Here is a 112271-nt window from a genome sequence, read left to right as displayed (position 1 = left end):
CGAACTCGGTCGCGGTCACCGGGGCTCCCCGGATCGGTCCGAGCGGCCGGAACGGGCCAGACGGTCGGGGCGGTCGGGGCGGCCCGACCGGTCGGGGTGCTCCGGGAGGCCGGGCCGGCGGGCGGTCCACAGGACGGCCTCCGGCTCTCGCAGCCACACGGAACGGCTCCCCTGTCCGTCGTCCACCGTCAGCCCGAACTCCGCGAGGCCCGGCTCCCCCTGCCCGCGCCACCGGGTGAGCGCCTCCTCGAACTCGTCCACCAGCCGCCGGGACCCGCCTCCCTGTTCGACGCGCCCGTCCGGGTGCAGGCGCGCCCACGACCCGCAGCGGGTGGAGCGCACCCACATGTGCGGTTCGTCCGCGCCGCGCTCCATCCGCATGCCGAACGTCCAGTCGGGCACGAGCAGTGCCAGGAGGAGACCGCTCTCGCCGTCGAGGAGGTAGCGGGGGTCCCCCTCCGCCCGGGTGGTGCGGTCGGGGACCGCGTCCGCGTCCGGAACGCGCCCTCCGGACGTGCGCTGGCCGCGTGCCCACATGAACGCGAGACCTCCCTCGAAGCGGCCTTCGGCCAGGGTGTCGCCGCGCTTCTCCAGGACCGCGAGCACGCCGGACGGCGCACCCGGGGTGGGCGCCCACGGGGTGACGAGCAGCCCGCGCGGGTGGAGCTGGGCGAGCCATCCCGGCGGGATGTCCGCCACCTGGCACGTGGCGATGACCCGGTGGAACGCCGGAGCGCCGGACAGGCGGGCGTGCTCCGCGTCGGCGTTCACGGTCTCCGGCGCGTACCCGGCGGCGTGCAGCGCCGACCGGGCCGTGTCGGAGACGGCCGGGTCGATCTCCATCGTGGCCACGCGCTCGTCACCGACCAGTTCGCACAGAAGTGCCGCGTTGAACCCGGTCCCCGTGCCGATCTCCAGCACCGAGTGCGCGGGTTCGATCCGGGCGGCGGCGAGCATGCGGGCCATGATCGTCGGCGCGGAACTGGAGGAGGTGGGCAGGCCCATGCCGCCCTCGCGGCCGTCGTCGCGCTGGGTGGTCAGCGCCTGGTCGCTGTAGGCGGCGCGGAGCCAGGCGTCGGGGTCCTCGGCCCGGTCGTAGCGGGTGCGGCCATCGCCCCACACCACGTCGGGCAGGAACTCGTGCCGGGGCACCCTGTGGAACAAGGAGGCGATGTGCTCGGGGATGCCGTCCGCGCGGAGCCGGTCGGCCAGTGCGCGGGCGAGAGGGAGGTGGTCCCTATCGGGAGTGTTCCTCATCAGCGCACCTTTCCCGTGCCGTTGCAGCCTGTGCAGGGCACCCAGTCACCGAGCGCCTTGCCCGGGGTCTGTCCGTCGGTCGTGACGAACTTTCCGCCGACCCCGCTGCACATCGAGCAGTCCTGCTCGGCGGCCGGGCCCCTCCGGTCGGTAGCGGAAGGTGCGGTGGCTACAGCCGGGGATGGGGGTGGGGTTGTGGCTGGGGTTGGGACTGTTGCTGTGGCTGTGGTCATGCTGACCTGCTCTCTGGTCGGTCACCCTCGGGTGACGGTGACGGTGTCGCCGCAGTGGCGGCACCGCATGGTCCGGATGTCGGGGTACTTCGAATCGGCCGGATCCGGGATGTAGTCGTGCTGGCCGCTGGTGGTCTTCTCGCACCTGGTCCTGCCGTCCACGCCGTGCTCCTCGGGGGAGGTACGGAAGGGCGCGCCCCGGCCCCCGCTCAGGGCGCGCCCGGTCTCAGAGGACGGAGACGGCGCGCACGGCCGCCATCCACACGGCGCGCAGGCCCCCGGCCGGGACACAGGGGTCGCCGGAGAGGTCCGAGCTGCCGGGCGGAGCAGGGCTGCCGGACCGGGCTGCGGGGACGCGGACGGTGGCCCCGGCTGTCGTCGGCGGTGCGTCGGCGGGAAGGGTCTCCAGCGGCGAGTGCCAGGTCAGCGGATGCGGGTGCGGGTCCGGACCGGGGACTGTGACGACGCGGGTCACGGGCCCCCGGCGGGCCGCGTAGACCGCGTGGCCCTGGAGGTCGGGGCCCAGGTAGGTGACGGCCGCCCCGTGGGCGGTGGCCCACGCGGTGAGCGCCGCCATGGTGGACAGTTCGCGGAGATCGCACACCCGAGTCATGCCACGGCCTCCAGTCGGCGGAGGCCGTCGAGCACCGCGCCGAGGACGTCCAGCGCCGGAACGGCGGCAGTGACGCGGAAGGCGGACGGCTCAGGGACGTAGTGCCTGACGCGGGCCGCACGCCGGGGACGGCGGGTCCGTATGGCCTCGGACGCGAGGTGGCGGACGGCGACGAGCGCCGAGGGGTTCAGGTAGCGCGCCATGGCGCCTCCTTCACAGGGTGCCGGGTGGGAAGCCCGGCGGGGAATGAGTGCTCTCAAGAAACCATGAAATCCTCAGAGTTTCAAGATTTTCATGGTTTCCTTACTAGCAGACTGTGAGGATTTCATGTCGTCTGTATCTGGATGCCCGAATCACCGACCAGCCGTAACATTCCGAGTGACGCCTCACCCCAGGAGAGAGACCATGTCCGACACACAGCGACGCCTCAGCGTGCGACGCCGCCGACTCTCCGAGGAACTACGCGCCCTCCGTGTCGCCGCAGGGATGACGCTGGAGGATGCCGCCGCAGCCACGGAGTGGAGCGTCGGGAAAGTCTCGAACATCGAGACCGGCGTCCGCCTACGCCCGAGCGTGGTCGAAGTACGTGCGCTCCTGGATGTCTACGGCGTCACCGACGAGCGCCGCCGCGAGAGCCTGTTCGCCATCACCAGGCAGGCCGGGAAGAAAGGGTGGTGGACGAAGTACGGTGACGTCTTCCCAGACGAATTTCCCGTGCTGGAGTCGGACGCGACCTCAATCAGCACCTACCAGCCGATGATCATTCCAGGGCTTCTACAGACCCCGTCGTACGTGGAATTGCTGACGCGGTCGGGAAACTTGACGCGCGACCCGATTGACATCGCTCGCGTGGTTGATGCGCGCCGTCGTAGACAGGAACTGCTCACCGGGCCGGACCGGCCGACGCTGTGGGCAGTGATCGACGCGGGCGCCATCGAGCGTCTCCGGGCCACCCCGGATGTGTGCCATGAACAGGCCGGTCATCTCGCCGACATGGCTGACCGCGAGTCCGGCGTCACGATTCAGATCGTGCCGTTCAGCGCGGGCATCCACGCCGGAGCGAAGGGTGCGTTCGTACTCATGGACTTCGCCGCCGCCGACCCGGTCGTCTATCTGGAGATGGACCAGGACGGCCTTTTTCTGGAGGAAGCAGACGAGACAACGCGTTACCGAAACCTGTTCAACCACCTCGTGAGTCGCTCTCTCGATGTAGACGAGAGCGTTGCCTATCTGCGTGAGATAGCCAAGGCACCCTGAAAGAAGTTCCGATGCTCATTCCCGAGACCCTCGAATTCCGCACATCGAGCTACAGCGACCGCAGCGACTGCGTTGCCATCGCGGATGTCCCCGGGGGCGCGGTGGTTCGCGACTCCCAGAACCCGGACCGTGAGCAGCTGGCGTTCGCGGCACCGGAGTGGGTTGCGCTCCTGAGCACCGCCCGCCCGTAGGCACGAAAGCGGGGAGCCCCTGCGTTGGCAGGGGCTCCCCGTTACTCATTCCCGCGCCGAGTCTACTGGGCAGGCCCGATGCCAGGTAGCACTCGAACAAGGTGACTGCCTCCGGCGGTCCGCACCACAGCGCTTAGCAGAGGAACGCCGCAGGTGAGACGACCTGGCCTCGTGAGCCCACTCCCCCGCGACGGGCCCCAGCTCGTCGGCCCCTGACCGCATCCGGCCACCGACACCACCACGTCAGCGGGTACATCCCGGAGATGAGCGAACTCGCGCCCTTCCGGTCCGGTCACAACGAAGCCACCCCGCAGAACCACATGGACCTCGACTTTCGCAAGTCCAGCTACAGCGACCGCAACAACTGTGTGGAGGTCGCCTTCCGCAAGAGCAGCTACAGCAATCAGGCACAGAACTGCGTCGAGGTGGCCGACGTCCCGGGCGCGAGCCTGATTCGCGACACCCAGAACCGCCACCTCGGCCACGTCGAATACCCGGCCGACGCATGGGCCGCGTTCCTCGCGGTCGCGACCTTCCGCAAGTCGTCCTACAGCGCGACCGCGAACGAGTGTGTGGAGGTCGCCGACCTTCCCGGTAAGCACCTGGTCCGCGACACCCAGAACAGGCAACTCGGCCATCTCGCCTTCCCGTCCGCCGAGTGGCGGGCGCTGATCAGCACCACCCGGCGCGAGAAGTAGCCCACGGCGCGGAGCCCCCACCTGCACAGGTGAGGGCTTCCGTATGTTCATCCCTCGACGTCGCGCCAGAGGTCGCGCCGACCTCGTTCGGCCTCCAGGGCGATCCGGCCGAAGGGCTCGGTGCGCCAGTCGCCGTCCTCGAGGTGGTTGGTGTAGAGCACGTCGCCGTCCCGGGAGAGCACGTACAGGGAGTCCACGAGCCGGTGGGTCTCCAGGAACTCCACCGTGTTGGGCACTCCCAGGTAGAAGCGGTCGTGGTGCACTTCCGACATGACGCGTCCGAAACCCTGGTGGGCGCGGGCCCGCGCAAGACGGTCGGCGAGCGCAAAGCGGCTGTTGGAGGAGTGCGTGGCCACGAACGCCACCTCGACCCGGTACCCGGCGTCGCGGAACCCCTCCACCCAGGAGGCCGCCCAGTCGGCGCGTCCGAGGGGGTGGCTGCACACGACATCGGCCCGTCCGGATCGCACGTGCTCCAGGGCGAGCCCGTGCAGACCGGCGACCTGGCGTGCGAGGGAGCCCGAGGCCGCCGCGTCGTCGGCGGCCATCGCCCACTCGTAGTCGGGCGCGAGCCTCAGCAGGTCGTCGCCGTCGTAGCTCACGGTGCCCTCCGGCAGAGCGGGCAGGAGCAGGCGTTGCAGGGTGGACTTGCCCGCCCCCGGCTGGCCGCCGAGGAGCAGCAGCCTGGGGTGCTCCCGCGCCCCACCCGTGAGGCGGTCGCGCAGGGCCAGGTCGAACAGCGCACCCAGGTCCGCGTCGTCCAGGACACGTCCGGGGTCCCGGGGCGTGGCCCCGTCGGGAACCGGCACGGGCTCGGCGCGCAGTGCGGCGACCACGGCGGGCAGTTCCGCGTTGACGGCGTCGACCCCGTCCGGGGAGAGGAACGGCAGGCGCGCCTCCTCCGCCAGGAGCACGGCCGCCCGCTCCCTGAGTTCGGGCCGGGTGTCCGCGCGGCTCAGACAGGCCCCGACGGCCGCGCTGTACAGGTTGTACGCCTGTTCGCGGGCCTCCCTGTGGGCGTCGGACTGCGGGGGGATCCCGCCGCCGGCGGCGATCTCCGCGAGGAGGAGTCCGGCTGTCGCTCCGGCGGTCCCCGCCGGGGCCGTTCCTCGGGTCCGCGTCTCCATGCCGTCCGTCCTTCCCGGGCCCCGGGGCCCGCGCCGTCCGCCGCTGACTGGATGCTAGTGCGTCGCGTCACCCCCGGGACGCGGGTTCGGCGGTTCCTCCCCCACACCCAGCCCCCTTCCCCACACCACGGCCCCTCCCCGCCCCGCAGTCCCCTCTTCGCCCTACAGTGGGCCCATGACCTCGACTCCGCCGGCGCAGTCCGGCACCCCCGCCGTGATCGACGCCCTGGCCTGGGTGCACGTGAGAGACGGACGGCTGCTGTGCGTCCGCACCGAGGGCGTCGACCGGTTCTACCTCCCGGGCGGCAAGCGCGAGCCCGGCGAGAGCGACGAGGCGGCCGTGGCGCGCGAGGCCGAGGAGGAGGTCGGCGTGGTGCTCCGCCCCGGAACCTTCCGGCAGGTGGCGGTCATCGACGAACTGGCCTACGACAAGGCGCCGGGGACGCGGGTGCGGCTGTCCTGCTACTCCGCCGAGCACGACGGCGAGCCGACCGCCGACAACGAGATCGCGGAGCTGGCGTGGATCGGCTTCGCCGAGCGCGAGCGGTGCGCCCCGGCAGTGCTCCGCCTGGTCGAGCTGCTGCACGGGCAGGGCACCGTCAGGTGACCCCGCCGGGCGCGTGCGCCCGGCGATGACACCCGGCCCGACCAGGCACGATACCCCTGGCCCGTCCTGGAAAAATGAGTGGACCCGCCCCGGTTCTCTGGTTACAGTCCGAGAACTGTGCGCGTACTTCCTCAGCCTCCGGGCATTCCCGACCACCGTTCGGCCAACCGCTTCCTGCTGTGGCTCGCCCGATCGGAGTGGCGCCCGCTCGCGTGGGCGGGGGGCGTGGACAGCGCCTACAGGCTCTGCGGCGTCCTCATGTCCGCGGCGGTCGGCGCCACCCTGGACTCCGGCGTGGTCGAGGGCGACCCGCGGTCGCTGCTCCTCTGGTTCGGCGTCCTCACCGGCCTGACCCTGCTGAGCACGGCACTGGTGCCGGTCGGCGTCCGGGCGATGGCGTTCAACTGGTACTCGTCCGCGTACCGCACCGTGCAGGTCGTCATCGCGCGGTCGGTCGCCCTGGGCCCCACCCTCACCCGGCGGCTCCCGTCCGGCGAGGTGGTCGCGGTCGGCACGGACGACATCGACCGGGTGGGCGACTTCTACGAGGACTCCGCGCTCGTCCCCGCGTCGGTGGTGACGATCGGTGCGGTGAGCGCCCTCATGCTGTCGTCGCACGTCACGTTCGGCCTGATCGTGCTCGTCGCGGTGCCGGTGATGGTGGTCGGCATGGTGCCGCTGCTGCGCCCGTTCTCCCGGCGCCAGGAGCACCACCGCACCAGGCAGGCCGAGCTGACCACGCGGGCCACCGACCTGGTCTCCGGGCTGCGGGTGCTACGGGGCGTGGGCGGGGAGCGCACCGTCGGCGACCGCTACCGCGAGGAGTCCCAGCGCGTGCGCGCCGCCGGCGTGCGGGTGGGGTGGATGGACGCCGCCCTCCAGGCCGTCCGCGAGCTGTATCCGGGACTGCTGCTGGTGGGCATCGTCTGGTACGGCGCCCGGCTGGCCCTGGCCGGGGACATCACCGTGGGCCAGCTCGTCGCGTTCTACGGGTACACGGGCAACCTGGCCGTGGCGATCCGGTACCTGATGCACGCCTCCTCCCTGTTCATCTCCGCCCGGGTGGCGGCGGACCACGTGGTCCGCGTGCTCTCCCTGGAGCACGACCACCCCGACCCCGAGCACCCCGCCGATCCCCCGGCCGCCCCGTGCGACCTGCGCGACCCCGTCAGCGGGGTCGTGGTGGCCGCCGGGCGCACCACCGGCGTGGTGTGCTCCGACGCGGCCGGGGCGACCGCCCTGGCCGAGCGCCTGGGCCGGTACCGCGAGGACGAGGGGGACGGTGCGGACGCCCTGCTCGTCGAGACGGCGACCGGCCGCGAGGTGCGCCTGCGCGACCTGCCGCTGCGCGACGTGCGCCGCCGCGTGCTGGTCGCGTCCAACAGCGCCCACCTGTTCTCCGGGAAGCTCCGCGAGGAGCTGTCCCCGGACGAAGGGCTCTCCGACGACCGCCTCGCGGCGGTGGTCCGGGCCGCGTACGCCGACGACGTCGTGCGGCAGTCCCCGGCCGGGTTCGACGCGCTCCTCACCGAGCGCGGGCGCGAGTACTCCGGCGGCCAGCAGCAGCGGCTCCGGCTGGCGAGGGCGTTCGGCCTGGACCCCGAGATCCTGGTCCTGGTCGAACCCGCCTCCGCCGTGGACGCCCACTCCGAGGCGGCCATCGGCGCACGGCTGGCCGCCGAGCGGAAGGGGCGCACCACCGCCCTGATCACCACCAGCCCCCTCCTGCTCGACCACACCGACCACGTGCTGTTCGTGGACGGCGGGCGCGTCGTCGCCGAGGGCTCCCACCGGGACCTGCTCGCGAGCGCCCCCGGCTACGCCGACACCGTCCTGCGCACCGTCTCCACGAGTGGGAAGCCATGACCCGGACCACCGAACACGCCCTCCCCCGCACCGACGACCCCGAGCTCCCGATGCCGGCGGAGACCGCCGCCCTGCCCGTGGCGCCCGTGTCCATGGTCTGGACACGCCTGCGCCGGGCCGGCCGCGACCACGGCGGGCGGCTGCTCGCCGTGGTGGTGCTGTACGGGATGGCGGCGCTGGCCGCGCTCGTCGCCCCGTGGGTGCTCGGCATGGTCATCGACGCGGTCCGCGGCGGGGCCGACCCCGGCCGGATCGACCTGCTGGCCGTGGTGATCGTCGTCGGCCTGCTGTTCCACGCCGGGTTCACGCTCGTGTCGGTGGCGCAGTCGATCCGCTTCGGGGAGGGGGTGCTGGCCGAGCTGCGCGAGGAGTTCGTGCGCGCGGTCCTGCGCCTGCCGCTCGGAACGGTGGAGAGGGCCGGGACCGGCGACCTGGTGGCCAGGTCGGGCCGCGACATCGGGCACCTGAGCCACACCGTGCGCCACTCGGTGCCGGTGATGGCGGTGAGCACGGTGACGGTGGCCGTCATCGTCACCGCGATCGGCCTGCTGCACCCCGCGCTGCTCCTGGCCTGGGCGCCGACCCTGCTGATCATCTGGGTGTCCACCCGCTGGTACGCCCGCCGCGCCCCGGACGGCTACATCCGGGAGCTGGCGACCTACTCCGACCTGACCCAGAGCGTCACGGACACCGTCGAGGGGGCACACACCCTGGAGGCGCTGGGACGCCAGCTCCGCCAGACCGCGCGGGCCGACGCCAAGATCCGCCGCGCCTACCGGGCCGAGCGGTACACGCTGTGGCTGCGGTGCGTGTGGTACCCGCCGCTGGAGTTCGCGTACCTGTTCGCGACCGCGTGCACGTTCCTGGTCGCGGGGTACCTGCACGCCGACGGCATGCTGACCGTCGGCCAGATCGCCACGGCCGTGTTCCTGTCCGTGCAGATGACCCGGCCCGTGGAGCAGCTGGTGGACCAGGTGGACAGCCTGATGATGGGCTTCACGAGCCTGCGCCGCCTGCTGGGGGTGCGGCTCGCCGAGGAGCGGCCGGGGGTCTCCGAGGCGGACGCGGACCACGTGCCCGGAACGGTGGAGGTGCGCGGCGCGCGGTTCGGCTACACCGACACGGAGGTCCTGCACGGGGTGGACCTGGTCCTGTGCCCCGGCGAGCGCCTGGCGGTGGTCGGGCCGAGCGGCGCGGGCAAGTCGACCCTCGGCAAGCTGATCGCGGGCGTGCACGGGCCGACCTCCGGGAGCGTGCGCGTCGGCGGGGTGGACATGGCGGGGCTGTCACCGGAGCTGCGGCGCGAGCGGGCGATCCTGCTGAGCCAGGAGAGCCACGTGTTCCGCGGCACCGTGGCCGAGAACCTGGCGCTGGCCCTGGACGCCGCCGAGGTGGACCGGGACCGGCTGTGGGAGGCCCTGGCCGCCGTGGACGCCGACGCCTGGGTCCGGTCGCTGCCGGACGGGCTGGACACGCGGGTGGGGTCGGGCAACCTCACGTTGGACCCGGCCCACGTGCAGCAGCTCGCGCTGGCCCGGGTGGTGCTGGCCGACCCGGAGGTGCTGGTGCTGGACGAGGCGACGTCGCTGATGGACCCGGGTTCGGCCCGCCACCTGGAGAGGTCCCTGGCCGGTGTGCTGTCGGGGCGGACGGTGGTGGCGATCGCGCACCGGCTCCACACGGCGCACGACGCCGACCGGATCGCCGTGGTGGAGGACGGCCGCGTCAGCGAGCTGGGCAGCCACGACGAGCTGCTGGCCCGCGGGGGCTCGTACGCCGACCTGTGGCACGCCTGGCACGGGGCCGTCTGAGCGCTTCAGGCGTCGCCCTCAGGACGGCCACTGGTCGGGACGGGGGAACCTGGAGGTGTCGATCTCCAGGCCGAAGGGCTCCGGCAGGCCGATCTTCTCGCCGAACTCCACGGTCGTGGCGTGGTTGTACCGGCCGTTGCCGGGCTGCTCGTAGAGGGTGACCGACGGTCCCATGTCGTCCCAGGCGTCGATCAGCAGGTAGAGCGGGACCGGGGCGTGGGCGTAGCCCCACAGCTTCTTCCTGCGGTCGACGTCCATGCTGCTCCTGGACACGATCTCGACCACCAGTTCGGCCTCGTCCGCCGGGCAGGGGCTCACGGACGGATCGAGGACGACGGACTCGGGCATGACCACCAGGTCCGGCACGTACAACCGCTCGACGACCGGGAGCTGGATGCCGAGGGTCTGGTAGACGCCCCGGTCGTCGGGGACCGTGCTGAGCAGAGCACGGTTCACCCGGGCCGCGATGTAGGTGTGAGGTTCGGGAGGGGGCGCCACGAGCACGACTCCGTCGTCATCGACGATCTCGGCCCGTCGGCCGTCGTGCACATCCAGCTCTCGCCAGGTGCGCAGCACGTGGTCCCATCGCGACGACTCCGCCGCCGGGGCGGCTTCCGTCATGGCCGGACTCATCTCGCTCGCACCTCCGGACAGGAAGCGTAACGCTCCGCACCCCCGTCCGCCCGACACTTCGCAGAATAGCCACGGCCCCCTCCGAAGGACAGTCCCCGTGCCCGGCGGTCCCCGCGCCGGTAGCCCCGGAGGCACCGGCCCCGGACACAGCGAAACCGGGCGGCCCCGAAGGGCCGCCCGGTCGTCGCGGGCGAGGTCGCGTACCGGACCCCAGAACTCCAGGAGGTCCTAGAAGTCCATGCCGCCCATGCCACCGGTCGGGTCGCCGGCGGGAGCCGACGCCTTCTCCGGCTTCTCGGCGATGACGGCCTCGGTGGTCAGGAACAGACCGGCGATGGAGGCCGCGTTCTGCAGAGCGGAGCGGGTGACCTTGGTCGGGTCGATGACGCCGTCCTTGAACAGGTCGGTGTACTCACCGGTGGCGGCGTTGAGGCCGAAACCGGGCTCCAGGTTGCGGACCTTCTCCGCCACGACGCCGCCCTCGAGGCCGGCGTTGATGGCGATCTGCTTGAGCGGCTCAGCGATGGCGCGACGCACGATGTCGGCGCCGATGGCCTCGTCGCCCTCGAGGTCGAGCTTGGCGAACGCGGGGACGCTGGCCTGCAGCAGCGCGACGCCACCGCCGGGCAGGATGCCCTCCTCGACCGCGGCCTTGGCGTTGCGGACGGCGTCCTCGATGCGGTGCTTGCGCTCCTTGAGCTCCACCTCGGTCGCGGCGCCGGCCTTGATGACGGCCACGCCGCCGGCCAGGCGGGCGAGACGCTCCTGGAGCTTCTCGCGGTCGTAGTCGGAGTCGGTGCGCTCGATCTCGTTGCGGATCTCGTTCACGCGACCGGCGATCGCGGTGGCGTCACCGGCGCCGTCCACGATGGTGGTCTCGTCCTTGGTGACGACGACCTTGCGGGCACGGCCGAGCATGTCGAGCTCGGTGTTCTCCAGCTTGAGGCCGACCTCCTCGGTGATGACCTGGCCGCCGGTCAGCACGGCGATGTCGCCGAGCTGGGCCTTGCGGCGGTCACCGAAGCCCGGGGCCTTGACGGCGACGGACTTGAAGGTGCCGCGGATCTTGTTGACGATCAGCGTCTGGAGGGCGCCGCCCTCCAGGTCCTCGGCGATGACGACGAGCGGACGACCGGCCTGGAGGACCTTCTCGACGACCGGCAGGAACTCGTTGTTGTTCGAGATCTTGGAGTTGACGATGAGGATGTAGGGGTCCTCGAGGACCGTCTCCATGCGCTCGAGGTCGGTGGCGAAGTAGGGCGAGATGTAGCCCTTGTCGAAGCGCATGCCCTCGGCGAGCTCCAGCTCGAGCCCGAAGGTCTGCCCCTCCTCGACGGTGATGACGCCTTCCTTGCCGACCTTGTCCATCGCCTCGGCGATGGTCTCGCCGATCTGGGTGTCGCCGGCGGAGATCGAGGCGGTGGAGGCGATCTGCTCCTTGGTCTCGATGTCCTTGGAGAGGTTGCCGAGCTCCTCGTTGATGCGGGAGACGGCGGCCTCGATGCCGCGCTTGAGGCTGATCGGGTTGGCGCCGGCGGCGACGTTGCGCAGCCCCTCGCGGACGAGGGCCTGGGCGAGCACGGTGGCGGTGGTGGTGCCGTCACCCGCGACGTCGTCGGTCTTCTTGGCGACCTCCTTGACCAGCTCGGCCCCGATCTTCTCCCAGGGGTCCTCGAGCTCGATCTCCTTGGCGATGGAGACACCGTCGTTGGTGATCGTGGGGGCGCCCCACTTCTTCTCCAGAACGACGTTGCGGCCCTTCGGGCCGAGCGTGACCTTGACGGCGTCCGCGAGCTGGTTCATGCCGCGCTCGAGGCCGCGACGGGCCTCCTCGTCGAACGCGATCAGTTTGGCTGCCATTGGATTCTTGTCCTCCCGTGACCGGGCTGATACGCGATGGGACGAGGCATGCGCCCGCGACGGACGACCGGAGCGCTCCGACAACCCTGCTGTCGGGAGCCACGGTCTCGCAGCCTCGATCCGGTTAGCACTCAAGGAAGGCGAGTGCTAACCAGGTCCCTTTTTAGCACTCGACCATGGAGAGTGCAAACGATGTGGTCACGATTTCCCCTCCCCTCCTACCAGCATCTACCTGCACATACACCCCGTGATGAGCGGTTTTCCGCGCTCAGCGGACAGGCTCCGGCACCCTCCGTGCCTGCGCGAACGGCCCGCTCCGGCCCGGGGCCCGGTGCAGGCCCCGGGCCGGAGCGGAGGCCCGGAACGGGCACGGGCCGAAGCGAGGCGGAGGCCCGGAACAAGCACAGCCCGGGTGCCCGCGGGGTTCTGGAGGTGCCGTAGGCGGGTTCGCGAGGAACGAGCCAACCTGCCGTAGGCGCCGAAGGTTCCCGCGCTGACAGGCACCCGGGCACGGGCCGAAGCGAAGCGGAGGCCCAGAACAAGCACAGTCCTCAGGAGCTGAGCCTGCGCATCGCCCGGGAGCCGAACGCGAGCGCCGCGACCGCCAGCGCGACCGCGACGGCCCAGCCGATCCCGACCGACAGGCCCCAGTCGCCCGCGAACAGGGCCCGTTCGGCGTCCACGACGTAGGCCACCGGGTTGAGCCGGGACAGGCCGTAGAGCCACGACGGGGCCAGCTCCATCGGGAGCAGCACGCCGGACAGCAGCATCAGCGGCATGATCACCGTCTGGAGCACCGGAGCGAACACGTAGGTCTGCTTCACCGCCATGGCCGTCAGGTACGACAGGGTGGACAGGCCGATCCCCAGGACGGCGAGCAGGAGCAGGCCGACCACCGCGCCCGCCACGGAGATCCGCAGCCCGAAGGGGATCACCAGCACGATGATGAGCACCATCTGCGCCATCATCTGCGCCACGTCCCGCAGCACCCGGCCGAGCAGCAGCGACACCCGGCTCGCCGGGGTGGCCAGCATCCGCTCGTGCGCGCCGGAGGCCATCTCCGGAAGCAGCCCGAACCCGGCGAACCCCGTGGTGAACAGGGCGACCATGACCAGCAGGCCGGGCACGAACCACTGCCAGGGATTCTCGCCCTCGGCCCCCGCCAGCCCGGTGAGCAGGGGCGCGAACAGCACCAGGTACAGGATCGGCTGGAGCATCCCGAAGCCCAGGAGCAGGGGCCGGTGCAGCAGCGGGCGCATCTGGCGGACGAACACGGTCCAGGTGTCGCGCGCGACGCCCGACCCGCGCGCCGGGGCCGCCCCGGTCCTCGGCTGTTCACTCACGGTCATGCCTCCTCCTCGCGCAGGCTGCGCCCGGTCAGGGTCAGGAACACGTCGTCCAGGGTCGGCCGCTGCACCCGCACGGAGAGCAGCGCGACCCCGGCCGTGTCGAGGGTGCGCAGCAGTTCGGGCAGGACGCCGTCCCCGCGCTCCACGCGGAAGCGCACTTCCGGGTCCCGGCCCACGGCGGTGACGACCTCGGCGGGCCCGGCGGAGGGCACCCGCTCGGCGATCCCGGCGCCCGTGCGCGCGTCCTCCTCGCTTCCCACGGAGAAGGTGACCAGGTCCCCGGACACCTTGCCCTTGAGCTCGTCGGCGGTGCCGTCGGCGATGACGCGTCCGTGGTCGATGACCAGGACCCGTTCGGCCATGTCGTCGGCCTCGTCGAGGTAGTGCGTGGTGAGCACGACCGTGGTGCCGAGCCGTTCGCGCAGCCGGGCCACGTGCTCCCACAGGTTGGCGCGGCTGTGCGGGTCGAGGCCGGTGGAGGGCTCGTCCAGGAACAGCAGGCCGGGCTCGTGGACGAGCCCCATGGCGATGTCGAGCCTGCGGCGCTGGCCGCCGGAGAGCTTGCCCGCCTCCCGGTCGGAGGCGCCTCCCAGGTCCAGCAGGTCGAGCAGCTCGTCGGCGCGGCGGCGCGCGGTGCGGCGGTCGAGCCCGTACAGGAGTCCCTGCGTGCGCAGCTCCTCCCCGACCCGCTGGTCGCCGCCGGCCCCGTTCCCCTGGCCGACGAACCCGATCCGGCGTCGGACCTCGGCGGGCTCGGTGCGGATGTCGCGCCCGGCGACCGTGGCGGTCCCCGAGGTGGGCTCCAGCAGTGTGGTGAGCATGCGCAGCGTGGTGGACTTACCGGCCCCGTTGGGCCCGAGGAGCGCGACGAGTTCGCCCTCCTCGACGTCGATGTCGACGCCGCGCACGGCCTCGACGACGTCCTTGCCGACCCGGAACGTCCGGGCCAGCTGGTGCGTGTGGATCATTCCGCCTCCTTATTCAAACTTGAATGCGGCGACGAGTCTGCCCCATCCCCGGCAGATGTTCAAACTTGAATATTAAAATCGGCGACTGTCCCTGCTCAGACGCGCGGGGCGGTGACGGGGCCGGGGATGCGGGGCTCGGAGGCGGGTTCCGCCGGGCCGGACACGGAGAGCACGAGGAGGGGCGCCCGGGAAGGGCGAGGGGCGTCCGTGCCGCCGGAAGCGCGGTGTGCGGGGGAAGCGCGGGGGCGGAGTCGTGTCACGGGGCGGCCGTGCGCGAAGGGGCCGAGGTTCCGGGACCGGGCGACCCCGGGGGCGGGCCCGGCCGACCCGGGTCCCCGGTGGCGGGGCGCGAGAGCAGGTGCGGCCCGGGGGCGGACACGGCGGCGGCCGGCCACGGGAACGGCGTGCGAGCGGGTCGGCGGCCGGACGGCGCCGTGGGCCTGGCGGCCGGAGGTCAGGCGTCGTCGCGTACCGGCGGCAGCCCGAAGGCGCGGGGGCTGTCGTCGGCCATCGTGTACTTCCCGGCCTCCAGCGAGGCGATCAGCCGGCGGGTCCACTCGGCGCCGGCGTCCATGGTGAGCCGCCACAGCGTGAACAGCTCGCGCACGTGCGGGGGCTTGCCCCACTCGGCGTCCGTGGCCCGGACCGCGTCGCCCAGCCCCGGGGACGCCTCCTCCAGTGCGGCGAGCCGCTCCTTGAGCAGCCCGACCGCCTCCGCGCGCGGCAGCGAGGTCATCAGGGTGATCCCGGCGCACAGCAGGCCGTGGTCGTCGCCGGTGTGGCGCAGGGCCTCGCCCATCAGCCGGCGGAGTTCGGCCTCCCCCTCGTCGGTGAGCGCGTAGGAGGTGCGGCCCACCTCCTCGTCGCCGGGGGCGGTGAACTCCCGCAGCCTGCCCTCGGAGGTGAGCTTGTTCAGCGCGTGGTAGATGGACCCCCACTTGACGTTGGCCCACTCCTTGGCGCCCCAGGACATGAGTTCGCGGCCCACCCGGTACCCGTGGGTCCCCCCGTGGATCCGCACCGCGCCCAGCACCAGCAGCCTCGTCGCCGACATCGCCGTCCTCACTCGTCTCCGCCGTCCCCAGGATACGAGCAGTGACGGGACCGCCCCTCCCGCACGGACGACCGGGCCGACCGCCGCCCGGAGCGCGGGCGCGGGTCGCGGGGCGCGAACGGACGCCGGCCGACCGCGACCGGCGGGCGCGGGGAGGGCCCGGAGACGCCGCGAGGGGGCGGCCCCGCCCCCGCGTTTCGCGGCGGGCCGGGCCGCCCCCTCGCGGGCGGTGGCGTGCGGCGCCGGGACGGCGCGCGGCGAGCGGTCAGCAGCCCCCGGCGACGGCCGGGATGATGGAGACCTTGGCGCCGTCGGCGATCTCGGTCTGGAGGCCCTTCTCGAAGCGCACGTCCTCGTCTCCGACGTACACGTTGACGAAGCGGCGCACCTTGCCGTTGTCGTCGAGGATGCGGGCGCGGATGCCCGGGTAGTTGGCCTCCAGGTCGTCCAGGAGCTCGGCGAGGGTGCTGCCCTTCGCCTCGACCTCGGAGGCGTCGTCGGTGTAGGTGCGCAGGATGGTGGGGACGCGGACGCTGGCGCTCATGGCGGTGTTCTTCCTTCTGCTGTGGATCGGCGGGCCGTCGCACGGCCCCGCCGGGACGGACTGTGCTTGCGGAGCGGAGGTCAGACGAGGCCCGCGTCGGTGAACGCGCTCAGGGACGGCTTGATCGTGGCCGTCACGCCGGCGTCCACCGCGTTGAGGGTCTTGAGCCCGTCCCCGGTGTTGAGCACCACGGTCCGCGCCTTCGGGTCGAGCCTGCCCTCGCGCACCAGCTTGCGGAGCACGCCCGTGGTGACGCCGCCCGCCGTCTCGGCGAACACGCCCTCGGTGCGGGCGAGGAGCTTGATGGCGTCGACGATCTCGTCGTCGCCCACGTGCTCCACGGAGCCGCCGGTGCGCTGGGCGATGTCGAGCACGTACGGCCCGTCCGCCGGGTTGCCGATCGCCAGCGACTTGGCGATGGTGTCGGGCTTGACCGGCTGGATGACGTCGATGCCCTTCTCCCAGGCCTGCGCGACCGGGGAGCAGCCCGTGGCCTGGGCGCCGAAGATCCGGTACGGGCGGTCCTCGACCAGGCCGAGCTCGACCAGCTCCCGAAAGCCCTTGTCGATCTTGGTGAGCTGGGAGCCGGAGGCGATCGGGACGACGATCTGCTCCGGCAGCTGCCAGCCGAGCTGCTCGGCGATCTCGTAGGCCAGCGTCTTGGAGCCCTCGCCGTAGTAGGGGCGCAGGTTGACGTTGACGAACCCCCAGCCCTCGCCGGCCGGGTCGCCGATCAGCTCGGAGCAGAAGCGGTTGACGTCGTCGTAGTTGCCGTCGATGGCGACGACCTTGCCCCCGTAGACGGCGGCCATGACGACCTTGGCCTCCTCCAGCCCCGCGGGGATGAACACGCAGGAGTCGAACCCGGCGCGCGCGGCGGCGGCGCCGACCGCGCCGGCCAGGTTGCCCGTGGAGGAGCAGGACAGGGTGGTGAAGCCGAAGGTGCGTGCCGCCTCGACCGCGATGGCGACCACGCGGTCCTTGAAGGAGTGCGTCGGGTTGCCGGAGTCGTCCTTGACGTACAGGGAGTCGATGCCCAGCTCGGCGGCGAGGCGGTCGGCCTTCACCAGCGGGGTCAGGCCGGGGGCCATGTTGGGCAGCTCGGCCACGTTGTCCGGGACCGGGAGGAGGGAGCGGTAGCGCCAGATGCTGTTGGGGCCGCTCTCGATGTCGGCGCGGGTGACGTCACCGAACTCGTAGGCCACCTCGAGGGGGCCGAAGCAGAACTCGCAGGCGAACTTGGGGGTGAGTTCGTAGCGCCGGCCGCATTCGCGACAGGAGAGCGCGGTTCCGGGGCCGAAGGCGCGGACGGAGGTGGGTTCGGCGGCAGTGATCGCCATGGCGAGGCGTCTCCCCTCATCTTCCCTGGCGGACACCTTGTCCCCAGGCCGGAGTTGGCACCTGCCCCAGCCGCCTCACGGGTTCGTGAGTAGTGCGTGCTGGGATGGTTGCCGGGGCTTCGCAGGGCCGGTCCCTCCACCCCTCTGGATGAGCAATATGAAGTTGTGGGCGGTCCTGTCGGATCCGCACGGTCACTGTAACGGACTCGTCGGCCGGTTTTCCACGGCTGGTGATCCGGGTAACACTAACCCGCTCACATGCTGAGACGTCGCCGGTCGGCGCGCCGGGGGCGCGCGTGGCCTGTTTCGGGAGCGTGACGCCCGGCACCGTCGGCCCCCGAGGGGTTTGGGGCGGCTGTCGACCGGCGAGACATAAGGTGCGATCCGCTTCCGCGCAGGCCGCGCCCGACCGCCCCGGCGGCGGCGACGGCCCATCCGCACCTTCGAGAGGACGACCACGTGGACAAGGCCCAGATCCTCATCGCCTCCAACCGGGGACCGGTGTCCTTCTCCACCGCCGACGACGGTTCTCTGGAACAGCGTCGGGGCGGGGGCGGACTCGTGTCCGGCATGATCTCCGTCGCCACGGAGATCGACAGCCTCTGGGTGTGCGCCGCCCTGTCCGACGCCGACAGGCGGGCGGCGGAGGAGGCGCCCGGGGCCAGGCTGGACCGCGCGCACGACCTCGGCGGCATGCGGGTCCACATGCTGGACATCCCCGAGCGGACCTTCCAGGGCGCCTACACCGGGGTCGCCAACTCGACCCTGTGGTTCGTGCAGCACATGCTGTACGACATCCCGAACAAGCCGTCGTTCGGCTCGGAGTTCCGACGGCAGTGGGACGACTACACCGCCTACAACAACGCGTTCGCCGAGGCCCTGGTCACCGGCGCCGCGGACGGCGCCCGCGTGGCCGTGCAGGACTACCACCTGGCGCTGGTGCCGCGCATCCTGCGCGCCCGCCGCCCCGACCTGCGCATCGCGCACTTCTCGCACACGCCGTGGGCGCCGCCGGAGTACTTCCGGATGCTGCCCGGGCACGTCGCCCGCGAGCTGCTGGAGGGCATGCTCGGCGCGGACCGGCTCGGTTTCCTGAGCCCCCGCTGGGCGGACGCGTTCCTGCGCTGCTGCGCGGAGATCCTGCGCGCGGAGGTGGACTTCGCCCGGCGCACCGTGGAGTACGGCGGCCGGCTGGTCGGCGTGGGCGTGCACGCGCTCGGCGCGGACGAGGAGGGGCTGCGCGCGAGCGCCGCCGAGCCGGCCGTGGCCGCGCGCCGCGAGACCCTGCGGGAGGCCGTCGGCGACACCCGGCTCATCGTGCGGGTGGACCGCACCGAGCTGTCCAAGAACATCGTGCGCGGGCTGGAGGCGTACCGGGAGCTGCTGACCTCCCACCCGGAGTGGCGGGGCCGGGTGACGCACCTGGCGTTCGCCTACCCGAGCCGCGGGGACGTGCCCGAGTACCGCGAGTACACCGACGCGGTGCTGCGGACCGCCAAGGAGATCAACGAGGAGTTCGCGACCCCCGAGTGGACGCCGCTGGTGCTGGAGGTCAACGACGACTACCCGCGGTCGCTGGCGTCGTTCCAGATGGCCGACGTCCTGCTGGTCAACCCGACCCGGGACGGCATGAACCTGGTGGCCAAGGAGGGGCCGGTGCTGTCGGAGCGCGACGCGGTGCTGGTGCTCTCGCGCGAGGCCGGCGCCGCCGACGAGCTGGGGCGGCACGCCCTGCTGGTCAACCCCTACGACACGCTGGAGACCGCGGAGGCGCTGCACCGCGCCCTGTCGATGCCCGAGGACGAGCGCCGCAAGCGCCGGGAGGGGCTGGCGGAGGCCGCCGTGGCCCTGCCGCCGCGCCGGTGGTTCCAGGACCAGCTGCGGTCCCTGGACTGACGCGGCCAGGCCGTGCCACGGCCACCACCCGAAGTCCCGTCGACAACGGCCCCGCTCAAGCTGCTCGACGTCCGTAGGGGCATCCGGGGGCGGTGGACGCGTCCAGCGGCCCCGAGCCGGACCGCGCGGGGCCCCGGGCGCGCGTTCCGGGGCGGACGACGCGGGTCCTGGGGCGCGGGCCCCCGGGGCCCCGACGCCCGACGGGGCCCGCAGAGCGCCTCCGTCCCGGCCGGGGCCCGTCGTCGGGGCCCGGGGCGGCCTGCCGAGGCCCGGCGGCCTGCCGGAGGGGGTCGGCGGGGCGCTCCGCACGGGTTCGCGCCCCGCGCCGCGCGGATCAGTCGTCCGGGGACGCCGTCCGCCGCGCCCGCGCCTCGTCGAGGAGCTGCTCCACGACGGCGGTCTTGGCGTCGGCGTAGTCCTGGATGCGGTCCCAGGTGCGCTCGGCCAGCTCGCGTTTGACCGCGGTGTAGCGTTCGCGCGCCCCGGCGTCGGCGATGAGGTGGTCCCGGAAGAGACGCATCCGCTCCACCTCCTCGCAGCCCTCCCCGAACACGTGCAGGTTGAGGTTGATGTCCGGCCCCTTGAGGACCCGGTGCTCGTACCAGTCGGGCTCCCTGATCACCACGGAGTACCCGGCGGCCAGCAGGTCGGGCAGGTAGGAGGGCTCGTCGGCGGGGTCGGCGACGACCAGCAGCAGGTCGACGCACGGCTTCGCGGCCATGCCGGGGACCGCGGTCGATCCCACGTGCTCGAAGAGGAGCACGCGGTCGCCGAGGGCTGCGCGGACCTTCTCCGACTCGCGTTTGAACAGGTAGGGCCACTTGGCGTCGTACTGGGAGATGTGGACACGGCCGTTGACGAGGTTGCGGGAGTCGGGGGAGGCGACCGGCGGAGCACCTCGTGAGGGCAACGGCGATGCTTCGAGGGGAGACATTCTCCAAAGCCTTGTCCCCCTGGGAGCCCGCGTCAAGAGCGTCCGAGCGTGCTTACATATGCACGCGCAGACGTCACATCACGGGCTGTGGGCCGGGTGTGACGAGCCGCGACGCTTCTCGCCCCGGAGGGCCGGAAGTGCCTTCCGGAAGGGCTCCGCGGGGCCCGCGCGCCCTCGGGCCCCGGCTCCGGCGCGGCCCTCCGCGCGCCGCCCGGCGGGGGACGGCGGCGGGCGGGGAACCGCGTCCACCGGGCCGGGCGGTCCCCTCCGACGCGGGGCGGTCCGCCGCCCGGCACAGGGGCACGCCGCAAGACCCAGGGGCGCGTCACGCGCGAACGGGCCCGCACACACCGGCGCCCGCCCCCGGGCGGGGGCGGGCGCGGCGGGCGTCGGCCCGGATCAGTCGCCGCGCGTCTTGCGGCGGCGGCCGCCCCTCGGCTTGCGGCGGCTCGCGGGACCGGCCTCGGCGGCCCGCTCGGCGGCGATCTGCTCGTCCTCCTCGCGGCGCTCGGCCTCCACCCCGTAGGGGTCGGCCGTGCTGCGGCGGATCCAGACGACCAGCAGGACGACCCCGAGGACCACGACGGCGCCGACGGTGACGAACCACGCCCAGACGGGCACTCCCCCCGACTCCTCCCCCTCGTTCACGAGCTCCTCGTCGATGAGGGGGATGTCCTGCGCGATCCCGGCCGCCTGCGTCTGCGCGCTGGGCAGGTGCAGGGCGGGCAGTCCTCCGGGACCCTGCTGGGCGCCCTCGACCAGGGCCTCGCGGACCTGTTCGGGGCGCAGCTGCGGGAAGTCCGCGCGCAGGAGCGCGGCGGCGCCGGCCGCCATGGCGGCGGCGTACGGGGTGCCGGTCACCTGGACCTGCCCCATGTCGGGTCCGGCGGTCTCCAGGTCGGCCCCGGGGGCCGTCAGCCCGACGCCCGCGACCTCCGGCGAGCCCGGGATGAGCTCGCCGCTCTCGGCGGTGCCGGCGACCGTGAGGACGTTCGCGTCGTCACGGCCCCCGGCCGGGCCCACGACCAGGGCGCCGTTGCGGACCGCGTCCTGGGTGGCGCCGGTCAGGTCCACCGACTCGTCGGTCTCCGGGAGCAGGATGACCTGGGCGCCCTCCTCCGCGGCGAAGCGGATGGCGGCGGGCAGCTCGTTCCCGGTGGGCAGCACCAGGAGCTCGGAGGCGGGCGCCACCCCCAGCACGCCGCCGTCGGCGTCCATGCCGTGGCCGTGCCCCGCGACCAGGGCGGCGGCGCCGCTGCCCTCGTCCCGGTCGCCGTCCTCACCGAACTGCGTGTCGACCGTGACGTTGTCCACCAGGTCGGGGTGGTCCTCGTAGACGGCGATCCCGGGCAGCGCCACGGTGATGCCCTGGCCCTGGGTCTCCTCCCAGAGCTCCCGGGCCCCGATCGCCTGGAGGCCCCACTGCTCCGGGCTCAGGTCCGGTTGGCCATCGGCCGCGGCGGGGACCGCCGTCAGGCCGAGGACGGCGACGGCCGCGCAGGCCGCGGCGGTCCCACCAAGAACATGGCGTGTGTGTGTCCTGTCACGACTGTTGCCCCCGAGCACGTCTGGCTCCCTCGAACGATGCGGTCGACGTTCCACGCGGCCCTCCCCGGACCTCCCCAATCCTGTCATGAGCACAGGATTCAGGCGTGGACAAGTGACCCCAGGGGTAGAGAACGTAACTGTATCCCTGCTGCCAGTCCTGTGTTTTCGGGTCCGCATACGGCATGTCGAGTCGCTAGCATGAGTCGCGCCGATCCGGACAAACCAATTTCCCGTCCAGGGGGTGTCCCATGCCGAATATCGGTCCGACCGGAGACGGTCAGTCGGCCCTCGCCGAACGCGAACAGCGCATCCTCGCCTTCGAACGCCAGTGGTGGAAGTTCGAGGGCTCCAAGGAGCAGGCGATCCGTGACGAGTTCGGGTTCTCCGCGACCCGTTACTACCAACTGCTGAACGGGCTGGTGGAACGCCCCGAAGCCCTGGCGTTCGACCCGATGACGGTCAAGCGCCTGCGCCGGCTGCGCGCCGACCGCCGCCGCCAGCGCAACGCACGTCAGCTGGGCATCCAGCTCTGAGCCCCTTCCGCCTTCTCTTTTCGGTCACGTGAACGCGGTACCCGCCCGGGGCGACGACCTCACCCCGCGGGCAGCGTTCTCCACCGGATCCCCCGGGCGTGTCGCACCGGCCGATCCCGGCGCACCGCCCCTCCCCGGCCGGGGACGCCGACCGCCGCCGGGGATCCCGCCGCAGACCGGGACTCCCGCCACCGCGACCCCGGTCCGGACCGGGCGCACGGGCTCTCCGGCGCTCCGGCTCTCCGGCGCTCCACCCGCCCTGATCCGCCCGCCCCGCCCCCGTGCGCGGCCCCACCGGAAAGGCCCTCCATGACCCTGCCCCGACCGAGCACGGACGCCGGACGCGCCGCGCTCGACGCCCTCGTCACCGACCCCGGACGCGCCCTGGCCGCCTTCGACTTCGACGGCACGCTCTCACCGATCGTGGACGACCCGCGCGAGTCCGCGCCCTACCCGGGGATCGTGGACACGCTCGCCGACCTGGCCGGGCTGATCGGCTCGGTCGCGATCATCACCGGGCGGCCCGCCGCCGCGGCGGTCGCCATGGGCGGGCTGGAGCGGGTCCCCGGCATCACCGTGCTCGGCCACTACGGCGCCGAGCGCTGGGAGGGCGGAGAGGTCCTGGCCGCCGACCCGCCGCCCGGCGTGGCCCTCGTCCGGGAGGAGCTTCCCGGCCTGCTCGCACGGGTGGGCGCGCCGGAGGGCACCTGGATCGAGGACAAGGGCCGGTCGTTGAGCGTGCACACGCGGCGCACCGCCGATCCCGACGGCGCGCTCGCCCTGGTCGCCCCCGCCCTGGCGGAGCTGGCCGAGCGGGCGGACCTCCGGCTGGAGCCGGGCCGGATGGTGGTCGAGCTCCGTCCACAGGGTGTGGACAAGGGCGCGACGCTCACCGCGCTGGTCGAGGAGACCGGTGCGGGCACGGTGCTCTACGCCGGGGACGACCTCGGCGACCTGCCCGCCTTCGGGGCCGTGGCCGCCCTGCGCGGGAAGGGCCTGCCCGGTCTGACCGTGTGCTCCTCCTCCGACGAGGTGACCGCGGTGGCCGAGGCCGCCGACCTGGTCGTGCCCGGCCCCGCCGGGCTGGCGGAACTGCTCGGGGAGCTCACGGCGGCGATCCGTGGGCCTGGGGCGTGAGCGCCGAGCGCGCCGCCGAGCGCAGGTCCCCCAGCCCGACCCGGTCGCGCCCGTAGTGCACGGCGTTGGTGAGCACGCCCACGTACCGGCCGCTCTCCGGGTGCAGGAACAGGCTCGTCCCCGTGAACCCGTTGTGGTGGACCACCCCCTCGGGGGTGATCAGCCAGCCGAGCCCTCGCCACAGGCGCTGACCGGCGTCGACGTGCGGCTGCCAGCTCTCCCGCACGAACGGCGAGGGCACGGGGCCCGACCCGCCCCCGTGGAGCCGCAGCACCTCCCGGGCGTACGCGCCCAGGTCGATGGCGGTCGAGAACACGCCCGCGTGCCCCGCCACACCGCCCATCAGCGCCGCCGCCTCGTCGTGCACCACGCCCCAGGCGGGCGCGGCGCCCGGCAGGCGGCGCTCGGTGGGCGCCACGGCCGGTGACCGCGCCAGCGGCCCGTAGGCGGTCGAGCGCATCCCCAGCTCGTCCCACAGGTCGCCGGCGAGCCGGTCCAGGCCGGTGTCGTAGAGGCGTTCCAGGAGCAGGCCGAGCAGGATGAACCCCCGGTCGACGTAGCGGTACCCGGGCTCCTCCAGCGGATCGGCGAGGATGGCCTCGGCCAGGTCCTGGTCGGCGCCCACGTAGCGCTCCAGCCACGTCACCGGGTTGAGCCTGGCCGTGTGGGTGAGGATCTGGCGCGTGGTCACCGAAGCGCCCGGCAGCCCCTCCGCGTCCAGGTATTCGGACATGGGGGCGTCCAGGTCCAGCACCCCCTCGGCGACCGCCCGGCCGACCAGGGGCCAGGTCGCCATCACCTTCGTCAGGCTCGCCACGTCGTAGGCGACGTCCGGAGCGGTGTCGCTCTCGCCGTCGGTCCGCCCCACCGCGACGAACTCCCACATGCCGCCGGTGCCGATGACGGCGGCGCCGCCGGGCAGCCATCCGGCGTCCACCATCACCTTCAGGACGCCGCGGATCCGCGCCCCGGTCTCCGTGAGCCAGTCACCATCACGCACAACACGTCTCCCCCCGGTCTGCTCCCCCTCGGCGGATACCCCGTTATCCGGTCGTTGTCACACGGTCGCCCAAGGGGCACAGGACGAAACCCGTGCAGGTCAAGACCGTAATGCGGCCCCGTGTCCGCGAGGGCGCGGACCGGGGCACGGGGCGCGTCCGGCCGCGGGGCCGCGGAGTAGTGTGGCGCCGGAGAAGCCCCGAGGAGGACCATGAGCAGCCAGACCCCCGTACCCGCCGGATTCCGCGGCGTGGCCGGAAACATCGGGATCAAGGACCCGAAGGACGACTTCTTCGCGGTCGTGTCGGAGGTCCCCGCGAACGTGTCGGCCGTGTTCACCAGGTCCCGGTTCGCCGGGCCGAGCGTGCTGCTCAGCCGCAGGACGGCCGCGGACGGCCGGGCGCGCGGCGTCACCGTGATCGCCCGCAACGCGAACGTGGCCACCGGCCGGGTCGGCGACGACCACGCCCGCGAGCTGCAGGAGGGCGTGGCCCGCGCCGCCGGGGTGGCCCCGGAGGAGGTCCTGGTCGCGTCGACCGGTGTGATCGGGCGCCCCTACCCGATGGAGAAGGTGCGCGCCCACCTGGAGGGGCTGCCCGCGGAGTTCCCCCCGGCGGACCTGGACCGCGCGGCGGGCGCGATGATGACCACCGACACCCACCCCAAGGCCGCCTCCGCCCGGGTGGGCGGCGCCACCGTCACGGGCATCGCCAAGGGCGTCGGCATGATCGAGCCGAACATGGCGACCATGCTGGCCTGGTTCTTCACGGACGCCGAGCTGGAGCAGCCGGTGCTCGACGAGGTGTTCCGCCGGGTGGTGGACCGGACGTTCAACGCGCTGAGCATCGACACCGACACCTCGACCAGCGACTCGGCGGCGGTGTTCGCGAACGGGCTGGCGGGTCCGGTGGACACCGCCGCCTTCGAGGCCGCCCTGTACGAGGTGGCCCTGAAGCTGGTGCGCATGATCGCCTCGGACGGCGAGGGCGCGGGCAAGCTCCTGGAGGTGCGCGTCACCGGTGCGCGCGACGACGCGCAGGCCAAGGTCGTCGCCAAGGCCGTCGTGAACTCGCCCCTGGTCAAGACCGCCGTGCACGGCGCCGACCCGAACTGGGGCCGGGTGGCGATGGCCGTCGGCAAGTGCGAGGAGGAGACCGACATCCTGCCGGAGAACGTGCGGATCGTCTTCGGCGACGTGGAGACCTACCCCGCCGAGCCCTCGGACGAGGTCCTGGAGCGCGCCTCGCAGCACATGAAGGGCGACGAGGTCCTGATCGGCGTCGACCTGGGGATCGGCGGCGGGGAGTTCACCGCCTACGGCTGCGACCTGACCGAGGGCTACATCCGGATCAACGCCGACTACACCACCTGAGCCGGCGGGGCCGGGCGGGGACCGCCGTCCCGGCCCGGCCCGCGCGGGGCGGGCGCTCGGCGGAGGTCCCGCCGGGCGCCCGCCGTCCCGCGCGCGGCGGGGCCGGAGCCCCGCCGGGCAAGCTCAGATGTGCACGGCCGGACCGTCGGTCATCCTCCCCGAGCGCATGAGGAGCGACAGCGCCGCCGCCGCCAGCATGACCGCGGCGGCGATGGTGAAGGCCAGGTGCAGGCCGTCCATGAAGGCGAGGTTGCTGGCCTGGGTGACGGCGGCCGCGACCTCCGGGGAGGCCCCCTCCGGCAGGACCGCGCCGCCCTGGGCCACGACGCTCTGCATGTCGACGAGGTCGTCCGCGGAGGGCTCGGCGAGCCCCGCGCCCGCGAAGTGGCCGGGCAGGGTGGAGACGATGGTCGCCGACATGACCGCGCCGAGCACCGCGGTGCCGAGGGAGCCGCCGAGCTGCATGGCGGCCTGCTGCACCGCCGAGGCGACCCCCGCCAGGCGCACGGGCGCGTTGCCGATGATCGCGGCGGTGGCGCCGGTCATGATCAGGCTCAGTCCCGTGCCGAGCAGGACGAAGGCGGCCGACATGAAGACCACGCCGGTGTCGGTCTCCAGCCGGGACAGCATGAACATGCCCGCCGAGGCCAGCAGCAGGCCGACCGTCGTGGGCGGACGGGCTCCGACGCGGTCCAGGACCCGTCCGGCGATGGGCGAGGTGACCGCCATGAGCGCGGTCATGGAGATGAGCTGGAGCCCGGTCCGGGCGGGGCTCATGCCCTGGATGCCCTGGAGGTAGAAGGTGATGAAGAACAGCGACCCCATCAGGCTCAGCGCCATGGCCACCGTGAGGAGCGTTCCGATGGAGACCGAGGGGTTGGCGAACAGCGCGAGGGGCAGGAGCGGCTGTTCCGGTCGGCGCTCCCAGAGCAGGAAGGCGCCGCCGAAGAGGACCGCGGCGGCGAGCGAGGCCAGCGTGACCGGGTGGCCCCAGCCCGCGGCGGGCGCCTCGACGAGGGCCCAGACCAGGGCGAAGATGGCGACGCTGATCAGCACGATGCCGGGGACGTCCATGCGGCTGCCGGGGTCGGTCGCGCGGTTGGCGGCGAGCAGCCACAGGCCGAGGGCCAGGGCGGCGGCGCCGACCGGGACGTTGATGTAGAAGACGGCCTCCCAGCCGAAGGCGTCCACGAGGATGCCGCCGAGGATCGGTCCGCCGGCCGTGGCCGCCCCGATGAGGCTGCCGAAGACGCCGAAGGCCCGGCCCAGCTTGCTGGGCGGGAACCCGGAGCGCAGCAGGCCCATCGCCGAGGGCAGGAGCAGGGCTCCGAAAACCCCTTGCAGGACGCGGAAGGCGATGAGCATGGCGACGCCCGAGGACAGCGCGATCGCCACCGAGCTGAGCACGAAGCCGACCACGCCCACCAGGTACGTGTTGCGGTGGCCGAACCGGTCCCCGATCTTGCCCGCGGTGATCAGGAAGACCGCCAGTCCGAGCAGGTAGCCGTGGGTCACCCACTGGAGCTCGGCGAGCGAGGCCCCCAGGCTCGCGCCGATGGCGGGGTTGGCGACGGCCACGATGGTGCCGTCCAGCGCCACCATCATCACCCCGAAGGCGATGGCGACCAGGGTCGCCCAGGGGCTCTCCCGGAGCCGTCCCCGCGGCGCGGGCGGACCCGCGCCCTCCGCTCCCGTGGTCACCGGTTCCGTCGCCGCCGTCATGTGGCCCCCCGCTCGTCGTCCGCTTGCGAGCGTGATTATGACAGTGGCTGACAGATTACAGCAACTGCTTTTTGTCAGTGACTGACGTAATCTGTTTCACTGTTGTATCCTCGTGGCGAAGCAACCGACACGTGGGAGGCCGCTCCATGGCCGCGACGAGCGCCGAGCCCTGCCAGACCCCGGCGGAGGCCGGGCTGCGCGAGCGCAAGAAGGCCCGGATGCGGGAGTCCCTGCTCGACGCGGGGCTGCGGCTGTTCCACGAGCACGGCTACCAGGGGACCACCACCGAGGAGATCGCGGCCTGCGCCGGGGTCTCCCAGCGCACGTTCTTCCGCTACTTCGCCTCCAAGGAGGACGTCGTCCTGGAGGCGGTCGAGGGCGTGGACGAGTACCTGTACGCCGCCCTGCGCTCCCGGCCCGCCGACGAGCCCCCGTTCACGGCCCTGCGCAACGCGATGCACGAGCACTGGGGCTACCTGGACCGCGAGTCCCTGCACATCCAGGGCAGCGCGATGGGCGTCATCACCGGCAACCCCGAGCTGATCGACCTCAACGCGCGCTACTGCCTGAGCAGGCAGCTGCGGCTGGCCGGGGTGATCGGCGAGCGCACCGGCACGGACCCGGACACCGACCCGCGCCCGGGCGTGCTCGCCGCCGTGTTCCTCTCCGTCATCACCAGCGCCCACCAGGCGTGGTGCGGCTCAGGGTCCAGGGACACCGACGACCTGGCCGAGGCGATCCGCGACCGGCTCGCCCTGGTGCCCGAGGTGGTCTGCGGGACCTGGGAGCCCCCCGCCACCGCGTCCTGACCCCCGGGGGCGGGCGGCGGGCCGGGTGCGGGACCCCGGCGGCGGCTTCCGGCCGGGGTCCCGGGCGCGGGGGCGCCCCGGCACGCGGGGCCGGGGCAGGCACGCGGGGCCCGGGGCCGTCCGGTCCGGCGGCACACGAGAGCGCCCACGTCCCGGCGGGACGTGGGCGCGTGGGGCTCCGGACCGGTGTCAGCGGATCAGTCCACGGTCTCCGGGTGGGCGGCCGAACGCACCGCCTCGCGCGCCCGGCCGGCGCTGGAGGCGGCCGTCGCCAGCTCGGCCAGGCGGCGGCACTCCCCCTGGCTGTGGCGGGCCAGGGCGTGGCGCACCGCGGGGAGCGCGGGGGCCGACATCGACAGGCTGGTCGCCCCCAGGCCCACCAGCACCAGGGCGAGGAGCGGGTCGGCGGCGGCCTCGCCGCACACGCCCACCGGGCGCCCCGACCGCTCGCCCGCCGCGCCCACGGCGCCGACCAGCGCCAGGAGGGCGGGCTGCCACGGGTCGAGCAGGTCGGGAAGGGTGCCCAGGGTGCGGTCGGCGGCCATCGTGTACTGGGCGAGGTCGTTGGTGCCGATCGACACGAAGTCCACGCGGCTCATCAGCCGGTCGGCGAGCAGCGCCGCCCCCGGGACCTCGATCATCACACCGGCCTCGCGGATCCCGGCCTCGCGCGCCAGCGCCACGAAGTCGGACGCCTCGTCGGGCGTCGACACCATCGGCGCCATCACCCGCACCCGCGCGCCCGTCTCCTCGGACGCGGCGGCGATCGCGGCGAGCTGGTCGGTCAGGAGGCCGGGGTGCACGCGGGAGGTCCGGAACCCCCGCACGCCCAGGGCCGGGTTGTCCTCGTGGCCCGTCTCCACGAACGCCAGCGGCTTGTCCGAGCCCGCGTCCAGGGTCCGCACCGTGACGGTCCGCCCCGAGAACTCCTCGAACAGCCGCGTGTAGGTGTCGGTCTGGGCGGCCACCGTCGGCGGGTCGGCGCGGTCCAGGAACAGGAACTCGGTGCGCAGCAGGCCCACGCCCTCGCTGTCGTGCGCGCCCGCCTCCTTGGGGTCGCCCTCCCCCGCGTTGAGCAGCAGGGCGACGGGGACCCCGTCCTCGGTCCGGCCGGGGCCCGTGGACTCCGCGAGCAGGGCGCGCCGGCGCTCGGTGCGCCGCAGCATCCGGTCGGCCAGCTCGGCGTCGGGCTCGGGCTCGACGGTCCCCGCGTCGCCGTCCAGCGCCACCGGGACCCCGTCGCGCAGGGTCTCGGCCCCCGGACAGCCCACCACGGCGGGGATGCCGAGCGCACGGGCCAGGATCACGGTGTGGCTGGTGGGTCCGCCGAGGCGCGTGACGATCCCGAGCACCTGCTCGGGGTCGAGCCGGACGGTGTCGGCGGGGGCGAGGTCGTCGGCGACCAGCACGTGCGCGACACCGGGGTCGGGCAGACCGGGCATCGGAAGGCCGAGGAGCAGGGCGGTGGCGCGGTCGCGGATATCGGCGAGGTCGGCGGCGCGCTCCGCCAGGTAGCCGCCGGCGGCGAGCATCAGCTCCTGGTAGGCGCCGCACGCGGAGTGCACCGCCCATGCGGCGGGCTCGCCGGCCTCGGCTCGCTCCTCGACCCGCCGCCCCAGCTCGGGGTCGCGGGCCATGAGCGCCAGCGCGCCCAGCACCGCGGCGGCCTCGCCGGTGAGCTGCGCGGCCTGGGCGTCGAGCAGGTCGGCGACCTTCTCCAGGGCCCCGCGGGCGGTGGACGCCTCGGTCCGGGGGTCGCCGGGCTCGGGCCGCTCCGCCGGGAGGGCGGGCGGGTCGGCCATCCGGGCGACCGGGCCGACGGCGACGCCGGGGCTGGCCGGGATGCCCGACAGCCGGGTGGCACCGGCGGTGGGCGAGGGGTGTTCGGTCTGCGCCATGGTCGCTCCGTACGTCGGTGGGCGGTGGGCGGCCCGGGGGGACGGGCCGAGGGATCTGTGCCCCGGATCGCGCCGCGGGACTCCTGGACGGGTCGGGACGGGTGCGGTCGGGGGTGGGGAGTGGGGGCGGGCTGGGCTGTGGTGCGGTGCTGGGCTGGGCTTGTGGTGCGGTGCTGGGCTGGGCTGTGGTGCGGGGGCCGGATCGGTGTGGGCCGGGTTGCCTGGCGGGCGGGGACCGGAGCCGGGTCGGTGCGGGTCGGGCTCCCGGGCCGGGCCGGTGCGGGGTCAGGGCACCGGAGGGGCCGGGGAGGAGGTCGCGGGTCGGGGGGACCGGGGCGCTCCGCCGGGTCGGCGGCGGCTGCCGGGCAGCACGGTGCCGGACGGGCCTTCGGCCCCCCTGTATCAAGCAAACCCCGGAACGGCCGCGCCCGGTAGGGGCTGTGGACAACCCCGCCGTGGACCGGACCGTAGGGGCCGCCCCCGGCGGGGTGGCCCCTACGGCCCGGCCCCGGGCGGAGGCCCGTCACCGCCTCCGTCCCGGGTCCGCGCCCGAGCGGGGCCTACGGCTGGATGGTGACCTTGATGGCGGTGCCGGAGGCGACCGTCTCGATGGCCTTGTGCACGTCCGACAGGGCCATGCGCTCGGTGATCAGGTCGGCCACGGGGACGGCGCCGGACGCGATCAGCTCCAGGGCGCGGCGGTTGTGCTCCGGGCTGGAGCCGTTGGCCCCGAAGATGGAGATCTCCCGGTAGTGCACCAGGTTGGAGTCCAGCTGGATGATCGGCGCGTCCTTGGGCAGGCCGCCGAAGAAGCTGATCCGGCCGCTGCGCGACACCATGCGCAGGGCGTCCTCCTGGGCGCGCCCGGAGGCGGCGGCGGTGATGACCACGTCGGCGCCCCGGCCACCGGTCAGCTCGAGGACCGTCTCGACCGCGTCGACCTCCTCGCCGCAGATGGTGGCGTCCGGCTGGACGATGTTCGCGGACATGTCGAGGCGGCCGCGGTTGATGTCCACGAGGAACACCTTCGCGGCGCCCTTGGCGCGCGCCAGCCGGACGTGCAGGCAGCCGATCGGGCCGGCGCCCATGACGACGACCGTGTCGCCCTCGCCGACCCCGGCGATCTCCTGGCCGTTGAGCACGCAGGCGAGCGGCTCGGCGACGGAGGCCTCCGCGAGGTCGATGTTCTCGGGCACCCGGTTGACCCCGTCCACGGCCAGGACCGACTCGGGGATGATCATGTACTCGGCGAAGCCGCCGTCGTAGTGGTAGCCCATCGACTCCTGGTTGGAGCACACCGTGAAGCGGCCGTCGGCGCACTCGACGCAGGTGCCGCAGGGGATGGCCGCGATGACCTGGACGCGGTCGCCCTCGGCCCAGCCGCTGACGCCCTCGCCCACCTCCACGATGCGCCCGGCGATCTCGTGGCCGATCACGCGGGGCGGACGGATGTGGTGGTGGCCGTGCCGGGAGATCTTCACGTCCGTGCCGCAGGTGGAGCAGTTGACGACGGCGATCTTGAGCTGTCCGGGTCCGGCGGTCGGCTCGGGGGCCTGCTCCAGTCGGATGTCACCGGGCGCGTAGAAGCGGGCGACGAGCATGTTCGGGCCTTTCTGGTGGTGCCCCGCCGGGCCGGGTCCCGGCCCGGCGGGTGAAGTGGTGGACTGACCGGCCGGTGGGCCGGCGCGGGGGGCCTCGTGGGTGGGGCCGCTCAACCGCTCCGGCCGGGGCCGAGCAGGTCGATGACCTCGTCCGGGGTCGCGGCGGAGCGCAGGCGCGCCGCCTTCTCCGGGTCGGTGAGCACCCCCGCCAGGGACGAGAGCACGCCCAGGTGCTCCTCCCCGGAGGCGGCGATGCCGATGGCCACGTACACGGTGGGCCCGTCCCAGTCGACCCCGTCGGGGAACTGGAGGACGGCCAGCGCGGTCTCCTTGACCAGGGCCCGCCCGGCGTCGGTACCGTGCGGAATGGCCACTCCCTCGCCCACGAAGGTGGGGACGGAAGCCTCGCGTTCGTGCATGGCGGCCACGTAGCCCGGCTCGACGGAGCCCAGTTCGACCAGGAGCGCACCGCACTGGTCGATGGCGTCGGCCTTGTCGGCGGCGACGCGGCCCAGGCGCACCGCGTCGGCGGTCAGGGCGAGGTCAGTCGGCAAGGGTCTCCCCGTTCCGGATGGCCTGCTCCAGACGCGCGAAGGCGGGGTCGCCCAGGAACATCTGGAAGCCGACCACGACGGTGTCGGGCACCCGGGTCTTCGCACGCGCGACCAGGCCCGCCTGGCACAGGACGACGTCGGCGGTGTCCGGGATGCGGTCCACCGCGGAGTGCTCGACGGTCACGCCGTGGGGCGAGAGGGTCTTCTTCAGCTGGGAGGTCAGCAGGACGCTGCTCCCCATGCCGGCGTCGCAGGCGACGACGACCTTCTTGATGTCCGACCCCTGGATGCTGCTCATGCTGTGGTCTCCTGGTTCTCTGCAGCGGCCTGCTTGGCCTTCTCCTCCTTCGCCGCCTTGCGCTCGGAGCGGCCGAAGCCGAGCAGGAGCGAGGCGAGGACGAACGAGACGATGGTGGCGGCGACGACACCGGCCAGGACGCCGAGGTGGCCTCCGGGCGGGGTGACGGCCATGAGGGCGATGATGCTGCCGGGCGACGCGGCCGAGACGAGCCCGGCGTCCATGACCATGAAGGTCGCGACACCGGACATGCCGCCGCCGATCACGGCGAGGATCAGCTTCGGCTGGGCGAGGATGTACGGGAAGTAGATCTCGTGGATGCCGCCGAAGAGGTGGATGACGATCGCGCCGGGCGCGGTGGCGCGGCTGACCTTCGGGCCGAAGAGCATGCAGGCCAGGAGGATGCCCAGACCGGGGCCGGGGTTGGCCTCGATGAGGAACTCGATGGCGCTGCCCTCGGCGAGCGCGCGGGCCGAGCCCAGCGGGGTGAAGACGCCGTGGTTGATGGCGTTGTTGAGGAAGAGGACCTTGGCGGGCTCGACGATGATCGACACGAGCGGCAGCAGGCTCATGTCGATGAGGAACTGCACGCCCGCGCCCAGGGCGTCGGCGATGGTCCGGACGACCGGGCCGATGACGTAGGCGCCGAGGATCGCCAGGAGCGCGGCGAGGATGCCCGCGCTGAAGTTGTTGACCAGCATCTCGAAGCCGGCCTTGATGCGCGGCTGGACGAGCCGGTCGAACTGCTTCATGAGGTAGGCGGCGAGCGGGCCCATGGCCATCGCGCCCAGGAACATGGGGATGTCGGCGGAGACGATGACGCCCATGGTGGCGGCCGCGCCGACGACGCCGCCCCGCTGCGCGTACACCAGGGTTCCACCGGTGTAGGCGATCAGCAGCGGGAGCAGGAACTTGATCATCGGGTCGACGAGCTGGCCCAGGTACTCGTTGGGGAGCCAGCCGTCGGGGATGAACAGGGCGGTGATGATGCCCCAGGCGATGAACGCGCCGATGTTGGGCATCACCATGCTGGCAAGGAACCCGCCGAAGCGCTGGACGCCGGAGCGCACCGCGGTGAGTCTGCCGCTGCTCTGCTGTGTGGACATGGGGGACCTCCTGGGAGGTTCGACGGGCGGTCTGCCGCGCCGGTGTGGGGAGAAGGTGACGGGGTGGGGCGCCCGGGAGGGACGGGGCGGCCGGTTCAGGACGGTGAACCGTCGTCCCCGGCGCCGTGCCGGGCGCCCGGTCTGGTCAGACCACCTGGACGCGGGGTCCGGAGGCCTCCAGTTCTTCGGCGAGCCCTGTGGCGAGCCCGGTGTCGGTGATGACCAGGTCGAGGTCCTCGACCGCGGCGAAGCGGGCGAAGTGGTCGTTGCCGACCTTGGTGTGGTCGGCGAGGAGCACCGAGCGCCGCGCGGACTTGATCATGGCGCGCTTGACCTCGGCCTCGGCGGGGTCGGGAGTGGTGAGCCCGCGTTCGACGGAGACGCCGTTGCTGGCGATGAAGGCCACGTCCACGTAGGACTCGGCGAGGGACCTCAGTGCCCAGGCGTCGACGGTCGCCTGCGTGCGTGTGCGCAGTCGGCCGCCGAGAAGCATGAGGTTGATGTTGGTGCGCGGAGTGAGCGTCAGCGCTATGGACAGGGAGTTGGTGACGACGGTGAGCTCCCGGTCGGCGGGAAGCTGTTCGGCGAGGCGTCCCGTGGTGGAGCCGGCGTCGAGCAGGATCGCGCCCTCGTCGGGGAGTTCGGCCAGGGCGGCCTTGGCGATGCGCTCCTTCTCCTCTGTCATCACGGAGTCGCGCACATTGAGCGTGGGCTCGAAGCCCAGCCGCTCGACGGGGATCGCGCCACCGTGGACCCTGCGCAGCACACCGTGGCGCTCCAGCGCCGTGAGGTCGCGACGGATGGTCTCGTAGGTCACGTCGAACTCCGCGGCGAGCCCCGTCACGTCGACCCGGCCGTCACGGCGGGCGCGCTCGAGGATCACCTTCTGGCGCTCTTCCGCGTACATGTTGGATCACCTGTGTTTCGGTGTGGTTTTCGGTGAGTTTAATCGTGTTGCCTGGGACACACAAGGGGTACCCCTACCCAATATCGCAGCAATCTCGCCGAAGCCCCACGCCCGGAGCGCGCCGATCGGGCAGTCTGACCAGGGAGAGCGGAGCGTGAACATCTGAGCACCCCTGGAGGCGTCCGGGCCGCGAACCACACATCGCACCCCACGCCCCGCCTCCGAACCGGAAACCCGGACACAATAGTGTTGACATACACAGACAAACACACATAATCAAAGGCAGTCCCACATCCGGGCCGGGCTGGGCGCGGACACCTCGAAGAGAGAACCGATGATCCTGACCCTCACCCCCAATCCGAGCGTGGACCACACCCTGGAGGTCGAGCGCCTCATACGGGGCGAAGTCCTGCGGGTGTCGGCCACCCGTGCGCAGGCGGGCGGCAAGGGCGTCAACGTCGCAAGGGCCCTGCGCGTGGCGGGCGTCCCCACGAGGGCCGTCCTCCCCGTGGGCGGAGGCGGCGGCGCCGAACTCGTCACCCTGCTCGGCGACCTTCCCTGCGTCACCGTCCCCATCGCCGGGGAGACCCGGGCCAACGTCGCCGTGACCGAGACCGACGGCACCACCACCAAGCTCAACGCCCCCGGCCCCACCCTGACCCCCGGGGAGACCGACGCGCTCCTGGCCGCCCTGGAGGACGAGCTGTCCGCGGGTCCGGAGTGGGTGGTGGCGAGCGGCAGCCTCCCGGCCGGCGCGCCCGACGACCTGTACGTGCGCGTGGCCGAACTCGCCGCCTCCTACGGGGTGGCGCTGGCCCTGGACACCTCGGGCAAGCCCCTGGAGGCGGCGGCCCGCGCCGGGTCGGTGTCGCTGCTCAAGCCCAACCACGAGGAGCTGGCCGGGCTCATCGGCCGGGAGCTGCCGACGGTCGGCGACGTCGTCGGCGCCGCACGCGAGGTCCTGGGGTGGGGCAACAGCTCCGCCCTGGTGACCCTGGGGGGCCACGGTGCGATACTCGTGGACCCCGAGAACACCTGGTGGGCACGCGGACCCGAGGTCCGCACGCGCAGCACGGTCGGCGCGGGCGACTGCTCCCTCGCCGGGTTCCTGGGCGCGGGCGACTCCCCCGTCGAACGGCTGCGGCACGCCGTGGCCTGGGGCACCGCCGCGGTGTCCCTGCCGGGAACGACCGTCCCCTCCCCCGGGGACGTGGCCTCCGACTCGATCACCGTGGTGGCCGACCCCGACCCCCTGTCGCCGGTCGACCAGCTCTGACGTTCCGAAACCGTGAACAGGCCGGGACCTCCCCCCGGCCGACGACTACTCCCCGAGGACTGACATGCCCCAGCGCACCGTGGCCATCGGCTCGCCCCAAGGCCTGCACGCACGCCCGGCCTCCCTGTTCGTCCAGGCCGTCAACGCGTCCGGCCTGCCCGTCACCGTCGCCCGCGAGGGCGGCGACCCGGTGGACGCGCGCAGCGTGCTCGCGGTGATGGCGATGGGCGCGAAGCACGGCGAGACCGTGACCCTCGCCGCCGAGGAGTCCGAGACCTCCGACAAGGTCCTGGACGAACTGGTGGAGATGCTGGCCACCGACCTGGACGCCTGACCCGGGTCGGGACCCCGGAGCCCGGTACCGTCGCGCGGCGGTACCGGGCTCCGGCCTGTCCGGGGTGTCGGGGATGCCCGGGATGCCCCGGGTGTCCGGCGGCGCCGCGCCGGGGAGGGCCGGTTCGCCCTGGCCCCGCCCGCCCGCCGGGGCTACGGTTGCGCCATGGACTCCTCGCGTGACGACACCGCCCTCCGACCCTCCGGGATCTGTCGGCGGGGGCACCACGACTGGAAGCACGACGCCCCCGGGGCGAAGCGGAAGATCTGCACCCGGTGCCGTTCCATGTCGATGACGAACTACTGCGACTGCGCCGAGTGCCAGGCCGCCGACCCGGACGGCACCGCCGGCCCCGTCTTCTGACCGGGTCCCCGCCCGCTCCCGCTCTCAGCCCCGCGTGTGCGAGGAGCACGGCCCTCATCTTCTGGAGGCAGCGGGCCGGTACCCACCCGGTGGACGTGCCCGTGTGGCTCAGGCCAGGCGCAGTTCCTCGACCAGGCGGGCCACCTGCTCCCGCTGGGCGGCGGCGAGGCCCAGGAGCGGACGCGGCAGGCAGTGCGGGGGGACCAGCTCCAGGTGTTCGGCGATCGCGGCCGTCACGCGCAGGCTGCCGTGGGCGGCGAACATCTCCCACAACGGCCGCAGGCGATCGGACTCGGCGACGGCGGCCTCGGAGTCACCGTTGAGAGCGGCTTTCACCAGGGGCAACACCGTGTTGGGCACAGTGCCGCCCAGCACGGAGAACCAGGTCCGGCAGCCGGCGTTCAGACCGGTGGCGGCCGCGCCGTCACCGGAGACGCCGATGCTCACGTGGTCGGGAACAGCCTCTCGGACCGCGGCGACGTGCTCGCGGGCGGCGGTCGGATCCAGCGGCACCGGGGGGATCTTGATCGCGGCCACCTTCGGCAGCGCGGCGATGCGCGCGTACAGCTCGTTCGAGAAGGTGAAGTGCGTCGTGCCCGGGTTGTCGTAGACCACCAGCGGCACCGACAGCTCCGCGGTGACCTCCTCGTAGAGCCCGAACACGTCGTCGTCGGTGAGCGCCTGGTAGCTCATCGGGGCCAGCAGCACACCGGCCGCACCGACTTCCTGGGCGTCCCGGGCCAGCGCCCGCACATGAGAGGTGCGCAGCGCTCCGATGCCGACGATCACCGGGGTGTCGCCCGCCGAGCGCACGGCGGTGCGGGCCACCCGGCGGCGCTCCTCACGGTCGAGGTAGGCATAGGAACCGGTCGAACCCAGCGCGCCGATCGAATCGACGCCCGCCTGAACCAGGCGGGCGATGAGCCCGGCGTAGGCGCGCTCGTCGAAGCGGTCGTCGTCCAGCGGGGTCAGGGGGAAGGCGCTCAGTCCTGTGAACACGGTGTCTCCTGGTCGATCGAGGCGAAGGCGGTTGCCAAGCGGGCGGTGAAGGCGTCGACGTGCCCGTGAGCGGAAGTCCGGCTCACCCGTGGTCGGCCGGGTTCTCGACCACGGCCGCCCCCGAGGCTCTCGCCAACGGGAACCACAGTTAACCCCCTCTGTCGCCTCGACCACGGCAGAGCACGAACGAGCCCGCCCCCGCGTGCGCGGGGAGCACCCGGTAGATCCTGCTGACGAAGGTCGCGTGGCGGGTCCATCCCCGCGTGCGCGGGGAACACTGGAGCGTCACCGAGCTGGCAGAGCACGGAGGAGGTCCATCCCCGCGTGCGCGGGGAACACACATTGCGACCAGGGAAGACCGGGAACTCACGGGGTCCATCCCCGCGTGCGCGGGGAGCACAGGTCAGGTGGTGCGTAGGGGACGCAGCAGGAGGGTCCATCCCCGCGTGCGCGGGGAGCACAGTGCTCTGCTCGACCCGGACGCCCCGAATCTGGGTCCATCCCCGCGTGCGCGGGGAGCACCCCTCCAGAAGGCGCTGGGCGTCACCGCGGACGGGGTCCATCCCCGCGTGCGCGGGGAGCACCCGCTCCAGGTCGCACTCCCCCTCGGCGTCCTGGGTCCATCCCCGCGTGCGCGGGGAGCACCAGGCCATGCAGGCGTTCAAGAACGGCAACACGGGTCCATCCCCGCGTGCGCGGGGAGCACAGTCGATGACCTGGTGCCCTACCAACGGCAAGCGGCCATTTTCCCCACTTGTCGAGAGTCGGACACCAGCACGGAAAGGCCTCGAACGATAAAGAACAGCGTGGTTTCGGCGGAAGCCTCAGGCCCGACCGACTCACAGAAACCGATCATCCCGCACCTCCGCGCCGGGCGCACCCGGGAAGACCCGGCGAGCCCCGAGGGTCAGACCGCGCCCCCGGTGTTGCCGATCATCCGCCGGAGCACCTTGAGCGCGGTGACGTAGTCGGCGTCGTCGATGCCCTCGTGGATCGCGTCGCGGATCGCCGGGGCGTTCCGCTTGAGGCCGACGCGGGCCTCCTCCCCCGCCTCGGTGAGCCACAGCCGCCCCTCGCCGTCGCGGGTCAGCCAGCCGCGCCCGAGCAGCGGCTCAGCCTCTGCCGCGAGATCGTCCTCGGGCCTGAGGTAGGAGGCCATGGCCTCGCGCAGCTCGGGAACGGTCCTCCCCTTCCCGTCGGGCGAGAGGTCGTTCTCCGACAGGTTGCGCAGCAGCCAGAACTGGGGCTGGGTGTAGCCGAGTTCGGCCTGGCGCGCGCGGGTGAACGCGATGAGGGATTCATAGGCGACCCCGGTCCAGTACGCGGCCGGCTGGGCGGCGAGTGCGGCGTCGGAGGGGTTCTGCGTCGTCATGGCGAGGGCCTTCCACGGAGGATCGGTCGAGACCCCCACCGTAGAACCTCAACATTAGTTGACATCAAGGCCCCGGTCCGGCGCCGCTACGGCCCGACCCCGGTCTGGGGCCGGGCCGCAGCGGTCGCCGGGTCAGCCCTTCACGCGGTGGACCTTGTGCTGGGCGGCCTGGGCGCGCGGGCGCACCACCATGAGGTCGATGTTCACGTGCGGGGGCCGGGTGATCGCCCACACGATGGTGTCCGCGACGTCCTCCGCGCTGAGCGGGTCGGGCACGCCCTCGTAGACCGCCGCGGCCCTGTCCGCGTCCCCCCGCAGCCGGTTGAGGGAGAACTCCTCGGTCATGACCATCCCGGGGGCGACCTCCAGCACCCGGACCGGCTCCCCGCACAGCTCCAGCCGCAGCGTGGCGGCGACGGAGTGGGCGCCGTGCTTGGCCGCCACGTACCCGCCGCCGCCCTCGTAGGCCACGTGCCCGGCCACCGAGGACACCACCAGGACGGTCCCGTCACCACCGGCGATGAGCTTGGGCAGCAGCGCCTGCGTCATGTTGAGGACGCCGATGACGTTGACCTCGTACATGGTCCGCCAGTCGGCGGGATCGGCGGTCGCGACGGTCTCGGTGCCGATGGCGCCGCCCGCGTTGTTCACCAGCACGTCGCAGGCGTCCAGGGACTCCGCGAAGGCGTCCACCGCCGGGCGGTCGGTGACGTCGAGGACGTGGGCGCGGGCGCTGTGGCCCTCCTTGACCAGTTCGTCGGCCAGCGCCTCGATGCGGTCCGCGCGGCGGGCCACGAGGACCACCTCGTAGCCCTCCGCCGCCAGTCCGCGCGCGGTGGCGGCCCCGATCCCGCTGCTGGCTCCGGTGACGACCGCGGTCGCTGTCATGGTGGTTCCCTCCCCGCGAAACTGCTTGTCGCGCCGAGCGTATCCGGTGGCCTCCCGGGTCGATCCCGGCAGGTCGGACCCGCCGGGCCGAGGCCCCGCCGCCGAGGGCCGCCCGCGGCCCCGGGCGGCCCTCGGCGGGTCCGGAACCCCGCCCCTCAGCGGGGGTTCGACGGGGCCCGGCCCGCCAGGGCGACCACCAGGGCTCCCAGGACCAGGGCCCCGGCCAGCCAGGTCACCGGTGCGGTCCCGGCCGCGTCGAGGACGCGCCCGCCCGCGAACGCGCCCAGCGCGATGCTGGCGTTGAAGACCCCGACGAAGACCCCGGAGGCGGTCTCGCGCTCCCCCTGCGCCGAGGCCATCAGCCAGGACTGGACGCTCACCGACACTCCCCCGTAGGCCAGCCCCCACACGGCCACCAGCGCCCCGGCCGCCATGGCGCCCCCGCCGAGGAGCGGCACGAGCAGCACCGATCCGGCCAGCAGGGCCGCGATCACCGCGACGGTGGCGCGCGGCGCCCGTGCGGCCCGGGGACCCGCCGCGAAGTTGCCGAGCACGCCGGCGACGCCGTAGACCAGCAGCATCGTGCCGATGAGCCCGGCCCCGAGGCCCGCCGCGTCGGCCAGGACCGGCCGGACGTAGGTGTAGGCGGCGAAGTGGCCGGTCACCAGCAACCCGGTGACCAGGAAGGCGGTGACCACACGGGGGTCGCGGAACAGGCCCGCCGCACCTCCGGGCCGCGCCGCCCCCTCCGGGGGGAGCGCGGGGAGGAGGAGCGCCAGGGCGACCGCCACCAGCAGGGCCAGCCCCGCGAACGCCGCGAAGGCCGCCCGCCACCCGGCCAGGGCGCCGACGAACGCGCCGACGGGCACCCCCAGGACGGACGCGACCGCGATACCGGCGAAGATCACGGTCGTGGCCGCGCCGACCGACCCGCCCGGCACCAGGCGCGGGGCGAGCGGCGCGGCCAGCGCCCAGACCCCGCCCATGCCGACGCCCATCAGGACCCTGGCGGCGACCATCACCGCGAAGTCCGGCGCGAGCGCGGACACCAGGTTCGCGGCGCAGAGCAGCAGCAGGAACCCCACGAGGGCCGTGCGGCGGTCCGCGCGGACGACCGCCGCCGGGACGAAGGGGGCGGAGGCCGCCGCCACCAGGCCGGTGATCGTCAGGGTGAGCCCCGCGGTGCCGCCGGTGACGCCCAGGGAGTCCCCCATCGGCGTCAGCAGTCCCACCGGCAGCATCTCGGAGGTGACCGCGGTGAAGGTCGCGGCGGCCACGGCGGCGACGGCCGCCCACCCCCGGGCCGGGGAAGACGGAGGCGGGGCCGCCGGGCGGCCCCGGTCGGACGGAACAGGTGGTCGGGGCTCGTGACGCTGCCCCTCGGGGTTCTCCCCCGTACGCGCGGTGGTCATGGGCACCAGCCAAGACCCGGGAGGCGGCCGGAACAACGGCGAACCGCTCATGCTTCCATGAGGGAGGTTCATCGATCCCGGTGCGCGGCCCCGGGACGTGACCGGCGCCACGACGGCGCGCACACGAGCGGGGGCGGGGCCGGGTGAAGGGCATCGAGATCCGGGAGCTGGAGTGCTTCCTGGTCCTGGCGGAGGAGCTGCACTTCGGCCACGCGGGCGAGCGGCTGTTCGTGTCGCAGAGCAGGGTCAGCCAGCTGCTGCGCTCGCTGGAGAACCGGGTCGGCGCGCCCCTCGTGGACCGGACGAGCCGCCGCGTGTCGCTCACGCCTTTCGGCGAGGAGTTCCTCGCCGCGCTGGGGCCCGCCTACCGCACCCTCGCGGCGGTGGTGGACGGGGCCCGCGAGCGCGCCCGGGACGGGCGGCGCCGGTTGCGCCTCGGCTTCCAGTGTTGGGTGAACGGCCCCGTGGCCACGGCCGTCCGGGTGTTCGAGGAGCGGGCCCCCGACTCCCGGGTGGACATCGTGGAGATCACGCTCTCGGACCCGTTCGGGCCGCTGCGCGAGGGCGAGGTCGACGCCGCCGTCGTGCTGCTCCCCGTGCGCGAGCGGGACCTGGTGGTGGGGCCGGAGTTCTCCCGGCAGCCGCAGCGGCTCGTGCTCTCCGCGGACCACCCGCTGGCCTCGCGGTCCCGGGTCGGTGTGGAGGACATGGCGCGGGTTCCGCTCGTCCCGGTCCGGAACGCGCCCGACTACTGGCTGCGCGTGCACTCCCCGACCGCCACCCCGCTCGGCCGGACGATCCGGCACGAGTCCGGGGTGGACACGCTCCAGGAGGGGTTGTCGCTGGTCGCCGCGGGCCGGGGCGCGATGCTGCTGTGCGGGTCCACCGCGCGGTACCAGGGCCGGGAGGACATCGTGTTCGTGCCGGTCAGCGGACTCCCCGAGTCGTCGTTGGGGCTGGTGTGGCCGCGCGGGAGCACGCACCCGGGGGTCCCGGTCCTGGCGGGGGCCCTCGCGGACACCCTGACCGGTTTCTCACAGGAAACGGCTGTGGATAAATCAGTCGGCTGACAGGGTGAACGCGTGTTAGTTTGGCCGGAATTCACGCACGGGAACGACACCCCCTGACAGGAAAGCCCCTGCCATGACCGTCGCGCCGTTACGGGAGATCTCCCTCCTCCGCCGTTTCTCCGTTTTCGTCCTGGCCGCGGCCGTGGCCGATTTCCTTTTCGGCGCGGTCTTCGTCACGGTCCTCCTGGAGCGCGGGGTGGACCCGTGGCTCCTGGGCTCGGTGCTCGCCGCGGCGCACCTGGTCGGCCTGGTCGTCGAGGCGCCGAGCGGAGCGCTCGGCGACCGCTACGGGCACCGCCGGCTCATGGTGGTGGGACTGGCCCTGTGGGGAGCGGGGTTCGCGGCTTTCGGACTCGCCGACGCGCTCGCCACGACGGCGCCGGCCCTGGTCCTGTGGGCGTTCGGCTACCACCTGTACTCGGGGACGCCCACCGCGCTCGTGGTCAACCGGATCGGCAGCCGGGACCGGGCGGCCCGGATCGCGCGGACGGTCCGGTACGGACAGGTGGCGGGGAGGAGCGGCGCGGTCCTGGGGGCGGCCTCGGTCATGGTGGCGGGCGCCTGGCTGCCCGCCGACCTGCTGGTCGCCGCGGGCGGCGGCCTCCTCCTGCTGCTGGCCGCGCTCGGCCCGGTGTGCTTCCCCCCGTCGCCGGGCCAGCCGGGGCGCCGGGTCCTCGCCATCGTCGCCGAGTCGGCCTCGCTGGTGGCGGGCGTCCGGTTCCTTCCCCTGGTGGCGCTGACGGCGTCGATGGCCGTGGGCACCGCCCTCCTGGTGGTGTCCTGGCAGCCGATGCTGGTGGCCGCGCACGGCGACGACGTGCGGCTCAACGGGCTGATGCTGCTGGTGATGACGGCGGCCCTGACGGTGGGGGCCCTGTGCGCGAAGTTCCTGGACCTGCGGGACCCCCGGCTGTGGGGTCCGGCGTGCGCGACCCTGGTGGGCGCGCCCGTGGCCCTGGCCGCGCACGGGTCCGTGCCCCTGTGGGCCGGCCTCGTCGCGGGCGAGTTCCTGATCGGGCTGGCGGGCGTGCTGACGGGCGTGTGGCAGCAGACGATGTTCACCGACGCCAACCGCAACACCATGTTCTCGATGCTGGCGATGGTCGCCGGGGCTCTCGTCATGGCGACCACGCTGTCGTTCGGGTGGCTGTGGGAGCTGTTCGGCCTGCCCCGGGCGACGACGGCTCTGGCCTCGGTCGGCGTGCTCCTGGCGGTGGCGTCGGCGGTGCTCGCGCGGATCGTTCCGGACCCGGCGCGGCACGCCGAGGGGGCGCGGCCCGCGGAGGGGTCGGAGCCCGCGCCGGAGGCGGACGGTCCGCGCGGGTGATCCCGGCGGCGTCCCGGCCGCGCGGGCAAGCGCGCCGCGGGCAGCCCCGAAAGGGCGCCCCGCCACCGCTCCCCGGCCCCGACAGCAGCGCGGGAATCCCCGCGAAAACCATTGTTGTGACCCGGGACACCTTTCTCGGAAATGCGCCGCTCCGAACACCGGGCGTCCGCGCGTTCCCTAAAAACACCGGTCGGTAGCATTTCTCCGGCATCCGGGAGATCCGAGAACCGGGAGAAGTGAGGGACACATGAGTCTGGCGGAACTACTGCGGGAGCGCCCGGTCGTCCAGGCGCCCATGGCGGGCGGCAGCTCCACGCCCGCCCTGGCGGCGGCCGTGGACCGCGCGGGCGGGATCGGACACCTCGCCGCCGGGTACCTGTCGCCCGACGCGGTCCGCGACCAGATCCGGCGGGTGCGCGAGGCCGGCGCCGAGGCCTTCGGGGTGAACGTGTTCGTGCCCGGCCCTTCCTCCGACCCGGCGACGGTCCGGGCCCACCGGCTGCGGCTGGAGTCCGAGTCCGGGCGCCAGGGGGCGGCCGTCGGCGAGCCGGTGCACGACGACGACGCGTGGGAGGCCAAGATCGACCTGCTGGTCGAGGCCGCGGTCCCGGTGGCCGGGTTCACGTTCGGCTGCCCCGACGCCGCCGTCCTCGCCCGGCTGCGCGCCGTGGGGACCTCCACCGTGGTCACGGTGACCACGGCCGAGGAGGCGCGGACCGCCGTGGAGCGCGGCGCCGACGGGGTGTGCGCGCAGGGCCTGGAGGCGGGCGGGCACCGGGCGTCGTTCGACCCGGTCCGCGGCGGGGACCGGCCGCTGCTCGACCTCGTGGCCGACGTGGTCGCGGCGGTGGACGTGCCGGTGATCGCCGCCGGCGGCCTCATGACCGGGGAGGGGATCGCCCGCGTCCTCGGCGCGGGCGCGGCGGCGGCACAGCTGGGGACCGCGTTCCTGCGCTGCCCGGAGAGCGGCGCCAACCCCGCGCACAAGGCGGCTCTCGCCGACCCCGCCTTCGACCGGACCGCGGTGACCTGGGCGTTCACGGGGCGCCCGGCGCGGGGGCTGGTCAACCGGTTCATCACCGAGCACCCGGAGAGGCCCTACGCCTACCCGGACGTGCACCACATGACCAAGCCGCTGCGCGCCGCCGCGGCGAGGGCCGGGGACACCGGGGGGATGGCCCTCTGGGCGGGCCAGGGGTTCCGGCTGGCCTCGGAGGACCCGGCGGGCGAGGTCGTGGCGCGGCTGCGCCGCGAGGCCGCCGGGGCGGGCGTCCGGATCTGACGCGGCTCCGCGGGGCGCCGGAGGGGCGGACACGGAGCGGGCGGCCGTCCCGCGCCGTCCGGGCCCGGCACGCGGGGCGCGGGACGGGCTCTCCGCGCGGCCGTCCCCGGTCACCGTCCTCGGCGCTCCCAGTCGGAGGTGAGGAAGACCAGCCCGTCCGGCAGCCCGGCCCGCCAGCAGGCGCGGTCGTGGCCGCCGTTGTACTCGGTGAGCACCACCGATCCGGGCTCCCGGCCCAGTTCGGCCCCGCGCGCCGCCAGGGCGTCGCGCAGGCGCCTGTTGGCGTCGAGCAGGGCCCACTCGTTGAGGCCCGCGCTGAGGTGGACCCGGCCGGGGACGGTGTCCGCCCCGGCGACCAGGCGCGCCATGCGCTCGCTCTCCCCGCCGGCCACGGCGACGTTCGGCCACCAGAACGAGCCCGACTGGGACAGGACCCGGCCGAACCGGTGCGGTGCGCGGTGGGCCGCGTAGAGGGCGGTGAGTCCGCCCAGGCTCTGCCCGGCGACGAGGGTGCGCCCGGGGTCGGAGGTGACGTCGTGGCGGTCGCCGAGCCACGGGAGGAGCTCGTGCCCGAGGAAGTCCACGAAGGCGTCGTCGCAGGCCAGCTCACGTGTCCGGGTGGCGGGGTCCAGGGAGTCGACCATCACGGTCAGGGCCGGGGGCAGGGTTCCGTCGGCGATCAGCCCGTCGAGGAGCGGGGCCAGGGGCAGCGTGTGCCAGTCCTGGCCGTCCAGGAGGACGACGACCGGCCAGGGGGTCCCGTCCGGCGGGGCCTGGGCGGGCCGGTGGACCCACACGGTACGGGTGTTGCCCAACGCGGCGCCGGTGAGTCGCGCCGCGGTCACCGTGCCGGCCCCCGCCGGGGCCTCCTCCCCGGTGCGGGCCGCGCAGACCCGTCCGCCGGACGGACGCCACAGCTCGGGCGGGGCGCCGGGCAGGGAGACCACCGACGCGGTGGCGTCCAGCCGCTCCCGGGCGAGGGGGTCGGGGACGGCGTGGGCCAGGGCGTCGAACCAGCGGGCGACGGCGGGGCGGTCCTCCGGGTCGGCGACGGCGAGGGCGCGCTCGCGCCGCAGCCGGGTCGTCGCGGACAGGGCCCCCTCGGGTGCGGGCGCGCCGTCGGCGGGCACGGGGGCGACCGTGTAGGAGGCCCGCCAGTCGTCGCGCATCCGGTAGGTCAGGTGCCACACGTCGGTGCCGGGGACCCGCTCCATGCGGTTGTGCTCGTAGGAGTCGGCGTCGGCGATCTTGTTCGCGACGAGGACGACGTCGGCGAGTTCGTCCCCGCCCCGCCACAGGAAGGTCACCGTCCGGTGGCCCGTGCCGTCGTCCCCGCCCACCACGGGGGTGCCCCCCGCCTCCACACCGCGCCAGAACGCCTCGGGGTCGCGGGCGGCCACGTCCACGCCGGGTGTGGCGACCCGTTCGGGGCGGACGGTGCGCTTGAGGCGCGGGGGGATCGTGTAGGTGGCGGGCTGCGGCATGGGCGGTTCGGCCTCTCCGGCTTCTCGTGTCGTGGGCGGGGCTGACCGGTGCGGGCGGGGCGGACGGGACGGACGGAGGCGTGCGGGATCCGGGCGACGGAGCGGACCGGGCCCGTTCCCGGGGCAGGCAGGACCGGGAACGGGCCGGCTGCGGACCGGACGGCGGCCGGCGTCAGTCCTCGGGGGCGGCCTCGACCTCGGCGAGGAGCCCGTACAGGGCGACCACCTCGTCCTCGGAGAGGGCCGTCGAGAGCGGCGACCGGGCGTTCAGCCCCGCTCCGATCGCGTCGACCACGCGGCTGCCCTCCTCCGTGGGGCGGGCCACGCGCATGCGCCGGTCGCTGACCGCGGCGACCCTGCGCACGAGCCCGCGCGCCTCCAGCTCGCCCGTGACGATCGACACGCGCGAGGCCGTGCAGCCCAGCTGCCGGGCCAGCGCGCTCTGCGACGCGGTGTCGTGCAGGGCCCGGAGGGCACGCGCCTGGAACACGGTGAGGCCGTGCTCCGCCGCGAGACCGCCGAGCAGCCGCTCCAGGCGCTGGGCCACGCGGAACAGGGCCTCGCCCGCCGCGCGGGCGGACGGCACCCCGGTGTCCTTGCGGGCCGGAGGGGTGCTTCGGGGGGACGGCCGTGACGTGGTCATCGTTCCTCGCACTCTACCGGATTGACATTTAGGATAGCCATACCTAACTATTCTTGTCATGAAGCAAGCACCTGTCTCCGCCACCCTAACCACCGGCGCGGCCGCCGCGACCCTCGTCCTCCTCCTCGCGGGCTGCGGCGCCGGGGACACCGCAGCGTCCCCCGCCGGCGAGGGGGAGACCCGCACCGTCACCCACCTCTACGGAGACACCGAGATCCCCGCGGAACCCGAGAGGGTCGTCTCGGTCAGCGTCACCAGCACGCCCCTCCTCCTGAGCCTGGACGTCCCCGTGGTCGCGTCGGGCGTCGCGGGCACCTCCGCCCTCACCGACGACAAGGGCTTCTTCGCCCAGTGGGCGCAGACCGCCGACGAGCGGGGCGTCGAGCCCCTGCCCGGCCCGGAGGTCGGCCTGGAGGCGGTCGCCGCCGCGGAGCCCGACCTCATCGTCGGCAACGGGTTCGGCGCGGACACCGTCCCCGAGGAGCTGTACGAACAGCTCTCCGGAATCGCCCCCACCGTCGTGCACGGCGAGTCCGACACGGCCTGGCTGGACACCACCGACCAGTACGCCGAGACCTTCGCGCGCCAGGACCGGGCCGAGGAGATCACCGCCGAGTACGAGGCACTGGTCGAGGAGGTCTCCGCGGACCTGGACACCGCGCACGACGTGGTCATCCTGACCGGCACCCCGAACGGGTTCAACGTGTTCACCGAGGAGTCCGCGCAGGGACGCCTGGCCACCGACCTCGGGCTCACCGTCCACGCACTGCCCGACGACGTCGCCGCACCGGGCGGCCAGGGCGGGGAGCGCGGCGACATCGTCGAGCTGTCGGCCGAGCGCGCCTCGGACTTCGGCGACGCCACACTGCTGTTCGTCAACACCCAGGGCCAGGAGATCGAGGACTACCTGGAGGTCTCCCCCACCCTGGAGAACATCCCCGCCTGGGAGGAGGACCGGGTGTTCACCCTCGGCGCCGCGTCCTTCCGCATGGACTACTACAGCGTCCCGATGGTCGCCGAGCGCCTGGCGGAGGTGCTCGGCTCCTGACCCCTCCGCGGCCGGGGCGCGACCCGCCCCGGCCCGCGCCGGCGGGGCCGCCGACCCGGGCGTACCAGTTGGTAACGACTTGGGCCCACACACGCCGACCACTAGAGACTGTGACCTCGGGCACTCTAGGGTTCCGCCATGGGTGTAATGCGTAAGCGTGTGCTTGTTCGTGTACTTCTGGGCTTTCTGGCGACCGTGACGGCCCTGGTGCTCGTCGCCGCGCTCCTCGGGGTCTGGACCGTCCGGAGATCCTTCCCCGAGACCTCGGGCGAACTCGCCCTGCCGGGGCTGGAGTCACAGGTCACCGTGCTGCGCGACGGCAACGGCGTCGCGCACGTCTACGCCGACAACACCCGCGACCTCTTCATGGCACAGGGGTTCACCCACGCCCAGGACCGGTTCTGGGAGATGGACTTCCGCCGCCACGTCACGGCGGGCCGCACCGCCGAACTGTTCGGCCCCGACCAGGTGGACACCGACGTCTACCTGCGCACCATGGGCTGGCGGCACGTCGCCGAGCAGGAGTACGAGCTCCTGACCCCCGAGACGCGGGGCTACCTCGACTCCTACGCGGACGGCGTCAACGCGTGGCTGGACGGGCACGACGGCGCGGCGGCGAGCCTGGAGTACGGCCTCCTGGCCGTGCTCAACGGGGGGCACGACATCGAGGAGTGGAGCCCCGTCGACAGCCTCGCCTGGCTCAAGGCCATGGCCTGGGACCTGGGCGGCAACATGCAGGAGGAGACCGAGCGCGCCCAGCTCCTCGACGCCGGGCTGACCGAGGAGCAGGTCGAGGACCTCTACCCGGCCTACCCGTTCGAGGAGCACGAGCCCATCACGGACACCGGCGAGCACATCGTCCCGGGCGAGGAGGGCGGGTCCGGGGACGGTCCGCCGGAGGGCGACGAGCGCCGCGCCCCCGAACTCCCCGAGGGCGTCGTCCCGGCCCTGGCCGGGGTGGCGGACGCCGCCGCGTCGCTGCCGCGCATGCTCGGCCCCAGCACCAGCCCCGACCTGGGCTCCAACTCGTGGGTCGTCGGCGGCGAGCACACCGAGAGCGGCCTCCCGCTCCTGGCCAACGACCCCCACCTGGGCGCGTCGATGCCGTCCACCTGGTACCAGATCGGGCTGCACTGCACCGAGATCACCGACGCCTGCCCGTTCGACGTCAGCGGGTTCAGCTTCTCCGGGCTGCCCGGCGTGGTGATCGGGCAGAACGAGTCGATCGCGTGGGGGTTCACCAACCTCAACCCCGACGTCATGGACCTGTTCGTCGAGGAGATCGACGGCGACGGCTACGTGGTCGACGGCGAGACCCTGCCGCTGGAGACCCGGGAGGAGACCATCCGGGTCGCCGGAGGCGACGACGTCGACATCGTCGTCCGCTCCACCCACCACGGCCCGCTGATGTCCGACACCGCCGTGGGCGAGGGGCTGGCCGCCGTCGCGGAGGACGCCGGGCCGGAGGGCGCGGACGGCGGCGAGTACGCGGTCTCCCTCCAGTGGACCGCGCTGAGCCCTGGCACCACGGCGGAGGCGATCTTCACCCTGAACCGGGCCCGCGACTGGGACGGCTTCCGTGAGGCCGCGAGCCAGTTCGACGTCCCCGCGCAGAACCTCGTCTACGCCGACAACGAGGGCAACATCGGCTACCAGGCGCCCGGCGCGGTGCCGGTCCGCGGCAGGGGCGACGGCCGCTACCCCGCCCCCGGGTGGGACTCGGACTACGACTGGGGGGACCGCATCCCCTTCGACGAGCTGCCGAGCGTGTACAACCCCGCGTCGGGCGTCATCGTCACCGCGAACCAGTCGGGTGTGGACGCCGACTACGAGCACATGCTCACCGACGACTGGGACTACGGCTACCGCTCCCAGCGGATCAACGACCTGCTGGACGAGGCCCTCGCGGACGGACCGGTCGACGGCCAGGACATGTCGGACATCCACATGGACTCGTTCCACGGCGGAGCCGTCGACGTCGTCCCGCACCTGCTGGAGGCGGAGGTGGACGGCGCCGCCGCCCGGGCCCAGGAGCAGCTGCGCGACTGGGACCTGTTCACCGACACGGACTCGGCCGGGGCCGCGTTCTACCAGGCCACCTGGCGGCACCTGCTCCCCCTGCTGTTCGACGAGCTGGAGCCCTACGCGATGAGCGGGAACTCGCGCGGGATGTACGTGGTGGGCGGTCTGCTCGACGACCCCGACTCGGACTGGTGGCGGGGCGCGGAGGCGAGCGGGCGCGACGAGGTGCTGGCCGCCGCGATGGACGCCGCCGCGGCGGAGCTGACGGAACTGCTGGGCGACGACCCCGCCGACTGGCGCTGGGGCGACCTGCACACCCTCACCGCGACCCACGAGTCGTTCGGCACGTCCGGGATCGGACCGGTCGAGTGGCTGTTCAACCGGGGCCCGGTGGAGAGCTCCGGCGGCTCCGGCATCGTGAACGCCACCGGCTGGAACGACGCCGAGGGCTACGGGATCACCGCGGTGCCGTCGATGCGGATGGTGGTGGACCTGTCCGACCGGGACGCGTCCACGTGGATCCACCTCACCGGGAACTCCGGCCACGCCTTCCACCCCCACTACGACGACCAGCTGGAGCCGTGGAGCGAGGGCGGGACCCTGCCGTTCGTCGTCAGCGAGGAGGCGGTGCGGGAGGCCGCCGTCGACGAGCTGGTCCTCACCCCGTAGCGGGGCGGCGGACGACGGAGGGTCCCGCCGGGTTCGGCGGGACCCTCCGTGCCCGGGGCCGGTCCCGCGCCTCGCGCGGCCCGCTCAGCCGCGGTCCTTGGGCCGGAGCGGGAACGCGACCCCGGTCAGCTCCTCCGACAGCGCCCAGAGCCGCTTGGCGGCGCGCCCGTCCCAGGCTGCCTCGCTCCGGCTGGAGAGCGCGGGGGCGCCGCGCAACCCGCCCATGGCCTTGGGGCCGGCGAAGGCCGCGCCGGGCACGTCCTGGGTGGCGGCGAAGATCGTGGGCAGCGCGCCGTGGGCGGGGCTCTGGGCGAGGAACCGGTTGCCCATGAGCAGGAGGGCGCGGGAGACCGGGTTGGCGCCGTGGCTCTGGAGGCCGGTCGCCGCGTAGCCGGGGTGGGCGGCCGTGGACAGCACCGGGGAGCCGGCGTCCTCCAGGCGGCGCTGGAGCTCCAGCGTGAACAGCAGGTTCGCGAGCTTGGACTGGTTGTAGGCCCGGTAGGGGGTGTAGCCGCGCTCCAGGTTGACGTCGTCGAAGTCGATGCCCGGCGCACTGCGGTGCAGCCCCGAGGAGAGGGTGACGACCCGGCCGGTGATGTGCTCCAGGAGGAGGTTCGTGAGCGCGAAGTGGCCGAGGTGGTTGGTGCCGAACTGGAGCTCGAAGCCGTCCCTGGTGGTCCCCTGCGCGACCGCCATGATGCCCGCGTTGTTGATCAGGAGGTGGAGGTCGCCCTCCCAGCGGTCGGCGAACTCCCGCACGGACGCCAGGTCGGCGAGGTCGAGCCGGCGCACCTCGGTGTCGCCGCCGACGCTGTCCGCCGCCGCCCGGCCCTTGACCTCGTCCCGCACCGCCATGACGACGCGGGCCCCCGCCGCGACCAGCATGCGCGTGGTCTCGACCCCCAGACCGCTGTTGGCTCCGGTGACGATCGCGGTGCGGCCGCCGAGGTCGGGGATGGTGACCTGTGAGGTGTCCATCCCGCCACGGTAGGCGAGCCCCCGACAAGTTGTCAATGACAACAATGGGGGGACGCCGACACCTCCGTTTATGCTGGGCGGCATGGCCGACCGCCCCTACCACCACGGAGACCTGCGCGCCGCACTGATCGCCAACGCCGAGCGCGCTCTCGCCGAACGCGGTCCGTCCGCGCTGTCCCTGCGCGAACTCGCCCGCGAGGCGGGGGTGAGCCACGCCGCGCCCGGCCGCCACTTCAAGGACAAGCAGGCCCTCCTCGACGCGCTGGCGCTCACCGGGTTCGACCGACTCACCGGACGCCTCGAAGACGCCCTGGCCGCCGTCGGGGAGGACAGCGCCCGGACCCGCGTGCTGGCCCTGGCCCGGACCTACGTGGGGTTCGCGATCGACAACGCGGCGCTGCTCGACCTGATGTACGCGCGCAAGCACGACCCCCGGTCCTCCGCGCAGCTGTCCGCCGCCATGGAGCGGCTGCTCGACACGGTGGTTCGGCCCATCGCCGACGGCCAGTCCGACGGCGAGATCGCCGGGGGCGACCCCTGGCCCGTCGCCATGACCGTCTCCGCCGCCCTGCACGGTTTCGCCACGCTCAAGGCCGCGGCCCCGCCCGAGAAGGTCGAGGAGAGCCTGGCCGAGGTGGTCCGGGTCCTCTTCGAGGGCCTCGCCCCGCGCTGAGCCGGCGTACCGCCGTGGGGAAGTGAGGGATCACCCGTTCTGGAAACCGCCGAACGCGCGGACGGTGGCTCCCGGAACCCAGGTAACGTTCTGGACAGCGTCCCAACACGCTTCCTTCTTACACCACTCGGTCACGTTCGCGGATCCCGGCGGATCGACAAGGACCGAGCGGACGGAGTCGACAACCTCGGGGAGAGCTTCGACGAACGCGTCGGGCAACCTCTGCAATCGCCAGAGAACGTTCAGATCCACCCCGCAAAGAACCTGGTTGACCAGAGCAAGAGTGTACGTGGTGGTCTGGGCGAGGTACCCGCCGTAGTTCGCCTTGCGGATCAGTTGCCGTGTCTGCGCGAAGAGAATTCCCTTGGCTACTAGGTGACGGAAGAACTCCTCCGTGGGTTCCTCCCTATCCCCGAGCTTCTCTTCGATGGTCCAGTTACGGAAGCACTTCTCCCCTCCCTGACTGACGAGGTCGGGACGGAGGGCGTAAGTGAGCTCGTACTTCGACGCGTCGGTCTTGTTGATTCTCTGGTTACGCGGGTTGTCCTCGTCGAACCGACGACGCCGCGTACCAGGTAGCGCTTTGGCGCGGTCGACGTCGTACTGACCCCGAACGCGCTCGTAGTACCACCGGGTCTGTCTCGTCTCTCCCTGGGCTGCAGGAGCCCAGACACTACGGGACAGCTCCTCCAAACGGACGTGAAACCTGCTGTTTCCTTCGAAGTCGGCCGCCGTCACAGCGTTCTGCGAATTGGCAAAGCGCGAGATGTCCGGAACCATCCGGTCGAGTTCGTCACTCGCGATAATGGTGATTTTCGCCGGAACGTGCACGTCAGTCAGATCTATGTCCCGGCGCCAGGCGTGATGCAGGGAAGCAGTCGTCTGCCCCCCGTTGACAATCTGGAGTTCAGTGAGCCCGGCGAGGACGAGTGCACCTGATTCGTCGTGTTCCAGACGTGCTGCCCGAGCAACCGCAGAAACGCCGTTGTTGTAGGCGAGGAACCTTCCAGGCTGGTCACGTATGGTTTCGGCGATCCCCTTGTTCACTTTGCCCCGCGCTTGGAGGAAGGCACGCACGTTGCGCTGGAGCAGGCGGCTGTGGTGCTCTTCGTAGAGTTGAGCCAGAAGCGTTCCTGGAAGCACCGCAAGCAGACACCGGTAGCCGTCAGCCTGTGGCGGAGACTCGAGGCAGGGGACCGTGTGTCCGCGTTCCTCCAGGTCGATCCGGATCTCCTCCTGACGTGCTCCAGAACTCACCAGCCGGTGCAGTCGCGTGGCGTCCCACACGTCGACCGAAGCGGCCAGTCCCGCGACCGTGAAGCCGCTGGAGCGCTTCACGTTGATCGAACCATCGGTGAGCACGAAAATCCTAATCGTGCGGAACTGGCCCCAGGTCGAGTGGATGTGCTCGGCCATGTCGTAAGCCGGACTCGTCCTCTCGAGCAGACCGTGCATCCCGTCACGGCAAAATTCTGCAAACGCGACCGCCCGTCGTACCAACTGGTCAACTCGGTCCCGCTTCACGGTTGAACCAAAGGCACCGAACTCGCTGGTCACCAGGTGCAGGATGGTGTTGTCAGCGGTGACATCGTAACCAGCGACTTCCACATGCCGGTTCTGCCAGGGGCGACGGATGTAGCAGGGTTCAACGTCGTCCAAGGTGCCGTCGTCGACCAGGTAACCGCCGACGTGCCTGACGAACGCGTCACGGGTCATCAGCCCCGGCTCACTCACCACCATATCCTGGACTCTTCTGTGGAGTTCCTCCACGAAATCGACAATTTGCTGGTCACTCACGACTGGCCTCCGGCTGATTGGCGAACACAAGTGCGGAACGCTCACGTGCGAGTCCGGCCAGATCCGACAAACGCGAACGAAGATGGCTAGGGGGGGAGACAAGTCCCTGCGCGCCGCTGGCACCCCATGCCTCACGGTCCCCGGGCTGGATCTCGACCAGAATCCGGGCCAGAGAAGTGGCTGAAGTCGATGTCAAGTCAGGGTCATCCAACCAGCCGGAGCACGAGAGGTACCGACCCTCGCAGAGAACGTAGAAGCCCTGGGACGCCTCCCAGCTCTCAGGGGGACCGGTGCCGTACTCGTCCTCGGGACGAACGTGGTCAGGATGGGGGAGAACGAACGGTGTCACTCGGACCGCGTTCCGATCCGAGTACAGGACCTCGGTTCCCAGGTCCTGGGTCGAGGGGTTGCGCCAGGCGAACGGATCACGTCTGCGCACGACCTGCCCGTTGAGGGACAGACTCAGGCCACGGGATTGAATGAGGTTTCCGAGAACCAGTCCGAGCGTGGGCCCGAGGTTTTCGATTGCCTCACGGAGAGGCACGCCTCCGGTGTCGGGCCGTGCCCCCCTGAGCACGACCAGGGAGCGATATCCTCTGGCACCATCAGCGGCCAGGGCCACTGGAGGTTGGCTGTCGTCTCCTCGCAGCCACCAATTGTCTGTTCTCGGTGCATTGTTGAGAAGCAGGCGACGAAACGGCTGGGCTTCCTTGCGCTCATCCCAGACCTCCACCTCGTCGAACAGGTCGACGGCAGAGGCGAGAACTGCGTGGCCAGGGGTACTGGGGTTCCGGAAGGGAGACATCCCGGGCAAACTCACTAGCTCCGCCGACAGCATAGGCGGCCCGTCGTGGGTAATGGACAATCGCAGCGGTGTTCCAGCGGGCGAGACGTCGATGCCGAGAGATGTCGTGCCCGAAGCGGCGCAGAGTTCGACGACACCGGTCAGCAAGACGGACCCCGATGTCTGACCTCCGGCGCCCAGAAGGTTGCGCAGGTCGGTTCCCGAACCGAGATCGACGAGTGTAGTGACTGCTTTCCTACGGCCGCGGGAGCGAATGGGGGCCCTGACCTGTCCAGTCGAACGAGCAGGGGGCCGCTGCCCTCTGTCGCCCCGCGTGAACGGGTTTGTCTCCGCCAACTCGACCAGGATCTCGCCGGTACCCGACACAACTTGGGTCAGTACCTCGGAAAGCCTCTCCTTTGCCACACGTTCGATTTGGCGAACTCGTTCCCTCGTGACTCCCAACCGCACGCCTATCACTTCAAGAGTCATCGGTTCGTCGCCGTCCAGACCGAATCGGAGCCCCAGGACCAGGGACTCCCTTTCCGTCAGGCTCTTCCGCGCCTGAGCCACGAGCTCGGCCGTTCCGTGAGTATCGACCACGGTGTCGGGATTGGCAGGACTGTCAGGGTCGATAGGAATAACGTCAGCGAGTGTGAATTCCTCGTCCCCCAGCGGCAGATCGAGACTGACGATCCCACGGGCCAGGCGCAGGCACTTGACGACCTCCTCCACGGTCAAGTCCGTGGCGTGACTGATTGCTTCGGGGCGAGTATCCTTCTGCGCCTCCGCCAACGAGGCACGTACGGCCTGGACCCTGCGGACCTGTTCGTGCATATGAACCGGTAGCCGAATGACACGACTCTCGTCTGCGACTGCCCGGCTCATGGCCTGCTTCAGCCACCACGTGGCATACGTGGAGAACTTGTGCCCCTTGGTGGCGTCGAACTTCTCCACAGCCCGTACCAAACCTGAGACACCGTGGTTGACCAGATCCTCCTGCTCCAAACCCTGTCCGAGATACCTCAAGCTGTTGGAGTGCAACAGGCCTTGGTTGTGGAGGATCATGGCATCGAACGCCACCGCGCGAGCGTCGTCGGGCTCGAGCCGCGAACGGAAGTAACGGGGGAGTTCCTGTTCGAGAGGCTGTCCCTCGCCGCGGATCAGCTGGAAGAGCCCCACCTCCTCGTCCGCTGTGAGGACGTACTTGTCAGGGCGCCCGTACGAGCTGTCCCGGCTGATCACACCTCGGGCTGCCTCCACCTGGGCGCTCGTGGCCCTCCCTTCACCTCTGGGCTGCGTCTCTCCCCCGGCCTCGTCAGGTTCCGGATGCAGTTCCTCCTCGGCAGGCGAGACGGCCGGCGCTGCGAATGTCTCCCCCGAGTCGAGCAAGTGGCGAGGGAGTGCTTCGACAACCTCCGGCACGCCCTCCCCTGAGAAGGACAACCAGAGAGCCGAGCGTGCCAGACCGGACAGTGCTCGGAGGGAGGTGGTAAACACTGTCGAGTCAGGTTCGACCAAGACTTCCTGCAGGCCTGCGAGAACGACAACGTCGAAGTCGAGGCCGAAAGCACTCGACCAGGTGAGTATGCGAAGGCCTGGGCGGATTCCGTCCACTCTCTCGTCGTAACGGATGTCCTCTCCGGAGATATACCACTGCAGTCGTCCGGGGAGATAGGGAGCGAGAGTCCACCGGAACTCCGCGACCAGTTCGCTGGTCGGCAGAATCACGGCCACGCGCGCTTCAGGCGCATTGTCCGTGATCCGTCTCACCTCGTGGGCCTCGTGCCCGACACTCGAATGGTGGGTGAGAACCGGACGAGGACCTCGACGTGTCGGCGGTCGACAGGTGTGGGTCTTCGGTCCGGTTTGGAACCAGGTCGAGAACTCGTGAATCTCCGCCGTGGTAATGTTCGGCCGGTCCAGAAGGACCGGACTGCGGGTCCCGGCAAGGCGACAGAGTTCGTCGAGTGTGGTCCCCTCCGCACCCACGACGAGGGTCGGGTCGACGAACACCGTGTAGGGAACGCCGAGCAGACGCAGGAGCGAGTAGAAGTCCTCAGGCAGTTCCTGTCCCTGGAGGAGAACGAGATGTTCGTGCCCGAGGTCAGGCAGGGTTCGAACACGAACCACCCTATTCAGGAACTCCGTGAGATCGACTCTGTACCGGTCGAGCTCCACCGGCGCAGTTCCGAGTACCGAGCCCCACAGGCCGCGGACGAACCGGTGGTAGGCAAGAACTTCCTCCCTGCGGGTACTGCCGGAAAGGAGTGATTCGACAAACCTGCGCAGGACCCGACCTCTGGCAACGACACGGGTTCTCACCCCTTGGTCGCGAAGGACCCCCAAGTGCTGGATGGCGGCGCGAACCTGCTCGGACCCTGGTGGTGTGGCCACCACCCCGCGCTGCACCCCATCCTTGCCAGTCACCATGTGCCCTGGGTCGGGGCCTCTCCGACCTCCCGCACCAGGCGGCGTAGGAACCCGAACTCCCTATCAATGACGAGCCGACGGTCGAGCAGCCGGTTCCCGGCGACGCAGCTGGTCTCGGGAACGAGGGAGCAGGCGTGGCACGCAGCCAGGGAGAGCCCACCCGGCCCCTGACCTGTGGATTCACTGCAGACGGGATCGAAGGAACACCATTGGGCGTCGGCGACCGAAGCGGCCAGAAGTCGAGCCAGTCGGGGTAGCTCTCCCAAGCGCACCAGGCCGCCGAGAGTTCCCTCGGTGTCCCCCGCCGCGGTATAGACAAGGATCCCGGCCATCGCCGGAGGCTCGTCTGGTCTCGTCATGTAGAGCCGCTCGCGCAGCGCCGAGGTCGAGTACCCGGCCTCGAACGCGGTGTTGCGAAGGAGAAGGTGTGCCAGAGTGTGGAAGAGGAGGTACCTGGGTGTGGGCTTTTCGAGCCAGGTAGCATGCATCTGCTGCCTGTTCACGATCCGGGCGCACCGCTCCTCGACTTGAGGACGAGTCTCCCACTCCCTGACAGCATCCTCGTCGAAACTCAGGAAGAAACCCTCCCCGAAGACCTCGACAGCGGGAAGATCGTCGGGGTTCGGGCTCAGGTTCGATGGAACCATGCCCTGCATGGTGTGCCGTTCGAAGCCGGTGAGCACTCGAACCTCCCTCAGACGATCGACTAGGACCACGTCCGACAGGACGGAGTCGACGGCAGCCTGCACAGCAGGAGTCACGACTTCCGCGTTCGTCCGCTCAGCCCGCCTCGTGATGAAGTGGTCCCTGGGGTCGTGGGACTCTTGGGGAGCGCGCAGAGCCTCCCACTCGTCGGGAAAGATGTCATTAGGCGACCCCGGTCGTGAAATCTCGGCCTCCGCCCGCAACTGGCTCGCAAGAACCTGCTCCACCTCGGAACGCTGGATCTCTGTTCTGTCCGCGATCAGGCTGAGCAGGGCATCCCGTAGGGGATGGTCCTGCTCGTTGAGCAGAAGCCGGAACTCGTCGACTTGCATCAGCCTGGTAGCGGGGGCGCTCACATGTACCCAGGCCGATTCCGGCGGAATGTCGATCGCGCTGACAACCTTTGGAAAGTAGACGCTGGAGGCGCCTCTCTGCATGGCGACAGGAAACTCCTTGCAGTCCTGCGCGTCCGACTGACTCTGCCACGGCTGCCTGCCGGAGCAGGACAACCCGACCTGCCTCAGGGACATCTTGGCAGTCAGGTTGTGGAGAGAGCGCTTCGCCCTACACGTCCGGCAGTGGACCTCGAGGGACCGCAGGCCTCCCCCGACGTCCGGGCGGTTGACAAAGCTGAGGGTAGTCGCCTGGCACTGGTACTGCTCACGGTTGCTGCTCTCCGAGTGACACCAGCGTTTCCAGTCCAAGTCGGACAGGTGCCCGTTCCCACAGACAGCAACAAATCGCATGGGGACAAGTTGTCGAGTGTCAACACATGACAGGCAGACCGGAGCCTGTCCCTCACTCTCCTTGGTCGTGTTCCAGCGCATCATGTGTCGACAGCTCGGACAGAACAACCATTGTGGAAAACGGTAGTAGGGCAGATGTCCGTCGGGAGGAGGAGTACTCAGTGTCTGGACCTCGAGGTAGGCCGCGAGCCTCGGAAACGCGATGTTCTGGCGAGAATACGGCCACCGGGATATGTCCTCGGCGACGAACGATTCGCCCACAAGGTCGATGATCGCCCCTGGCCCGAAGGGGCTAACCACCTGCGAGCGTCGAACCTTCCTGACCGTCACCGTCGTACTCCTGAGACTCGCACCTTGACATCTACATCGACACTGCGCATCGAGTCGAGAGTCTGCCAACCCTCGCCCTTGTCGGTGAAGCGACGGAGCAACCTGGGCTGCCCTTTACCAGTCCCGGAGTACCGAAGGCCCCCGTGTGCCTCCGCTTGCCTAACCTTGGCGTACCACTCCCTGGTGAGATGGCCAATGTGGTCCCGTACCCGGTCGGACTCCTCCGGATCCGCCCGCTCCACCCGTGCGAGAAAATCCTCCATGACCGTTCTGAGCGCGGAATCCTCGGGATCGAAGAGCGCAGCATCCTTCTCATCAGCCAGCCCGAGGCAGTGGCGAACTAGCAGAACCAGGTCGGCATGCAGCGCACGGGCGCGGGCCGGGACCGAGAAAGGAGTCACGGAGGTGGGCTCGACAGCCCTGTACAACATGGAGTGGTATGGCACGAACGACTCGTAGTGCGAGCGGTCTCGGGGTTTCGAGGGCGAGTAGAGGGTGACGACGAGACCGGGCCGAGAAGCATCCCGTCCTACACGGCTCGTGGCCTGGATGTACTCGGCGGTGGTCTTCGGTTGCCCGACGACGGTCATCATGCCGAGCCGGCTCACGTCGACACCAACAGAGATCATGTTCGTGCTCGCCAGGAAGGAGACGGAACCGGGATCGCCCGCCGGACGGCTCAGCCGTTCGAGGATCCTGGGAATGCGCACTGCTGAGATGTTGCTCGTCAGCTCAACGATGGTTTCGTCATCCAGATCACGGCTGTTGCTCTGGCTCCGCGAGATGATGTCGATCCTGGCTGGGATGTCGTCGTGAGCGAGAGTGATGGTCTTTCCCAGTTCCCGCAGGCTGTTGTGGTAGGCGACAACCGTCCTGTAGCCGTCCTCGACGTTCGACGAGAGGTCGAGGTCCACAGGCGCCTGAAGTTGGGCGGCCAAGAGGTGGACGAGAGCGGTGAGGGGAGTGTGTCCCTGCGGCATGACCCCGACATAGGCCCTCCCCGGGGTGTCGGTCCTGATCCGAACGAAGTACGAGTCATCAGCCTCCAGCCCGGATGGCGGAAAGAGGGAGACGTCCCGGCCGAATACCCCAGCCACCTGCTCTCGAGCCCCTCTGATGGTGGCGGTTGCCGCCACAATCTTCGGGCGAGTTCCGTTGCGCGCCATCAGGACGTCGAGTGCCGCCTCGTACAGTCCGACCACGGTTCCGAGTGGCCCGGATATCAGGTGGAACTCGTCCTGGATGAGAAGTGAAGGACCGGGATCGGAGCCGGAGCCGAAGAAGACGCCGGTCCTCGGCTCCCAGACAGCGCGGGCGAACTTGTCCACCGTCCCCACCAACATCGTCGGAGGGTTCTTGTAAAGGTCGGCGTCGACAGAGGAGAGAGGGATGACGTCGTGGAAAGGGCAGTGTCGGTTCAGGCAGCGCACACTAAAGGAGTTGTTGGTTGCGCTGATGCCCCAGCCCTGGTCAGGGTCACCAGGTTGGGGAACCACTCGCGCACCACACCAGGGACACGCCTCCACCTGGAAACCCTTCTCGGCCTCCGCTCCCTTCTGAAGCTTCGTCAGAAGCTGACGCGCGTCGGCGTACTTGTTGGGCGTGTTCGTCCCACCAACCCAGATCCCGATGGACACTGGTCGGCTCCCCAACTCATCGGGACTCTCGCGCCTCAGTTTCTCGCAGGCCAGAATCATCGTCGACGCCCGTTGGAACTGTTGCGTTGTCAACAGTCGCAACGTGTACCGGGTCACTACCGTGGTCCCTGCCCCGTCGTCACCGTGTCGGATCCGTCGCAGGAAGATCGTGTACGCGGCAAGCCCGAGATAGGCCTCTGTCTTCCCCCCGCCTGTCGGAAACCAGATGAGGTCCACGAGGTCCCTCTCGGGGTTGTCCTCCTCTGTGACACTCACCAACGTGAGGAGCAGGAAGCCCAGTTGGAAGGGCCTCCAGGCAGCATGAACAGAGGAGTAGTCCGGCTCTACGTCGGCGGGTGCCAGGGAGACCGACCTGGGGGTGCCTGCAAACTCGGGGCCACTGTGCACCATCTGCATAAGCATGGCCTGGTTGGCCAACGCAAAGGCTCGACGTGCCTGCGTGGATGACGCGAGAAGCCGGATGCCGCTTCGCATGCGTGTAGTGGCTGACTGGGCACGGTCGATCAGCCGGTTCGCCGCCTCCCGGGACTCAGGAGGGACGAACTCGGCGACTCCCGCACGCGTGCGCTCGATCCAGTCCTCGTATCCGTCGAGGAACGAATCGAGACCGGCCAGGATCCGGTCCTGACTCGACTCGATGCCCGAGAGCAGCGCCAACCGCAGGACAGACTGGTCACCAGGAACGTCGAAGGCAATGTCGGGAACCACATGGGTCGGTAGGAAGGTCGTTTGGACGTACGAGGGGGCTTCGGACGACTGGTCCCACTCCGCTGCCGCTCCATGCCCGACCGCGAAAACCCTGACGTTATGGTAGAGAAGCTCGAGTTCCTCGGACTCCTCGTTACCCGTGATGTGCGGTCGGCGGGGGTAGGGCGAGAACAGCCCCTCGCTGGGACGGCACCGCAGAGAGACTTGGAACAGACAGTCCGCGGCCCGCACAGCCTGCTTGGGCTGGAGCCTCCTCCGGTTCACCAGCACCACTGTGACAATGGCTCCGTCCTTGTGAGGACGCCACCGAGCCTCGACCGAAGCCGAACCGGAAAGCACAGACACCACACTCGCCGAGGCACTGCCGCGAGAGCCGGGGGTGAGCAGGAGTGCTTCTGACCCGCTCAGGTTGATCTGCTGCCGAACCCACTCCTCCTCACCGACCAGGTCCGGGACCGAATCGTACCTCCCGAACTCGACCTCGACCTCCACAGGTGCCCAGTCGCTCGTGACGAAGCTGATGCCGACAGAGCTCGGCCGGTTCTGCCCGGAGAGAGTGATCGGGTCCTCTCCGTTCTCGTCGACGAGCTGCCCGGAAGCCTCGTCCACTAGATCCTCGTCTACGTCCACCCGCATGGTGTCCGACGAGTCGGCGTCCAAAGGGATCGGGTACAGGATGCCTGTCAGATAACGCTGATGTGGCTTCTCCTCCAAAGTCTCGTCGTGTCCGTCGGCAGGTCCGACGAGATGCATGCGCAGGTATTCGACAACTCGGTCACGATCAGCAAAACCGGTGGGGGAAACCATGGTTCAGGCAGACTCCTGGGTTGACTGGTCGACGACGGCAGCCACCCACAGAGCGGTTCTGGCCCGCGTCATACCCACATAGAGCTGGGCGCGCCGTACGTCCTCGGAGACGAACGTCGGGGGGAACTCGAGAAACACGAAGCGGCCTTCCAGTCCCTTGAAGTCAGCGATCTTCGCGAAACCGATCCTTCCCTTTGTCGGGTTTCGCAGTCGGGCCAGGTCGAGCACGTCGACCCGATCCCTCCAACGACCGGGCAGGGCTCCGAAAACCGAGGTACCGAGCGGAAACGGCGACAGCAGCACGACTTGGTCCAAGGGCACCTGTTGCTCCTCCAACAGGTCGAGCTCGGATGCGAGACGTTCCAACAGTGCAGTGCGGGGGAGTTCGAGTGACACGACCTCAAGCCCTTGGCCAACCGAGGTCGCTCCCAGGTCCGCACCGGTCCGCTCCTGCGTGGCGGTGACGATCTGGACCGTGTTCCGACAATTCTCCGTCAGGGTGAACTCCGCCGGGCGATGACCTCTGAGAACTGCCATGGCGTCGTCCTCGTACTGGCCCACCAGACCTCGCTGGTTGTTCGAGTCGAGGAGGAACGTCCACTTCCCGTTCTCGAGGCCTCCGTCCAGAACCCGATCCACCTGCTGAAGGTCCGCACGGTTGATGACATCCTGGGCCTCGTCGACAACAACGAGGTCGAATGTCCGGGAGTTCAGGTCGCTCACGGTGTGGAAAGGGCGTACATCCACCTTCTCCAGACCAGGCTGGGAACGCAGAAACCTTGCGAGAACACCGCTACGACAGGTCAACAGCACCCGACTACCAGCGTGGGCCTCCCGGCGACTCATCTCCGCAGCCAACATGGTCTTGCCTGTGCCGGCACCGCCCTCGTAGAGCAAACGGGGATTACGCGAGCACTTATCCAGCGCCCGGTACTGGTTCCGGGTGAGCGTCACAAGTTCCCTCTCCACATCCCGGCTCAGGTGCATGAGCTTGGGTACGAGGTCGAACCGCGGACGCAGGAGCGCCAGGTACCGTCGTGTCTCCGCCTCGGTGAGACTCCGGCGGGACCCGGGTTTACTCTCCCAGTAGGTGCCCATCCGATCGAGTTCCCTGGCCCAGCCCGACTCCTCGATGTCCCTGCGGTCGATAATCTGGGCCCTGTCCCATTCCACACCGGGGACGTCGAAGTCCACATCGGGAAAGACCACTCCGTGGCCGAAAATGGTCTGTCCCACGAGGTCACTGCCGAGTTCCCTGCCGAGCAGCTTCTCGAGGGCGAAGTGCGCGGACCTCGCCTGTTGGAGAGGACTCTCGCTGAGTCGGTGACGCTTGCCGCTCAGGTTCCTCGTGTGCCAGACCCTGTCCTTGCAGCTGACCTGCCCGCCCTTGACCTCGAGCACTAGGAGTCCGCGTTCACCGACGAGAACGAAGTCCGCCTCGCACACCCTCTTCCGACGGTGTTCCGGGATGTTGAGTTGGTGAAACGCGAAATCCCATCCGGGAAGCGTTGTTGCTCGAAGTTCCTCAAAAATCCGCTTCTCGGCCTGACTGGCGTCCTGACGCACGTCGTCGGGGATCATCTGCATGTTGGTCTGTCCTGGGGGGTTCTCGCACGAGGTCCTCGACCAGGCGCCCGCACGTCATCGATATCGTCTCTCGGCTTGGTGCCCACTGGTCGGGGGAACACGCAAGGTGGCCACCGGAAGCCGCACCGGAGAACCGGGCGCCCCCACCTTCTGGAACGCCGTACCAGCATGAGAGAGGCTAGCGCATCCCTGTCGACCAGGGACAGGAGTGACGAACTTCCGGACTGCGCCGGTGACTGTGTGCAGCATCCACACACCTGTGGGGTCGGGCGACCGTGTCTCGACTGTAATTGACTCCCGCCTTGCCACCATACAGTCCGTGCGGGTACTACCAGCCGCCCGCGAAAGCTCAGCTCCCCGCCCCCTTTCGAACATCGCAGTTCAACCTCGCGAACAGCCACTTCCCCAGTCGGCGAAAACCCCAGTCCGTCCCAGAAGTACCGACACGGCTGTGTTGAAGTTCCGGGCTGGCCGTTACTCTGAATCTGGCAGTAATGATTCCCTGTTCGGCACGGTCACGCGGCAACAACGGGAACGGTCACAGTCAAGGAGTAGCGACTCCCTGTACTGGCAGCCGACAAGAAGGGGAAAGACGGAGGCACGCTGGGCAAGGTCAGCGGCCGGAGAGCACCTTCATGGTCGGCGGGCACGGGACACCGCACCCGAGGGCACCTTGCACCGTAGGGAGTCCAGGCTCCAGCTCCACCGAAGGGTAGCTCCACGATTGTTTCTGTCACGGTTGCTCCGTTCCCGAGCCCAGTGAACTTCAGAGGACCGAACGCGTCCCTGCAGGTGGAGAAGATGAGACCCAACCGTGAGAGGAACAGGAGAAACTCTGGGACTGTTTCAGAGGCCGGGCGGAGAGTGGTGCGCGTCTGGGAGTGCGGAGATGGCGGACGGGCAGCATCACGGGTGGTTGGGAGGCACGAGACGCGGTGAACCGCGCTTCAGAGAAACGCACCTCACCTTCGAGGGTATCGTCGAGGACTGTGCCACTCCTGCCACGAACACATGGAGCCGGACCTGTGCGACCGCCTACCGAACTATGAGTGTTCCGAGGTTTCGACGAACAGTGGTTCAGGGAACCGTCCCCGACTCGGGCAGTGCTGACTAAGCGGGCATGCGGGGCACAGAGGGAGGCTTGGTCCACAGGCGGTCTCTCCAATCAGCCTGACAGCCGACATCCGGAGTGCTGCCTGCCTCCCTGAGCCGACGAGTTTCAGAAGATCCACCCGACCTAGGCTGTAGCGGTTCTCGACATCGGATCGACTGTCGTTGAGCCGGGCGGCGACGCGAAGCGCGCCTTGACCCAACCACAGAAGGTCATCGCCGAGCAGCAACCGGTAGAGCCTGCGCTCCGCAGGTTTCATGCCGAGCAGAACAGGGACGTCCGTGTTCTCGTTCGGGGCCTCGGCACTGACCCACGCTTCCAGGCGCCCGAGCCTCGCACGACCCGTCTTAGTCGAGGCGACAGCAAGGAGTTCGTCCAGTATTTCTTGTGTCGGCCGTTTCCGACCGCGTGCGGCCCGTGCGATCCTGGCCACCTCTCCGGCCTTCAGGCGTGCGCCGGAGAGAAGGGCCGCGACCGCGGCCAGAAGCGGCGTCATGTGGTTGCCCGGCAGTTGGAACCGCTCGTCCTGCTCGAGAAGCTGTTCAGCCCAGGTTGTGAGATCCGCCCGTACCGTTCGCCAGCGCGGTTGGAGCGGACCGCTCGACTTCGGGAGGCCCGAGGGCAGAAGAGCGCGCGCCGCAGCCTCACCCAACAAGGGAGGAACGGCGTTACCGATCTGTCGGAAGGCGTCGCTGCGCGTTCCGGCGAACCTGAAGGCATCGGGAAAGGTCTGGATCCTCGCTGCCTCCCGTACCGTCAAAGTTCGGTTCTGTTCGGGATGGATATACCAGTAACCGTCCTTGGCGATGTGGGCGGTGATGGTCCTGCTGAGTTCCGACCAGTCAAGCTTCTTGTACTTGTCGGTGAACTGGTCAGCCTTGTACCTGCGGAGTCTGGGATCGATGTCCGAGTACAGAGTCCTCGAGTCCATACCGGAGAAGATCTCCCAGTCGTCCTTGCGGACTCTCCTGGTCATGTGGTCCCAGACGACTCCCCTAGTGGCTCCCTCACGCATTTCCTGCGCGAACGACGGGAGTTTCCTCGGACGTTTGTAGGAGAGCTCTCTCTCACCCACGCGTTCCGTGGGAACGACGTCGATTCGCGGGAGGTCCCCGATCGCGTCACGAAGGGTGGTGCGAACGGCCTGTTCCTCCTGCCAGGGGAACTCCTCGACGTCGTTCCTCGCGAGAAGGATGAGGCGCTTCCGGTGCTGCGGCACCCCGTATCGCCACGCATCGACGAGTTTCACCTGCGTAGCGTAACCGAGGTCTTCCAACTGTTGTTCGATGGTCCGCACAACGAAGAAGTCATCGCCCAGTCCCATGTCGGGCACGTTTTCCATGAGCACGACCCGCGGCTGCAACCGCTTCACCACATCCAGGTACGCCCCCCAAAGTTCCTTCCTGCGGTCCTCGGGATCCCGACCGTGATGCTCGACGAGGCTGCGGATCTTACTCCGTCCAGCCCGACTGAATGGTTGACACGGCGGCCCTCCCGCGACGAGGTCAATCGAGGCAGGCTGCAGTATCTTCACCAGCTCGTCACGCGCGGCAGGATCACCAAGATCCATCCGGAGACTGAGTCCAGCGAAGTTGGCCGAGTGGGTCTCGAGGGCTCGTTCGTCGATGTCGACCGCGGCTGCCACAAGCCACCCGGCCCGTTCGAGGCCGAGACTCAGCCCACCGGCCCCCGAGAAGAGGTCGACAGCGAGGCGACTGCCTTCCTCAATACTCTCGAGCCAGGAACCGAACTCGGCGCGAGGACGGCTACTCGGATGAACGGGAAGCCTGAGGTAGTCGCTCCGTTCCAGCGGGACGCCGTAGTGCTGCTTACTCAAGGCGTCGACCTCCAGAAGGGACAGACGGAAAGGCAGAACACACCCTGCACGTCCAAGTCGTTGTGTCGCACTCGAATACGAAACCAGAGGGCACGTCAGGAACAGAACCTCAAGAGGGTGTTGGGAGGGACCCTGTCAGACCGGAAGGGTCACATCCTGAACGCAGCCATCGTAGGGGAAGTAGCCGTTAGGGTCGACTCCACCACGGTTTCGTGCTGTGCGCGTGTGGCCCGGACCGAACCGGAGGCACCCCATTCCGCGCATCCCACCAGACACGTGCCCTGGTCCCGGGCGCGTCCCCCGAGACAGGAGAAGGTCCCCGATGGAGTCCTCCAGCCACTTCGAGACCCACCTGACGCTGGACGCGCCGACCCCGGAACTCGTGGCCGGGGCCGCCCGGTGGGCGGAGGGGGTCGGGCTCAAGTTCACGCACATCGAGCTGGACCGCGGGGAGTCGCCCTCCCAGCCGATGGTCACGTTCCACGGCAAGGGCTCTCTGGCGGAGGAGCTCGCCGCGGCGGAGCGGTGGGCCGGGCGGCTGGCGGAGGCCGGGCTCGCGGTCGTCCGCACCAAGATCGAGGTGCCCCGGGAGGACTCCGGCGTCCCCGCGACGCGCGGGGCCGCGGCCCTGCTCCCGGCGGGGACCTACTTCGAGACGCACGTCAAGCTGCTGCTCCCGCCGGGGGCCGACCTCGGCGCGCTCTCGGCGGTCGTGGAGCCGCACCGGGCCCGGCTGTCCCGCAACGCGCGCAGGGTCCGCGAGGACGGCTTCCAGGAGCGGTTCGTCACCCAGCGGTGTTCGCGGGTGGGCCGCCGGGAGGCGCAGCGCCTCGAGGCGGCGCTGTTCCGGGCGCTCCAGGGCGCCGGCGTGTCGACGGAGCGGGGGGAGGGGCCGCGGCCGCGCGTGCTGTCGGTCGAGCGCGAGTTCGTCGTGCACGACACCGCGGTGTCCCTGGACGCGGGGTGGCTGGGGGCCGCCCCGGTCCCCGAGGGCGAGGAGGTCCCGCCGGAGGGCGGACCCGTGCACGACCGGCTCCCCGGCACGTTCCTGCCGAACACCGCCGGGCCGGCCGCCGTCCAGGCGGCGGTGTTCGACCCCGCGCTCAAGCAGTTCGACCGGGCCCTCCGGGCGGGGGAGCCGGTGTTCGACGACCCGGCGGCCGGTGACCGCTGGTGGGACGCGAACCGGCGGGCGATGGAGGCCGCCCTGCGGGCCATCGCACGCACGCCCTGGCGCGACTCCCTCGTCCTGCGCGGCAGCATGGCCATGCCCGTGTGGGTGGGCCGGGCCGCCCGCCGCCCGCGCGACCTGGACTTCGTGGTGGTCCCCGCCGAGACCGCGCCGTTCGGCGAACCGGCGGACCGCATGTTCGCCGACCTCGTCGCCGCGGTCGCGGGCGCGGACGCCGAGGGGGTCTCCTTCGACACGGGCGGTGCGCGGACGGAGGGCATCTGGACGTACGAGAGGGCCCCGGGGCGCCGCGTCGTGGTCCCGTGGAGCGCCGACGGGGTGCCGCCGGGCACCGTGCAGGTCGACGTGGTGTTCAACGAGCTCCTGCCCGTCCCGCCCGTCCGGGCCGTGGTCGCCGGCGCGGAGGTGCCGGTGGCGAGCGCGGAGCTCTCCCTCGCCTGGAAGGTGCAGTGGCTGTACACCGACGCCTACCCGCAGGGGAAGGACCTGTACGACGCCGTCCTGCTGGGCGAGCGCTGCAGGCTCTCCCGCGGGCTGCTCCTGCCGCTGCTGCGCGCGGAGCTGGGCGAGGCGGCCGAGGGCCTGGACGAGCGGCGCCTGCGCGAGGGGGCGGGTTTCACCGGGGACTCCATGGCGCACGAGTGGGAGCACTTCGTCCGCGACTGCCCGTGGGTGGAGGGCGGCCCGGCCGACTGGGTGGCCCGGTTCGAGGCGGCCCTCGCGCCCGCCTTCGACCGCGGCTGAGGGGTTGCGGCCCGGAGGCGGCCCGGGCCGGTCCCTCCCCCCGCGAAAGCGCCACCGCAACACGGATATAAGTGACTTAAGCCACAAGTCAGACATTGTGCCCTGACCTGCGATTCTTCCGACTTCTGCCATTGACCGGAACCGGCCCGCGAGAACCTTTTCCGCCCGCTCCGCCATCACATACGCTACTGAAACACAAACCCGAACCAGGCGGACGCGGACCCCAACCGGCTCCAACAGGACATTCGCGCCCAGACCCCTCCCAGAAAGGACCTTCGCGGGAGAAATCGGGTGGGACTCCGTACCAGCGCCCGGGGAAGCGCTGCACACGGCGGAGTCCGACGGGAATCGCCTGACCGGGGGGTGGCGCGAACACACAGGAACGTGAGGACCTCCGCCGGGCCGTGCCCGGACCGCTTCCCACCGGTCGTCCTCGGGACCCGAATCCGCGGCCCCGAACCGCATTCACGTCCCCTTACACGACAGGTCCTCTCGTGACGCGCTCAATGAATGGACACGACCATCCTATGCATGGTAAGGATTCGGCCTTCCCCGAGTGGGAGAACGGCGTTCTGCCGCCCTTCCCGGAGAACTCCCACGCCGATTCCTTTCTGAGAAGGACCCCCGAACTGGTGGGGCGCCTCTCCACCCGCCTCTTCGCGGAGCACAACCCGCTGAGGACCGATCCGGACTCCTGGCCGTACGCCTCCGCGTGGGCCGCCTCCGTCATCCGCGACAGCGCCTGGAGCCTCCACCACGGCCGCCCCTCCCAGCGCGTCAACCGCATGACGGAGACCTACTGGGCCGAGCTGGAGGAGGAGTCCTGGGCCATCCACCCGCGCCACACCGGCCAGGCGGCCCGCTTCCTCTTCGAGGAGATCACCGCCGCCCTGCCGCCCGACGCCCCGTCGGCCGGGGTGCGGGCCGCGCTCGTCACCGCCCAGAACGAGACCACCCTGCGCATGGAGGCCGCCCAGATCCGTGCCAACGCCCGCTTCCTGAGCCAGGAGCAGGCCGCCAACCAGGAGTTCCGGCGCTTCCTCGCCCGCGAGCTGCACGACCGCCTCGGCAGTTCCGTCAGCCTCGCCAACCGGCAGCTGGAACTGTACGAGCTGCTCTCCGTCCACAAGCCCGACGCGAAGGCCAACGGTCGCCTGCGCGCCCTCAAGGGCGCGCTCCTCGAACTCAACCAGCAGCTCCGCGTGCTCATCTCCGACCAGCGCCGCAGCGAGCGCGCGGGGTCGCTCGAAACCGCCCTGCGCTCCTACGCCGACTCCCTCGAACTGACGGTGCCCGAGGTCCGCATGGACTTCTCCGGCGAGGAGTCGTGGGTGCCCCCGCACTTCCTCGACGAGCTGTTCCTCGTGCTGCGGGAGTGCCTGCGCAACTCCGTGCGGCACGCGGGGGCCGCCCAGGTGCACATCGCCGTGCGCCTCGACCGCGCCGAGGTCCGGGCGATCGCCTCGGACGACGGCTCCGGGTTCGACGTGGAGGCGCAGCTGGCCCGCGGCTCCGAGGACGGCGCCTCGACCGGCCTGACCTCCCTCTCCGAGCGCATCACCGCCCTGGGCGGGCGCGTCCGGTTCCTCAGCTCACCCGAGGACGGGACCCGCACGATGATCCTCGTCCCCATCACCACCCCCTCGATCGGAGCGGAGTCCGCACGATGATCCGGATCGCCGTGGTCGACGACCACCACCTGCTGCGCGAGGCCCTCTGCGACCTGTTACGGGCCCAGCCCGGACTGGAGGTGGTCGCCAGCGTGGGCTCGGCCCGCTCCCTGGTCCCGACCGTGGTCGCCGCACGCGCCGACGTCGTCCTCCTCGACCTGGAGATGCCGGAGCACGACCCCCGGCACACCGTGCGGGAGCTGCTGCACCACGCGCCCGACACGCACGTGGTCATCCTGAGCATGCACGACGACTCGGCGCTCGTGAGCGACCTGCTCTCCCTCGGCGTGCGCGGGTACCTGCACAAGACGGTGGACATGGTGACCCTGGTCGCGGCCATCCGGGGGCTGCGCGACCCCGACCGCACGACGGTCGTCGTCTCCTCCCCGAACTGGCACCGGCCGCCGACGACCGACTCGACGCTCACCCCGCGCGAGGTGGAGGTCCTGAGACTGGTGTCCGAGGCCATGAGCAACCGGGAGATCGCCCGGAGCCTGGACATCACCGAGGGGACCGTCAAGCGGCACATGCGCAACATCTTCGAGAAGCTCGACGCGGTCTCGCGGATCGACGCCGTGAACAAGGCGGTGGAGACCGGGGCCCTGCCCTCGCACCGCAAGAAGGCCGAGCCGCGCTTCTGACCCCGGGCGGCGCCCCTCCGCCGCCCCCTCCCCCTCGACGCCCGGACCCGCGCCCCGGCCCGCCCCTTCCCCGCGCGCCGGCCCCGCGCCCCCGCGCCCTTCCCCCGCGCGCCCCGCCCCGTACCTCCTTCGAGGTACAGGCCTGGCACCTTGCGGACAATCCGCTTGTGGACGCCCGTCGGCGGTCCTAGATTTCCCCTGTGACCGCAGGTCAGAACACGGTTTCCCGGTACCGGACCGGGACGGGGGCGAGCGGGGGCCGCCCCCGGGCGGCCGGCGGTCCCGGCCCCGAGGCCCCCGGGAGCCCGACCGGAGCGCGGCCGGGGCCCAGAACGAGAAGGAGAGACGCGATGACCCGCTTCAAGATCCTCGGTCCCCTGGAGCTGGAGTCCCGCGGGGGCGAGGCGCTCCGCCGGGGCCCCAAGGTCGCCCGGCTCCTCGGGCTCCTCCTCGTCCGCGCCAACCAGACCGTGGGCGTGGACACCCTGATGGACGAGCTGTGGGACGGCGAGCCGCCGACCACGGCCCTCAAGACGATCCGCACGCACGTCTACCACCTGCGCGGCGCCCTGGAACGCTCCTGCGGGGCCGACACGGCACGCCGGGTCCTGCTGACCCGGGGACCGGGGTACCGGATGGACCTGGCGCCGGAGGAGCTGGACCTGTTCGCCTTCCAGCAGCTGGTCGGCCAGGCGCAGATCCTGTGGACCGAGCACCGCCACGACGAGGTGGTGGACCGGGCCGAGCAGGCGCTCTCCCTGTGGCGGGGCCCGGTCCTGTCCGACGTCCGCCCCGGCCGCGTCCTGGCCGGGCACGTGGCACGCCTGACCGAGACCTACACGCGGGTCAGGGAGCTGCGCGTGGACTCCGCCCTCCGGCTGGGGCTCCACCGCGAGGTCCTGCCCGAGCTCCGGGACCTCGTGAGCGTCTACCCCCTGCACGAGGGGTTCCACGCCCGGCTCATCGACGCGCTGAGCCGGTCCGGACGCCGCGGCGAGGCGCTGAGCGCCTTCCGGGCGGCACGGGACACCCTGCACGACCAGCTGGGGCTGGAGCCCTCCGAGGAGCTGTGCCGCCTCCAGCACGCCATCCTCACCGGCGCGTCCGGAGCCCCGAGCGCCTCCCGCGGCTCCGTCAACTGAGGACGCGATGCCTCTTTCGTGGTATGTCCGGACGTTCCCCGGGCTGGTTGAGTTGACCGAGGGACGGCCGCGGCGACACCGCCCTCCCCCGCGTCATCACTGACCGCGTTCGATCAATCACACAAGGGCCCGGCGTGCGGTCCGGTCCCCCAGGGTCCCGGGCCGACGCCCCTCGGAGCGGAAAGCGAGCCACCTGTGCGCATCTCGGAGCTGAGCGACCGGGCCTCGGTGCCCGTGGCAACGGTCGAGTACTACCAGCGGGAGCGCCTGATCTCCCATCCCTCCGAGAGACACGGGTACAGCCCCGAGGATCTGCGCCGCCTGCGCCTGGTCCGCGTGCTGGTGGAGGTGGGCGGGCTGGACCCGGACCAGGTACGCGGCCTGCTGGGCGCCATGGCGGGCGGGACCAGGACGCCGCACGAGACCTTCGGCATGGTCCTGCGGACCCTGGAGGGCGCCTCCTCCGCCCCGCACACCGACGTCGACCCGGCGGACGACGAGGCGCTGGCCCTGGCCAGGAGGGTCGCCGACCGGCACGGGTGGACGGTCGACCAGGACACGGCGTCCTGGCGCACGCTGGTCAAGCTGCTCAGGACCCTCCACTGGCTGGACGACGCCGACACCGCGGTGGTGGTCGAGGCCTACGCGGCCGCCGCCGACCGGATGACCGGCGCCGAGATAGGGGTCCTGGGCCTGTACGCGGACGAGGACGCCCTGGTCGAGCGGCTGGTGCTGTGGACCGTGTTCGGCGACCCCCTGCTCGCGGCGCTGCGGCGGATCGCCCGCCAGCACACGTCCGGGAGGGTGTTCGACCGGGAGTTCTCCCCGGCCGACCGCGGGTCAGCGCTCTGACAGCACGACGCACGAGGGGCTGGCCACCGGGACCGGCGCGCCCACGGGGGTGAGCCGCCCGGCGGCCGAGACGCGGTGCACGGTGACGGACTGCCCGGCCTGGTTGGCCGCGTACACGTAGCGGCCGGAGGGGTCCAGGGCGATGCCCCGGGGCCAGCGCGTCCCCGGGCCCTTGGTGGTGACCGGCTGGGACTCCACCAGGTCCAGGGAGGCGCCGCCGTCGCGGACCGCGTAGGAGACCACGGTGTCCAGGCCCCGGTCGGCGGTGAGGACGAACCGGCCGCCGGCGTCGACGACCACGCCGGAGGGCGCGTTGCGCGGGTCGGCGCCCGGGGCGGCCACCGACACCGACTCCCCCGGGGTCAGCACGGCGCCGACGGGGTCGTAGGCGAAGGCGGTCACGGTGGACCCGAGCTCGTTGGAGACGTACAGGTGGCGGCCGGAGGGGTGGAGCGCGGCGTGCCGGGGGCCGGCCCCCTCCGCGACGAGGGTGCGGCTCCGCTCGGTAAGCCTCCCGGTGCCGGGGTCGAGGGAGTAGACGTACACGTGGTCGTTGCCCTTGTCGGGGACGATCACGTCGTGGGTCCCGGGCACGAAGAGGCACATGTGCGGGTGCGGGGCGGCCTGCTCCTCCGGGTCGGGGCCGGAGCCCTCGTGCTCGACCAGGTCCAGCAGCGCCCCGATCGAGCCGTCCTCGGCGAGGGCGTGGACGGCGACACCCGCCGAGTCGTAGTTGGCGGTCATGAGGAACCGGCCGTCGGGGTGGGCGGCCAGGTGGACGGGGGCGGCGCCCTCGGTGGGCGCGGCGTTGAGGGGCTCCAGCCCGCCGTCGCCCCCGATCCGGAAGGCGTGCACGTGGCCGTCGCCGGTCTGGCTGACCGCGTAGAGGACGTCGCCCCGGGGCCCCGCCGCCAGGTAGGAGGGGTTGTCGATGCCCTCGTGGTAGCCGTCGATCCGCAGGGAGCCGTCCGCGCCGACGCTGCCGATCCCGATGCCGGGGAGCCCCGGCAGCCCGTACTCGCCGGCGGTGAACCCGCCGATGTAGGCGCGGCGGGCCGCGGGAGGGGGCGGGGCGGCCGTCGCCGGGCGTGCGGCGAACCAGGCCAGCCCGCCGATCCCGGCCGCCGCGGCGGTTCCGAGGAAGGCGCGTCTGCTGGGTGCGGGGCTTCTTCCGGTCATCGTCTGTCCTTGGGGGTGCGAAGGTGCGGGCGGCCGGTGCGGGGCGGGGCGGGCCGGGGTCAGACGTCGGAGCCGACGACCAGGCCGGAGAGCAGGACGACGGCGAGCCCGGTCCCGCCGACCGCGAGCAGGAGGTGGGACCACAGGGGCCACCCGCGGGTGGGCGGGAGCGCGCGCAGGGCCGCCGCGACGGCGACGGCCGCCGCCCACCCGGGGACCGCGAGGCGCAGCCCGACCTCGCCGTTGAGCAGGAGTTCGTCGACGGGTGAGGCGCAGGCGAGCGGGGAGCAGTCGCCGGGGGCGTCCGTGCCGAGCAGGTACGCGCCCGCCCCCATGACCGCCGTCGGGAGGAGGAGCAGGGCCGCGGTGAGCGCGGCGTACGGGGAGCGCCCCCGGGTCCGCGCCCCGCCGGGGTCCCCGGCGGCCGGCGCCGCCCCGGGGCGCGGTCCCCCCGCCCCGGCGGGGCCCCGCCGGGCCCCGGGGGCCAGGCGTTCGGCCGCCAGGACGGCGACCGCCGCGGGCGCCCCGAACAGCAGGCCGAACAGGCCGCCCTGCCCGGTCTGGGCGAGCAGGTGCCACACCGTCGCGGCGGCCCCTCCGGCGGACCCGCCGGCCAGCAGGCCCGCGGCGGCGCCCGCCAGCCCCGCGGCGGCGAACGCGGTCACCGGGACCGACCAGGCGCCGGGAAGGGTGTCCGTCCGGGCTCCGCGGCGCAGCAGGGGGTGCAGCGCGGCGACGAGCACGGCGGTCAGGACCGCCAGGTCCGGCCACGGGGTGGTGACGGCTCCGGGCAGGGGGAAGCCCCGGCCGGTCACCGCCCCGGCGAGGGGACCGACCAGGGTGTCCCAGTCGGCGAACAGCGCCGCGGTGAGGGCGACGGCCGCGGCGCCCGCCGCGGCGCTCCACGGGTGGCCGGGGGCGCCGGCCGTCGGACCGGCCCCCCGGTCCGGGCGGCGCCGGCGCCGCCCCGTGGCCGCGGGCCCGCCTCCCGCGCCGCCGGCCGGGGCGTCCTGCGCGCCGCCGCCCCCGGCGGGGACGGCCGCGGGGGCCGCCGCCCACCACCTGTGGCGGTCCGTGGTCCTGCCGACTCCTGCGAACACTGGTACTCCTTCGTGGTGCCTCCGGGACCTCCGCGGCGCGGGGCCCGGAGCGGGTCAGGCCGCCCCGTGGGCGGCGGGGACCGGGGCTCCGTCCTCCCCCGCCGCGCCGACGGCCGCCGCCAGGGCGGGCACGTGGTCGGGCGCGGAGACGGACAGGCGGCCGGTGCCGGGGCTGATGCGCCGGGTGAACCCGGTGAGGACCCGCCCCGGGCCGATCTCGACCAGGAGGTCGGCACCGAGGTCCCCGGTGAGGGTCCGCACCCCGTCGAGCCAGCGCACCGGGCGGGTGAGCTGGTCGAGCATGAGCCCGGGCCACAGGTCCGGGCGGGTGTGGGGGCGGGCGTCCACGTTGGCGACCACGGGCACGTCCGCCGTGCGCAGCTCGGCGCGGGCGAGGACCGCGCGCAGGCGGGCGCGGGCGGGTTCCATCAGCGGGCTGTGGAAGGCGCCGCCCACGGGGATGTCCACGACCCGGGCGGCCCCCTCGGCGAGGGCGGCCTCCGCGCAGAGCGCCACACCCTCCGGGGCGCCCGACAGGACGCTCTGGCGGGGCGAGTTGAGGTTGGCGACCCACACGCGGGCGCCGTCGCGGCGGAGGCCGTCGGCGATCCGCTGCACGGCGCGGACGTCCAGGCCGAGGACCACGCCCATGGTGCCGGGGGTGAGCTCGGTGGCCCCGCGCATGGCCTCGCCCCGCGCGGCGACCAGGCGCACCCCGTCGTCATAGGCGAGCGCGCCCGAGGCGACCAGTGCCGTGTACTCGCCGAGGCTGTGCCCGGCGACGGCGACCGGCCTGGTCCCCGGCAGGGCGTCGCGCACCTCGCCGTGCGCGACGCAGGCCAGGACGAACGTGGCGAGCTGGGCGTTGTCGGTGCGGCGGAGCGTGTCGGCGTCCGCCCGGAGCAGCAGGCCGGCGACGTCCCGGCCGCTGACCCGCGACGCGCGCTCCACGAGACCCCAGGAGGGGGTGTGCGCCCAGGGGGCGCCCATGCCGGGCTCCTGTGATCCCTGGCCGGGGAAGACGTAGGCGATCCTGGGCACGGCGTGCCCTCCTTCGTGGTCGGCGCGGCCCCGGTGCGGGGCGCGGGGACCCGGACCGGCCCGGGTCCCCGCGTGCGGTCAGAAGGAGACGGGCTCCTCGTCGGGGGTGAAGGGGCGCAGGTCGAGCTGGACGGCGCCGATCTGGAGCATGAGGAACAGGTCCTGGCGGCAGCCCCAGTGCTCGACGACCTTGCCGTCCCGGACCCGGTAGATGTGCATGTGCTCGAAGGCGACGTCGGCGCCGGTGGCCTCGATGCCCAGGAACTCGCGGACGTGGCGGCCGGTGAAGCGCAGGTGGATGACGGCCTTGTCACCGTCGGCGAAGCTGTCGATCCGGTCCCACCTGGCGTCGGCGAAGACGCTGTTCATCCACTTCGCGGTGCCGAGGTAGCCGTCGGGGCCGCCGGGGGTGCCGGGCGGGGCCTCGTGGTCGACGAACTCCGGGGCCACGTACTTGTGGGCGACCTCGGCGTCGAGCCCGTTGAAGATGTCGCCCATCTTGTGGGCGATGTCGAGGGTGGTCTCGGTCTGGGACATGGGTGTCTTCCTTCGCTGTGTCGGTCCGGCGGCGCTGCGGCCGCCGGGCTGTCGTTCCGTTCCGTGGTCGGGGTCCGCGGCCGTCCCGGGTACGGGGGCGGTCCGCGGCGGGCGTGCCGGGTCAGCCGACCTCGGCACCGCCGTTGACGGGGATGTTCGCCGCGGTGACGTAGCCCGCCCCGTCGGAGGCGAGGAAGCGCACGGCGGCGGCGACCTCCTCGGGGGTCCCGGCGCGGCCCACCGCCGTGCGGCCGATCAGGGCCTCGCGGCGCGGGCCCGCGAGATCGGAGGTCATGTCGGTGTCCACCAGCCCCGGGGAGACGACGTTCGCGGTGATCCCGCGCTTGCCGACCTCGCGGGCGACGGAGTGGGCGAGGCCGATGAGCCCGGCCTTGGACGCGGCGTAGTTGGCCTGGCCGGGGGCTCCGACGAGGCCGGTGAGGGAGGAGACGTAGACGAGGCGGCCCCACCGGGCGCGCACCATGTCGGTGAGGACCGCGCGGGTGACGCGCAGCGCGCCCACCAGGTTGGTGTCGACGACCTCCGTGAACTCGGCGTCGCTCATGCCGAGGAGGAGGCCGTCCCGGGTGATCCCGGCGTTGGAGACGAGGACCTCCACGGGCCCGTGGTCCCGGCGGACCCGTTCGACCGCCTCCTCGACGGAGCCGGGGTCGCGGACGTCGCAGCGCACGCCGTCGAGCCCGTCGGGCGGCGACCCGTCCCGGTGGGTGACGACGACCTCGTCCCCCTGGGCGGCGAACATGCGCGCGACCGCCAGGCCGATGCCGCGGTTGCCCCCGGTGACGAGGACGCGGCGGCTCATCGGACGGCGTCCTCGGGCGTGCCGACCAGGCGCGCCAGCTCGGCGGCGGCCTCGGCGGTGTCCCCGAAGCGGATGGCCCTCCAGCCCGCCGCGAGGGCGCCCTCGCAGTTGCGCTCGTTGTCGTCCACGAGCAGGCACTGCTCCGGGGGGACGCCCGCGCGCCGCGCGGCCAGGTCGAACACCGCGGCCTGGGGCTTGCGCGCGCCGACCTCGAAGGACATCACCACGTCGTCGAAGAGGGCGTCGGCGTCCACCATGCGGCGCCAGTGGGCGTCCCAGGTGGGGACCATGTTGGAGAGCATCCCGACGAACACGCCCCGGGAGCGCAGGGCCTCCAGTTCGGCGACCCAGGCGTGGTTGGTCTCGCGGTCCTCGAACCAGTCGTCGGCCAGGGTCGTGATGCGGCGGTCGATGCCGTACCGCTCCCGCAGGAGGACGCCGATGCGGTCCAGCCACTCGGCCTCGGTGACGAGCGGGGTGTCGATCGGCTCCATGTAGTCGTCGGTGCCGAAGCCCTCGGTGACCTCGCCGATGACCGTGAGCAGGGCGTGCGCGTCGATGCCCGTGCGCGCGCAGAACTTCTGCATGGTCTCGGCGATGGGCGGGGTGAGGACGCCGCCGAAGTCGGTCCACACCGCGGTGACGCGGGAAGTGCTCATCGTGGGGTCTCCTCCGTCCCGAGGCGGGACGTGTCGGTGACGGTCAGGGTGGTGTCGGCGATCCGGGCGCCGTCCTGCTCGAAGCGGACGCGGCGCTCCCCGGTCGCGATCCCGTCCGCCGGGGTGGAGGCGAGCACGGGGGAGGTCAGCTCCGCGAAGCCGGTGAAGCCGGCGCGGACGCCCGTGACGCGCCGGGCCCCCGGGGTTCCGGAGCCGCCGGGGACGGGCACGGCCAGGGCCAGCTGGCGGGCGGCCTCGGTGAGGACGGCCGCCGGCAGGTGGTCGTAGGGGTGGTCGAAGAGGGACGGGTTGTCCCAGCGGGGCCGGACCTCGGCGGTGAGTGCGCCGTCGCGGGCCACGGGGACGCCCAGGACCACGTTCAGGGGGTTGGTGCGGCCGACGGTCCGCGGCTCGACGCCGGTCGGCGCGGCGGTCTGTCCGCTCGTCAGCGGCGCGGGCCCGCCCAGCTGGGCGTGGCGGACGGCCTCGTACTCGCCGGGCGTCAGGAACAGCACGTCCATGGTGTGGGTGCCGGCCCGGACCCCGTCCACGCGGAACACCTGCTCCACGCGCCCGGCCCGGACCCGGTCCCTCCTGCGGCGGACGACGGTGAACCGGTTGTCGATCACCAGCTCGCCGGGGCGGTCGCCGCACAGCAGCGCGGCGGGGTCCGTGTCGATGGCGAACCGGTCCACGATCATCTGCGTGCCGGCCCTGGCCCCCATGTGGGCGTGGGTCCCGGCGATGGCCGCCTGCCGGCCCGCCTCCAGCAGGAGGAGCACGTCGAAGACGGCCGGGCTCCGCCCGTGGTCGCTGAAGTAGCCGTGGTTCAGGGGGAGCTGGGCCGCGGCCACGACGTCGGTCTCCGACACCGGGCGCAGGTCGGTGACGAAGACCTCCGAGACCGCGCTCCGGTGCACCAGCGTGCGGTCGAGGGTCGCCCTGAAGCCGAGGTCGGCCGGAATGTCGATGTCCATTTCCGCGACGGAAGCCATTGCACCACCTCTCGCAAATTCATTGACCTTTGACAACAGCCTTGCACCGCCGAATAAAACACCGATCAATTTTCGATCAAAGTTGACCGCATGTCACTTTCGATGAATACGGGAGGTACAAAGGCGCAGTCTTATTGCGCGGCCCGCCGGGCGGTGGCCAAGCTGGTGGAAGACCGGCCCGAACAGCGGGCCCTCCGATCCGAGGGGAACCACGATGACCGAGAGGACGACCGTCGAAGAATCCGGCGCGATGATCGGGAAACTCCGCGAGATCGTCAGCCAGGAACTGGAACTGGAGGACGGAGAACTCACCCCCACCGGGCACTTCGTGGAGGACTACGAGGGCGACTCCCTCTCCCTGATCACCGTCGTGGCGCGCATCGAGAAGGAGGTGGGCGTGGTCATTCCCAAGACCGACCTGCCGCAGCTCCTCAACTTCGAGCTGCTCGCCGCCGCCGTCCGGGAGTACGGCGAGGTGGCCCGTGCCTGAGACCAGACGCGTCGTCATCACCGGCCTCGGGGCGGTGAGCAGCGTCGGCATCGGCGCCGACGCGTTCGCGGCGGCCATCCGCGAGGGCCGCAGCGGCACGGCCGAGATCACCTCGTTCGACGCCTCCGGGTTCCCCTACCGGATGGCGGGCGAGGTCCGCGGCTTCGCGCCCCGCGAGATCCTCCGCCGGATCGACCCCGACCGGTGGGGCCGCAGCGGCCAGCTGGCCGCGGCCGCGTCCCGGCTCGCCCTGGAGGACTCGGGCCTGGCCCCGGAGGCGGTGTCGCACGGCCGTTCGGGCGTGATCATGGGGACGACCAGCGGCGAGGCCACCGTGTCCTCCGTGCTCGGGGAGCAGTGGGTGTCGGGGCGGATGAAGGAGTTCTCGTCCCGCGTGGTCGCGCAGGCCCCGGCCAGCCAGATCTCCGCGGCGGTCAGCACCGAGCTGGCCCTGGGCGGTGACACCCAGACCGTCCCGACCGCGTGCTCGGCCAGCAACTACGCCCTGGGCCACGCGTTCGACCTGGTGCGCACCGGCGAGGCCGACCTGATGTTCGCGGGCGGCGCCGACGCGGTGAACCGCTTCACGCACGCCGGGTTCCACGCCCTGGGCGCTCTCGCCCCCGACGTGTGCCGGCCCTTCGACAAGGACCGCGCGGGCATCATCACCGGCGAGGGCGGGGTCTCCCTGCTCCTGGAGCCACTGGACTCCGCGGTGGCGCGGGGGGCCCGCGTCTACGCGGAGATCCTGGGCTACGGGGTCAACTGCGACGCCAAGCACATGGTGCACCCGGACCCGGGGAGCATCGCCGCGTGCATCCGGGACGCGCACGCCTCCGCGGGGATCACCCCCGACCAGGTCGACTACGTGTGCGCGCACGGCACCGGCACCCCCACCAACGACGCCACCGAGGTACAGGCGGTACGCGAGGTGTTCGGCGGGCGCGTGCCGCCCATCAGCTCCATCAAGTCGATGATCGGCCACACCATGGGCGCGGCCAGCGGGTTCGGCGCGGTCGTGTGCTGCAAGGCCCTGCACGACGGGTTCCTGCCGCCCACCGCGAACGTCGGCACGGTCGACCCGGCCCTGGGGCCGGACCTGGACGTGGTCCCGGGGCGCGGGCGCGACGCCGCCCCGCGGATCGTCCAGAACCACGGTTTCGCCTTCGGCGGCAACAACGTCATCACCATCCTCGGGAGGCCCGCATGACCGTCCTGGCGACCGGACCGGGCACCGCGGACCGGCCCGCGCTCCCCGCCGCCGTCCCGCTCGCGATCACGTCCGCCGGCGTGGTGTCGGCGGCCGGGCTGGGCCTGGAGTCCCTGGGCGGCGTGCTCGGCTCCGGCGGCGTCGGCCACTCCGCCCCGGTGGGCGACGACGCCGACGACTACCCGCCGCTCGGGGTGCGCTCGGTGGAGGGGTTCCGCCTACGCGACCACGTGGGCCGCAAGGGGACCCGCAACCTGGACCGGCTGACCGGGTTCGGGCTGGTCGCGGCCAAGCTGGCCCTGGCCGGGGCCCCCGCGGGGGCGGAGGCCGACCGCACCGGGGTCGTCGTCACCACCAGCACCGGCAGCACCCAGAGCCTCATGGACCTGGCGGGCGACACGCTCCTCCAGGAGCGCCCCTACCTGGTCAACCCGTCGCGCTTCCCGAACACGGTGCTCAACTGCTGCGCCGGCCAGATCGCCATCTGGAACGGGCTGCGCGGCGCCAACGTCACCCTCGCCGCGGGCCAGGCGTCCGGCATGAACGCGTTCCGGCACGCGCGGATGGTGCTGTCCCTCGGCCGCGCCGACCGGCTCGTGGTCGGCGGGGTGGAGGAGCTGAGCGCACCGCTCGCCTGGGGCTGGCACGCCTCGGGGACCCTGGCCGAGGGCACCCCGATCGGCGAGGGGGCCGCCGCGTTCGTGGTCACCACCTCCGAGGCGGCGCGCGCCGGCGGCGCGGGGATCGCCGCCGAGGTGCTGGGCGTGGAGGTGGGCTTCCACCCCGCCTCGCGCGGGGACCGGGCGAAGGCCGTCGCCGAGCACGTGCGCCGCGCCCTGGCCCGCAGCGGCGTCGCCCCCGGGGACGTCACGGAGGTCTCCCCCGGATCCACCGGCCTGGTGGGCGTGGAGCGCGCCGAGCTCCGGGGGATCGCCCTGGCCCTGGGCGGCGTCCCGCCCGTCCGCGACGTGACGCGGGCCGTGGGCCAGTGCTACAGCGCGGCCGGCGCCATGCAGGTCGCGGGGCTGCTCGCGGCATGGCGCAGCGATCCCTCCGACCGGCCGCGCCTGGCCCTGGTCACCGCCGTGGGCCACGACGGCAACATCGGCGCGCTGGTCCTGCGCGAGGGGGGTGGCGCCTGATGCGCCCCGAGGGGACCCGGAACCGGAGAGCGGCCCCGGCCGGCACGGCGGTCCCGCCCCGGGCCGCCGGAACCGGACACCACCACACGGGAGGAGGCACGGCATGGGACTGAACGGCGCACTGGTCGGCCGGGTCTACCGGTCCGCGGACACCTACGAGGTGGGCCGGGAGAAGATCCGCGAGTTCCGCGCGGCCGTCGGGGCGCCCGGGGGCGACGACGCCCCGCCGACCTTCCCCATCGTCCTCGCCATGAAGGCGCAGGAGGCGGCGGTGCTCGACCCGGAGCTGGGCTTCGACTTCTCCCGGGTCATCCACCGCGACCAGTCCTTCCGGCACACCCGCCCCGTCCGCCCCGGAGACGTGCTCACCGTCGAGGTCCGCGTCACCCGGGTGGAGACCCTGGGCGCCAACGACCTGGTGGCGCTGCGCAGCGACATCCGCACGGCCGGGGGCGAGGACGTGTGCACCGCCACCACCACCCTGATCACCTGGGCGGACACCCCATGACCACTCCCACCGCACCCCTCCCCGACACGTCGCACGCACCCGGCGCGCGGCTCCCCGAGCGGCGCTTCGCCCTCACCCGCGCCGACCTGGTCCGCTACGCGGGCGCCTCGGGCGACTTCAACCCCATCCACTACGACGAACGCGCGGCCGAGGCGCTGGGCCTTCCCGGGGTCATCGCCCACGGAATGCTCACCATGGGCCTCGCCGCGACCGCCGTCACCGGGTGGTTCGGGCCCTCGGCGCAGGTCGCCGAGTACGAGACCCGGTTCGCGCGCCCGGTGGTCGTACCGCCCGGGGAGAGCGTGGAGCTGGCGGTCTCCGGCCGCGTCGACGCCGTCCTGGACGGCTCCCGCGTCCGGGTCGTGCTCACCGCCCTGTGCGGCGGCGAGCGCGTCCTGGCACGGGCCCGGGCCGTGGTGGTCACGGGCCGATGAGCGCACAGGGCACCACGCACGCCTCCCCGCTGGTCCGCACCCGCCGGGTCGGGTCGCCGGAGTTCCGGCTGTTCCTGCTGCACCACGCCGGCGGTGCGCACACCGCCTTCCGGGGGTGGGGCCGCCGCTTCCCCGGGGTCTGGGACGTGTGCGCGGTCGAGGCCCCCGGCCGGGGCAGGCTGCTCCACGAACCGTTCGCGGCCGGGATGGGACCGCTGGTCGACCGGCTGGCCGGGGCCGTGGCGCCGCTGACGGACGTCCCCTTCGGGGTGTTCGGGCACAGCATGGGCGCGGCCGTCGGGTACGAACTGGTCCGGGAGCTGGCCGGTTCGGGCACGGCCGAAGCCGCCTGGCTGGGGATGTCCGGCTACCCGGCGCCCGGCCCGGGGGCCGACGACGACCCCCGCCGGCTGTCCTCCGACGAGCTGCGCGCCCGGGTCGGCGGTCTGAGCGGCATGCCCGCCGAGGTGCTGGCCGACGACGCCCTGTGGGCCCTGTTCGAGCCGCGCATGCGCGCGGACCTGGCCCTCGTGCGGGACTGGCGGGCGGAGGGCCCTCCCGGCCCGCAACCGGTCCCGGTGACCGTGTTCGCCGGGGAGTCGGACCCGGTGGCGGGGCCGGAGCTGGTGAGGGGCTGGGCCGGCGCGGCCCCGCGCTTCCAGGGGCTCCGGTGCTTCCCCGGCTCCCACTTCTACCTGAACCGCGCCCGCGACGCGGTGATCGGGGCGATCACCGAGGAGGTCGCCCTGGCGACCGCCGCCCGCGGCGCGGAGCCGGTCCCGTCCCGGACCGGCGCCGGACCTCCGGCCGCCGGGGAGGCCGCGGTCCGGGCGGCCCCCGGACCGGAGCGCGCCCGACCCTCCTGAGACCACCCGGGTCCCGCGCGCCCCTCGGCCGGGCGCACGGGGCCACCGCCCCCGGCACACCCCCCGCACCACCAGAGAAACGGAAGGACCCGACATGACGGACAGACCAGTGGCGATCGTGACCGGAGGATCCCGGGGCATCGGCCGCGCCGTCGCCCTGCGCCTCGCCGACGACGGCTACGACATCGCGTTCTGCTACCACAGCGCCGGCGAGGCCGCCGCGAGAACGGCCGAGAAGATCCGCGCGGCCGGCGCCGCCTGCTACAGCGCCGCGTGCGACGTCGCCGACCTGGAGGCGGTCCAGGGCTTCGTCGCCGACGCCAAGGCCGCCCTCGGCGACCCCGAGCTCCTCGTCAACTCGGCGGGCATCCTCCGCGACGCCCCCGTGGCGGTGATGGACGCCGCCGACTGGAGCGCGGTCATCGACACCAACCTCACCGGCACGTTCAACCTCTGCCGCAGCACCGTCTTCGACTTCATCAAGAACCGGCGCGGCTGCGTCGTCAACATCTCCTCCGTCATGGGGATCCACGGCAACGCCGGCCAGGGCAACTACTCCGCGGCCAAGGCCGGGATCAACGGCCTCAGCAAGGCCATGGCCAAGGAGGTCGCCCGCTACGGCATCCGCGTCAACGCCGTCGCGCCCGGCTTCGTCGAGACCGACATGACCCGGGGCCTGAGCGAGAAGGTGCGCGACAGCGCCCTCGCCAAGGTCCCCCTGCGCCGCCTGGGCAGCGCCGAGGACGTCGCCGACCTGGTGGCGTTCCTGGCCTCCGACCGGGCCTCCTACATCACCGGCCAGATCGTCCAGGTGGACGGCGGCGTCGTCATCTGACCCGGCCGGGCACGCCCCCGGGCCGCACCGACCGCACCGTCCCCCGGACCCGAACCACCGCACCGTTTCGCGGCCACCGCGAACAGCACCCACACCAAGGAGAGACGCCATGACCGCCACCGACACCGCCCTCATCGACGAACTGCGCGAGATCGTCGCCGACGTCCTGGAGGTCGAGCCCGAGGAGATCTCCGAGACCGGCCTGTTCTCCGAGGAGCACGAGGCCGACTCCCTCCAGGCCATCGAGGTCCTGGCCCGCATCGAGAAGACCCTGCGGATCGCCGTCCCCCAGACCGAGCTGCCCGACATGGGCAGCCTCGACGGCGTGTACCGCGTCGTCTCCCGGTACACGGAGGGAAACGCCTGATGCGCCGGGTCGTCGTGACGGGCCTGGGGCCCGTGTCCAACGTGGGGACGGGGGCCGCCGCGTTCGGCGCCGCCGTGCGCGCCGGACGGTCCGGCGTCTCCCCCATCACCTCCTTCGACGCCTCGGGGTTCCCGCACCGCAACGCGGGCGAGGTGCGCGACTTCGCGCCGCAGGAGATGGTGGAGCGGCTCGACACCGCCGAGTGGGGCCGCTCCAGCCTGTTCGCGGCGGCCGCCGCACGGCTCGCGGTCGCCGACGCCGGACTCGACCCGGACGAGCTGTCGCGTGCCGGGGCCGGCTCGGTCATGGGCACCACCAGCGGGGAGTCGCAGATCATCGAGCGGCTCACCGAGGAGGAGGTCGCCGGGGGCTGGGAGAGCCTCAGCCCCCACCTGCCCCGGCAGGTCCCCGCGTCCCGGCTGGCCTACGCGGTCAACCGGGAGCTGGGCCTGACCGGTGAGGCCATGACCCTGGCCACGGCGTGCTCGGCGGGCAACTACGCCATCGGGTACGCCTACGACCTGGTCCGCACCGGCGCGGCCGACTACATGCTGGCGGGCGGCGCCGACTCGGTGCTCCGCTGGGCCCACGCCGGGTTCTTCCGGCTGGGCGCGGTCGCCGAGGACGTCAGCTCCCCCTTCGACCGCGACCGCTCCGGCATCATCACCGCCGAGGGCGGGGCGGCCCTCGTCCTGGAGAGCCTGGAGGGGGCGCTGGCGCGCGGCGCGCGCGTCTACGGCGAGGTGCTGGGCTACGGGCTCAACTGCGACGCCGACCACATGGTGTCCCCCGACCCGGTCGGCATCGCCGAGTGCATGCGCCGGGCCCACGCCAACGCCGGGATCGGGCCGGGGGACGTGGACTACATCTGCGCGCACGGCACGGGCACCCCCGCCAACGACCTCGCGGAGGCCACGGCGGTCCTGGACGTGTTCGGCGACGCCCCGCCGCCGATCAGCTCCGTCAAGTCGATGCTGGGGCACACCATGGGCGCGTCGAGCGCGTTCGGCGCCATCGCGTCGCTGATCGGCATGCGGGACGGGTTCCTGCCGCCGACCACCAACTTCTCCCACCACGACCCGGCCCTCGGCGGGATCGACCCGGTGCCCAACGAGGCGCGCCCGGCCGACGTGCGGATCGTGCAGAACAACGGGTTCGCCTTCGGCGGCAACAACGCCATCACCGTCTTCGGGAGGGTCTCATGAGCAGCACACGGGGCGGGTCCCCGGTCCTGGCCGTCACCGGCTGGTCGGCGGTGTCACCGATCGGCACCGGGGCGGCCGGGTTCACCGAGGCGGTGCGCACGGGCCGGACCGGCGGCGCCGACGTCAGCGGGATGTTCGACGCCCCGCTGCCCACCGGCCGGGCGCACGCCATCCCGGACTTCCGGGCCGCGGACCACCTGGGCCGCAAGGGCACCCGCCACCTGGACCGCAGCACCGCACTGGCGCTGGTGGCGACCAAGCTGGCGCTGGAGTCCACCGACGCCGCCGTGGACGGCGACGCCGCGGGGCGCGCGGGGCTCGTGCTGGGCACGACGGCGGGCAGCATCCGCACCACCAGCGAGTTCAGCCGGGACACCCTCGTCGAGGAGCGGCCCTACCTGGTCAACCCGGTGATGTTCCCCGGCGCGACGATCAACTGCCCCGCGGGGAGCAGCGCCATCCGGCACAAGCTGCGCGGGGTGAACGCGACCGTCGCCGGCGGCCAGATGGCCGGGCTCAACGTGCTGCGCTACGGCGCGCACCTCATCGGCGGCGGGCACGCGGACGTGCTCCTCGCCGGCGCCGTCGAGGAGTTCAGCCCGCACATGGCGTGGGGGCACCGGGCCCTGACCGAGGGGTACGACGTGCCGCTGGGCGAGGGCTCCGCCGTGTTCGTCGTCGAGGACGCCGAGCGGGTCCGCTCCCGGGGTCGGACCCCGGAGGCGGAGGTCCTGGCGTCGGCGTTCGGCACCGGCGGGCCCGACGACACCGCCCGCACCCTGGAGGCGAGCGTCGTCCGGGCGCTGCGCCTGGCGGGCGTGGGCGCCGACGAGGTGTGGGGGGTGGCCACGGGCGAGCACGGCGTCGAGGGCCTGGACGGGGCCGAGGACGCGGGCGTGCGGGCGGCCCTGGGCGACGGACCGGTCCGCATCCGCGTCAAACGGCTGGTCGGCGAGTGCAACAGCGCCTCCGGCCCGTTCCAGCTGGCGGCGCTGCTGGCCCACCACCGGACCGACCCCGGCCTGGACGGGCGGGTGTCCGTGCTGACCTCGGTCTCGGCCGACGGCGCCGCGGGGGCGGCCGTCGTCCGCGGACACCGCCTGCCGGACGGCACCGTTCCCGCGGAGACGCACGACGAGGAGGGTGACGAACTGTGAGGAAGCCGCCGAGACTGTACTTCGCGTTCCGCAGCCCGTTCTCGTGGATGGCGCTGCGCCGCCTGGAGGAGCTGTACCCCGAGGCGGTGGACACCGTCGAGTACCGGCCGTTCTGGGAGCCCGACGCCGACCTGCTGGCCCGGCTGCGCGCCGGTGGCGGCGAGTTCCTGTACACGCCCATGAGCAAGGCCAAGCACCTGTACATCCTCTACGACACCAAGCGGTTGGCGGCCTCGTTCGGCTACACGATGTCGTGGCCGGTCGACGTGGACCCGTGGTGGGAGGTCCCGCACCTGGCGTGGCTGTACGCGCGCCGCGAGGGGAAGGAGCGCGAGTTCTACCGCGCGGTCACCGAGGCCAGGTGGGAGCGCGGCGAGAACGTCTGCGACCCGGCCCTGGTCAAGGACCTGGCCGCGTCGGTCGGGCTGGACGGCGAGACGGCCGCGTCGGCCGCCCACGACCCGGACCTGCGCGAGGAGGGCCTGAAGGCGCTCCACGACCTGTACCAGGACGACGTGTTCGGGGTCCCCTACTTCCGGGTGGGGCGGCACCGCTTCTGGGGGCTGGACCGGCTGGACGCGGTCACCGACGCGCTCGGGCTGGAGCGGGAGGCGCGGGCCGCCGACCCTCCGTCCCTGGCCCGGGTGCCCGTCCCCGACCTGTCACCGCCGCCGACCGACCTCGACACGGACACGGCCGGGGGGTGCGGATAGGACGGCGGCCGGGACCGCCGCCCGGGCGGGGCCGCGGACACCCCTCCCCCGCCCGCCGCCCTCCCGGCCGGGCCGGGAGGGCCCGCGGCGGCCCCGGCCCCCGCCGTCCGGCTAGCCTGTGCGCATGCGGGAAGGCACGCGCGAGACCGTGCTCCGGTGGGGCCGCCCGGCCGCCGGGGCGGCCCTGTGGACCCTGCTCGGGGCGCTCACCGTCGTCGAGCTGTTCGACTCCCGCGACCGGCCCCCGGTGTTCGAGGCGCTCGCCCTGGTCCTCGCCCTGGCCGTCTCCGCCGTCCTGTCCCGTTCGCACCCGCTGACCGCCCTGGGCGTCATGCTCTCCGCGGCGGTCCTCCAGATGACGGCGTCCGGGGTGCTCCTGGTGGAGACCTTCGTCCTCACGCCGTGGCTGGCGCTGCTGCCGCTGGCGTTCCTGGCCGGGCTGCGCTCCGAACGGGTGCGCCCGGTGACCGCGATGGTGGTGGCGGCGTGCGTGTTCACCCTGGCCGTGTTCGCCGCCACGGGACTCCTGTCCGGCTACGACACGCGCACCTTCCTGTCCCGCTCCGTGGACTGGCTGGGCGGGGCGCTGACCGTCGCCCTGACCACGGTCACCCCGTGGCTCCTCGGCCGCTACCTGCTGCTGCGCGGACGCCTGGCGCGGGACGGCTGGGCCATCGCCGAGCGGATGGAGCGCGCCCGCGCCGCGGACGCCGACCGCGCCCGCCTCCGGGAGCGGGCCCGGATCGCGACGCGGATGCACGACTCCCTGGGGCACGACCTGGCGCTGATCGCGGTGCGCGCCGCGGCCCTGGAGATGTCCGCGCCCGACGGCTCGGACCGACGGAACGCCGCCGCCGAGCTGCGCACCGCCGCCCACGAGGCCAACCTGCGCCTGCGCGAGGTCATCGGCGTGCTGCGCGAGGGCGACGGCGACGCGCCCGCCGAACCGGTGGCCGCCCTGGTGCGGCGCGCCGCCGACGCGGGCATGCCGGTCCGGCTCCTGCGGGAGGGGACCGACCCCGACCCGGGTTCGCCGGGCGGCGCCGCCGTGCACCGGGTCGTCCAGGAGGCGCTCACCAACGCGGCCAAGTACGCGCCGGGGTCCGAGGTCACCGTGCGGGTCGTCCGGGAGGGCGGGCTGACCCGGGTGTCCGTCCTCGACACCGGGCCTCCGGGCGCGATGCCGGCCCTCCCGGCCCGCCGGGGTCCGGAGGGGTCCGGCCTGGCCGGGCTGCGCTCGCTCGTGGAGGGGTTGGGCGGGGACCTCGCCACCGGGCCCGCCGACGGCGCCCCCGGCCGGGGGTTCTCCGTGCGGGCGACCGTCCCCGACGCCCCCTCCGGCGGGGACGGCGCCGGGCCGGCGCCGGGGGGCCCGGCCGGGGTGGACGCGCCGTCGCAGACGCGGCGCGCCCACGCCGAGGCCCGGGCCCGTGCCCGCCGGCGGCTGGTGGCCGCCGTGGCCGTCCCCGCCGCCCTCGGGGCCGGGGCCGCCCTGGCGGGGTTCGCGCTGCTGTGGTGGGTCGGGACGAACAGCGTCCTGCCGCCGGAGGCGTACGGACGAATCTCCGTCGGCGACGACCGGGCCCTGGTCGAACAGGAGCTGCCCCGCTTCGCGTACCCCCGCCAGTCGGTCGACGACCGGCCGCCCGACCCGCCGGGCTCCGTGTGCTCCTACTACCTGGTCCGCCACGAGAACGGGCTGCCGCCGGTCTACCGGCTGTGCTTCGCGGACGGCGTCCTCGTCGCCAAGGACGAGATCCGGCGCTTCGAGTGAGGGGGCGCGCCGCCGGTAGGGTGTCCGGGTGAACGCGACAGACGGTGGACGCGACGCGGGCGTCGCGGGCACGACGCTGCGCGTCGTCCTCGCCGACGACGAGGCGATGATGCGCGCGGGCCTCCGCGCCATCCTGTCCTCGGTGCCCGGCATCGAGGTCGTGGGAGAGGCCGCCGACGGCGCCGCCGCCGTGGCCCTGGTGGCGGAGCACCGGCCCGACATCGCCCTGCTCGACGTCCAGATGCCCGGCACGGACGGCCTGGCGGCGACGGAGGCGATCGTCGCGGAGTACCCGGGGACGGCGGTCGTCGTCCTCACCACCTTCTCCGAGGACGCCTACATCGGCCGGGCCCTGGCGGGGGGCGCCGACGGGTTCGTCCTCAAGAGCGGGGACCCCCAGCAGCTGGTGGCGGGGCTGCGCGCCGTCGCGGACGGCGGCGCCTACCTGTCGCCGGAGGTGGCGCGCCGGGTGATCGACGAACTCGACGCCTCCGGCCCCCGCCTGTCCCGGGCGTCGGCCGCCCGCGAGCGGGTGGGCCGGCTCACCGCGCGCGAGCGCGAGGTGCTGGCGCTGGTCGGCGAGGGCTGCTCGAACGACGAGGTCGCCCGCCGCCTCGCCATCGCCCCGGGCACCGTGAAGGTGCACGTGGGGGCCATCCTCACCGGGCTCGGCGTCCGCAACCGGGTCCAGGCCGCCGTCCTCGCCCACGAGGCCGGGCTGCTCCGGGGGCGCTGACGCCTCCCCGGCCGGGGAGGCGCGGCCCTCCGCCCGCCTACCCCTTTGTGCCTATCCGCCCGCTGCCGTCCAGGCGATGTGCGGGGGCGCCCCGGAGGGCGAGGATGCTGCACATGATCAGCACTGGCTCCGCCGGGAGGAAGCGCGCACTCGCCTACGGGTCCGCCGCGCTCGTCCTCACCGCGACGTTCTCCGCCCCCGCCGCCATCACCGCCGCCACCAACCCGGGAAGCGTGGTCCTCCACCCTCCCGAGCCCACCGGTCCGCACCCGGTCGGCCGCACGGACCTCCACCTCGTCGACCCCGGCCGCGGCCACCCCTGGGCGGAGGGCTCCGACGACAGGGACCTCACGGTGAGCGTCTGGTACCCGGCCGTGGACGGCGGGGAGGAGCGGGCCCCGTACATGACCAGGTCTCTCCAGGGAGCGCTGCGGAGCGAGCTGGAGCAGGTCGGGCTCCACCGCGACACCGTGGACCTGGAGTCGTCCCGCGCCAACGCCCTCCTGGACGCGGACGCCGCGGCCGACGCGGGCCCCTTCCCCGTCGTCCTCTTCTCCCCCGGCTTCCGGATGAACCGGTTCCTCAACACCTCGAACGCCGAGGAGCTCGCCTCCCACGGCTACGCGGTCGTGTCCATGGACCACACCTACGAGACGCCCGCCGTCGACCTGCCGGACGGGCGCGTCATCCGGACCCGGGTCCCGGACACGGAGACGGAGACCTACCAGGAGGCCATCGCGGTCCGGACGGCGGACGCCCGCTTCGTCCTGGACCAGGTGGCGGAACTGGCCGCCGGGCGCAACCCCGACGTGGACGGCCGGGAACTGCCCGCCGGCCTGGGCGGTTCCCTCGACACCGACGCCCTGGGCATGTTCGGCCACTCCGCCGGGGGCCTGACCACGGCCGAGACGATGCTGGTGGACGACCGGATCGACGCGGGCGTCGACCTGGACGGCACCCTCTCGTACCACACGGGCGACGGGGTGTGGGCGGACTCCACCCTGGAGGGGGCGGACCGGCCGTTCGCGATCCTCGACGCCGGGCTGTCGGGTATCCGGCGCCTGCCGCACAACAGCGGGTACAACGAGGCCTTCCAGAGGTTCGTGCAGGCCTCGTCCGCCCCCGTCCTGGAGCTGTACACGGCCGACGGCGAGCACATGGGCTACACGGACCACCAGTGGATCCTGCCCGCCCTCGCCGAGGTCCACCGCCCGGACTCGAACGCGTGGCACGAGGCGGTCGAGGCGGGCATCGGCACGATCGACCCCGAGGAGTCGGTGCGGACCCAGCGCGCCTACATCACGGCGTTCTTCGACGCCCACCTGCGCGGCGAGGACGTGCCGCTGCTCGACGGGCCCTCCGCCGACTTCCCCGCCGTGGAGTTCGTGGAACAGCCCTGACCGGCGCCCGCCCCGGGCGGGGGGCCGGGCGGCGTGCCCCCGCCGCCCGGCCCGCCGTACCGGGCCCCGGCCGGCCCCTCGCGGAATGCGGGGAGGACGCGCCGGGGCGCGGGGCGCACGGAAGCGGGCTGCGGGGCCGGCTAGACGTCGCGGACGCGCAGCTCGGTGCGGGCCACGATCTGCGCGGCCACGGCCCAGCCCACCACCGCCAGGATGTTCACCGGCCCGTCGTAGGGCGCCGTGTAGAACCCCACGTCGCCCCCCGCGTAGAACTCGACGCCGGCCAGTCCCGGCATCAGCGACGCGGCGTCGCCGATCGCCTGCACCTGGGACAGCTGCATGACCATCGGCAGGCCCAGCAGCACCAGGAAACCCAGGGTGATCGTGCCCGGCATGCTCCGCAGGGCCGTGCCGACACCGGTGAACAGCACCGCGAACAGCGCCATGCACAGGCCCGCGCCCAGCGCCGCCACCACCGCCTCCGGCACGTCGACGCCCGCGTACGGGGCCACGAACCCCGCCAGCACCGCCACCCCCACCAGGGTCGAGAGCACCCCCACCCCGAAGGCCAGGCCCGCGGACACCAGCGTGCGCGCCGCCAGCACCACTTCCCGCCTCGGCCGCCACAGCAGCGTGCTCGTGACGCTCTGGTTGGCGAACTCACCGGTGGAGGCGAGCGCCGCGAGGACCAGCACCGCGAACTGCACCAGGTAGTAGTGCCCCTGGGAGGTGAGCCGCATGAACGCGGCGCTGTCCGCCTCGTCCGGGTTCTCCAGGATGCGCGTCAGCTCGGTGTAGCCCATCAGGGCCGCGAACACGGCCATGCCCGCCAGAGCCACCGCGACCACCGCCCAGGTGGACCGCAGCGACGACTGCCGGACCCACTCGGCCCCGGTCTCCCGGAGCAGTTCGGCGCCGGCGCGGGGCGGCCCCTCCCCGCCGGAGCTCCGGGGCGCCCCGGCCCGTCCGCCCCCGCGCGTACCGCTCATCCCGTCCCACCTTCGCATTCCGCCGCCTCCCGTGCCCTCTCCGTCCAACCGCCGTCCCGTCCGCATCAGGCCGCCGTCCCCCCGGTCCCGACCGGGGAGGCCGGGCCCGCCGCCCCGGCGCCGGTTCCCGTGCCGGAGGCCCCGGCGGACCGCCGCGCGGCCCCCGCCGCACGGGAGCCGTACTCGACGGCGTCCCCCGTGAGCTCCAGGTAGGCCTGTTCCAGCGACGCCTCCACGACCCGCAGGCCGTGGACCCGCGCGCCCGCCGCGTGCGCGTGGTCGCCGACCTCCTCCGCGCCGAGTCCGAACACGCGCAGCCCGGCGGCGGGCCCGCCGCGCTCGTCCGCCGCCCGTCCCCGGCCCGGTGCGCCGGGGACCGGCTCCCCGCCGGGGACCTCCCCCGCATCGGTGCGGTCCGTGCCGACCGCGTCCCCCGCTCCGTCCCCGCCGTCCCCGGACGCGTCCTCGACGCGCACCTCCGGGCCGGCCTTCTCCAGCCGCTCCCGCAGCCGACCGGCGTCCGGACTGCGCACCAGGACGTGCTTGCGCGACCACGCCGCGATCACGTCGTCGAGGGGGGCGTCCGCGATCAGCCTCCCCCGGCCCACGACGACCAGGTGGTCGGCGACCATCTCCATCTCGCTCATCAGGTGGCTGGAGACGAACACCGTGCGGCCCTCGGCGGCCAGCCCCCGCGTCAGGTCGCGCATCCACCGGACGCCGTCCAGGTCGAGCCCGTTCACCGGTTCGTCGAACAGGAGCACGCCCGGGTCGCCCAGCAGGGCGTCGGCGACGCCCAGCCGCTGCCTCATGCCGAGCGAGTACCCGCCGACCCTCCTGCGGTCGACCTCCGCCAGCCCGACCTCCGCCAGGACCTCGTCCACGCGGCGCCGGGGGATCCCCGCTCCCACCGCCTTCGCGGTGAGGTGCGCGCGGGCGCTGCGGCCCGGGTGCGCGGCGTCCGGGGACAGCAGTGCGCCGACCTCGCGCGAGGGGCGCGCCAGCCGTTCGTACACCCGCCCGTTGACCAGGGCCTCCCCCGACGTGGGCCGGACCAGGCCCAGCAGCACCCGCATCGTGGTGGACTTCCCGGCGCCGTTGGGCCCCAGGAACCCGGTCACCCGCCCCGGCTCGGCCGTGAACGTCAGCCCGTCCACGGCCTTCCCCCTCCCGTAGCGCTTGGTCAGGTCTCGTACGGTGATCACCGCGTCCCCTCTCTTTCCTCCGGAACCTCGGTGCACCACGCTAGGAACCGGGCCCCCCTCCCCACATCTGTGGTTCGTCGGGGCCCGACTACTCACTTGTGCCTAGAGTCCGGAGGCGCCCGTGCGCGAGACCGACCGCCGCCACGCGGAGCTGCTGTGGAGGCGCCGCCTCACGGGTCACGGGACGCGCCCCGCCGACGTCGCCGCCGCGCCGGGCGGCACCGATCCGGGGGTGGCCGCCCACGCGGCAGGGCTGTACCAGCGGGGCCTGACCCCGGTCGCCGACCCGCCCGTTTCACGGGGCCGGGACCGCGGGTAGGCCCCGTTCGAGGCCGGACCGACCCGGCCGGAACGGGGGAGGACATGCGGGCGTCCGTCGGCGACCACGTGCACATGCACGGCGTCACCAGCACAGAGGGGCAGCACACCGGGGAGATCGTGGAGGTGCGCGGGGCCGAGGACGGCCCCCCGTACGTGGTGCGGTTCCCGAACGGCCAGGAGCGGTTGGTCTACCCCGGGCCGGACACGGTGGTGGAGCCCCGCAAACCGGTGGACTGACGGCGGCACGGGGCGGCGGGGAGGCCGCCGCCCCGTGCCGGGAGGGCCGCCCGTCCGGGGACGGGGCCCCGAGCGCCCCGCACGCGGCGGTCCCGCCGGCCGCTCATTCGGTCACGCGGTCATCCGGTCACGCGGTCCAGGAAACCCGACAGGTTGGTCATGGCCCGCTCGATCTGCTCGTCCACGGTGAGGGACTCCTCGAACCGTCCGCCGGTCTCCGGTTCCTTCTTGCGGCGCACGTACAGCGAGCAGGCGAAGTCCGCGCACATGTGCAGCCCCACCGTGTTCCCCTCCCGCCCGGCCTTCCCCGCCCGGGGCGCGGCCATCAGGGTCACCCCCTGGCCCGGATGCGTCGTCAGGCACACCGAGCACATGCTGCGGCGCAGCCCCGTCCGCACGCTCGGCAGCCGGAACGCCACCCCCACGAGGCCCTCGTCCCGTTCGATGACCAGGTAGGCGCGCTCGTGCGCGGTGTGGTCACGCCAGCCGAGGAAGTCCAGGTCCTCCCACGGACGCGTCGCGAGGTCGCGCGGCAGGGCCAGCCTCGTCGCCTCCCCCTTGGAACAGTTGACGAACGATCCGCGGATCTCCTTCTCGGTCACAGCTCTCATGGTGGAAACGCTAGACCTGCGCGGACGTCCCCGGCAACGGGATATCCGCCGCGGGGGCCGGAGGCGCCCGTGCCGTCAGGCACCCGGGGGGACACCCTCCCCGCCCCACGCGGCCAGCACCCGGTCGATGCGGTCCGCGATGCGGGAGCGCGCCTCCTCGCGGGGGACGCCGGCCATCAGCAGTTCGTCGTAGTCGGTGTCCTCGTGCCGGATCGACGCCACGACCGCGCGGCGCACCGCCCCAGGGTCCAGGGCGCGGCCCGCCGCCGACCGGCCCACCCTTCCGCTGCCGCGGGTGCCCGCGTGCTCGGCGATCCGCAGCGCGCGGCCGTCCGGGCACCCCGGGAACCGGAGGGCGATCTCCTCGGCGAAGCGCCCCTGGAACTCCACGTCCTGCGCCGCGCGGCGGACCGCGTCCCGCTCGCGTCGGCGCTCCCGGACGTCCTCGTCCGCCAGGCACAGGGCCTCGGCCCTCTCCAGCGCGGACTCCTCCACGAGCAGGCCCGTCCTCCGGTGCTTGCGGCGGGAGGGGACCCAGCGCATGACGACCGCCGAGAGCCCGCTCTCCTTCTTCGCGCGGCGGGTGAGCGCGGCGTCGCCCGCCGGCAGGAAGACGAGGTGGTCCATGTCGGTGCAGGACAGGCAGTGCGGGGCGTCGTCCTCCCTGCACTGCAGGTCCGTCCCGGGCTCCCCGCAGGAGGCGCACTCCCACGGCCCCGCGGACTCCAGCACGACGAGGTCGGGGGCCTTGGTACGGCGCTTCTCCTCCCGCTTGCGCTGCGCCCCGGTCGCGTCGGGCGAGGTCCAGTGGGCCCGGAAGGCCTCTTCCCAGCGCGGATCCCCGTCGGCCGTGAACCGCAGGTCGCGCCGCTCACGGGACGCGGCGAGGTACTCGCCCTCCTCCCGCGTCATGCGCTGCCGCTCGGCCCACGCGCGCAGGAGCTCGACGGCCTCGCGCTGCCGGGCGGCGGGCGCCTGGACGAGCGCGCCGAGGGAGTCGGCGCGCCCCTGGCGCCAGGTGTCGAGGGCCTTGTCCGTGACCCATCCCAGGGAGGTGAACGCGTCCAGCACGGACACCGCCCCGCGCCGTGCGACGGCGCCGGTCGCGGCGGCCGCCACCCTGCGTCCCAGCTTCGTCTCCAGATCCGGCTGCATGCCCGTGTTCCCCGACCGTTCCGCTCATCCGACGTCTCGGCGCACCAGCCTAGTGTCGCCTCCGCCCGGGGCGGTCCGGCCTTCGCACCCGGCGGGCGGGACGGCGGGGCGAAGCTCCGGGACGCCCGCCGACGTGCCCGTGAGCGCGGCGGAGCCGGGGTTCAGTCCCGCCCGAGGAGGCGGGCGACGTGGAGAACGGCACCGGAGGCGAGGGCGGCGAGTGCCAGCGAAGCGGCGAAGGAGGCGCCCCAGAGGACGACGCCCTCCAGCGCGACCCACTCCTCGAGGGCGCGGCGGGTGGCCTCCCGGGACACCATGAACACGAGCACGAAGACCGCGAAGGAGACGACGGAGGAGATCCTCACCCTGCCTCCTCCCCGCTGCCCGGTGCCGGCTCCGGCACGGCCCACACCCTATCCGGGGCGTGCCGCAGGCCGTGAACCGGGACCGGGACGCCGCGACACCCCCACCGGCTCGCGCGGCGCCACACGGAGGGCCCCGTGGCGGTCCGCGCCCTCCCCTTCGTGTCGGAGGGGCTGCGCGCGTGTCCTGCCCGGCGGCGGCACCCCCGCCGCCGGGGAGGACGAGGCGGCCGTCCGGGCACGCGCCGCGCGCCCGAGGAACCGGGCGGCACGCGTCCCGGCCGTGTCACACCCCGGCCCGGCCGGGGCCGCGGGCGCACACTGGGCACGGGCCCGGACACCGCCGGGCCCGCGTCGAGGAGGACACATGGAACTCGGTCTGCACATAGCCGACTTCACCTGGGCCGGCGGGGCCCCCGCACTGGGCCGCACGCTCGCCGAGACGGCCCGCCACGCCGAGGCGGCGGGGATCGCCCGCATCACCGTGATGGACCACCTGTGGCAGATGGGCGACGCCACCGGCCCCCGCGAGAACGACATGCTGGAGGCCTACACCACCCTCGGGTTCCTGGCCGCGAACACCGAGCGGGTGCTGCTGCACACCCTGGTCACGGCGGCCGTGTACCGGCATCCCGGCGTCCTGGCCAAGCAGGTCAGCACCCTGGACGTGCTCTCCGGCGGCCGGGCCGGGCTGGGCATCGGCGCCGCCTGGTACGAGGACGAGGCACGCGGGCTCGGCATCCCGTTCCCGCCGACGGCCGAGCGGTTCACACGCCTGGAGGAGACCCTCCAGATCTGCCTCCAGATGTGGGGCGACGGCGACGGCGCCTACCAGAGCGAGCACTACCAGCTGGCCCGCACCCTGAACTCGCCGCAGAACCTCTCCGTCCCGCACCCGTACCTGATGGTCGGCGGCACGGGCGAGCGCAAGACCCTGCGGCTGGTCGCGCAGTACGCGGACGCCTGCAACCTCTTCGGCGGCCCCGAGGCCCGGCACAAGCTCGACGTCCTCAGGGGCCACTGCGACGCGGTGGGCCGCGACTACGACACGATCGAGAAGACCGCCACGTTCCCCTTCACGCCGAACACGACCCGGGGCGCCCTGGTCGGACAGCTGCTGGACCTGCGGGAGGCCGGGTTCACGGTGGCGTACGCGTTCGGCCAGGGGTTCCCGGACCCCCGCCGCGCGATCGACCTGCTGACCTCGGCGCTCCCCGAGGTCGCCGAGGCGTAGGCCGCGCCTCCGCGGCCCGGCCCTAGCGCTCCCCGGCCTCCAGGTCGGCGACGATCCCGGCGACGGCCTCCTTGGCGGTGCGGCCCGCGCCGATGAGGGTGGCCGAGGCCGCCCCGGTCCAGTCGCCGTACCCCAGGAGGGTCAGGCGCGGCTCGTCCGCGGAGCGGGTCCCGTCCAGGGCGATCCGCCCCTCGCCGGCCGACGGCACGAGCGGGGCGAGGTGGTCGAGTACCGGACGGAAGCCGGTGCACCACAGGATCGCGTCGCAGTCCAGGACCGTGCCGTCGGCCCAGGCCACGCCCGTGGCGGTGACCCGGTCGAACATCGGCTCCGCCTCGAGGGCGCCTCGGGCGCGTGCCTCGCGCACGCCCGGCACGGCGACGATGTCGCCGAGGTCCCCGGGGCCGGGGGCCCCGGCCCCCGAGCCGTCGCGAACGGCCCTCTGGCGCCGGGTGGCGATGGCGAACAGCGCCCGGCCGTCCACGTCGTCGGGCAGGAACCGCGGCGGCCGGGAGGTCGTCCACGTGGTCGTGGCGACCTCGGAGAGTTCGGCGAGGATCTGCGCGGCCGAGTTGCCGCCGCCGACGACCACCACCCGCCGCCCCGCGAACGCGCCGGGGCCCCGGTAGTCCGCGGTGTGCGCCTGGACGCCCCCGAAGTCCTCGCGGCCCGGGACGGAGGGGATGTACGGGGCCCTCCACGTCCCGGTCGCGCTGACGACGTGCCGGGCGTGCCAGGTCCGCGTACCGGCGCGGACCGCGAGTCCGCCGGGTTCGCGCTCCACGCCCGTGACGGTCACCGGGCGGCGCACCGGCAGCCCGTAGCGCCGCTCGTACGCGGACAGGTACCGGGCGACGTGCCCGGCCGAGGGGTACTCCCGCCCCTCCTCCCTCGGCATCCACCAGCCGGGCAGCATGCTGTGCTCCGCCGGGGAGAACAGCCGCAGCGACCCCCAGTACTCGTTCCAGGACCCGCCCGGCCGCGTCCCGGCGTCCAGGACGACGAAGTCGGCCCCCGCCCTCCTCAGGTAGTACCCCGCGGCGAGCCCGGCCTGGCCTCCGCCGACCACCACCGCGTCGAACCTGTGGTCACGCGCGTCCATCCCGTCCCCTCCGTGCTCCGTCCCACCGTGCCCGTCCCCGTCGCCCGGTCCTCCCCCGGCGGCCCTCCTACCTCCGACCGGGGGCGAACCTCCGCCGCCAGGCCAGGGAGACGTAGACCAGGGCGATGAGCACGGGCACCTCGATGAGGGGGCCCACCACTCCGGCCAGGGCCTGGCCCGAGGTGACGCCGAAGGTCGCGATCGCCACCGCGATGGCCAGCTCGAAGTTGTTGCCCGCCGCGGTGAAGGCCAGCGTGGCGGTGCGGTCGTAGTTCATCCCGATCGCCTTGCCGAAGGCGAAACTGCCGAACCACATGAGGGCGAAGTAGGCCAGCAGCGGGACCGCGATGCGCACCACGTCCAGCGGCCGGCCGGTGATCCTGTCCCCTTGCAGGGCGAAGAGCAGGACGATGGTGAACAGCAGCCCGTACAGGGCCCAGGGACCGATCCGGGGCAGGAACGCCGACTCGTAGCGCTCCCGGCCCATCCTCCTCTCCCCGAGCAGGCGGGTCAGGAACCCCGCCGCCAGGGGGATACCGAGGAAGACGACCACGTTGAGGGCGATCAGCCAGGGACCGACGTCCAGTCCGTCGGTGTCCAGGCCCAGCCACCCGGGGAGCAGGTCGAGGTAGAACCAGCCGAGCACACCGAACACGAGCACCTGGAAGACGGAGTTGAGCGCCACCAGGACGGCGGCGGCCTCGCGGTCGCCGCAGGCCAGGTCGTTCCAGATGACGACCATGGCGATACAGCGGGCCAGACCGACGATGATCAGGCCGGTGCGGTACTCGGGCAGGTCGGCCAGGAAGATCCACGCCAGGGCGAACATCACCGCGGGGCCCACGACCCAGTTGACCACCAGGGAGGACACGAGCAGCCGTGTGTCGCGGGTGACGGTGTCCAGCCGGTCGTAGCGGACCTTGGCCAGCACCGGGTACATCATGACGAGCAGTCCCAGGGCGATGGGCAGCGAGATCCCGCCGACCTCCATCGCCGCCAGGGCCTCGTTCAGCCCGGGGACCAGGCGGCCCAGGCCCAGGCCGACAGCCATGGCGAGCAGGATCCACACCGCCAGGAACCGGTCCAGGACCGAGAGCCCGGCGGCGACGGACCCGTCCGTGCCGCCGGTGGTCTTGTCGGTCGGGGTCATCAGCACGGCCTCCGGTTCCCGGCCGCGCCGGAGGAACGGGCCGTGGCGGCCAGTCCGGCCAGCCCCTCGGAGAGGGTCTCCAGTGCCTCGGGGCGGAGCCGGTAGTAGGTGAACCGGCCGCAGGGCTCGGTCTCCACCACCCCCGCCTCGCGCAGGATCCGCAGGTGGTTGGACAGGTTGGTCTGCCGGGCCCCGGTCTCCTCCACGAGGTGGGTCGTGCACAGGGTCTCGCGGGCCAGCAGGGTCACGATCCTCAGGCGCAGGGGGTCGGAGAGCACTCTCATCGAGTCAGCATTCACTGATATCAGCACATGCTGATATTATCGCACCGTCAGCTCCCGAGCACACGTGCCACCGCACCCGGAACCCGACAGGGGCCATCACCATGGGCGACCACGACAAGCCGTCGGTCCTGTTCGTCTGCGTGCACAACGCCGGACGCTCCCAGATGGCCGCGGCCTGGCTCCGCCACCTGTCCGGGGGCCGGATCGAGGTCCGCTCGGCGGGCTCCGCCCCCGCCGACTCGCTCAACCCCGCCGTCGTCGAGGCCATGGCCGAGGTCGGCGTCGACATCACCGGCCAACGCCCCCGGGTCCTCACCCCCGAGGCCGTCGAGGCCTCCGACGTGTGCGTCACGATGGGATGCGGCGACGCCTGCCCGTTCTTCCCCGGCAAGCGCTACCTGGACTGGGACCTGCCCGACCCCGCAGGCCGGGGCGTGGAGGCCGTCCGCCCCATCCGCGACGAGATCAGGAGGCGCGTCGAGGCCCTCGTCGGCGAGCTCGTGCCCGGCGGGGCCTGACCGCCGCGCCCCTCCGTCCGGGACCGCCGCGGCGGGATCCCCCCTCCGCCCGGCGCCCGCCCCGGACGCCCGCGTATCGGACCCGCGCTGCTCACACCGCGTGCATGACCGATACACCGCGCCCGCCGGGGGCCTTGCCCCGGCTTCCCCCGGTCTGCACCCGGCCCCGGGGCCCGTGACGGGCGGCCGCGTTTCCACGGGCACCGTACGGTGCAGACCCTTCACACACAGCAACCGATGTGAAGGATTCCCTTGCGCCCGTCAGCTCTCACCGCAACAGCCGGCGCCCTCGGCCTCGCCGTCCTCGCCCTCTCCCCCGCCACCGCCCACGCGGCCGCGCCCGTCCCCCTCGCCGACGCCGTCGCGGCGCTGCCCGTCGCCGGCGAGAGCCGGGAGGGCTACGACCGCTCCCTGTTCCCGCACTGGACCGACCAGGACCGCGACGGCTGCAACACCCGTATGGAGGTCCTGATCGCCGAGGCCACCACCGCCCCCGAGGCCGACGAGCGGTGCCGCCTCACCGGGGGCGAGTGGCAGAGCTACTACGACGACCGCGTCCACACCGAGGCGCGGGGGCTCGACATCGACCACATGGTGCCCCTCGCCGAGGCCTGGGACTCCGGGGCCTCGGAGTGGACCACCGAGCGGCGCCGCGCCTACGCCAACGACCTCGACGAGGAGGTCGCCCTGGTCGCGGTCACCGCGGGGGAGAACCGCGCCAAGGCCGACAAGGACCCGGCCCAGTGGCTGCCCCCGTCGGAGGCCGCCCTGTGCCGGTACGTCACCGAGTGGACCACCGTGAAGACGCGCTGGTCGCTCAGCGTCGACCAGGCCGAGGCGGACGTGCTCGCGACGACCGCCGCGGAGTGCCCCGACGCCGTGGTCGACACCGTGCCCGCGGCCTGACCCGCCCGCCCGGGCGGGCGGGTCAGGCGTCCGCCTTCTCCCGCTCCGCCCGGGCGGTCCCGCGCCGCGCCCTGAACAGCTTCTGCGCGAGCGGGAGGAGGACCACGACGGCCAGCAGCAGGAACAGCGTGCCGGAGATCGGCCGGGTGAGGAACCCGGTCGGGTCCCCGTCGAAGACGAGGAGCGAGCGGCGCAGCGAGGTCTCCAGCAGGGACCCGAGGACGAACGCGAGCACCAGCGGGCCGGGCTCGAAGCCGAACTTCTTCATCAGGTAGCCGACCAGGCCGAACACCACCACGAGGGCGATGTCGAAGACGCTGTTGCGGACCGTGTAGACGCCCACCAGCGTGATCAGCACGGTGATCGGGGCGAGGATGCTCCCCCGGACCCGCAGGATCTTCACGAACAGCCCCACCAGCGGGATGCTCATGATCAGCAGCAGGATGTTCCCGATGTACATCGAGTTCACCACGCCCCAGAACAGGTCGGGGTCCTCGGAGACCAGCTGCGGCCCGGGGGTCACGCCCTGGATCATGAGCGCGCCGAAGATCATCGCCATCGTGGCGTTGGCGGGGATCCCGAGCGTGAGCAGCGGGATGAAGGAGGAGGTCGCGGCCGCGTTGTTCGCCGACTCCGGCGCGGCCACGCCCTCGACCGCTCCGTGGCCGAAGCGCTCGGGCGTCTTGGACCGGCGCTTCTCCAGCGCGTACGCCGCGAGGGACGACAGCGTGGCGCCGCCGCCGGGGAGGATGCCGAGGAAGAAGCCGAGCACGGAGCCGCGGCCGATCGCCCCGGACGACTGGCGCAGGTCGGCGCGGGAGGGCCACGCGTTGGCCACCCTGGCCGGGGCGACCGTGCCCTTCCTCCGCTCCTCCAGGTTGTAGAGGATCTCGCCGAGGCCGAAGACGCCCATCGCGATCGGGACGAAGTCGAGCCCGTCCGCCAGGGAGAGGGACTCGAAGGTGAACCGCTCCGCGCCCGTGAACATGTCGCGTCCGACCGTGGCCAGGAGGAGGCCGAGGCACGCGGCGACGATCGCCTTCACGCGCCCGCCGTTGCTGACCGTGGCGACCAGCAGGATGCCCAGCAGGGCCAGCGCCGTGTACTCCGGGGGGCCGAAGTCCAGGGCGAAACCCGCGACCACGGGCGCGAGCAGCGACAGGGCCACGATCGACACCGTGCCGCCCACGAAGGACCCGATCGCCGCGATGCCGAGCGCGGTCCCCGCCCTGCCCTTGCGCGCCAGGGCGTGGCCGTCGAAGACGGTCACCACGGAGGAGGCCTCGCCGGGGAGCCGGAGCAGGACGGAGGTGATGGTGCCGCCGTACTGGGCCCCGTAGAAGATGCCCGCGAGCATGATGATCGCGGTCACCGGCTCCACCCCGAAGGTGAGGGGCAGCAGGATCGCGATGGTCGCCGCCGGGCCGAGTCCGGGGAGCACGCCGACCAGCATCCCGACCACGACGCCGAGCAGGCAGTAGAGCAGGTTGGCCGGTTCGAGGACGACGCCGAACCCGTCGACCACGGGGGTCAGGAAATCCATCGTCGCTCCTAGAAGAGATGGGGGATCGGCACTGCCAGGACAGCGACGAAGAGCAGGTAGAAGGCGACCACGATGCCGAGGCTGGTCAGGACGGACAGGCGCCAGGACTCGCCGCCGATGAACCGCAGCCACACGAAGGCCAGCACCGCGGCCGGGATCTCGAAGCCGATCACCCCGACGAGGGAGGCGAAGGCCGCCATGGTGGCCAGGCCGGCCAGGACCGCCCAGCTGGACGAGGAGAACCTCTCGGCGTCCCGGGTCCGCCGCGCCTGGAACACCAGGGCGGCGCCGAGGCAGGTGATCGCCGCGCTGACCAGGAACGGCCACATGCCGGCGGAGGGGGCCGACGCCTCGCCCAGGCCGAGCGACCACGAGCCGGCCAGCCCGGCGGCGCCGAGGGCGACGACCACGAGGGCGACCACGATGTTGGTCACGGGTCCCGCGGGGGGCGGTGCGGGCTCCTCGGCCGTCTCCGGTTCGCCGGGACCGGGCCCGGACGGTTCACCGGTCTCCGCCCCGTCCGGGCCCCGCCGTCCGTCGGGGGCCTCCGTCGCGCCGGAGGCCCCGGCGACGCGGCCGGACCCCTCCGGCGCCCCCGGCACGGCGGCGGCCTCCTCAGCGCCCGCGCCGGCCTCCGGGCTCCCGCCCCGCGAGGTGATCACTGCGAACCGCCGAGGTCGATGCCGTACTCCTCCGTCATGGACCGGTACGACTCCAGGGAGGACGTCCACTCCTCGACCACCTGGTCGCCGGGGATCTCGTGGGCGGTGAGCAGGTTGTCCTCGTTGAAGGCCCGGTACTGCTCGGTGGCGAACGCGGCCTCGCACGCCTCGCGCAGGCGCTCCAGGACGTCGTCGGGGGTACCGGAGGGGGCGGCGAGCGCGCGGTACTGGGCCACCTCGACCTCGTACCCCTCCTCGACGGCGGTGGGGACGTCCTCCAGGAACTCGTTGCGCTCCGCGGAGAAGGTGAGGAGGGCGTTCAGCTCACCGGCCTCGATCTGCCCGATCGCCTCGCCGAGCTGGATCGCGGCGACGTCCACCTGGTCGCCGAGGACGGCGGTGAGCGTGGGCGCGCCGCTGTTGAAGGGGACGGCGGTGCCGGAGATCCCGGCCTGGTTGAAGAGGAGCTCCTGGGCGAGCTGGCTGCCCGTGCCCACCCCGGTGGTGCCGAACTTGAGGTCGTCCCCGGCGTCCTCCAGGTCCGCGAGCGTCTCCAGGCCGGAGGCGGGGGACGAGACCAGCACGTAGTCGTCGCGGGAGATCCCGGCGACCACCTCGAAGTCGTCGATGGCGACGGCCTCGTCCTCGGAGACCGCGAGGGGGGTGATCGCGGTCAGGGAGGCGTTGACGAGCAGCAGGTTCTGGCCGTCCGGCTCCTGGCCCGCGACCTCGTTGGCCGCCAGGGCGCCGTTGGCGCCGGGGGTGTTGACCACGGGGGCGGCGACGCCGAGGTCGTCCGTGAGGCCCTCGGCCAGGGCGCGGGCGATCAGGTCGGTGCTCCCGCCCGGGTCCTGCCCGACGGCGATCGTGATCGGCCCGCTCGGGAACTCGCCCCCCGCCGCGCCGCCGGACAGGTTCCCGCCGCACGCGGCGACGGAGAGGGACAGAGCCGCGGTGAGCCCGAGGACCGCCCCTGGACGTGCGGTTCTCTTCCCTGGCGCCTGGGTCATGCGAACTCCTTCGATCCGGCGGGTGCCCGCCACTTCGTGCACTGTGAGTGCCGTCACGTTCGTGAGTGTCTGGCAGCCTAAGAGGAGTCATCCATGCATGTCCAAGGCAAATACGGCATAAGATGATACCTTTCTGGCATCATGTTCTCCTTCGACCAGCTGCGCGGCTTCGTCGCCGTCGCCGAGGAACTGCACTTCGGGCGGGCGGCCGAACGGCTCTCCATGACGCAACCCCCTCTGAGCCGCCAGATCCAGAAGCTCGAACGCACGGTCGGCGTGCAGCTGCTGGAGCGCGACCGCCGGCGCGTGTCCCTGACCGCGGCGGGCGAGGCGTTCCTCATCGAGGCCCGCCGGCTGCTCACCCTGGCGGAGAGCGCGCCGGACCACGCCCGGCGGATCTCGGCGGGGTCGAGCGGGACGCTCAGGATCGGGTTCACCGCGGCGTCGTCCTACGGCCCCCTCGGCGGGCTCCTGAACCGCCTGGAGGAGGTTCTGCCGGAGATCAACATCGAGCTGTTCGAGATGGTCACCCGCGAACAGGTGGCGGCGCTCCTCAACGAGGAGGTCGACCTCGGTCTGGCGCGGCCCCCCTTCGACACCGAGCTGTTCGGCTCCCGGGTCCAGCACCGCGAGCGGATGCTGGTCGCCGTGCCGGAGGGCCACCCCCTGGCGCGGCACGCGGGTCCCGTGGCCGCGGAGGAGCTGGTCGACGTGCCGCTGATCATGCACTCGCCGACCAGGGCCCGCTACTTCTACGACCTCGTGGTGCGCCTGGTCCCCATCTCCCACCAGAACGTCGTGCACACGGTCAGCCAGGTCCTGACCATGGTGTGGCTGGTGGCCGCCGGGAGGGGGGTCGCGTTCGTGCCCCGGTCGGCGACCGGGCTGGGCATCGACGGCGTCGCCTACCTGGAGATCGCGGACCTGCCGGAGGACCCGGTCGAACTCCACCTGCTGTGGCTGCGGGAGTCGCGCAACCCCGCCGTGCGGCGGGCCCTGGAGGCATGGCCCCCGGAGGGGGCCGCCTTGCCGTGATACCCGTCCGGTATCAGTTAATGCCCAACAACTCTTGGACAGCATCGAACGCTTCTCCGTACGGTAACGGCAACACCGCCCCGGCCCCTGCCAGGGAGACCCCGACCTGCCGACCTAAGGATGACGTGTGACTCTGATGCACCCCGGTGAGCTGGCGACCCGGCTCAAGTCCGGCCTCCTCTCGTTCCCCGTCACCCACTTCGACCAGGACCTCGCGTTCGACGAGACCCGCTACCGCGAGCACCTCGCGTGGCAGTCGGGCTTCGGCGTGGCCGGGCTGTTCGCGGCCGGGGGCACGGGCGAGGGCTTCTCGCTGACCTCGCCCGAGATCGACCGGGTCGTGCGCACCGCGGTCGACGAGGTCGCCGGGGCGGTGCCCGTGCTCGCCCCCGCGACCGGCGGGACGGCGACGGCGAAGGCACAGGCCAGGGCCGCCCAGGAGGCGGGGGCGGACGGGATCCTGCTGCTGCCCCCCTACCTGACCGAGGCCGGGCAGGCCGGGCTGGTCGAGCACGTCACGGCCGTCTGCTCGGCCACCGACCTGGGGGTCATCGTCTACAGCCGCGCCAACGCGGTGTTCACCGACGAGAGCGTCGCGGCCCTCGCCGACCGCAACCCCAACCTGATCGGCCTCAAGGACGGCGTCGGGGACGTCGAGCTGATGACGCGGATCTACGCCAAGGTCGGCGACCGGCTGATGTACGTGGGCGGGCTGCCCACCGCGGAGACCTTCGCCCTGCCCCTGCTCCAGCTCGGGGTCAGCACGTACTCCTCCGCGCTGTACAACTTCCTCCCCGAGTTCGCCCTCGGGTTCTTCGAGTCGGTGCGCGCCCAGGACCGCGAGGCGGTCTACCGCAAGCTCAACGACTTCGTGATCCCCTACCTCGACATCCGCGACCGGACGCGCGGCTACGCCGTGTCCATCGTCAAGGCCGGCCTGAACGCCGTCGGCCGCGACGGCGGCCGGGTCAGGCCGCCCCTGAGCGACCTCAGCCCCGCCGAGACCGACGAACTGGCCGCTCTCATCGCCAAGGTCTCCTGAGCCGGAACCCCGGACAGAACCCGCCGCACCCCTACCAGGAGGTACCGCAGTGCCCGTCGAAGGAAGATCGCTCGTGGCCGGGGAACCGGTCGAGGGGAACTCCGGTTCCCTCCTCGCCACCGACCCCGCCACCGGTGAGGAGGTCGGACCGGCCTTCGGCCTGGTCGGTTCCGCGCAGATCGAGGCCGCGACGCGGGCGGCCGAGGCCGCCTTCGACGCCTTCCGGTCCCAGACCCCGGCGGAGCGGGCCGCCTTCCTCCGCAGGATCGCCGACAACATCGACGGGATCGGCGAGGAGCTGACCGCGCGGGCCGTGCGGGAGACCGGCCTCCCGGCGGCGCGGCTGGAGGGCGAGCGGGGCCGCACCGTCGGCCAGCTGCGGATGTTCGCCGACGTGGTGGAGCAGGGGGACGCCCTCCAGGCGCGCATCGACCCCGCCCTCCCCGACCGGCGCCCCGCCCCCCGCCCCGACGTCCGCCAGGCCCACGTTCCGCTGGGCCCCGTGGTGGTCTTCGGGGCGAGCAACTTCCCCCTCGCCTTCTCCACCGCGGGCGGCGACACCGCCTCGGCGCTCGCGGCGGGCTGCCCGGTCGTGGTGAAGGCCCACAACGCCCACCCCGGCACCGCGGAGCTGGTCGGCCGGGCGGTCGCCCGGGCGGTCGCGGACAGCGGGCTCCCCGGAGGCGTGTTCTCCCTGCTGTTCGGCGAGGGCAACGGGATCGGGCAGGCCCTCGCGGCCGACCCGCGCGTCAAGGCCGTGGCGTTCACGGGCTCGCGCGCCGGGGGCCTCGCGCTCATGCGGACCGCCGCCGCCCGCCCCGAACCCGTCCCCGTGTTCGCCGAGATGTCCTCCTCCAACCCGGTCGTCGTCCTGCCGGGCGCGCTGGCCGGCGGCGCGGCCGAGGAGCTGGCGGAGGCGTACGTGGGCTCGCTGACCCTCGGAGCGGGCCAGTTCTGCACCAACCCGGGGCTCGTCCTCGTCCCCGCCACGCCCGACGGCGACCGCTTCTTCGCCGCCGCCGAGCGGCTGGTCACGGAGGCCACCGGGCAGACCATGCTCACCGGCCCCATCGCCGCCGCACGCGCCGCGGGCACGGACGCCCTCGCCGCCGAGCCCGACGTCGAGACGGTCGCCACCGGGACCGACGGCCCCGGCCCGAACGCGCTCGCGCCGATGCTCCTCGCCACCGGCCTGAAGTCGTTCACCACCCGGCCCCGCCTCCAGGAGGAGGTCTTCGGCGCGGTCGGCCTGCTGGTCCGCTACCCCGCGGACGGGCTGTCGGCCGAGGCCCTGGCGGAGTCTCTCGCCGAGGCGCTGGAGTCCTTGGAGGGACAGCTCACCGCCACCCTGCACGCCGACCCCGCGTCCGCGGACGACGCCGTCGCCGTGCGGCGGCTGATCCCCGTCCTGGAGCGCAAGGTCGGCCGCATCCTCTTCGGCGGCTGGCCCACCGGGGTCGAGGTCAACCACGCGATGGTGCACGGCGGCCCCTTCCCCGCCACGTCGGACCCGCGCAGCACCTCCGTCGGCAGCCTCGCCGTCCACAGGTTCCTGCGGCCGGTCGCCTACCAGTCCGTGCCCGACGCGTTCCTCCCGCCCGCCCTGCGCGAGGCCAACCCGTGGGGACTGAGCCGCCGCGTGGACGGCTCCGTCGTACCGGCGGAGGGGCGAGCATGAGCCCCCGGACCCCGACCGTCGTGGACCTCGAGGTGGTGCCCGTCGCCGGGCACGACAGCATGCTGCTCAACCTCAGCGGCGCCCACGGCCCCTTCTTCACCCGCAACATCGCGATCCTGACCGACAGCGAGGGCCGGACCGGGGTCGGCGAGGTCCCCGGCGGGGAGCCCATCCGGCGCACCGTCGCCGACGCCGCCGGGATGGTCGTCGGCCGCCCGGTCTCGCACGTCCACCAGGTGCTCCGCGAGATCGGGGAGGCCTTCGCCGGACGGGACGCGGGCGGGCGCGGCGAGCAGACCTTCGACCTGCGGACCACCGTCCACGCCGTCACCGCCGTCGAGTCCGCGCTCCTGGACCTCCTCGGCCAGCACCTGGAGGTCCCCGTCTGCGAGCTGCTGGGGGAGGGCCGGCAGCGGGACCGGGTCCCCATGCTCGGCTACCTCTTCTACATCGGCGACCGGGACCGGACCCCGCTCCCCTACCTAGCGGAGGCCGACCCCAAGGACGACTGGGAGCGCCTGCGGCGCGAACCGGCCCTCACCCCCGACGCGGTGGTCGCGCTCGCCGAGGCGGCGCGCGAGAGGTACGGCTTCCGCGACTTCAAGCTCAAGGGCGGGGTCCTCGCCGGGGAGGAGGAGGTGGAGACGGTGCGGGCCCTGGCCGCCCGCTTCCCCGACGCCCGGATCACCCTGGACCCCAACGGGGGCTGGCTCCTGGAGGACGCCGTCCGGCTCTGCTCGGGGCTGGACGGGGTGCTCGCCTACGCCGAGGACCCGTGCGGGGCCGAGGGGGTGTACTCCGGCCGCGAGGTGATGGCGGAGTTCCGCCGGGCCACGGGCCTGCCGACGGCGACCAACATGGTCGCCACGGACTGGCGGCAGCTCGCCCACAGCGTGCGCTCGCACGCGGTGGACATCCCGCTCGCGGACCCGCACTTCTGGACCATGCGCGGATCGGTGCGCGTCGCCCAGCTGTGCCACGAGTTCGGGCTCACCTGGGGCTCGCACTCCAACAACCACTTCGACATCTCCCTGGCGATGTTCACGCAGGTGGGCGCGGCGGCGCCGGGGAAGATCACCGCCCTGGACACCCACTGGATCTGGCAGGACGGCCAGGCACTCACCCGCGAGCCGCTCCGGATCGCGGACGGCGCGATCGAGGTGCCCACCGCCCCCGGGCTCGGCGTGGAACTCGACCGGGACGCCCTCGCGGCCGCCCACGAGCTCTACCTCGAACACGGGCTCGGGGCGCGCGACGACGCCGCGGCGATGCGGTACCTCGTCCCCGGCTGGTCCTTCGACCCCAAGCGGCCCGCGACGGTCCGGTGAGCCCCGCGTCCACCCGGGGCCTCCCCGGACCCCGCACGCGCCCGGGCCGCCACGGCCGGGGCGCGTGCGCGCGGCGGGACCCCGCCGCAGCCCTCCCGCACAACCACACCCTGGAGACACCATGACCGCCCAGCCCGGTTCCGACAGCGGGACGACCCCCCGCGCCCACGCGGCCGCGGACAGGATCAGCGAGGTCACGCTCTCGCGCGTCGACCTGCCCCTCGCCTCCCCCATCAGCGACGCCAAGGTGCTGACCGGAAGGCAGAAGCCGCTCACGTCGGTGTCGATGCTGTTCGCCGAGATCCGCACCGAGGAGGGCCTGGAGGGGGTCGGCTACACCTACTCCAAGCGCGCGGGCGGCTTCGGCCAGTACGCGCACGCCCAGGAGATCGCCCCCGAGCTGATCGGCGAGGACCCCAGCGACATCCAGCGGATCTGGACGAAGCTGGTGTGGGCGGGCGCCTCGGTCGGCCGCAGCGGGCTGGCCACCCAGGCGATCGCGGCGATCGACATCGCCCTGTGGGACCTCAAGGCCAAGCGCGCGGGGCTGCCGCTCGCCAAGCTGCTGGGCGCCCACCGCGACGCGGTGGACTGCTACAACACCTCCGGCGGGTTCCTGTCCACGCCGCTGGACCAGGTGCTCGACAACACCCGCGCCGCGCGCGCCAGCGGGATCGGCGGCATCAAGATCAAGGTCGGCCAGCCGGACTGGCGCGCCGACCTGGCCCGCGTCTCCGCCGTCCGCGAGGAGCTGGGCGACTTCCCGCTGATGGTGGACGCCAACCAGCAGTGGAACCGCAGCACCGCCGTGCGGATGGGCCGGGTGCTGGAGGAGTTCGACCTCATCTGGATCGAGGAGCCCCTCGACGCCTACGACTCCGAGGGCCACGCGGCGCTCGCCCGGGAGCTGGCGACGCCGATCGCGACCGGCGAGATGCTGACCAGCGCGGCCGAGCACGAGGAGCTGATCCGGGCGGGCGCGGTCGACTTCATGCAGCCGGACGCCGCGCGCGTCGGCGGGATCACGCCGTTCCTGAAGATCATGGCCCGCGGCCAGCAGGCGGGAATCCGGATGGCGCCGCACTTCGCCATGGAGATCCACCTGCACCTGGCCGCCGCCTACGAGATCGACCCCTGGGTGGAGCACTTCGACTGGCTCCAGCCGCTGTTCGACGAGCGGCTGGAGATCGAGGACGGGCGCATGCTCGTCCCCGGCCGCCCCGGCCTGGGCTTCACGATCAGCGACCAGGCCCGTGCCTGGACCGACCAGAGCGTCCGCGTCGACGCCGACGGGCGCACCACCCTCTCGGGCTGACCCCGCCCGGCAGGGCCATCGGCTGCGTGATCAGGGAGCGCAGTCCGTGGGTGAGCCGCGACGACCTGGGGGTGAGCACCTGGAGGACCGTGCCCCGGAGCGCGTTG

The 112271-nt window shown here is 72.6% G+C and carries 103 protein-coding genes, 1 CRISPR repeat array and 1 riboswitch (1 of these 105 running past the window's edge); of the genes, 49 read left to right on the top strand and 54 right to left on the bottom strand.

Going from position 1 to position 112271, the window contains the following annotated elements; genetic code table 11:
• The 5 genes from ABZ234_RS05805 to ABZ234_RS05785 all read right to left on the bottom strand — a co-directional run.
• Positions 1-19, bottom strand: partial view of a BldC family transcriptional regulator gene (locus ABZ234_RS05805; RefSeq protein WP_355011166.1) — the start only. It extends 161 nt beyond the left edge of the window; 19 of the gene's 180 nt are visible here — the first part of the coding sequence; the start codon lies at positions 17-19; the stop codon falls past the left edge of the window.
• A complete protein-coding gene (locus ABZ234_RS05800) occupies positions 16-1257 on the bottom strand; it encodes a methyltransferase domain-containing protein (RefSeq protein ID WP_355011165.1) in 1242 nt (413 codons plus the stop codon). Before ABZ234_RS05800 ends, ABZ234_RS05805 begins: the two co-directional genes overlap by 4 nt.
• 254 nt (positions 1258-1511) lie before the next feature.
• Positions 1512-1652: a hypothetical protein gene (locus tag ABZ234_RS05795; RefSeq protein ID WP_355011164.1), complete on the bottom strand. Its 141-nt coding sequence runs from the start codon at positions 1650-1652 to the stop codon at positions 1512-1514.
• A gap of 64 nt (positions 1653-1716) precedes the next feature.
• Entirely contained in the window at positions 1717-2103 is a 387-nt protein-coding gene (locus ABZ234_RS05790; protein WP_355011163.1) for a hypothetical protein, read from the bottom strand.
• Positions 2100-2306: a hypothetical protein gene (locus tag ABZ234_RS05785; protein ID WP_355011162.1), complete on the bottom strand. Its 207-nt coding sequence runs from the start codon at positions 2304-2306 to the stop codon at positions 2100-2102. Before ABZ234_RS05785 ends, ABZ234_RS05790 begins: the two co-directional genes overlap by 4 nt.
• A 202-nt stretch (positions 2307-2508) precedes the next feature.
• Here ABZ234_RS05785 and ABZ234_RS05780 point away from each other — a divergent pair, with 202 nt between their 5' ends.
• From ABZ234_RS05780 to ABZ234_RS05770, 3 genes are all read left to right on the top strand, one after another.
• On the top strand, positions 2509-3360 hold the full coding sequence (locus ABZ234_RS05780) for a helix-turn-helix transcriptional regulator (RefSeq protein ID WP_355011161.1): 852 nt from the start codon (positions 2509-2511) through the stop codon (positions 3358-3360).
• Positions 3361-3371: 11 nt separating this feature from the next.
• Complete coding sequence (locus ABZ234_RS05775) at positions 3372-3551, top strand: DUF397 domain-containing protein (protein ID WP_355011160.1); 180 nt, start codon at positions 3372-3374, stop codon at positions 3549-3551.
• A 263-nt stretch (positions 3552-3814) separates the two neighbouring features.
• The gene (locus tag ABZ234_RS05770) at positions 3815-4249 is read left to right on the top strand and encodes a DUF397 domain-containing protein (RefSeq protein WP_355011159.1); all 435 of its coding nucleotides are present in this window, start codon (positions 3815-3817) and stop codon (positions 4247-4249) included.
• Positions 4250-4296: 47 nt separating this feature from the next.
• On the opposite strand, the gene ABZ234_RS05765 is transcribed toward ABZ234_RS05770, so the two are convergent.
• Entirely contained in the window at positions 4297-5376 is a 1080-nt protein-coding gene (locus tag ABZ234_RS05765) for a zeta toxin family protein (protein WP_355011158.1), read from the bottom strand.
• Positions 5377-5551: 175 nt separating this feature from the next.
• Between ABZ234_RS05765 and ABZ234_RS05760 the strand changes: the two genes are divergently transcribed.
• The 3 genes from ABZ234_RS05760 to ABZ234_RS05750 all read left to right on the top strand — a co-directional run bounded on the left by ABZ234_RS05760 (position 5552) and on the right by ABZ234_RS05750 (position 9660).
• The gene (locus ABZ234_RS05760; RefSeq protein ID WP_355011157.1) at positions 5552-5983 is read left to right on the top strand and encodes an NUDIX domain-containing protein; all 432 of its coding nucleotides are present in this window, start codon (positions 5552-5554) and stop codon (positions 5981-5983) included.
• A 117-nt stretch (positions 5984-6100) separates the two neighbouring features.
• A complete protein-coding gene (locus ABZ234_RS05755) occupies positions 6101-7849 on the top strand; it encodes an ABC transporter ATP-binding protein (RefSeq protein WP_355011156.1) in 1749 nt (582 codons plus the stop codon).
• A gap of 50 nt (positions 7850-7899) precedes the next feature.
• On the top strand, positions 7900-9660 hold the full coding sequence (locus ABZ234_RS05750) for an ABC transporter ATP-binding protein (protein ID WP_355011211.1): 1761 nt from the start codon (positions 7900-7902) through the stop codon (positions 9658-9660).
• An 18-nt stretch (positions 9661-9678) separates the two neighbouring features.
• On the opposite strand, the gene ABZ234_RS05745 is transcribed toward ABZ234_RS05750, so the two are convergent.
• From ABZ234_RS05745 to thrC, 7 genes are all read right to left on the bottom strand, one after another.
• Positions 9679-10281: a Uma2 family endonuclease gene (locus ABZ234_RS05745; RefSeq protein WP_355011155.1), complete on the bottom strand. Its 603-nt coding sequence runs from the start codon at positions 10279-10281 to the stop codon at positions 9679-9681.
• A gap of 240 nt (positions 10282-10521) precedes the next feature.
• The gene (gene groL, locus ABZ234_RS05740) at positions 10522-12153 is read right to left on the bottom strand and encodes a chaperonin GroEL (protein ID WP_267947923.1); all 1632 of its coding nucleotides are present in this window, start codon (positions 12151-12153) and stop codon (positions 10522-10524) included.
• A 551-nt stretch (positions 12154-12704) separates the two neighbouring features.
• Positions 12705-13502: an ABC transporter permease gene (locus ABZ234_RS05735; RefSeq protein WP_355011154.1), complete on the bottom strand. Its 798-nt coding sequence runs from the start codon at positions 13500-13502 to the stop codon at positions 12705-12707.
• Positions 13499-14470: an ATP-binding cassette domain-containing protein gene (locus ABZ234_RS05730; RefSeq protein WP_355011153.1), complete on the bottom strand. Its 972-nt coding sequence runs from the start codon at positions 14468-14470 to the stop codon at positions 13499-13501. Before ABZ234_RS05730 ends, ABZ234_RS05735 begins: the two co-directional genes overlap by 4 nt.
• Before the next feature lie 454 nt (positions 14471-14924).
• Positions 14925-15524: a PadR family transcriptional regulator gene (locus ABZ234_RS05725; protein WP_355011152.1), complete on the bottom strand. Its 600-nt coding sequence runs from the start codon at positions 15522-15524 to the stop codon at positions 14925-14927.
• A gap of 265 nt (positions 15525-15789) precedes the next feature.
• On the bottom strand, positions 15790-16068 hold the full coding sequence (locus tag ABZ234_RS05720) for a ubiquitin-like small modifier protein 1 (protein WP_267947919.1): 279 nt from the start codon (positions 16066-16068) through the stop codon (positions 15790-15792).
• Between the two features lie 80 nt (positions 16069-16148).
• A complete protein-coding gene (gene thrC / locus ABZ234_RS05715) occupies positions 16149-17408 on the bottom strand; it encodes a threonine synthase (protein WP_267947918.1) in 1260 nt (419 codons plus the stop codon).
• 13 nt (positions 17409-17421) lie between these two features.
• A riboswitch (SAM riboswitch) is annotated at positions 17422-17563 on the bottom strand.
• Positions 17564-17867: 304 nt separating this feature from the next.
• Here thrC and ABZ234_RS05710 point away from each other — a divergent pair.
• Positions 17868-19304 (top strand): trehalose-6-phosphate synthase, encoded by a 1437-nt coding sequence (locus tag ABZ234_RS05710; protein WP_355011151.1) that lies wholly within the window; start codon positions 17868-17870, stop codon positions 19302-19304.
• 334 nt (positions 19305-19638) lie between these two features.
• Here ABZ234_RS05710 and ABZ234_RS05705 read toward each other — a convergent pair whose 3' ends face one another.
• Complete coding sequence (locus tag ABZ234_RS05705; RefSeq protein ID WP_352986841.1) at positions 19639-20238, bottom strand: GrpB family protein; 600 nt, start codon at positions 20236-20238, stop codon at positions 19639-19641.
• Between the two features lie 399 nt (positions 20239-20637).
• A complete protein-coding gene (locus ABZ234_RS05700) occupies positions 20638-21804 on the bottom strand; it encodes a S8 family serine peptidase (protein ID WP_355011150.1) in 1167 nt (388 codons plus the stop codon).
• 230 nt (positions 21805-22034) lie between these two features.
• Between ABZ234_RS05700 and ABZ234_RS05695 the strand changes: the two genes are divergently transcribed.
• Together ABZ234_RS05695 and otsB are read left to right on the top strand one after the other, a co-directional pair.
• Positions 22035-22319, top strand: coding sequence for a DUF3263 domain-containing protein (locus tag ABZ234_RS05695; RefSeq protein ID WP_267947912.1), 285 nt, complete (start codon positions 22035-22037; stop codon positions 22317-22319).
• Between the two features lie 309 nt (positions 22320-22628).
• Positions 22629-23456: a trehalose-phosphatase gene (gene otsB, locus ABZ234_RS05690; protein ID WP_267947911.1), complete on the top strand. Its 828-nt coding sequence runs from the start codon at positions 22629-22631 to the stop codon at positions 23454-23456.
• On the opposite strand, the gene ABZ234_RS05685 is transcribed toward otsB, so the two are convergent.
• A complete protein-coding gene (locus ABZ234_RS05685) occupies positions 23425-24456 on the bottom strand; it encodes a serine hydrolase domain-containing protein (RefSeq protein WP_267947910.1) in 1032 nt (343 codons plus the stop codon). The two genes, otsB and ABZ234_RS05685, sit on opposite strands and share 32 nt — an antisense overlap.
• Before the next feature lie 210 nt (positions 24457-24666).
• Here ABZ234_RS05685 and argJ point away from each other — a divergent pair, with 210 nt between their 5' ends.
• Entirely contained in the window at positions 24667-25827 is a 1161-nt protein-coding gene (gene argJ / locus ABZ234_RS05680; protein ID WP_355011149.1) for a bifunctional glutamate N-acetyltransferase/amino-acid acetyltransferase ArgJ, read from the top strand.
• Between the two features lie 123 nt (positions 25828-25950).
• On the opposite strand, the gene ABZ234_RS05675 is transcribed toward argJ, so the two are convergent.
• Complete coding sequence (locus ABZ234_RS05675) at positions 25951-27549, bottom strand: MFS transporter (protein WP_355011148.1); 1599 nt, start codon at positions 27547-27549, stop codon at positions 25951-25953.
• 146 nt (positions 27550-27695) lie between these two features.
• Here ABZ234_RS05675 and ABZ234_RS05670 point away from each other — a divergent pair, with 146 nt between their 5' ends.
• Entirely contained in the window at positions 27696-28358 is a 663-nt protein-coding gene (locus tag ABZ234_RS05670; protein WP_267947907.1) for a TetR family transcriptional regulator, read from the top strand.
• Between the two features lie 197 nt (positions 28359-28555).
• Here ABZ234_RS05670 and ptsP read toward each other — a convergent pair whose 3' ends face one another.
• From ptsP to ABZ234_RS05640, 6 genes are all read right to left on the bottom strand, one after another.
• On the bottom strand, positions 28556-30256 hold the full coding sequence (gene ptsP, locus ABZ234_RS05665) for a phosphoenolpyruvate--protein phosphotransferase (RefSeq protein ID WP_344185196.1): 1701 nt from the start codon (positions 30254-30256) through the stop codon (positions 28556-28558).
• A 560-nt stretch (positions 30257-30816) separates the two neighbouring features.
• A complete protein-coding gene (locus tag ABZ234_RS05660; protein WP_355011147.1) occupies positions 30817-31857 on the bottom strand; it encodes a zinc-dependent dehydrogenase in 1041 nt (346 codons plus the stop codon).
• A 110-nt stretch (positions 31858-31967) separates the two neighbouring features.
• Positions 31968-32411, bottom strand: coding sequence for a PTS sugar transporter subunit IIA (locus tag ABZ234_RS05655; protein ID WP_267947904.1), 444 nt, complete (start codon positions 32409-32411; stop codon positions 31968-31970).
• Positions 32401-32709: a PTS lactose transporter subunit IIB gene (locus ABZ234_RS05650; RefSeq protein ID WP_267947903.1), complete on the bottom strand. Its 309-nt coding sequence runs from the start codon at positions 32707-32709 to the stop codon at positions 32401-32403. The genes ABZ234_RS05655 and ABZ234_RS05650 overlap by 11 nt, the downstream gene beginning before the upstream one ends.
• Entirely contained in the window at positions 32706-33815 is a 1110-nt protein-coding gene (locus ABZ234_RS05645) for a PTS mannitol transporter subunit IICB (protein WP_355011146.1), read from the bottom strand. The genes ABZ234_RS05650 and ABZ234_RS05645 overlap by 4 nt, the downstream gene beginning before the upstream one ends.
• 145 nt (positions 33816-33960) lie before the next feature.
• Positions 33961-34722 carry a DeoR/GlpR family DNA-binding transcription regulator gene (locus tag ABZ234_RS05640; protein WP_267947901.1) on the bottom strand — a complete coding sequence of 254 codons (762 nt, stop codon included), beginning with the start codon at positions 34720-34722 and terminating at the stop codon, positions 33961-33963.
• A 334-nt stretch (positions 34723-35056) separates the two neighbouring features.
• Here ABZ234_RS05640 and pfkB point away from each other — a divergent pair, with 334 nt between their 5' ends.
• The 3 genes from pfkB to ABZ234_RS05625 all read left to right on the top strand — a co-directional run bounded on the left by pfkB (position 35057) and on the right by ABZ234_RS05625 (position 36695).
• Positions 35057-35998: a 1-phosphofructokinase gene (gene pfkB, locus ABZ234_RS05635; RefSeq protein WP_267947900.1), complete on the top strand. Its 942-nt coding sequence runs from the start codon at positions 35057-35059 to the stop codon at positions 35996-35998.
• A gap of 64 nt (positions 35999-36062) precedes the next feature.
• Positions 36063-36332 (top strand): HPr family phosphocarrier protein, encoded by a 270-nt coding sequence (locus ABZ234_RS05630; protein WP_267947899.1) that lies wholly within the window; start codon positions 36063-36065, stop codon positions 36330-36332.
• Positions 36333-36497: 165 nt separating this feature from the next.
• Complete coding sequence (locus ABZ234_RS05625) at positions 36498-36695, top strand: hypothetical protein (RefSeq protein WP_267947898.1); 198 nt, start codon at positions 36498-36500, stop codon at positions 36693-36695.
• A 108-nt stretch (positions 36696-36803) separates the two neighbouring features.
• Here the strand turns inward: ABZ234_RS05625 and ABZ234_RS05620 are convergent, their stop codons facing one another.
• The 4 genes from ABZ234_RS05620 to ABZ234_RS05605 form a co-directional block, all read right to left on the bottom strand.
• Positions 36804-37694 (bottom strand): dihydrodipicolinate synthase family protein, encoded by an 891-nt coding sequence (locus tag ABZ234_RS05620; RefSeq protein ID WP_355011145.1) that lies wholly within the window; start codon positions 37692-37694, stop codon positions 36804-36806.
• A gap of 188 nt (positions 37695-37882) precedes the next feature.
• Positions 37883-38400: a CRISPR direct-repeat array (repeat unit 29 nt; unit sequence GGGTCCATCCCCGCGTGCGCGGGGAGCAC).
• Positions 38401-38601: 201 nt separating this feature from the next.
• Positions 38602-39066 carry a MarR family winged helix-turn-helix transcriptional regulator gene (locus ABZ234_RS05615; RefSeq protein WP_355011144.1) on the bottom strand — a complete coding sequence of 155 codons (465 nt, stop codon included), beginning with the start codon at positions 39064-39066 and terminating at the stop codon, positions 38602-38604.
• A gap of 132 nt (positions 39067-39198) precedes the next feature.
• Positions 39199-39954, bottom strand: a complete 756-nt coding sequence (locus ABZ234_RS05610) for an SDR family oxidoreductase (RefSeq protein WP_344185201.1) — start codon at positions 39952-39954, stop codon at positions 39199-39201.
• A gap of 155 nt (positions 39955-40109) precedes the next feature.
• Positions 40110-41366, bottom strand: coding sequence for an MFS transporter (locus ABZ234_RS05605; RefSeq protein ID WP_355011143.1), 1257 nt, complete (start codon positions 41364-41366; stop codon positions 40110-40112).
• A 143-nt stretch (positions 41367-41509) separates the two neighbouring features.
• On the opposite strand from ABZ234_RS05605, the gene ABZ234_RS05600 reads away from it, so the two are divergent.
• The 3 genes from ABZ234_RS05600 (at position 41510) to ABZ234_RS05590 (ending at position 45045) form a co-directional block, all read left to right on the top strand.
• Positions 41510-42436 carry a LysR family transcriptional regulator gene (locus ABZ234_RS05600; protein ID WP_355011142.1) on the top strand — a complete coding sequence of 309 codons (927 nt, stop codon included), beginning with the start codon at positions 41510-41512 and terminating at the stop codon, positions 42434-42436.
• 73 nt (positions 42437-42509) lie between these two features.
• Entirely contained in the window at positions 42510-43763 is a 1254-nt protein-coding gene (locus ABZ234_RS05595; RefSeq protein ID WP_355011141.1) for an MFS transporter, read from the top strand.
• 247 nt (positions 43764-44010) lie between these two features.
• Complete coding sequence (locus ABZ234_RS05590; protein ID WP_355011140.1) at positions 44011-45045, top strand: nitronate monooxygenase; 1035 nt, start codon at positions 44011-44013, stop codon at positions 45043-45045.
• 110 nt (positions 45046-45155) lie between these two features.
• Here the strand turns inward: ABZ234_RS05590 and fes are convergent, their stop codons facing one another.
• Both fes and ABZ234_RS05580 read right to left on the bottom strand, forming a co-directional pair.
• Positions 45156-46529 carry an enterochelin esterase gene (fes, locus tag ABZ234_RS05585; RefSeq protein WP_355011139.1) on the bottom strand — a complete coding sequence of 458 codons (1374 nt, stop codon included), beginning with the start codon at positions 46527-46529 and terminating at the stop codon, positions 45156-45158.
• Between the two features lie 172 nt (positions 46530-46701).
• Complete coding sequence (locus ABZ234_RS05580; protein WP_267947887.1) at positions 46702-47172, bottom strand: MarR family transcriptional regulator; 471 nt, start codon at positions 47170-47172, stop codon at positions 46702-46704.
• Between the two features lie 58 nt (positions 47173-47230).
• On the opposite strand from ABZ234_RS05580, the gene fepB reads away from it, so the two are divergent.
• Together fepB and ABZ234_RS05570 are read left to right on the top strand one after the other, a co-directional pair.
• Positions 47231-48220 (top strand): Fe2+-enterobactin ABC transporter substrate-binding protein, encoded by a 990-nt coding sequence (gene fepB / locus ABZ234_RS05575; protein ID WP_352983031.1) that lies wholly within the window; start codon positions 47231-47233, stop codon positions 48218-48220.
• A gap of 147 nt (positions 48221-48367) precedes the next feature.
• Positions 48368-50911, top strand: a complete 2544-nt coding sequence (locus tag ABZ234_RS05570; RefSeq protein WP_355011210.1) for a penicillin acylase family protein — start codon at positions 48368-48370, stop codon at positions 50909-50911.
• A gap of 84 nt (positions 50912-50995) precedes the next feature.
• Here ABZ234_RS05570 and ABZ234_RS05565 read toward each other — a convergent pair whose 3' ends face one another.
• Positions 50996-51889 (bottom strand): oxidoreductase, encoded by an 894-nt coding sequence (locus ABZ234_RS05565; protein ID WP_344184576.1) that lies wholly within the window; start codon positions 51887-51889, stop codon positions 50996-50998.
• Between the two features lie 82 nt (positions 51890-51971).
• On the opposite strand from ABZ234_RS05565, the gene ABZ234_RS05560 reads away from it, so the two are divergent.
• Positions 51972-52562, top strand: a complete 591-nt coding sequence (locus ABZ234_RS05560; protein WP_355011138.1) for a TetR/AcrR family transcriptional regulator — start codon at positions 51972-51974, stop codon at positions 52560-52562.
• Between the two features lie 30 nt (positions 52563-52592).
• Here the strand turns inward: ABZ234_RS05560 and ABZ234_RS05555 are convergent, their stop codons facing one another.
• The 6 genes from ABZ234_RS05555 to ABZ234_RS05530 form a co-directional block, all read right to left on the bottom strand.
• Positions 52593-54359, bottom strand: a complete 1767-nt coding sequence (locus ABZ234_RS05555) for an AIPR family protein (RefSeq protein ID WP_355011137.1) — start codon at positions 54357-54359, stop codon at positions 52593-52595.
• Positions 54352-57576 carry a sigma-70 family RNA polymerase sigma factor gene (locus ABZ234_RS05550; protein WP_355011136.1) on the bottom strand — a complete coding sequence of 1075 codons (3225 nt, stop codon included), beginning with the start codon at positions 57574-57576 and terminating at the stop codon, positions 54352-54354. The genes ABZ234_RS05555 and ABZ234_RS05550 overlap by 8 nt, the downstream gene beginning before the upstream one ends.
• Positions 57570-59357, bottom strand: coding sequence for a DrmB family protein (gene drmB, locus ABZ234_RS05545; protein ID WP_355011135.1), 1788 nt, complete (start codon positions 59355-59357; stop codon positions 57570-57572). The genes ABZ234_RS05550 and drmB overlap by 7 nt, the downstream gene beginning before the upstream one ends.
• The gene (locus ABZ234_RS05540) at positions 59354-62476 is read right to left on the bottom strand and encodes a helicase-related protein (protein WP_355011134.1); all 3123 of its coding nucleotides are present in this window, start codon (positions 62474-62476) and stop codon (positions 59354-59356) included. The genes drmB and ABZ234_RS05540 overlap by 4 nt, the downstream gene beginning before the upstream one ends.
• A gap of 57 nt (positions 62477-62533) precedes the next feature.
• Entirely contained in the window at positions 62534-64117 is a 1584-nt protein-coding gene (locus tag ABZ234_RS05535; RefSeq protein ID WP_355011133.1) for an NERD domain-containing protein, read from the bottom strand.
• 1043 nt (positions 64118-65160) lie between these two features.
• A complete protein-coding gene (locus tag ABZ234_RS05530) occupies positions 65161-67065 on the bottom strand; it encodes a DNA cytosine methyltransferase (protein WP_355011132.1) in 1905 nt (634 codons plus the stop codon).
• A 322-nt stretch (positions 67066-67387) separates the two neighbouring features.
• Between ABZ234_RS05530 and ABZ234_RS05525 the strand changes: the two genes are divergently transcribed.
• The 5 genes from ABZ234_RS05525 (at position 67388) to ABZ234_RS05505 (ending at position 73306) form a co-directional block, all read left to right on the top strand.
• The gene (locus ABZ234_RS05525) at positions 67388-69001 is read left to right on the top strand and encodes a nucleotidyl transferase AbiEii/AbiGii toxin family protein (RefSeq protein ID WP_355011131.1); all 1614 of its coding nucleotides are present in this window, start codon (positions 67388-67390) and stop codon (positions 68999-69001) included.
• A 527-nt stretch (positions 69002-69528) separates the two neighbouring features.
• Entirely contained in the window at positions 69529-70671 is a 1143-nt protein-coding gene (locus ABZ234_RS05520; protein WP_355011130.1) for an ATP-binding protein, read from the top strand.
• Complete coding sequence (locus ABZ234_RS05515) at positions 70668-71312, top strand: response regulator transcription factor (protein ID WP_344184573.1); 645 nt, start codon at positions 70668-70670, stop codon at positions 71310-71312. The genes ABZ234_RS05520 and ABZ234_RS05515 overlap by 4 nt, the downstream gene beginning before the upstream one ends.
• A gap of 350 nt (positions 71313-71662) precedes the next feature.
• Positions 71663-72454 (top strand): AfsR/SARP family transcriptional regulator, encoded by a 792-nt coding sequence (locus ABZ234_RS05510; RefSeq protein ID WP_344184572.1) that lies wholly within the window; start codon positions 71663-71665, stop codon positions 72452-72454.
• 195 nt (positions 72455-72649) lie between these two features.
• A complete protein-coding gene (locus ABZ234_RS05505; RefSeq protein WP_344184571.1) occupies positions 72650-73306 on the top strand; it encodes a MerR family transcriptional regulator in 657 nt (218 codons plus the stop codon).
• On the opposite strand, the gene ABZ234_RS05500 is transcribed toward ABZ234_RS05505, so the two are convergent.
• The 7 genes from ABZ234_RS05500 to ABZ234_RS05470 all read right to left on the bottom strand — a co-directional run bounded on the left by ABZ234_RS05500 (position 73295) and on the right by ABZ234_RS05470 (position 79640).
• Positions 73295-74485 carry a lactonase family protein gene (locus ABZ234_RS05500; RefSeq protein ID WP_344184570.1) on the bottom strand — a complete coding sequence of 397 codons (1191 nt, stop codon included), beginning with the start codon at positions 74483-74485 and terminating at the stop codon, positions 73295-73297. The genes ABZ234_RS05505 and ABZ234_RS05500 overlap by 12 nt on opposite strands.
• A gap of 59 nt (positions 74486-74544) precedes the next feature.
• Positions 74545-75585, bottom strand: a complete 1041-nt coding sequence (locus ABZ234_RS05495) for a hypothetical protein (protein WP_355011129.1) — start codon at positions 75583-75585, stop codon at positions 74545-74547.
• 54 nt (positions 75586-75639) lie between these two features.
• A complete protein-coding gene (locus tag ABZ234_RS05490; RefSeq protein ID WP_355011128.1) occupies positions 75640-76626 on the bottom strand; it encodes an ACP S-malonyltransferase in 987 nt (328 codons plus the stop codon).
• A 78-nt stretch (positions 76627-76704) separates the two neighbouring features.
• Positions 76705-77163: an ester cyclase gene (locus tag ABZ234_RS05485; protein ID WP_355011127.1), complete on the bottom strand. Its 459-nt coding sequence runs from the start codon at positions 77161-77163 to the stop codon at positions 76705-76707.
• A 121-nt stretch (positions 77164-77284) separates the two neighbouring features.
• Entirely contained in the window at positions 77285-77986 is a 702-nt protein-coding gene (gene fabG / locus ABZ234_RS05480; RefSeq protein WP_267947874.1) for a 3-oxoacyl-ACP reductase FabG, read from the bottom strand.
• Positions 77983-78645 (bottom strand): HAD family phosphatase, encoded by a 663-nt coding sequence (locus ABZ234_RS05475; protein ID WP_267947873.1) that lies wholly within the window; start codon positions 78643-78645, stop codon positions 77983-77985. The genes fabG (ABZ234_RS05480) and ABZ234_RS05475 overlap by 4 nt, the downstream gene beginning before the upstream one ends.
• On the bottom strand, positions 78642-79640 hold the full coding sequence (locus ABZ234_RS05470; protein WP_355011126.1) for an AfsA-related hotdog domain-containing protein: 999 nt from the start codon (positions 79638-79640) through the stop codon (positions 78642-78644). The genes ABZ234_RS05475 and ABZ234_RS05470 overlap by 4 nt, the downstream gene beginning before the upstream one ends.
• Before the next feature lie 214 nt (positions 79641-79854).
• Here ABZ234_RS05470 and ABZ234_RS05465 point away from each other — a divergent pair, with 214 nt between their 5' ends.
• From ABZ234_RS05465 to ABZ234_RS05400, 14 genes are all read left to right on the top strand, one after another.
• Positions 79855-80130 carry an acyl carrier protein gene (locus ABZ234_RS05465; RefSeq protein WP_267947871.1) on the top strand — a complete coding sequence of 92 codons (276 nt, stop codon included), beginning with the start codon at positions 79855-79857 and terminating at the stop codon, positions 80128-80130.
• Positions 80123-81340 carry a beta-ketoacyl-[acyl-carrier-protein] synthase family protein gene (locus ABZ234_RS05460; protein ID WP_355011125.1) on the top strand — a complete coding sequence of 406 codons (1218 nt, stop codon included), beginning with the start codon at positions 80123-80125 and terminating at the stop codon, positions 81338-81340. Before ABZ234_RS05465 ends, ABZ234_RS05460 begins: the two co-directional genes overlap by 8 nt.
• Entirely contained in the window at positions 81337-82482 is a 1146-nt protein-coding gene (locus ABZ234_RS05455; RefSeq protein WP_355011124.1) for a beta-ketoacyl synthase N-terminal-like domain-containing protein, read from the top strand. Before ABZ234_RS05460 ends, ABZ234_RS05455 begins: the two co-directional genes overlap by 4 nt.
• A 103-nt stretch (positions 82483-82585) precedes the next feature.
• A complete protein-coding gene (locus ABZ234_RS05450) occupies positions 82586-82990 on the top strand; it encodes a MaoC family dehydratase N-terminal domain-containing protein (RefSeq protein ID WP_344184881.1) in 405 nt (134 codons plus the stop codon).
• Positions 82987-83424, top strand: a complete 438-nt coding sequence (locus ABZ234_RS05445) for a MaoC/PaaZ C-terminal domain-containing protein (RefSeq protein ID WP_355011123.1) — start codon at positions 82987-82989, stop codon at positions 83422-83424. Before ABZ234_RS05450 ends, ABZ234_RS05445 begins: the two co-directional genes overlap by 4 nt.
• A complete protein-coding gene (locus ABZ234_RS05440) occupies positions 83421-84290 on the top strand; it encodes a thioesterase domain-containing protein (protein ID WP_355011122.1) in 870 nt (289 codons plus the stop codon). The genes ABZ234_RS05445 and ABZ234_RS05440 overlap by 4 nt, the downstream gene beginning before the upstream one ends.
• Positions 84291-84384: 94 nt before the next feature.
• Complete coding sequence (fabG, locus tag ABZ234_RS05435) at positions 84385-85125, top strand: 3-oxoacyl-[acyl-carrier-protein] reductase (protein WP_355011121.1); 741 nt, start codon at positions 84385-84387, stop codon at positions 85123-85125.
• A 109-nt stretch (positions 85126-85234) separates the two neighbouring features.
• Positions 85235-85492 (top strand): acyl carrier protein, encoded by a 258-nt coding sequence (locus ABZ234_RS05430; protein WP_267947864.1) that lies wholly within the window; start codon positions 85235-85237, stop codon positions 85490-85492.
• Entirely contained in the window at positions 85492-86697 is a 1206-nt protein-coding gene (locus tag ABZ234_RS05425) for a beta-ketoacyl-[acyl-carrier-protein] synthase family protein (protein WP_355011120.1), read from the top strand. Before ABZ234_RS05430 ends, ABZ234_RS05425 begins: the two co-directional genes overlap by 1 nt.
• Positions 86694-87854 (top strand): beta-ketoacyl synthase N-terminal-like domain-containing protein, encoded by a 1161-nt coding sequence (locus ABZ234_RS05420; protein WP_267947862.1) that lies wholly within the window; start codon positions 86694-86696, stop codon positions 87852-87854. Before ABZ234_RS05425 ends, ABZ234_RS05420 begins: the two co-directional genes overlap by 4 nt.
• On the top strand, positions 87851-88567 hold the full coding sequence (locus ABZ234_RS05415; protein ID WP_267947861.1) for a DsbA family protein: 717 nt from the start codon (positions 87851-87853) through the stop codon (positions 88565-88567). The genes ABZ234_RS05420 and ABZ234_RS05415 overlap by 4 nt, the downstream gene beginning before the upstream one ends.
• A 124-nt stretch (positions 88568-88691) precedes the next feature.
• Entirely contained in the window at positions 88692-90341 is a 1650-nt protein-coding gene (locus tag ABZ234_RS05410) for an ATP-binding protein (RefSeq protein WP_355011119.1), read from the top strand.
• A gap of 28 nt (positions 90342-90369) precedes the next feature.
• Entirely contained in the window at positions 90370-91077 is a 708-nt protein-coding gene (locus tag ABZ234_RS05405; protein WP_267947859.1) for a response regulator transcription factor, read from the top strand.
• Between the two features lie 113 nt (positions 91078-91190).
• Positions 91191-92477 carry an alpha/beta hydrolase gene (locus ABZ234_RS05400; RefSeq protein ID WP_355011118.1) on the top strand — a complete coding sequence of 429 codons (1287 nt, stop codon included), beginning with the start codon at positions 91191-91193 and terminating at the stop codon, positions 92475-92477.
• A gap of 140 nt (positions 92478-92617) precedes the next feature.
• Here the strand turns inward: ABZ234_RS05400 and ABZ234_RS05395 are convergent, their stop codons facing one another.
• Both ABZ234_RS05395 and ABZ234_RS05390 read right to left on the bottom strand, forming a co-directional pair.
• A complete protein-coding gene (locus ABZ234_RS05395; protein WP_355011117.1) occupies positions 92618-93466 on the bottom strand; it encodes an ABC transporter permease in 849 nt (282 codons plus the stop codon).
• A 65-nt stretch (positions 93467-93531) separates the two neighbouring features.
• Positions 93532-94671 carry an ATP-binding cassette domain-containing protein gene (locus ABZ234_RS05390; protein WP_355011116.1) on the bottom strand — a complete coding sequence of 380 codons (1140 nt, stop codon included), beginning with the start codon at positions 94669-94671 and terminating at the stop codon, positions 93532-93534.
• Positions 94672-94792: 121 nt separating this feature from the next.
• On the opposite strand from ABZ234_RS05390, the gene ABZ234_RS05385 reads away from it, so the two are divergent.
• Complete coding sequence (locus tag ABZ234_RS05385; protein ID WP_355011115.1) at positions 94793-94990, top strand: hypothetical protein; 198 nt, start codon at positions 94793-94795, stop codon at positions 94988-94990.
• A 44-nt stretch (positions 94991-95034) separates the two neighbouring features.
• Positions 95035-95229, top strand: coding sequence for a DUF1918 domain-containing protein (locus ABZ234_RS05380; protein WP_344185459.1), 195 nt, complete (start codon positions 95035-95037; stop codon positions 95227-95229).
• A 119-nt stretch (positions 95230-95348) separates the two neighbouring features.
• Here the strand turns inward: ABZ234_RS05380 and ABZ234_RS05375 are convergent, their stop codons facing one another.
• From ABZ234_RS05375 to ABZ234_RS05365, 3 genes are all read right to left on the bottom strand, one after another.
• Positions 95349-95840: an FBP domain-containing protein gene (locus ABZ234_RS05375; protein ID WP_344185460.1), complete on the bottom strand. Its 492-nt coding sequence runs from the start codon at positions 95838-95840 to the stop codon at positions 95349-95351.
• 75 nt (positions 95841-95915) lie between these two features.
• Entirely contained in the window at positions 95916-96995 is a 1080-nt protein-coding gene (locus ABZ234_RS05370) for a DUF2293 domain-containing protein (RefSeq protein ID WP_355011114.1), read from the bottom strand.
• 161 nt (positions 96996-97156) lie between these two features.
• Positions 97157-97360, bottom strand: coding sequence for a hypothetical protein (locus ABZ234_RS05365; RefSeq protein WP_267947851.1), 204 nt, complete (start codon positions 97358-97360; stop codon positions 97157-97159).
• Positions 97361-97724: 364 nt separating this feature from the next.
• Between ABZ234_RS05365 and ABZ234_RS05360 the strand changes: the two genes are divergently transcribed.
• Positions 97725-98591, top strand: a complete 867-nt coding sequence (locus ABZ234_RS05360; protein ID WP_267947849.1) for an LLM class F420-dependent oxidoreductase — start codon at positions 97725-97727, stop codon at positions 98589-98591.
• A gap of 22 nt (positions 98592-98613) precedes the next feature.
• Here ABZ234_RS05360 and ABZ234_RS05355 read toward each other — a convergent pair whose 3' ends face one another.
• From ABZ234_RS05355 to ABZ234_RS05345, 3 genes are all read right to left on the bottom strand, one after another.
• On the bottom strand, positions 98614-99693 hold the full coding sequence (locus ABZ234_RS05355) for an ArsO family NAD(P)H-dependent flavin-containing monooxygenase (RefSeq protein WP_344185463.1): 1080 nt from the start codon (positions 99691-99693) through the stop codon (positions 98614-98616).
• Between the two features lie 67 nt (positions 99694-99760).
• Positions 99761-100843 carry an ACR3 family arsenite efflux transporter gene (arsB, locus tag ABZ234_RS05350; RefSeq protein WP_355011113.1) on the bottom strand — a complete coding sequence of 361 codons (1083 nt, stop codon included), beginning with the start codon at positions 100841-100843 and terminating at the stop codon, positions 99761-99763.
• On the bottom strand, positions 100843-101127 hold the full coding sequence (locus ABZ234_RS05345) for a metalloregulator ArsR/SmtB family transcription factor (RefSeq protein ID WP_267947846.1): 285 nt from the start codon (positions 101125-101127) through the stop codon (positions 100843-100845). The genes arsB and ABZ234_RS05345 overlap by 1 nt, the downstream gene beginning before the upstream one ends.
• A 101-nt stretch (positions 101128-101228) precedes the next feature.
• Between ABZ234_RS05345 and ABZ234_RS05340 the strand changes: the two genes are divergently transcribed.
• Positions 101229-101645, top strand: a complete 417-nt coding sequence (locus ABZ234_RS05340) for an arsenate reductase ArsC (RefSeq protein ID WP_267947845.1) — start codon at positions 101229-101231, stop codon at positions 101643-101645.
• A 252-nt stretch (positions 101646-101897) separates the two neighbouring features.
• Positions 101898-102551, top strand: coding sequence for an HNH endonuclease family protein (locus tag ABZ234_RS05335; protein ID WP_344176519.1), 654 nt, complete (start codon positions 101898-101900; stop codon positions 102549-102551).
• 22 nt (positions 102552-102573) lie between these two features.
• Here the strand turns inward: ABZ234_RS05335 and ABZ234_RS05330 are convergent, their stop codons facing one another.
• The 3 genes from ABZ234_RS05330 to ABZ234_RS05320 are packed head-to-tail and all read right to left on the bottom strand — an operon-like array spanning position 102574 to position 105766.
• On the bottom strand, positions 102574-104094 hold the full coding sequence (locus tag ABZ234_RS05330; RefSeq protein ID WP_355011112.1) for a tripartite tricarboxylate transporter permease: 1521 nt from the start codon (positions 104092-104094) through the stop codon (positions 102574-102576).
• A gap of 8 nt (positions 104095-104102) precedes the next feature.
• On the bottom strand, positions 104103-104756 hold the full coding sequence (locus tag ABZ234_RS05325; protein WP_355011111.1) for a tripartite tricarboxylate transporter TctB family protein: 654 nt from the start codon (positions 104754-104756) through the stop codon (positions 104103-104105).
• Complete coding sequence (locus ABZ234_RS05320) at positions 104753-105766, bottom strand: tripartite tricarboxylate transporter substrate binding protein (RefSeq protein ID WP_355011110.1); 1014 nt, start codon at positions 105764-105766, stop codon at positions 104753-104755. Before ABZ234_RS05320 ends, ABZ234_RS05325 begins: the two co-directional genes overlap by 4 nt.
• A gap of 141 nt (positions 105767-105907) precedes the next feature.
• On the opposite strand from ABZ234_RS05320, the gene ABZ234_RS05315 reads away from it, so the two are divergent.
• From ABZ234_RS05315 to ABZ234_RS05295, 5 genes are all read left to right on the top strand, one after another.
• Entirely contained in the window at positions 105908-106801 is an 894-nt protein-coding gene (locus ABZ234_RS05315; protein WP_344176527.1) for a LysR family transcriptional regulator, read from the top strand.
• A gap of 136 nt (positions 106802-106937) precedes the next feature.
• On the top strand, positions 106938-107843 hold the full coding sequence (kdgD, locus tag ABZ234_RS05310; RefSeq protein ID WP_355011209.1) for a 5-dehydro-4-deoxyglucarate dehydratase: 906 nt from the start codon (positions 106938-106940) through the stop codon (positions 107841-107843).
• Positions 107844-107916: 73 nt separating this feature from the next.
• Positions 107917-109521 (top strand): aldehyde dehydrogenase (NADP(+)), encoded by a 1605-nt coding sequence (locus ABZ234_RS05305; protein WP_355011109.1) that lies wholly within the window; start codon positions 107917-107919, stop codon positions 109519-109521.
• Positions 109518-110849, top strand: a complete 1332-nt coding sequence (locus tag ABZ234_RS05300; RefSeq protein WP_344176531.1) for an enolase C-terminal domain-like protein — start codon at positions 109518-109520, stop codon at positions 110847-110849. Before ABZ234_RS05305 ends, ABZ234_RS05300 begins: the two co-directional genes overlap by 4 nt.
• Before the next feature lie 121 nt (positions 110850-110970).
• Positions 110971-112164, top strand: a complete 1194-nt coding sequence (locus ABZ234_RS05295; protein WP_355011108.1) for a mandelate racemase/muconate lactonizing enzyme family protein — start codon at positions 110971-110973, stop codon at positions 112162-112164.
• Positions 112165-112271 lie beyond the last annotated feature (107 nt).

Origin of the sequence: Nocardiopsis sp. NPDC006198, from assembly GCF_040613895.1 — a bacterium.
GTDB classification, from domain to species: Bacteria; Actinomycetota; Actinomycetes; order Streptosporangiales; family Streptosporangiaceae; genus Nocardiopsis; species Nocardiopsis tropica.
The sequence above is the reverse complement of the archived record's forward strand: the minus strand, read 5'-3'. Positions and strand labels throughout refer to the sequence as shown.

Bases quoted from the DNA above. Each gene is read 5' to 3' on its own strand.
- ABZ234_RS05800 (WP_355011165.1), bottom strand. From the start codon at position 1,257: ATGAGGAACACTCCCGATAGGGACCACCTCCCTCTCGCCCGCGCACTG.
- ABZ234_RS05790 (WP_355011163.1), bottom strand. From the start codon at position 2,103: ATGACTCGGGTGTGCGATCTCCGCGAACTGTCCACCATGGCGGCGCTC.
- ABZ234_RS05785 (WP_355011162.1), bottom strand. From the start codon at position 2,306: ATGGCGCGCTACCTGAACCCCTCGGCGCTCGTCGCCGTCCGCCACCTC.
- ABZ234_RS05780 (WP_355011161.1), top strand. From the start codon at position 2,509: ATGTCCGACACACAGCGACGCCTCAGCGTGCGACGCCGCCGACTCTCC.
- ABZ234_RS05775 (WP_355011160.1), top strand. From the start codon at position 3,372: ATGCTCATTCCCGAGACCCTCGAATTCCGCACATCGAGCTACAGCGAC.
- ABZ234_RS05770 (WP_355011159.1), top strand. From the start codon at position 3,815: ATGAGCGAACTCGCGCCCTTCCGGTCCGGTCACAACGAAGCCACCCCG.
- ABZ234_RS05765 (WP_355011158.1), bottom strand. From the start codon at position 5,376: ATGGAGACGCGGACCCGAGGAACGGCCCCGGCGGGGACCGCCGGAGCG.
- ABZ234_RS05760 (WP_355011157.1), top strand. From the start codon at position 5,552: ATGACCTCGACTCCGCCGGCGCAGTCCGGCACCCCCGCCGTGATCGAC.
- ABZ234_RS05750 (WP_355011211.1), top strand. From the start codon at position 7,900: ATGCCGGCGGAGACCGCCGCCCTGCCCGTGGCGCCCGTGTCCATGGTC.
- ABZ234_RS05745 (WP_355011155.1), bottom strand. From the start codon at position 10,281: ATGACGGAAGCCGCCCCGGCGGCGGAGTCGTCGCGATGGGACCACGTG.
- groL (WP_267947923.1), bottom strand. From the start codon at position 12,153: ATGGCAGCCAAACTGATCGCGTTCGACGAGGAGGCCCGTCGCGGCCTC.
- ABZ234_RS05735 (WP_355011154.1), bottom strand. From the start codon at position 13,502: ATGACCGTGAGTGAACAGCCGAGGACCGGGGCGGCCCCGGCGCGCGGG.
- ABZ234_RS05730 (WP_355011153.1), bottom strand. From the start codon at position 14,470: ATGATCCACACGCACCAGCTGGCCCGGACGTTCCGGGTCGGCAAGGAC.
- ABZ234_RS05725 (WP_355011152.1), bottom strand. From the start codon at position 15,524: ATGTCGGCGACGAGGCTGCTGGTGCTGGGCGCGGTGCGGATCCACGGG.
- ABZ234_RS05720 (WP_267947919.1), bottom strand. From the start codon at position 16,068: ATGAGCGCCAGCGTCCGCGTCCCCACCATCCTGCGCACCTACACCGAC.
- thrC (WP_267947918.1), bottom strand. From the start codon at position 17,408: ATGGCGATCACTGCCGCCGAACCCACCTCCGTCCGCGCCTTCGGCCCC.
- ABZ234_RS05705 (WP_352986841.1), bottom strand. From the start codon at position 20,238: ATGTCTCCCCTCGAAGCATCGCCGTTGCCCTCACGAGGTGCTCCGCCG.
- ABZ234_RS05695 (WP_267947912.1), top strand. From the start codon at position 22,035: ATGCCGAATATCGGTCCGACCGGAGACGGTCAGTCGGCCCTCGCCGAA.
- otsB (WP_267947911.1), top strand. From the start codon at position 22,629: ATGACCCTGCCCCGACCGAGCACGGACGCCGGACGCGCCGCGCTCGAC.
- argJ (WP_355011149.1), top strand. From the start codon at position 24,667: ATGAGCAGCCAGACCCCCGTACCCGCCGGATTCCGCGGCGTGGCCGGA.
- ABZ234_RS05675 (WP_355011148.1), bottom strand. From the start codon at position 27,549: ATGACGGCGGCGACGGAACCGGTGACCACGGGAGCGGAGGGCGCGGGT.
- ABZ234_RS05670 (WP_267947907.1), top strand. From the start codon at position 27,696: ATGGCCGCGACGAGCGCCGAGCCCTGCCAGACCCCGGCGGAGGCCGGG.
- ptsP (WP_344185196.1), bottom strand. From the start codon at position 30,256: ATGGCGCAGACCGAACACCCCTCGCCCACCGCCGGTGCCACCCGGCTG.
- ABZ234_RS05660 (WP_355011147.1), bottom strand. From the start codon at position 31,857: ATGCTCGTCGCCCGCTTCTACGCGCCCGGTGACATCCGACTGGAGCAG.
- ABZ234_RS05650 (WP_267947903.1), bottom strand. From the start codon at position 32,709: ATGAGCAGCATCCAGGGGTCGGACATCAAGAAGGTCGTCGTCGCCTGC.
- ABZ234_RS05645 (WP_355011146.1), bottom strand. From the start codon at position 33,815: ATGTCCACACAGCAGAGCAGCGGCAGACTCACCGCGGTGCGCTCCGGC.
- ABZ234_RS05640 (WP_267947901.1), bottom strand. From the start codon at position 34,722: ATGTACGCGGAAGAGCGCCAGAAGGTGATCCTCGAGCGCGCCCGCCGT.
- pfkB (WP_267947900.1), top strand. From the start codon at position 35,057: ATGATCCTGACCCTCACCCCCAATCCGAGCGTGGACCACACCCTGGAG.
- ABZ234_RS05630 (WP_267947899.1), top strand. From the start codon at position 36,063: ATGCCCCAGCGCACCGTGGCCATCGGCTCGCCCCAAGGCCTGCACGCA.
- ABZ234_RS05625 (WP_267947898.1), top strand. From the start codon at position 36,498: ATGGACTCCTCGCGTGACGACACCGCCCTCCGACCCTCCGGGATCTGT.
- ABZ234_RS05615 (WP_355011144.1), bottom strand. From the start codon at position 39,066: ATGACGACGCAGAACCCCTCCGACGCCGCACTCGCCGCCCAGCCGGCC.
- ABZ234_RS05610 (WP_344185201.1), bottom strand. From the start codon at position 39,954: ATGACAGCGACCGCGGTCGTCACCGGAGCCAGCAGCGGGATCGGGGCC.
- ABZ234_RS05605 (WP_355011143.1), bottom strand. From the start codon at position 41,366: ATGACCACCGCGCGTACGGGGGAGAACCCCGAGGGGCAGCGTCACGAG.
- ABZ234_RS05595 (WP_355011141.1), top strand. From the start codon at position 42,510: ATGACCGTCGCGCCGTTACGGGAGATCTCCCTCCTCCGCCGTTTCTCC.
- ABZ234_RS05590 (WP_355011140.1), top strand. From the start codon at position 44,011: ATGAGTCTGGCGGAACTACTGCGGGAGCGCCCGGTCGTCCAGGCGCCC.
- fes (WP_355011139.1), bottom strand. From the start codon at position 46,529: ATGCCGCAGCCCGCCACCTACACGATCCCCCCGCGCCTCAAGCGCACC.
- ABZ234_RS05580 (WP_267947887.1), bottom strand. From the start codon at position 47,172: ATGACCACGTCACGGCCGTCCCCCCGAAGCACCCCTCCGGCCCGCAAG.
- fepB (WP_352983031.1), top strand. From the start codon at position 47,231: ATGAAGCAAGCACCTGTCTCCGCCACCCTAACCACCGGCGCGGCCGCC.
- ABZ234_RS05570 (WP_355011210.1), top strand. From the start codon at position 48,368: ATGCGTAAGCGTGTGCTTGTTCGTGTACTTCTGGGCTTTCTGGCGACC.
- ABZ234_RS05565 (WP_344184576.1), bottom strand. From the start codon at position 51,889: ATGGACACCTCACAGGTCACCATCCCCGACCTCGGCGGCCGCACCGCG.
- ABZ234_RS05560 (WP_355011138.1), top strand. From the start codon at position 51,972: ATGGCCGACCGCCCCTACCACCACGGAGACCTGCGCGCCGCACTGATC.
- ABZ234_RS05550 (WP_355011136.1), bottom strand. From the start codon at position 57,576: ATGGTGACTGGCAAGGATGGGGTGCAGCGCGGGGTGGTGGCCACACCA.
- ABZ234_RS05540 (WP_355011134.1), bottom strand. From the start codon at position 62,476: ATGCATCTCGTCGGACCTGCCGACGGACACGACGAGACTTTGGAGGAG.
- ABZ234_RS05535 (WP_355011133.1), bottom strand. From the start codon at position 64,117: ATGCAGATGATCCCCGACGACGTGCGTCAGGACGCCAGTCAGGCCGAG.
- ABZ234_RS05525 (WP_355011131.1), top strand. From the start codon at position 67,388: ATGGAGTCCTCCAGCCACTTCGAGACCCACCTGACGCTGGACGCGCCG.
- ABZ234_RS05520 (WP_355011130.1), top strand. From the start codon at position 69,529: ATGCATGGTAAGGATTCGGCCTTCCCCGAGTGGGAGAACGGCGTTCTG.
- ABZ234_RS05515 (WP_344184573.1), top strand. From the start codon at position 70,668: ATGATCCGGATCGCCGTGGTCGACGACCACCACCTGCTGCGCGAGGCC.
- ABZ234_RS05510 (WP_344184572.1), top strand. From the start codon at position 71,663: ATGACCCGCTTCAAGATCCTCGGTCCCCTGGAGCTGGAGTCCCGCGGG.
- ABZ234_RS05500 (WP_344184570.1), bottom strand. From the start codon at position 74,485: ATGACCGGAAGAAGCCCCGCACCCAGCAGACGCGCCTTCCTCGGAACC.
- ABZ234_RS05485 (WP_355011127.1), bottom strand. From the start codon at position 77,163: ATGTCCCAGACCGAGACCACCCTCGACATCGCCCACAAGATGGGCGAC.
- fabG (WP_267947874.1), bottom strand. From the start codon at position 77,986: ATGAGCCGCCGCGTCCTCGTCACCGGGGGCAACCGCGGCATCGGCCTG.
- ABZ234_RS05475 (WP_267947873.1), bottom strand. From the start codon at position 78,645: ATGAGCACTTCCCGCGTCACCGCGGTGTGGACCGACTTCGGCGGCGTC.
- ABZ234_RS05470 (WP_355011126.1), bottom strand. From the start codon at position 79,640: ATGGCTTCCGTCGCGGAAATGGACATCGACATTCCGGCCGACCTCGGC.
- ABZ234_RS05465 (WP_267947871.1), top strand. From the start codon at position 79,855: ATGACCGAGAGGACGACCGTCGAAGAATCCGGCGCGATGATCGGGAAA.
- ABZ234_RS05455 (WP_355011124.1), top strand. From the start codon at position 81,337: ATGACCGTCCTGGCGACCGGACCGGGCACCGCGGACCGGCCCGCGCTC.
- ABZ234_RS05450 (WP_344184881.1), top strand. From the start codon at position 82,586: ATGGGACTGAACGGCGCACTGGTCGGCCGGGTCTACCGGTCCGCGGAC.
- ABZ234_RS05445 (WP_355011123.1), top strand. From the start codon at position 82,987: ATGACCACTCCCACCGCACCCCTCCCCGACACGTCGCACGCACCCGGC.
- ABZ234_RS05440 (WP_355011122.1), top strand. From the start codon at position 83,421: ATGAGCGCACAGGGCACCACGCACGCCTCCCCGCTGGTCCGCACCCGC.
- fabG (WP_355011121.1), top strand. From the start codon at position 84,385: ATGACGGACAGACCAGTGGCGATCGTGACCGGAGGATCCCGGGGCATC.
- ABZ234_RS05430 (WP_267947864.1), top strand. From the start codon at position 85,235: ATGACCGCCACCGACACCGCCCTCATCGACGAACTGCGCGAGATCGTC.
- ABZ234_RS05425 (WP_355011120.1), top strand. From the start codon at position 85,492: ATGCGCCGGGTCGTCGTGACGGGCCTGGGGCCCGTGTCCAACGTGGGG.
- ABZ234_RS05420 (WP_267947862.1), top strand. From the start codon at position 86,694: ATGAGCAGCACACGGGGCGGGTCCCCGGTCCTGGCCGTCACCGGCTGG.
- ABZ234_RS05410 (WP_355011119.1), top strand. From the start codon at position 88,692: ATGCGGGAAGGCACGCGCGAGACCGTGCTCCGGTGGGGCCGCCCGGCC.
- ABZ234_RS05400 (WP_355011118.1), top strand. From the start codon at position 91,191: ATGATCAGCACTGGCTCCGCCGGGAGGAAGCGCGCACTCGCCTACGGG.
- ABZ234_RS05395 (WP_355011117.1), bottom strand. From the start codon at position 93,466: ATGAGCGGTACGCGCGGGGGCGGACGGGCCGGGGCGCCCCGGAGCTCC.
- ABZ234_RS05380 (WP_344185459.1), top strand. From the start codon at position 95,035: ATGCGGGCGTCCGTCGGCGACCACGTGCACATGCACGGCGTCACCAGC.
- ABZ234_RS05375 (WP_344185460.1), bottom strand. From the start codon at position 95,840: ATGAGAGCTGTGACCGAGAAGGAGATCCGCGGATCGTTCGTCAACTGT.
- ABZ234_RS05370 (WP_355011114.1), bottom strand. From the start codon at position 96,995: ATGCAGCCGGATCTGGAGACGAAGCTGGGACGCAGGGTGGCGGCCGCC.
- ABZ234_RS05360 (WP_267947849.1), top strand. From the start codon at position 97,725: ATGGAACTCGGTCTGCACATAGCCGACTTCACCTGGGCCGGCGGGGCC.
- ABZ234_RS05355 (WP_344185463.1), bottom strand. From the start codon at position 99,693: ATGGACGCGCGTGACCACAGGTTCGACGCGGTGGTGGTCGGCGGAGGC.
- arsB (WP_355011113.1), bottom strand. From the start codon at position 100,843: ATGACCCCGACCGACAAGACCACCGGCGGCACGGACGGGTCCGTCGCC.
- ABZ234_RS05345 (WP_267947846.1), bottom strand. From the start codon at position 101,127: ATGAGAGTGCTCTCCGACCCCCTGCGCCTGAGGATCGTGACCCTGCTG.
- ABZ234_RS05340 (WP_267947845.1), top strand. From the start codon at position 101,229: ATGGGCGACCACGACAAGCCGTCGGTCCTGTTCGTCTGCGTGCACAAC.
- ABZ234_RS05330 (WP_355011112.1), bottom strand. From the start codon at position 104,094: ATGGATTTCCTGACCCCCGTGGTCGACGGGTTCGGCGTCGTCCTCGAA.
- ABZ234_RS05320 (WP_355011110.1), bottom strand. From the start codon at position 105,766: ATGACCCAGGCGCCAGGGAAGAGAACCGCACGTCCAGGGGCGGTCCTC.
- ABZ234_RS05315 (WP_344176527.1), top strand. From the start codon at position 105,908: ATGTTCTCCTTCGACCAGCTGCGCGGCTTCGTCGCCGTCGCCGAGGAA.
- kdgD (WP_355011209.1), top strand. From the start codon at position 106,938: ATGCACCCCGGTGAGCTGGCGACCCGGCTCAAGTCCGGCCTCCTCTCG.
- ABZ234_RS05300 (WP_344176531.1), top strand. From the start codon at position 109,518: ATGAGCCCCCGGACCCCGACCGTCGTGGACCTCGAGGTGGTGCCCGTC.
- ABZ234_RS05295 (WP_355011108.1), top strand. From the start codon at position 110,971: ATGACCGCCCAGCCCGGTTCCGACAGCGGGACGACCCCCCGCGCCCAC.